The organism is Methylobacterium iners, assembly GCF_022179305.1.
In the GTDB taxonomy this organism is placed as follows: domain Bacteria; phylum Pseudomonadota; class Alphaproteobacteria; order Rhizobiales; family Beijerinckiaceae; genus Methylobacterium; species Methylobacterium iners.
In genome coordinates, this window is record NZ_BPQP01000016.1 from 56600 (window position 1) to 166065 (window position 109466).

The following is a 109466-nucleotide window of genomic DNA, read 5'->3' on the forward strand; positions in this document are numbered from 1 at the left end:
GCACAACCTTTGTCATTCCGGGGCGGTCAGGCGAGCCCGGAACCTAGAGCCGCTGACAATGCTCCAGCTTGCGGCGTCGGCGGTTATGGGTTCCGGGCTCTGCTGCGCAGCCCCGGAATGACAAAATGGGGTGCTACGCGACCGCCCTCACCGCCGCCAGCGATGCTGGATCTCGCCGACGATGCCGCGCCGGAACAGCAGCACGCAGGCCATGAAGACGAGGCCCGTGATGATCGTGACCGGGAAGGACGAGGTCGCGAAGTAATGCTCCAGCGCAGCGACGAGGGCCGCCCCGACCACGGGGCCGGCGAAGGTGCCGATGCCGCCGAGCAGGGTCATCAAGATGACTTCGCCGGACATCTGCCAGGCGACGTCGGTGAGCGTCGCGAGCTGGAAGACCAAGGCCTTGGTCCCGCCGGCCAGCCCCGCGAGCCCCGCCGACATCACGAAGGCGCCGAGCTTGTAGCGCTCGACCCGGTAGCCCAGCGACACCGCCCGCGGCTCGTTCTCGCGGATCGCCTCCAGGATCGTGCCGAAGGGCGAGCGCACGATCCGCCAGACCGCGAAGAGCCCGAAGGCCGTGATGCCGAGCACCACGTAGTAGAGGTTCAGGTTCGAGGAGAGGTCGACGAACCCGCCGAGGAGATGTCCGCGCGGCACGTTCTGGATGCCGTCCTCGCCACCGGTGAAGGGCGCCTGCAGGCAGACGAAAAACACCATCTGGGCGAGCGCCAGCGTGATCATCGAGAAGTAGATGCCCTGGCGGCGGATCGCGAAGAAGCCCATGGCGAGGCCCAGCCCCGCGCCCACGAGCGCCCCGAACAGGATCCCGGCCTCGGGCGGCCAGCCCCAGACCTTGAGCGCATGGGCGCTGGCATAGGCGGCGCCCCCGAAGAAGGCCGCGTGGCCGAAGGAGAGCAGCCCGACATAGCCGACGAGGAGATTGAAGGCCGCCGCGAACAGGGCGAAGCACAGGATCTTCATCAGGAAGACGGGATAGACGAAGAGCGGCGCCGCGATCAGGACGGCGAGGCCGACGAGCGTCAGGCCGAGCGCCAGGGCCGGCCTCCCGGAGGACCGGGTGGGGGTGACGTCCGGCAGGACGTCGGTGCGCCGCGCATCCATGGCCTTCAGCCCTCCCGCCCGAACAGGCCGGCCGGCCGAACCAGCAGCACGACGGCCATGACGACGAAGATGACGATGCTTGAGGCTGGAGGATAGAACACCTTGGTCAGGCCCTCCAGCACGCCGAGCGCGTAGCCCGTGAGGATGGCGCCGCCGATCGAGCCCATGCCGCCGACCACCACGACGGCGAAGACGATGATGATCAGGTTCGAGCCCATGAGCGGGCTGACCTGGTAGACCGGCGCGGCGAGCACGCCGGCCAGCGCCGCGAGGCCAGCGCCGAGCGCGTAGGTCAGGGTGAGGAGGCGGGGCACGTTCACGCCGAAGACCTGGACCAGGGTCCGGTCCTCGGTGGCGGCGCGCAGATAGGCGCCGAACTTGGTGCGCTCGATTAGCAGCCAGACGGCGAGGCAGATGGCGAGCGAGGCCACGACCACGAAGCCGCGATAGATCGGCAGCACCATGAAGCCGAGGTTCTTGGCGCCCACGAGCTCGTCCGGCGTCGCGTAGGGCTGGCCGGCAGCGCCGAACTGCCAGCGAAAGAGCCCCTCGATGACGAGCGCCAAGCCGAAGGTGAAGAGCAGGCCGTAGAGCGGATCGAGCCCGTAGAGCTTCGAGAGCGCCGCCCGCTCGATCACAACCGCCAGCGCCGCGACGACGAGGGGAGCGATCAGGAGCGCCCACCAATAGCCGATCCCGAGCTGCTCGAGGAGGAACCAGGCCACGAAGGCGCCGAGCATGTACTGCGCGCCGTGGGCGAAGTTGATGACCCGCAGGAGGCCGAAGATCACCGCAAGGCCGAGGCTCAGCATCGCGTAGAACGAGCCGTTGATCAGCCCGAGCAGCACCTGACCGAGGAGCGCCTGCAGGGGCACGCCGAACACCGTCGTCATCGGCCCTAGACCCCCAGCAATTCGTGGAGCCGGTCGAGGCGGCCCTCGACCTCTTGCGCCCCGAAGGCGTCGACCACGACGCCGCCCTCCATCACATAGAAACGGTCGGCGATGTTGCGGGCGAAGCGAAAGTTCTGCTCCACGACGAGCACGGTGAGCCCGCGCGCCTTGAGCTGCCTCAGCGCCGCGGCGATGCGCTGGACGATGACCGGGGCGAGCCCCTCCGTCGGCTCGTCGAGGAGGATCATCTTGGGCCCGGTGCGCAGGATGCGGGCGATGGCGAGCATCTGCTGCTCGCCGCCCGAGAGCTTGGTGCCGGGGCTCGTGCGGCGCTCCTTCAGGTTCGGGAACAGGGCGTGGATCTCATCCACGCTCATGCCGCCCTCGGCTCCTTTCGGCGGCAGCATCAGGTTCTCGGCCACCGTCAGGCCGGCGAAGATGCCCCGGTGCTCCGGCACGTAGCCGAGGCCGACGCGGGCCGGGCCGTGCAGCGGCATCCGGGTGAGGTCGCGGCCATCGAAGCTGACGCCGCCCTGGCGACGGCCGACGATGCCGAGGATGGCGCGCAGGGTCGTCGTCTTGCCCGCGCCGTTGCGGCCGAGCAGGCAGACGGTCTCGCCCTCGCGGACGCGCAGATCGACGCCGTGGAGGACGTGGCTCTCGCCGTACCAGGCGTGCAGGCCCTTCACCTCGAGGAGGGCCGGGCCTGCCGGCTCGTCCACCGCGACCGGAACCGGCTCGTGCGTCCCGAGCTCAAGCATGCTCCGATCCCATATAGGCCTCGCGCACCCGCGGATCGCGGCTGACCTCGTCGTAGCTGCCCTCCGCCAGGACCTCGCCGCGGGCCAGCACCGTGACCTGGTCGCAGAGGTCGGCGACCACGGAGAGGTTGTGCTCGACCATGAGCACCGTGCGTCCGACAGCGACGGTCCGGATCAGCTCGCTGACGCGGCCGATGTCCTCGTGCGCCATGCCGGCCATCGGCTCGTCGAGGAGGAGCAGGTCCGGCTCCAGCGCCAGGGTGGTGGCGATCTCGAGGGCGCGTTTGCGGCCGTAGGAGAGATCGGCCGCGTCGGTCTCGGCATGGGCGCTCAGGCCCACATCGTCGAGGAGGGCACGGGCCCGGTCGTCGAGCGCGGCGAGCACGCCGCTCGACCGCCAGAACTGCGTGGCGAACCCGGCCCGGCGCTGCAGGGCGACGCGAACATTGGCGAGCGCCGTGAGCTTCGGGAAGACCGCCGAGATCTGGAACGAGCGCACCAGCCCGAGCCGGGCGACGTCGGCCGGCGCCATCGCGGTGATGTCGCGGCCGCGATAGACGACGCGCCCGCTGGTCGGTTTGAGGAACTGGGTCAGCAGGTTGAAGACCGTGGTCTTGCCCGCGCCGTTCGGCCCGATCAGGGCGTGGATCGAGCCCTCGCGCACGGAGAGATCGACGCCGTTGACCGCGACGAAGCCGCGGAACTCCTTGCGCAGGCCCGCAGTCGAGAGGATGGGGGTGCTGGTCATGGCGCGATGCGGCGTCCTGCGCCGAGGCGGGCATCAATGATGATGGGTGTACACGCGGCTCTCCTCCCCCTTGTGGGGAGGAGTTGGAGGTGGGGGTGGCTGGGTGACCCTGCTGCGGCGGCAAGCGGAACCACCCCTACCCCTCCCCACAAGGGGGAGGGGATTTCCGCGCCGACCCGGGTCATCCTCACTGCCCGACCGTGGGGCAGCCGCTCTCTTCCGCCTTGCCGAAGGCCTCGGCGCCGGGGATCGTGGCGAGCAGCTTGTAGTAGTCGTAGGCGCCCTTGCTCTCGGCCGGCTTCTTGACCTCGAACAGGTACATGTCGTGGATCATGCGGCCGTTCGGAAGGATGCTGCCGTTCTTGGCGAAGACGTCTTGGACCGGCGTCTCGCGCATCTTCTTAGCCACCGTCGCCGCGTCGTCGGTGCCCGCCGCCTGCACGGCCTTGAGGTAGTGTGTCACCGCCGAGTAGGTGCCGGTGTGGATCATGTTCGGCATCCGCTTGGTGCGCTCCTGGAAGCGCTTGCCGAAGGCGCGGGTCTCGTCGTTGAGGTCCCAGTACCAGCCCTCCGTCAGGGTCAGGCCCTGCGCCGCCTTGAGGCCGAGGCCGTGGACCTCGGCGAGCGTGAAGAGCAGGCCGGCGAGGCGCTGTCCGCCCTGGACGAGACCGAACTCGGAGGCCTGCTTGATGGCGTTGGCGGTGTCGAGCCCGGCATTGGCGAGCCCGACCACCTTGGCGCCGGAGGCCTGGGCCTGGAGCAGGAAGGAGGAGAAGTCGGTGGTGCTCAAGGGATGGCGCACGGCGCCCTTCACCTCGCCGCCCTTCGACTTGAGGTACTTCGTGGTCTCGCTCTCGAGCGAGTAGCCGAAGGCGTAGTCCGCGGTGAGGAAGAACCAGGACTTGCCGCCCTGCTCCACCAGCGCGCCGCCGGTGCCGACCGCGAGCGCGCGGGTGTCGTAGACCCAGTGGAAGCCGTAGGGGCTGCACTGCTTGCCGGTGAGCTCGGTCGTCGCCGCGCCCGTTACGATGTCGATGCGCTTCTTCTCCTTGGAGATGCCCTGGACGGCCAGCGCCACCGAGGAGGTGGTCAGCTCCATGATCGCGTCGACCTTGTCGACGTCGTACCATTGCCGGGCGATCGAGGAGGCGATGTCGGGCTTGTTCTGGTGGTCGGCGGTGATGACCTCGACGGGAACGCCGTTCACCTTGCCGCCGAAATCCTCCACCGCCATGCGGGCGGCCTCGAAGGAGGAGCGCCCGCCGAACTCGGCATAGACCCCGGACTGGTCGTTCAGGATGCCGATCTTGACGGTGCCGTCCGAGATCTGCTGTGCGGCGGCGGGTGCGGCCAGGGTCGCGGCGGCGAGCGTCGCAGCGCAGGCGAGCCCGACTTTGAACTGTCCCATCTCGTTCCTCCGGTCGGGGCTCTGCCGGCCCTCTGATACTTGGTGCGGCCCGGTTCCGGGTCCGCGTGCTCGGGCGCGACCCGCGAGGGTCGCGCCGGTCCTTCTACGCCGAGAAGAAGGCATGACGCTACCATAGCTTAGGGCCAATTCCCTACGGCCCGAGCCAGGCTATCCGCACTCAACTCATGGTCGGCATGGTGAACTCGGCGCCCAAGCCTGCACCGTCCGGCCAGCGCACGGTCGCGGCCTTCATGCGGGTGTAGAACCGGACGCCCTCGGGGCCGTGCATGTGGTGGTCGCCGAACAGCGAGCGCTTCCAGCCGCCGAAGGAATGGAAGGCCATCGGCACCGGGATCGGCACGTTGACGCCGACCATGCCGGCCTTGACCCGCGTCGTGAAGGTGCGCGCGGCACCGCCGTCGCGGGTGAAGATGGCGGTGCCGTTGCCGAATTCGTGCGCGTTCACGAGGTCGAGCGCCTCGCCGAGGCTCGCCGAGCGCACGACCGAGAGGACCGGCCCGAAGATCTCTTCGCGGTAGATGCGCATCTCGGGGCGGACGTGGTCGAACAGCGAGCCGCCGATGTAGAAGCCGTTCTCGTAGCCCTGCAGGGTCAGGCCGCGGCCGTCTACGACGAGCTCGGCGCCCTCGCGCTCGCCGCTATCGATGTAGGACGAGACCCGATCGAGATGGGCCCGCGTCACGAGGGGGCCCATCTCGGCCTCCGGATCGGTGCCGGGGCCGACCTTCAAGGCGCGGACCCGCGGCACCAGCCGCTCGACTAGGGCATCGGCCGTCTCACGGCCCACGGGGACGGCCACCGAGATCGCCATGCAGCGCTCGCCCGCAGAGCCGTAGGCCGCGCCCATCAGGGCGTCGACGGCGCCATCGAGGTCGGCGTCAGGCATGATCACCATGTGGTTCTTGGCGCCGCCCAGCGCCTGGACCCGCTTGCCGACGGCCGTGCCGCGGCCGTGGATCGCCTCGGCGACCGGCGTCGAGCCCACGAAGGAGATTGCCTGGACCTCAGGGTGCTCGAGCAGCGCGTCGACCGCCGACTTGTCGCCGTGGATCACGTTGAAGACGCCGTCCGGCAGGCCGGCCTCCTTCAGGAGCAGCGCGAGCTCGACCGCCAGCGAGGGATCGCGCTCGGAGGGCTTCATCACGAAGGTGTTGCCGCAGACGAGCGCGACGGGGAACATCCACATCGGCACCATGGCCGGGAAGTTGAACGGCGAGATGCCCGCAACGACGCCCAGCGGCTCCCGCAGCGAGATCACGTCGACGCCCCGGCCGACCTGTTCGGAGACCTCGCCCTTGAGGAGCTGGGGCGCGCCGCAGGCAAACTCGACGACCTCGAGGCCCCGGATCATCTCACCGCGGGCGTCCGAGAGCACCTTGCCGTGCTCGGCGGTGATGATGGCGGCGAGGCGATCGATGTGGCGGTCGACGAGATCGCGGAAGCGGAACATGACCCGGGCCCGCACCTGCGCGGGCGTCGCTGCCCAGGACGGAAAGGCTTTTGCCGCGGCCTCGATCGCCGCCGCCGTCTCGTCTGGGGTCGCGAAGGGCACGTGGGCGGTGAGCGCTCCCGTCGCGGGATTGTGGACCGCGCCCCGGGCCTCGCCGCGACCCTCGACGCTCCGGCCGCCGATGAAATGCGGGATGATCCGGGCGGCTTGCTCCGGGGCTTGCTGATGCGCGGCCAAGGCCATGGAAGAAATCCTTCTTGTGCGTTCAGGCCTGCCAAGCCTGTTCGTAGAGGGCCGCGATCTCCGCGGCCGAGGGAATGCGGGGATTGTTGGCCGGCGAGCCCGAGGCGAGCGCCTGCTCGGCCATGAGCGGGATCAGCCCCCGCCAGCGGCCCTCGTCGATGCCGTAGGCGCGCGGGCTCGGCACTTCGAGGTCGGCATTGAGCTGGCGCAGCTCGGCGAGCAGGCGCTCGACTGCCTCCTCGTCGGGCGTAGCTTCCGTCGCCAGGCCCATGGCCCGGGCGCAATCCGCGTAGCGGCCGGGTGCGGCGGTAGCCGAGAAGGCCGTCACCACCGGCAGCAGCATGGCGTTCGAGAGCCCGTGGGCGACGTGGAAATGCGCGCCGATCGGCCGGCTCATGCCGTGGACGAGGGCGACGCTCGCGTTCGAGAAGGCGATGCCGGCCTGGAGCGCGCCGAGCATCATCGCCTCGCGCGCCGCGCGGTTGCCCGGCTCCCGGACGGCAGCGCGCAGGTTCGGCGCGATCGCCCGCATGGCGGTGAGCGCGACGCCGTCCGAGAACGGGTTCGCGCGCCGCGAGACGTAGCCCTCGATCGCGTGGGTCAGGGCGTCGATGCCGGTATCGGCCGTGAGCCGCGCGGGCTTCGTCAGCGTCAGCTCGTAATCGACGATCGCGGCCACCGGCAGGTAGGCCTGCCCGATGCAGAGCATCTTCTCGTCGGTGGCCTCGTCGGTGACGATGGTGAAGCGGGTCGCCTCCGAGCCGGTCCCGGCGGTCGTCGGGATCGCGATGACGGGCAGGCCCGGCCGATCCTCGACATGCGGCGCCTTGAGATCGCGCATCCGGCCGCCGCCGCGGGCAGCGAGGACGGCCACAGCCTTGGCGGTGTCGATCGGGCTGCCGCCGCCGAAGCCGATGACGCAATCGTGGTTCCCGCCCGCCATCGCCCCGAGCGCGGCCGCGACGGAGGCCTCGGTCGGATCGGGCACCGCCTCGGCGAAGGTGACCGCGCGCAGTCCAGCGGCGGTCAGGCTTGCGCTCAGGCGCTCGGCCGCGGGCTGGCTCGCGAGAAAGCGGTCGGTGACGATGAAGGGGCGCGACAGACCAAGGCCGCTCAGGACTGCGGCGACCTCGTCGAGCGCGCCGGCGCCGATGCGGATGACGCGCGGCAGAGCGATGACCGCACCGGGCATGGCTTTCTCTCCCTGGCCGTCCGGCGTCTCTCGCTTCCGTTGCCGGACGGTACGCCTGTTGCACGGAGGCTAGCATTGACATCAGCGCACAGACACCGGAACTCTCGCCCAGTTTCTGTGCGAAGATGCGGGAGCCGATGCCCAAGCCCTTCGATTGGGACGATCTCCGCTTCTTCCTGGCCGTCGCCCGGTCCGGCACGATTTCGGGTGCTGGGCAGCGGCTGGCGAGCGACCACGCCACGGTGAGCCGACGCATCACCGGCCTCGAGACGGCGCTCGGCGCCAAGCTGTTCGAGCGCAACCCGCACGGCTACAACCTGACCCAGCCCGGCGAGCGGCTGCTCGCTTCCGCGCAGGCGATCGAGACGGAGGCCTTGAAGGCCGAGCGCGACGTCGCGGATGCCGATCTCGCGGTCGCCGGCACGGTCCGGATCAGCACGCTCGAGGGCTTCGGCAACTTCTTCCTCGCCGGACGCCTGCCGGCCTTCGCCAAGGCGAACCCGAACCTCGCCGTGGAGCTCATCGCGATCCAGCAGATCGTCGCGCTGTCGCGGCGCGAATCCGACATCGCCGTGACCCTGGACCCGCCGCAGAGCGGGCGCTTCCTGCGCGATCCGCTCACCGATTACCTGCTCTTCCTCTACGGCGCCCGCGGCTACCTGGAGGCGCATCCTCCGATCGCGAGCCGGGCCGATCTGAGTCGCCACACCTTCGTCGGCTACATCGACGACCTCGTCTTCATGCGCGGGCTCGACTACCTCGACGAGGTCGGCGGACGCGGAAGCCGGGCCCGCGTTCAGAGTTCGAGCCTGCATGCGCAGATGGAGGCGACCTTGTCCGGCTACGGGCTCTGCGTGCTGCCGGCCTTCATGGCGAGCCGGCACGCGGATCTCGTTCCGGTTCTCCCCGGAGAGATCTGCCTGCGCCGGAGCTACACCCTCGTTACCCATGCCGATATTGCCGAGACGGCGCGGGTGCGGGCCGCCCGTCGCTTCATCCGCGAGGAGGTCGAGGCCGCCCGCGGTCTGTTCCTCGGCCTCGGCGACGTCCCCGCGCCGAACGGGCGGGCTTGACATCGGAATGACGAACGGGCGCCGCGCGATGATCTCGCGCGACGCCCGACTGCCGTCTCGACGATCGCCGGTTCAGACGTGAGCCGGCGTCAGAGCCCGCGCTTCACCGCGTCGGCGGCGTTCTTGATGCCGTCCTTGGCATCGCCGACGGTCTTCTGGGCGTCGCCCTTGAGCTCCTGTCCCTTGCCCTCGGCGCGGAGCTTGTCGTCGCCCGTCGCCGAGCCGATGCCCTGCTTGGCGTTGCCGACGGCGTCGTTGACGAGGCCCTTGATCTTGTCGGTCGTGCTGCTCATCGTGAAGCTCCTGTCGTGGTGCGGCCTTCACCGCGTCTCAGGAGCCAACGGACGCCGCAGGGCGATGTTCCGTCGATTAACATTCCCGCGCCGAGGGACGATGCCATGGGCGACCCCAAGCCCGATCTCGAGCGCGAGCCTCCTGGCGACGATCCGCTGGGCCTCGCCTTCGCCGCCGCCCGCCGCGCCGCGGAGACCGGCGAGGTGCCCGTCGGCGCCGTCGTCGTGCGCGAGGGCGAGGTCCTGGCCATCGCCCACAACCGGCCCCGCGCCCTGCACGACCCGACGGCGCATGCGGAGATCCTAGCGATCCGCGCCGCTTGCGCGAAGCTCGGCGACGAGCGGCTGACGGGCTGCGACCTCTACGTCACCCTGGAGCCCTGCCCCATGTGCGCGGGCGCGATCAGTCTCGCGCGCATCCGGCGGCTCTACTTCGCGGCCTCCGACCCGAAGGGCGGCGGCGTCGAGCACGGGCCGCGCCTATTCAACCAGCCGACCTGCCACCATGTCCCGGAGGTCTACGGCGGGCTGCGCGAGGCGGAAGCGGCGACGCTGCTCCGCGACTTCTTCGCGAGCCGGCGCTGAGGGAGAAGAGGATGGTGCCCCGTTACGAGCGCGCCCTCATCGTCGGCGCGGGTTCGGGTCTCAGCGCCTCGCTGGCCCGGCTGCTGGCGGCAGAGGGTCTGCGCATCGGCCTGGCCGCCCGTGATGCCGCCAAGCTCGCCGATCTCGCGCGTGAGACGGGCTCCGCCGTCCATGCCTGCGACGCGACGAAGCCGGCCGAGGTCGAAGCGCTGTTCGCGCGGATCGAGTCGGCGCTGGGCGGTTCGCCGGACGTGGTCATCTACAACGCCAGTGGTCGGGTCCGCGGCGCGATCGAGGATCTCGATGTGGAAGCTGTGGCGGGGGCGCTGATGACGAGCGCCTATGGCGGGTTCCTGGTGGCCCAGGCTGCCGCCCGGCGGATGCTGCCGGCCCGCCACGGCGCGATCCTGTTCACGGGGGCTTCGGCGAGCGTGAAGGGCTATGCCGGCTCCGCACCCTTCGCGATGGGCAAGTTCGCCCTGCGCGGCCTGTCGCAGAGCCTCGCCCGCGAATTGCAGCCGAAGGGCATCCACGTCGCCCACTTCGTCATCGACGGCGCGATCCGCAGCGCAGGCCGCCCAGAGCCGGCGGATTCCCCCGACAGCACCCTCGATCCCGACGCCATCGCCAGGGCCTATTGCGACGTGCTGCGCCAGGACCGCAGCGCCTGGACATCGGAGGTGGAGCTGCGGCCGTGGGTGGAGCGGTTCTGAACCCGTCGCGGTCTCCTTCTGCCCAAGTGCATCTCCGGAGAGGATGACCTCAAGGGAATCGGGGGACCGGGGATGATCGCTTGCCGCCTCGCCGCTGGCGCTATCGCGCTCGTCGCCATGGCCGGCTTCACGGCCGGCTTCGTCGCCGTGTTCGGACGGACGGGGTCGCTCGCCGCGGCGGCGGCCGTCATGCTTTCCTACTTCACGAACATCACCGCCCTGCTCGTCGCCGGCCTGTTCCTGGCAACCCTCGTCCGGCCGGCGCGATGGCTGAGCTCGCGCCTCCTCGCGGCGGCGGCGCTCACCGTCGTGCTGGTCGGCGTCGTCCAGTTCCTCCTCCTGTCCGGAACGAAGGTGCCTCGAGGCGGGGATGCGATCGCGGACCTTCTGCTTCACGTCGTCCTGCCGCTGGCCGTGCCGTTCTACTGGCTCGCCTGCGGCGTGAAGGGTCAGCTGCGATTTCACGATCCGCTGGCGTGGACGCTCTACCCGCTCGCCTACCTCGCCTTCGCCCTGGTTCGCGGCGAGGCGACGGGCCGCTACGCCTATCCCTTCATCGACGTCGCGCGGACCGGCTGGCACATGGTGATCGCGCACGCGGTCGCCATCACGGTCGCCTTCATCGCGACGGGGTTCGGGTTGGTCGCGTTGGACGGGTTCCTGGCGAGGCGAAAGGACGGGGCGTAGCCCTCCCGCCGGCTGCCGGCGCTCGGAACGCGACGGCCTACGCCGCCGCCAGCGGCTTCGACACGTCCTCCAGCGACTTGCCCTCGGCGGCCGTGCCCCAGATTCCGCCGACGATCGCGGCGACTGCCATCAGGATGGCGCCGATGGCGTAGCCGATCAGCACGTTGTCGCGGGACCCCGTCTCGACCAGCGCCCCGAACAGCAGCGGCCCCGAGACGCCGCCGATGCCGGTGCCGAGCGCGTAGAACACCGCGATGGCCAGCGCCCGAATCTCGAGCGGGAACGTCTCGGCCACCGTCAGGTAGGCCGCGCTCGCCGCCGCGCTCGCGAAGAAGAACACCACCATCCAGGCCGCGGTCTGGCCAACGGGCCCGAACACCTCGATCTTGAAGAGGTAGCCGGTGATCGCCAGCAGCGCCGCCGAGATGCCGTAGGTGAAGGCGATCATCGGCCGGCGCCCGATCGTGTCGAACAGGCGCCCGAGCAGGAGCGGACCGAGGAAGGAGCCCAGCGCGAAAGGCAAGAGGTACCAGCCGACATGGTCGTCCGGCACGCCGTAGAAGCGCTGCAGCACCAGGGCGTAGGTGAAGAACAGGGCGTTGTAGAAGAAGGCCTGCGCCACCATCAGCGCGAGGCCGACCAGCGTCTGCTTGCGGTGGCCGACGAGCATCGTGCCGAACACCTCCTTCAGCGGGGTGTGGCTGCGGGTCTTGAGCCTCATGCGCTTCGTCTCGTCGACGGGCGGGAGCACGTGGCCCTCGTCGGTGAAGCGCTTCTCGATTCCGGCCACCACGCGGTCGGCCTCGGCGATACGCCCGTGGGTGACGAGCCAGCGCGGGCTCTCGGGAATCCAGCTCCGCAGCAGCAGGATGGTGAGCCCGATGCCTCCGCCGACGAAGAAGGCGACCCGCCAGCCCCAGGCCGGATCGATCACGTCGGGTCGCAAGAGCACGATGGAGAGGATGGAGCCGCCCGCCGCGCCGATCCAGAACGAGCCGTTGATGACGAGATCGGTCCAGCCGCGCACGCGAGCGGGCACGAGCTCCTGGATCGTCGAGTTGATCGCGGTGTACTCGCCGCCGATCCCGGCGCCCGTCAGGAAGCGGAAGAAGCAGAAGCTCCAGATGTCCCAGGACAGGCCCGTGGCCGCGGTGGCCGCGAGGTAGAGGGCCAGCGTGATGAAGAACAGCTTCTTGCGCCCGATCCGATCGGTGAGCCAGCCGAAGCCGAGCGCGCCCAGCACCGCGCCGACGAGGTAGGCGCTCGCGGCAAGGCCGACGTCGAATTCCGAGAAACTCATCGGCTCCTTGCGCAGCGCCCCGACGAGGGAGCCGGCGAGCGTCACCTCAAGTCCGTCGAGGACCCAGGTGATGCCGAGCGCCACGATGACGAGGGTGTGGAAGCGTCCCCAGGGCAGCCGGTCGAGCCGGGCCGCGATGTCGGTGTCGACGACCGTCCCCATCGGGACGGTCTCGGGCGCCGCGGCGCCCGGATGTGCCGCTGATCGGCTCGCCATCGACCCCTCATTAACGGTGATTCAAGAGACTTGTTGGGAACAGCGCCCGAATCGCCGCGGTTCCGGCGAAAGTTCACCTCCCTCGGGTTGGCTGAGCGCACTCGAACGGGTGCGCCCCCATGAAGACGTCGTTTCGCATCGCGCTGTTCACCACTACGGCACTCGCCGCGCTCGGTGCCGCACCGACCCGGGGCGCCGACGGTATGCTTGCACGGGAGGCCACGCCGGCCCCGCTCTCGGGGGCGGAGCGGTGGCGGTTGCGCCCGGCGGAGGTGACGACGACGGGTGCCACGGCGAAGCGGCCGGGCAAGGCGGGGCAGGCATCGGAGATTCCCGAGGCGCGCCGGGCCGTGCGGATGGTCTATCCGGGCTTGACCGCGGCCCGCTGAGCTAGCGCCTCGCGCGCGGATCGAGGGCGTCGCCCAGCGCGTCGCCGAGCAGGTTGAGGGCTACCAGCGTCGCGACGAGGAAGGCCGCCGGTCCGGCGAGCATCCAGGGCGTGGCCTCGAGCGTCCGCACGCCCTCGGCGATGAGCGCGCCCCAGCTGGTCGCGGGCTCCTGCACGCCGAGGCCGAGGAAGGACAGGAAGCTCTCGAGCAGGATCACCCGTGGCACCAGCAGGGTCGCGGCCGCGATCACGGGGCCGAGCGTGTTCGGAACGATGTGGCGGCGCAGGATCGCGGCACCGCTCAGGCCCAGGGCCTCGGCCGCGCGGACGAAGTCGCGCTCGCGCAGCGACAGGGTCTGGGTGCGGACGATGCGGGCGATGTCGAGCCACTCGACGGCGGCGATCGCGAAGAGGATCAGGGCGAGGCTCGCCCGAAAGAACACCACCAGCACGATCACGAAGAACACGAAGGGGAGCGCGTAGAGGATGTCGACGAACCGCATCATCGCGGCGTCGACCCCGCCCCCGGCATAGCCGGAGACCGCGCCGTAGACGGTCCCGATCAGGAGTGCAGCCAGCGTGGCGACGAGCCCGATCAGCAGCGAGACCTGCCCCGCCACGAGGCTGCGGGTGAGGAGGTCGCGCCCGAGCGTGTCGGTCCCGAGCAGGAAATGGAGCCGCCGCACCGGCGCCTCGACGACGAGGCGCCGACCGTCGGGCGCCCGTTCCAGGATCGCAGCCTCGCCGAACAGGTCGGAGCGCGGCAGGTAGGCGAGCACCCGCGGGTCGATCGCTCGCTCCGCGGTCAGGGTGAGGCGGACGCTGCCGGCCTCCTGGCTCACCGCCTCCAGCGTGACGCGCATGCGGATCGCCAGGCGCTCCAGGACCGGGTGGATCGCCTCGGGCCGCGGATGGCCGGCCAGCCCCGGCGGCGTGCGCACGAGGTCGGGGTAGATGCGGTCCGGCGCGCGGCCGGTCAGGAACGGCCCGATCAGGCAGGCGAGGGTCACGAGCAGGAGCAGGCCCAGCGCCGCCAGGGCGAGGCGGTCGCCGGCCAGCCGGGCGGCGGCACGGGGCAGGCCCGTCACCGCGCGAGCCTGAGGCGCGGGTCGAGCATGGCCGCGAGGATGTCGGCCACGAGGTTGAGCAGCACGACGAAGCCCGCGACCAGGAGGACGGTGCCCATGACGAGCGGGTAGTCCCGGTTGAGCGCCCCGTCGACGAAGGCCCGGCCGAGGCCGGGCAGGCCGAAGATCGTCTCGACGACCACCGAGCCGGTCAGCAGCGAGGCGGCCGTGGGGCCGAGGATCGCCACGACCGGGAGCAGGCCGCCGCGCAGGGCGTGGCGGGCGATCCGGTGGTCCGGCAGCCCCATGGCGCGGGCGGTGCGGATGTGCTGCGCCCCCAGGGAGTCGGCGAGCGACGCGCGGGTGAGCCGGGCGATGGCGCCGACCTGCGGCAAGGCCAGGGTGATCGCGGGCAGGACGAGGTGGGCGGGCGCGCCGCCCTCCCAACCGCCGGCGGGGAGCCAACGCAGCCCGAGCCCGAAGGCGATCTGCAGGAGCGGCGCGATCACGAAGGTCGGCACGGAGACCGTCAGACCCGCGAGTCCGCTGACGATCCGGTCCGCGATCCCGCCCCGCCGGAAGGCGGCGAGCGCGCCGAGCCCGATCCCGAGGGCGACGGCCAGGATCAGGGCGATGGCGCCCAAGGTCATCGAGACGGGCAGGAAACGGGCGAACAACTCGGCGACGCTGAGGTCGCGGAACGAGAAGGAGGGCCCGAGGTCGCCGGTGAGCAGCGCACCGAGGTAGCGGGCGTATTGCACGAGGAGCGGCTGATCGAGGCCGTAGACCCGGGCGAGCGCCTCGCGGGCGGCCTTCGGCAGCGGCCGTTCCAGGTCGAAGGGCCCGCCCGGCGCGAGGCGGATCAGGAAGAAGCTCGCCGTCACGACGATGAACAGGGTCGGGATCGCCTGCAGTAGGCGGCGCAGGACGAAGCCGATCATGGGGCGGTTCCCGCCGGTCCGGTTGTTGCGCCCGGCCGACTCATCCTTCCAACCTCAGGAACCGCGTCGGCGAGACGTTGCGCAGGTTGGCGCGGTAGCCCTTGAGGCGCTGAGAAATCAGCGCCTTCGAGCGGTTGTGGAGCAGCGGGATCCAGGGCAGCTCGGCCATCAGGAGGGATTCGGCGGCAAACAGGATGTCGGCGCGCCGCGCGGTGTCGGGCTCGGCGGCGGCCTCACGCATCAGGCGATCGAAGGCGGGGTTGGCGTAGCGGCCGGCATTGAGGCCGTCGTTGCCGCTCTCCAGGAGGAACAGGAAGTTCTGCGGGTCGGAATAATCGGCGATCCAGGACATCCGCGCCACGTCGAAATCGCCGCCGTCGCGGAGATGGGCGAAATGCGTCTTGGCGTCGGTGTAGACGAAGCGCGTCTCCACGCCGAGGCCCCGCCACATGTCGGCCACCGCGATCGCGGTGTTGCGGTTGTTGTCGCTGGAATTGAACCGGTACTCCAGCCTGAGCGTCCGGCCGCCCGGCCCGAAGCCGGCCGCGGCGAGCAGCGCCCTCGCCTCCTCCTCCCGATCGATCGGCAGGGCCTCGCGACCCGCGAGCTCGGGCGGCGGCAAGGAATTGTCGAGGCCGGGTGGACACAGGGAATAGGCCGGGCTCATGGTCTCGCCCCAGACCGCACCGCCTAGGAACTCGCGGTCGAGGCCAAGCGAGAGGGCGCGGCGCACGCGGACGTCGTCGAAGGGCGGCTTGCGGGTGTTCAATGCCAGGGCATAGACGCCGAGCGCGGGGCCCAGCACGACCTCGGCGCCGAAGCGGCGCCTGAGGGAGGCCATCTGGTCGCCGGGCAGGTCGGCCAGCGAGTCGATCTCGCCGGCCGCGTAGCGGCGGACCGCGCTCGCGAGGTCCGGGGTCGGCAGGAAGGCGACGGTCGGGATCGTCACGCCCGCGGCCGCGTGGAAATACAGGTTGCGCGCCAGGGTGATGCGATCGTTCGGCACCATGTCGACGAGCCGGTAGGGTCCGTTGGAGACGAGGTTGCCCGGCTTGGTGAAGGCGTCGCCGTGCCGCGCGGTCGAGGCCGGGTGCACCGGCAGGGCGGTCTGGTGGGTGAGGAGCTCGAGGATGTAGGGGGTGGGCTGTTCGAGGGTGAGAACAACGGTCCGGGGATCGGGCGCGGCGACGCCCAGCGCCTCGGCCGGGGCATCGCCCCCGTTGACGGCCCGGGCGCCACGGATCGCGAACAGGACCTCGGCGTACTTGGCGGCGGTGGCCGGGTTCAGGATCCGGCGCAGGGCGAACACGAAGTCGCCGGCGAGCACCGGATCGCCGTTCGACCAGCGCCCCTCCGCCCGGAGGCGAAACGTGTAGGTCAGACGATCGGGCGAGACGGTCCAGCCCTCCGCCGCGCCGGGGATGAGGTCGCCCGCCCCGTCATAGGCGACGAGACCCTCGTAGAGGTCGCGCAGGATATGGGCCTCGGCCACCGTGGAGGAGCGGTGCGGATCCAGGGTTTCGGGATCGGCGTCGTTGCCGCGGCGATAGACACCCAGCGGTGCTGCCCCTGCGCGTCCGGTGCCGAGCACGATGGCGGCAGCGCCCGCGAGGCAGTCCCGTCGGCGCGGTCCGGCTCGGACATCATTCGGAGACATTACGCGTTCAGAAGCGGTCCCGCCGGCTTCGGGCGTCCGGGGATTCGCGAAACTCGGGTCGGCCATGAGGAACCGGGGTTTCGAGGAAACCGGGCAGCGCGAACAGTGTTTTGCTTCCGCTGCCGTCAGAAGGCCTGAACTCCACGCGAAGGCTGCGTGGCGAGAAAAATCGTTCATGCGTCGCGCCATCGTTCATATCGGAATGCCACGGACGGGGTCCACCTCGCTGCAGCACGTGCTCGCGACTCTGCAGCCGGCGCTCGCCGGAGAGGGCGTGCTCTATCCGGAGGTGAAGCCCCGCTCCTTTCCCTGGCCGAGCCCCAACCATCAGCCCTTCGGCGAGACCCTGGACGGCCGGCGCCCGGCCCACGAGAAGGCCGAATGCCTGGCGATGCTGTCGGAGGCGCTGAGCACGACCGAGGCGGACACGGTCATCCTCTCCTACGAGGATTTCGCGCAGCAGCAGCGCCGCTTTCGGGTGCCCGAGATCCTGCGTGACGTGCTGGGGCGCCACGGTTTCGCGATGGACGTCGCCGTGGTCGTCAAGGCGCCCTCCGAGCACCTGAACTCCCTCTACACCCACCGCGCGCAGCTCGTGGCCGAGCGGCGCAGCTTTCGCGCGTTCGGCCGGCAGTACTGGCGCTCGGGCCGGTTCGACTACCATGCGCTCATCGAGCCCTGGCTCGCCGCGTCGGAGGGCCGGGTCGCGGCCGTACCGCTCCGCGATCGGCGCTCGGGCGATCCCCTGATCCAGCGGGTCATCCGGGCGATGGGCCTCGAGGCGCGGATCGGCAGTCTGGTCGGCGCGACGAACCGAAACGTCATCGACAACCGCTCCCCGGGCCCGATCGTGGTCGAGGCGAGCCGGCGCCTGCGGGGGCTGCGGGCGCATCGGCAGGTCGGGGTGCACCCGCGCGAGATCGGCCATTTCATGGATTCGCGGGCTTGGTCGCGGGGCTGGGACGAGATCAGTTTCCGGGGCGACGCGCCGGAGATCGATGCCGGCGTCGATGCCCGCTTCGCCGCCGCCAACGACCGCTTCGCGCAGCGTCTCTGGGGGGCGCCCTGGAGCGCCGTCGCGGCGGATGCTCCGCCGCGGCCACCGAATGAACTGGCCGGCCGCCCGATCCCGCCGGAGATCGCGGAGCGGGTCGAGACCGTCCTGCGCGAGACCACCGAGCATTTCCGGCTGCGCCGACCACCATCCTGGCGGGCGGGCGCCCTGAACCGCCTCGACGAAGAGGCGACGCGGCTCGCGCGGGTCGTCGGCTACTCGCGCTGGCGGGTGCTGTAGGCCGCGGGGTCAGCGCAGGGCCGCCAGGAACGCGTCGTAGCGGCGCGTCACTTCGCCGAGCCGCTCGAAATGCGGGAAGGCGCCGGTGGGCAGCACCGCGATCGTCCAGTTGGGCTTGTCCGCCACCGTATCGAGGTGCCGGTAATCGACGAAGTCGCCGCGCTGGCGGTGGACCGCCCAGACCGGCAGGGCGAGCCGCGGATAGATCCGGCTGATGTCGTCGGGAAACAGGTGGCCCGAGAGGAAGGAGAAGGGTGCGTGCTCGGCACCGGGCTGGTGGGCCGAGAGCTGGTCGTACTCGAACAGGCCCTCGTCGATGTCCCTGGAGCCCCAGGTCTTCTCCAGGAAGAAGCGCATGCTCGGCCGGCTGACCAGGAGGTCGAAGAGCGGTCGGCCCCAGAGCGGCACGGAGACGATCGCGCGGGCGATGCCGCTGCCCTTGGTGGATTGGGCCGGGCCTTCGCCCGACAGCCTCGCATCGAACCCGGTCGGGCTGATCAGGCCGAGGCTGCGGTAATCCTGCGGGCGTTCCAGGGCGGTGCGGGCCAGGTACTCGGCCGAGAGGGAGAGCGCGAACGCATCGATCGGTAACGTGCCGTGCCGCCGCCGGATCTCGGCCGCGAGCGCGCGGATCGCGTCGCTCATCAGCCGAGGCGTATAGAGCCGGTCGCTGCGTTCGGAGAAGCCGAAGCCGGGCAGGTCGATCGCGTAGACCGGCCGGCGCCCCGCGTAGTGCAGGTAGAGCGGCCGGACCTCGTAGGCGTTGGCCGCCGCGTTGATCGAGTGGATCAGGAGGAGCGGCACGCCCTCGCCTTCGGTCGAGGCATAGAAGCTCACCGATCCGGCCTCCGTCTCGATGACCTCGCGCGTCCCCGGCAGCGCGGGCGGGAGCGGCTTGCGATGGTCGATGGCGAGCCGGCTGTAGGCGATCCAGCCGCCCGCCAAGCCGACGGGGAGGAGGGCGAGCTTGGCGGCGAGGCCGAGGCGGCGTTTCGCGGTCTTGCGACGAGGCGGTTGGGGCATGGTGTCGTCCGGAGGCGGTGGCTCGTCCGGAAACGTCGTCACGCCGGGGAATGTTGCCCGGCGCATGTGCGGACATCTTCCCTCCCCCTCTGCGGGGGAGGGTTGCATCTCTCATCCCTCCGCGCCCTCGATCGCCCCGCTGATCTCCAGCCACTCCTCCTCGGCCGCCTCCAGGGCCGAGGCGGCGTCGGCGCGCATCTTCGAGAGTTCGCCCGCCTTGACGGGGTTGGCGAGGAAGGCCGAGCCGTCGCCCAGCGCCGCGTCGATCTTGGCGATGGCTTCGGACAGCCTCTTCATCCGCGCCTCGATCCCCTCGAGCTTCTTTCGCAAGGGGGCCAGCGCGATCCGGCGCTCGGCATTGGAGCGGCGCTCCATCGCCTTGACGCCGCCCGCGGGCTCGGAGCCGCCCCGCTCGGGTCCGCGCTCCGGCCCGGCCAGGACGAGGCGGCGGTAATCGTCCATGTCACCGTCGAAGGCCTTCACGCTGCCGTCGGCCACGAGCCAGAGCCGGTCGGCGCAGGCCTCGACGAGGAAGCGGTCGTGGCTCACCAGGATCACGGCACCCTCGTAGTCGTTGATGGCCTCGACGAGCGCCTGCCGGCTCTCGATGTCGAGGTGGTTCGTCGGCTCGTCGAGGATGAGGAGGTGGGGGCCGCGGAAGGCGGCGAGTCCCATCAGGAGCCGCGCCTTCTCGCCCCCTGAGAGCTGCGAGACCGGCGTCTCGGACTTCGTCCCCGAGAAGCCGAGCCGGGCGGCCGCCGCCCGCGCCTTCGCCTCCGGCACATCGGGCATCAGCTCGCGGACATGGGCGTAGGCGCTCTCAGAGGGCCTGAGCTCGTCGAGCTGGTGCTGCGCGAAATAGGCGACCTCCATCTTGCCCGAGCGCCGCATCTCGCCGCTCAAGGGGGGCAGGCGCCCGCCGATGAGCTTACAGAAGGTCGACTTGCCGTTGCCGTTGGCGCCCAGCAGCGCGACGCGATCGTCCGGCGCCAGGCTGAGATTGAGGCCCGACAGCACGATGCGGTCGGCATAGCCGGCCTGGACCCGCTCCATCGCCACGATGGGCGGCGAGAGCGGCCGCTCCGGGCTCGGCAGCCGGAAGGCCGGCACGTCGTCCTCGATGACGGAGGCGATGATCTCCATCTTGGCGAGCCGCTTGACCCGGGACTGGGCTTGGCGGGCCTTCGTCGCCTTGGCCTTGAAGCGGTCGACGAAGCTCTGGAGATGCGCCCGCTCCGCGTCCTGCTTCGCCTTGGCCTTGGCCTGCAGCACCCGCTTCTCGGCCACCTGCCGGGCGAAGCTGGTGTAACCGCCCCGGTAGATCGTCAGGCGGCCCCGATCGAGGTGGAGGATGTGGTCGACGCACTCGTCCAGCAGGTCGCGGTCGTGGGAGATGATGATCGCGGTGCGAGGATAGCGCTCGAGGTAGTCGTAGAGCCAGATCGTGCCCTCGATGTCGAGGTAGTTGGTGGGCTCGTCGAGGAGCAGCAGGTCGGGCTCGGAGAAGAGCACGGCGGCGAGCGCCACGCGCATGCGCCAGCCGCCGGAGAAGTCCGCGCAGGGGCGTCCTTGCGCCGCCGCATCGAAGCCGAGCCCATGCAGGATCGCCGCCGCTCGGGCCGGCGCCGAATGCGCCCCGATATCGACGAGCCGCGTCTCGATCTCGGCCCGGCGCACGCCGTCGGCTCCCTCGGCCTCCGCCATCAGGCGGGCGCGCTCGAGGTCGGCGGCGAGCACCACGGCGTGCAGGGTCTCGGGGCCGGCGGGCGCCTCCTGCGCGACGGCGCCGATGCGCATGCCCTTCGGCACGGAGACCGTGCCGCCCTCGGTCGGCAGCTCGCCGAGGATCGCCCGGAACAGGGTGGTCTTGCCCGCCCCGTTGCGACCCACCAGCCCGACCCGCGCCCGGTCGGGAATCGAGAAGGTGGCGCCGTCGAGGATCAGGCGCTCCCCGATGCGGTAGGTGAGGTCGTTGACGCGCAGCATGGCGCGCTTGTGCGGGGAAGGGGCGGGGGAGGCAAGGGCCGGGCGGTGGCGGTGCCCCCGTCAGCCCCGTGCCCGTGCCGCACCCGCCGCCCGCTCCTTCGCCCGCCGGCGCCGGCGGGCCAGCAGGTTGAGGCCCTCGACGCCGGCCGAGAAGGCCATCGCCGTGTAGATGTAGCCCTTGGGTACGTGCGCGCCGAAGCCTTCCGCGATCAGCGTCATGCCGATCATGATCAGGAAGCCGAGCGCCAGCATGACCACGGTCGGGTTGGCCGCGATGAAGCGCGAGAGCGGGTCGGCGGCGAGCAGCATCACGGTGACGGCGGCGAGCACGGCCACGACCATGATCGGGACGTGATCGGTCATGCCCACCGCGGTGATGATGCTGTCGATGGAGAAAACGAGGTCGAGGACCAGGATCTGCCCGATCGCCGCGGCGAAGCTGAGCTGGAGCGTCTCGCTGCCCGTCTTCTCCTCCGCCGGATCGAGGGTGTGGTGGATCTCCTGCGTCGCCTTCCAGAGCAGGAACAGGCCGCCGGCGATGAGGATGAGGTCGCGCCAGGAGAAGCCCTTGCCGAAGACCTCGAAGATCGGGTTGGTGAGCTGGACGATGAAGGCGATGGTGCCGAGCAGCCCGAGCCGCAGGATCAGCGCGAGGCCGATGCCGATGCGCCGGGCCTTGGTCTGATGCTCCGGCGGCAGCTTGTTCGTCAGGATCGAGATGAAGATCAGGTTGTCGATGCCGAGCACGACCTCCATGACGACCAGGGTCGCCAGCGCCGCCCAGGCGGCGGGGTCGGACAACAGGGGAGTGATGCTGTCGAGGATGCCGCTCACGTCGCTTGGTCCCGCGTCTTGAAGGGGAAGGGAAGGGGGATGCCCGCCGAGGCCGGCTGCTTGGCCGGATCGGGGGAGAAGATCCGGATCGCCTTGGGTACGACCTTGAAATGGGCCGGGGTGACGGTCGAGAGCTCGCCGTCGGTGTTCACCGGCCGGGGGCGCCGCGTCTTGATCACGATCTCCGTGGTCTGGAACGCCCGCACGTCCTCGGCCCGGCCATGGGTGCCGCGGCGCAAGGCCGGCAGCAGGGCCAGGAGCCGCCACCAATGGGCGACCTCGAGGCTGTAGAAATCGAGCTTGCCGTCGTCGACCTGGGCGGTCTCCTCGACGGTCATGCCGCCGCCGTAGTGGCGGCCGTTGCCGACCGAGATCTGGATCGTCCGCACCGTCTCGACGGTGCCGTCGTGCTCGATCCAGACCTTGAACGGACGCACCCGGCGCAGGACCCGGATCGCGGCGATGCCGTAGCCGAGCGTTCCCCACTTCTTCTTCGATTCCGCCGTGAGGTCGCCCGCGAGCTCCGCCGAGAAGCCGATGCTCGCGACGTTGAAGTAGTAGTGGCCGTTGACCCAGCCGAGATCGGCCGGGCGCGGTTCCTCCGTGGCGATGATCTCGGCGGCGGCCACGGGGTCGAGCGGGAGCGAGAGCGAGCGGGCGAGATCGTTGGCGGTGCCCAGCGGCAGGATGCCGAGCGGCAGCCCCGTCTCGACGAGGGCGGGCGCGGCCGCGTTCAGGGTGCCGTCGCCGCCGCCCACGATGACGAGGTCGCTCTCCGCAGCGTGCCGCTTGATCACGGCCGTGCAATCGGGATCGCCCGCAGGCTCGAAGGGCTCGATGCCGCCGGCCCGCAGCGTCTCGCGCACGGCGTCGAGGGAGAGCGTGCCGCTGCGCGCCTTCGGGTTGACGAGGAGGAGCGCCCGGCGGGGCGCAGCTCCGCTCACCATCCGCAAACCCCGATACTGGGCGCGCTCAGGCGTGGCAGCGGAGCCGCATCGGCTGTGTGGGGGCGGTCGGTCAACAGGTCTGGTCCCTCGATCAAGATCGTGCCGCGCTGGCGCGGCGCGCGGCGGTCCGACATCACGATCGACGCTTCGACCGTCAGAGGGGCCCGGAGCCGTGGCGGAGACTTGGGTGTTCCCCGGCCGAAGGCAAGGTCCAAGGTCGAGGTCCGGTCGTCGGGATGTGCCAGCCGGAACGTCGGGCCCGGCGCGCCCGACCCCGCCCGTGGGGCGGTGGCGAGAGACCCGGAGATCACGCTCACGAGGGCTGGGTTGGCAGGGGCATCGATCAACCGCAGATCTCAAATCAACCGCAGACCTCAAGCATCGGACCGGCGGAGACCTGCCGGCCCGATGCCCTGGATTCGATCTTGCGCGGGACGCTTCCCGCCCTCAGGTCCGGTTGGAGTCGGAGGAATCCTCCCGGTCGACGTTCTGTTCGGCCTCGTCGAAGGTGTAGCCCTCCAGCCAGTCGGCGCTCTCTTGCGAACCGGCCGGATAGGGATTGGCCTCCATCGCCTTGCCCGCCACCTTCGCGGCTTTGCCTTCGTTCATCACCGTGGCCGACACGAAACCCATGGGGCGATCCTCCTGTTGTGCGCCGAGGATAGGCCAGTCGGACGGATGGCGCGAGGGACCGGGCCGGGACGTCGCACCACGCTCGGCCCGTCCCGGACTCCGCGCGGCGGCCTGACGAGGCAGGGCCGCGACTTGCCGGCCAAACCGCTCCCGTGGCATGGCGGGGATCACCCTGGTTCCCATCGGATGCCCTTTGGGATGGAACCCTGACGGTATGCGGCCGCGTTTCACACCGTTCGGCCGGCTGCGGCCAGACCGCACCCGTCCCTGTCGGCCGCGACCCCGGTGATCATCCCATGCGCTACGGTCCCCTCGCTTCCCTGATCCTTGCCGGCGCGTGCCTCTCGCTGAGCAACGCCCATGCCCAGCAGCGCCCGGGCTGGGTCGACCCGCCGGCCAAGCCCGCCGCCGAGCCCGAGCGGGCGCCCCCGGTTGCCGCGGCCCCGAAGGAAGCCCCGACGGCCGCGAAGCCTCCGAGCCCGAGCGAGCCTCCCGCAGACCTCGCCGAGGGCCGCCCGACGCCGAGCGCGCGGACCCCGCGGCGGCGCGAAACGGTTCGCGAGGAGCGGGCGGTGGAGCGCGACGACGGCCGCCGCCTCGCCCGCACGCCCCCGCTCGCGCCGCCGGCCGCGGCCGAGGCGTTCGATCCGCGCTATACCGACTGGGCGGCGGCGGCGCAGCGCCTGACCTTCGACTACCTCGACAGCGTCTCCGGGCCGGATTCGGCCTCGCTCGCGACGGCGCGCCGCTTCTACGCGGAGCGGGTCCGCCGCTTCGGCCGCGTCGTGCCCCTGTCGGCCGTGGTCGCCGAGAAGCGGAACTTCGTGCAGCGCTGGCCCGAGCGTCGCTACGAGGCGCAGGGCGGCACGACGCGCACCGCCTGCAGCGCGGCGGCCGCCTCCTGCATCGTGCGGACGATCTACGATTACCGGGCGGATGCGCCCGCCCGCGGCGCCCGCTCGCAGGGGACCGCCGAGCTCGTCCTCGAGATCAGCTTCGCGGGCGAGCGGCCGCTCATCGTCGCCGAGTCCAGCCGCGTCCTGCGGCGCTACGGCCCCGGGCCCCTCAGCGCCGCTGGGCCGACGCGCCGCGGCGCCTGATCGAGAACCGATGCCGCCTGACACCGCCCGCCTCGCGACGCCGGACAGCCTTTCCGACGGATCCTCGCTCCCGAGCCGCGGGGAGTGGGACCGGCTGCGCGCGCAGATCCGGGCCGAGATCGCCGCCCGCGGCGCCTTCCCGGTCGCGCGGCGCACTCTCGAACTCGTCATCGAGACGGCCCTGGAGCCCAGCGAGGAGCCGCCGGGCTACCGGATCGTCGACCGGGACGGGACCCCCCGCCTCCATCGGGAGGACGCGGCGCCCCTGACGCTCGCCGACCTCGTCGACGAGCTGCAGGAGCGCCATCCGGCGCTGTTCCCTCGGCCGTCCGAGCCGGAGCCGGAGCCCGCACCGTCCGAGCCCTCGCCGGAACCGGCCGGCGCGAAGATCAAGGCGGCCGCGGCCCGCCTCGTGGAGGCAGGTGCCGCCTCGGGCGCGCTGTCGGGTCTGCGCGCCCGCTTCCAGGCCTCCCCGCAGCCGGTGAGAACCTCGGCGGAGGCGGCCCCCCTGGCGGACGCGGCGGACGCCACGCCGGCGGCCCCGCATCCCGCCTCGGAGGCGGGCCGGGCCCGCCTGCAGGCCGCGGCAGAGACGGTCCGCCAGCACGGGAGCCGGGCGGGCGGGCGGGCTCGGGTTGGCTTGCGCCGGACGCTCCGTTTCGCCCGGCGCCGGAGCGTGGCCCTTGGTGAGGCTTCGGAACGGTTCCGGGACCGGATCGGCGATGCCTCCGATCTGCGCACCACCCTCACTCGCCCGAGCGTTCTTGCCGGGATCGGCGGTTTGGGACTGGTCGGCATCGTGACGCTGTTCGCCCTCAGGGGCGGCTCCGACGCACCGCCGGCCCCGCCCCCCAGCCCGGCACCGGCCGCTCGGCCGACGGCTGCCCCTCCGGCGGCGCCGCCGACGGCCGCGGAGCCCGAGGACGAGGGCGGGACGCCCCCGGACGAGACCGCGACCGAGCCGCTGGTCGATCCGCCGGCCGAGGAGCCCCCGCCCGCGAACGCGGTGAGCGGCCCGGCCGAGGTGATCGACACCGCGACGCTCAAGCTTGGCGGGAAGGTCGTGCGGCTGTTCGGCGTCGAGTGGGTCCGCGGCGGGCAGCGGGAGGAGCTGACCCGCTACCTGGCGAGGCGGCCGGTCTCCTGCCAGCCGGTCGCCGGCAGCGAAGCCTATCGCTGCACGGTCTCGGGCCGCGATCTCTCCGAGGTCGTGCTCTTCAACGGCGGCGGCCGCGCCTCGCCGGAGGCGACCCCCGACCTCGTCGCCGCCGAGGACCGTGCCCGCACCGAACGCCTCGGCGTCTGGGCGCGATAGCGCCGCGGGTCGGACGAACCACTCACGGTTGTCACCGCGCCGTCCACGGCGGCACGCCTAGCGCGACTTGCGGTTTCCCATCGCCTCGGTCTCAATGCGCGCCGAACGGGCTATGCGGGGGCGGCGATGGACGTGTCGGTCGGCTTGGGGCTCGCGGCGCTGGTGCTCGCCGTGCTCGTGGTCGGCACGCTGGCAGCAGGCATCAACATCGTCCCGCAGGGTTACGTCTACACGGTCGAGCGCTTCGGCCGCTACTCCCGCACGCTCGAGGCCGGGCTCGGCCTGATCACGCCCTTCGTCGAGCGGGTCGGCCGGCGGGTGAACGTGATGGAACAGGTCATCGAGGTGCCGAGCCAGGAGGCCTTCACCCGCGACAATGCCGGCGTGCGCATCGACGCCGTGGTGTTCTACCAGGTGCTCGATGCGGCCCGCGCCTCCTACGAGATCTCGAACCTCGAGGTCGCGATGACGACGCTGGCGATGACGAACATCCGCACCCTCGTCGGCTCGATGGACCTCGACCAGCTCCTCTCGCACCGCGACCAGATCAACGAGCGCCTCCTCAGCGTGATGGACGCGGCGACCTCGCCCTGGGGGATCAAGATGACCCGCATCGAGATCAAGGACATCCTGCCGCCCGCCGACGTCGCCGGCGCCATGGCCCGCCAGATGAAGGCCGAGCGCGAGAAGCGCGCCTCGGTCCTCGAGGCCGAAGGCCAGCGCCAAGCCGACATCCTGCGCGCGGAGGGGCGCAAGCAATCGGCGATCCTCGAGGCGGAAGGGCGCCGCGAGGCCGCCTTCCGCGACGCCGAGGCCCGCGAGCGCGGGGCGGAGGCCGAGGCCAGGGCCACGGGGATGGTGAGCGAGGCGATCGCCAAGGGCGACATCGCCGCGGCCAATTTCCTGGTCGCCGAGAAATACGTCGAGGCGGTCCGCGCCATCGCCACCGCCCCGAACCAGCGGGTCGTGGTCGTGCCGATCGAGGCGGCGGCTTTGGCCGGCACCCTCGGCGGCATCGCCGAGATCACCCGCAGCGTCTTCGGCGACGGTGCGGCGGCCGCCCCGCGCCGCGCCTCCGGCCTGCCGCCGACCTCGCCATGACCGGAACGCTGCTGGGTGGGATCGGGCCGACCTGGGCCTGGATCATCCTCGGCCTCGTCCTGATGGGGCTCGAACTCGTCGCTTCCGGGATCTTCCTGCTCTGGCTCGGCCTTGCCGCCGTTCTGACCGGCCTCGTCGTCGCCGTGGTAGCGATGTCCTGGCCGCTGCAGATCCTGCTGTTCTCGGGCCTCGCCGTCGCCCTCGTGCTGGTCGCGAGCCGCCGCGCGAGAAGCCCTGATGCGACTGTGAACCGAGGCGCGCGCGGGCTGATCGGCCGGGAATTCGTCCTCGACGAGCCGATCGTCGCCGGCGCGGGTCGGCTGCGCTTCGACGACACCATCTGGCGCGTTGCCGGCCCGGACGCACCCGCCGGCAGGAGGGTCCGGGTGACGGGGGTGGAGGGGACCGTGCTGCGGGTCGAGATGGTGACCTGAAGGGCCTAGCTCAATCCAGAGATGCTCCTGGTGTGGCGCACCTCGCCTTTGTCATTCCGGGGCGCCGCAGGCGAGCCCGGAACCCAGAACCGCAGGTCGCGATCCAGTCTGCCTCGTTGGTGGTTTTGGGTCCCTGGCTCCGCGGCGTTTATCCTCGGACCGGCCAAAGGCCGGATCCGGGGGCGGCCCCGGGGTGACAAGCGTCGGTGCAAGCAGGAGGCATTTGCCCGCGGCATCTCGTCGAACCGCTTGAACAAACCACGAACAAAGCGCATGTCTCTTGCATGGACGAGTCGCTCGCCAAGAAGCTGCGCATCCTGGCCGATGCCGCGAAATACGATGCCTCCTGCTCCTCGTCCGGGGCGCCGAAGCGCAAGGCCGGCGCGGGCGAGCTCGGCTCGACGACGGGGGTCGGCATCTGCCACGCCTACACGCCGGACGGGCGCTGCATCTCGTTGCTGAAGATCCTGCTGACCAATTACTGCCTGTTCGACTGCGCCTATTGCATCAACCGGCGCTCCTCGAACGTGCGCCGGGCGAAATTCTCCGTGGACGAGGTCGTGACTCTCACGGTCGAGTTCTACAAGCGCAACTACATCGAGGGACTCTTCCTTTCGTCGGGCATCATCAAGTCGCCCGACCACACGATGGAGCTGCTGACCCGGGTCGCGAAGGACCTGCGCCGCAAGCACGGTTTTCGCGGCTACATCCACCTCAAGTCGATTCCGGAGGCGAGCCCCTGGCTGATCGAGGAGGCAGGGCTCTACGCCGACCGGCTCTCGATCAACCTCGAGCTTCCCACCGAGGCGAGCCTGGAACGCCTGGCCCCGGAGAAGGACGGCGCCGCGATCCAGGGCGCGATGGCCCAGATCGGCGAGCGCATCCACGAGGCCAAGGCCGAGCGCCGCCGCTTCTCGCCCGCCGGGCAATCGACGCAGGTGATCGTGGGCGCCGACGCCACCACCGACGAAGCGCTGATCCGCAAGAGCGCGCATCTCTACGGCTCGTACAATCTGAAGCGGGTCTACTACTCCGCCTTCAGCCCGATCCCGGAGGGCTCGACCATCCTGCCGCTGAAGTCGCCGCCCCTTCAGCGCGAGCACCGGCTTTATCAGGGCGACTGGCTGATCCGGTACTACGAATTTTCCGCCGACGACGTGGCCGATGCCACCGATGGCGGGATGTTCGCCCTCGACATCGATCCCAAGCTCGCCTGGGCGCTCAAGAACCGCGATCGCTTCCCCGTCGACGTGAACCGAGCCGAGCGCGAGGCGCTGCTGCGGGTGCCGGGCCTCGGGGCCAGGGCCGTCGACAAGATCGTGAAGGCGCGCCGCCACACGCGGCTGCGCCTCGACGACGTCGCCCGCCTGACTTCGGGGCTGAAGCGGGCGAGGCCTTTCCTGATCGCGGAGGATTACCGCCCGACCGGCCTGACCGACTGCCTCGACCTGCGCAGCCGGCTTGCCGAGCCCGCGCAGCAGATGAGCCTGTTTTGAGGATGGGCAGAGCCGCGCGCAGCAACCCTCCCCCCGCGGACGGGGGAGGGTTGCTGCGCGCGATCTCCCTCCGGCCAGGTGCCGATCTCGACGGGTTCCGCGCGGCCGCCCGGCGTCTCGTTGCCGCGGGCATCCCGCCGGAGCGCGTGACTTGGCAGGAGGACGGCGCGACGGACCTGTTTGGGGTCGATGTCGGCGGCGAAGCTCCGCCCCTCTCCCTTCCCCCGGGAGTCGGCGATCTCGTGCGGATGGTCGTTCCGCACCGCGATCCCGAGCGCTACGCCCTGCTCTACGCCCTGATCTGGCGCGTTCTTCATGGCGAGCGCCGCCTTCTCGAGGTCGGGAGCGATCCGCTCGTCCACCGCCTCGAGCGGATGCGCAAGGCCATCGCGCGCGACCTCCACAAGATGCACGCCTTCCTGCGCTTCCGCCGGGCCGAGGGGGAGCTCGAACGCTTCGTCGCCTGGTTCGAGCCCGACCACTACATCCTGGAAGCGGCCGCGCCCTTCTTCGTCGACCGATTCCGGGCCCTGCACTGGTCGATCCTGACGCCGGAGGGCTCCGCGCATTGGGACGGCTCCGGCTTGACCTACGGGCCGCCCGGCCGGCGCGAGGATGCGCCCGCGAGCGACGGGTTCGAGGCCGGCTGGCGCGACTATTACGAGAGCACCTTCAACCCGGCCCGCACAAACCTGCGCGCCATGCGTTCCGAGATGCCGAAGAAGTACTGGCGCAACCTGCCGGAGACCGCCGCGATCCCCGACCTCGTCCGGAGCGCGGCCTCCCGCACGGAGGCGATGATCGAGAGGGAGCCGCAGATGCCCGTGAAGCGCAATCCCGCCCGCGCGGTCGCCGCGATGGCCGACGACGCGCCGGGGAGCCTCGAGGAGCTCAACGCCGTGATCCGGCGCTCGGAGCCCCTGGTGCCCGGCGCGACGCAGGCCGTGCTCGGCGAGGGCCCCGTCGGCGCGACGATCGCCTTCGTCGGCGAGCAGCCGGGCGACCAGGAGGATCGGCAGGGCCGGCCCTTCGTCGGCCCGGCCGGTCAGCTCCTGATGCGGGCGATGGGCGAGGCCGGGCTCATGCGCCCAGAGGTCTACCTCACCAATGCGGTCAAGCACTTCAAGTTCGAGGAGCGCGGCAAGCGCCGCATCCACCAGAAGCCGACCGCCGGCGAGGTCAGCCACTACCGCTGGTGGCTCGACCGCGAGCTCGACTTCGTCGCGCCCCGCCTCGTCGTGGCGCTCGGCGCCACCGCCGTGCTCGCGCTGACGGGCAAGGCGATCCCGATCACCCGGGCGCGGGGGCCGGCGGGGTTCGAGAAGCCTTATCGCGGCTTCATCACGGTGCACCCCTCCTACCTGCTGCGCCTGCCCGACGAAGCCAAGGACGACGCCTACGGCGCCTTCGTCGAGGATCTGCGCCGGGTGAAGGCACTGGCCGAGGAGTTGGCGGGCTAGAAGAAGTCGCGGGTCTCTCCTCCCCCTTGTGGGGAGGAGTTGGAGGTGGGGGTGGCTGGGTGACCTGGGGCTCAGGCAAGCGGAACCATCCCCACCCTCGATCCCTCCCCACAAGGGGGAGGGAAGCGCGCCACATCAGCCCGCGCCGAGTTCCGCCTTCAAGAATGCCAGAACCTCCGCCCGATCGATGCCCGGCGCGATGAAGCTCGCGCCGATGCCGCGGGCGAGGATGAAGGTCAGGGCCCCGTCGCGCACCTTCTTGTCCTGGCCCATCGCCTCGACGAGCGCGTCGGCATCGCCGCTTCCGCCCGGAACCGCCTGCAGGCGCGTCGGCAGCCCGACGAGGGCGAGATGGTTGGCGACGCGGCCCGCCTCCTGGCCGGGGCAGAGGCCGAGCCGGGCCGAGAAGCGGAAGGCGAGCGCGAGGCCGATCGCCACCGCCTCGCCGTGGACGAGGCGCGCGGAATCGTAATTCGTCAGGCGCTCCAGGGCGTGAGCGAAGGTGTGGCCGAGATTGAGCAGGGCCCGCTCGCCGTGCTCGAACTCGTCGCGCACCACCACGCCGGCCTTGGCGCGGCAGCAGATCGCGACCGCCTCGTCGCGCTCGGGACCACCGGAGAAGATCCCGGCCCAGTTTGCCTCGCACCACGCGAAGAAGGCCGCATCGTTGATAAGGCCGTACTTCGCCACCTCGGCGTAGCCCGCCCGCATCTCGCGCTCCGACAGGGTGTCGAGGCTTGCGGTGTCGGCCAGCACCAGGCGCGGCTGATGGAAGGCGCCGATCAGGTTCTTGCCGTGGCCCGAGTTGATCCCGGTCTTGCCACCGACCGAGGAATCGACCTGTGCCAGCAGCGTAGTCGGCGCCTGCACGAAGCGCACGCCCCGTCGCAGGGTCGCGGCGGCGAAGCCCGCGAGGTCGCCGATGACGCCGCCGCCCAGCGCCACGACGAGGTCGCCGCGCTCGATCCTGGCGGCGAGCAGCCCGTCGCAGACCTGCGCGTAGCCGGCATAGCTTTTCGAAGCCTCGCCCGGCGGCACCACGACGAGGCAAGTGCGCAGGCCTGCCGCCTCGAGGCTCGCCCGGGCCCCATCGGCGTAGAGGGCGGCCACATTCTCGTCGGTGACGATGGCCGCGGCCCTGGCGCCCAGCGCCGCGGCTCGCGCCCCGGTTTGGCCGAGGAGGCCGCGCCCGATCAGAATGTCGTAACCGCGGCCGCCGTTGAGAGGCACGTGAACGGTGAGAGGATGGGCCGTCTTCGTCTCGCTCACTGCGCGGCGACGCCTTGGTTCGAGGGGCCGTTGAGATGGGCGTCCAGCGCCTCCATGACGTCCTGCACGACTCGGTCGTGCGAGACGTCGCGTGAGGGCACCATCACGTCGGCCTCGCCATAGACGGGGTGGCGCAGGTCCATCAACTGCCGCATCGTCTCCTCCGGATCCTCGGTCTGGAGGAGCGGCCGCCCGCCGCGCTTGCGCACGCGGCGCATCAGCACCTCGAGCTCCGCCTTGAGCCAGACCGAGACGCCCCCCTCGGCAATCCGGATCCGGGTGGCCTCGCGCATGAAGGCGCCGCCACCGGTGGCGAGCACGAGCGGCCCCTCGCGGATGAGGCGGGCGATCACCCGCTCCTCGCCATCGCGAAAACTGGCCTCGCCGTAGATCGCGAAGATGTCGGGGATCGTGAGCTGGGCGGCGGCCTCGATCTCGGAATCGGCGTCCTTGAACATCAGGCCGAGCCGTCCCGCGAGGCGGCGGCCGACCGTGCTCTTGCCTGCCCCCATCAGGCCGACGAGCACGATCGAGCGGGTGCCCAGCGCCCGGCGAAGGCGGAGCTCGATCGGTTCGCCCGGATTGTCGCCGCCCGGGGGCGCGGACTCGGTCATCGCGAGGGTCTTCATGGCGTGAGACCGGTCTTAGCGCGTTTTGGGAACGGGGCGAAGCGGGGCCGTGTGGCCGCAGGGACCTTGCCTTCGCCCGCCCCACGTGATGGAAACCCGTTGTCCCGCAGCGCAGTATTCATTCCGCACCCGCCCTCCGCGCCGATCCTTGCGCCCGACCGAGGCTCCCCCAAGTGCCGACCCTGTTCCGCTTCCTCGCCATCCTCGCGATCCTCGGCGGATTAGTCTTCGCAGGCATGTTCGCGCTCGCGACCTTCGTTCAGCCGACGCCGCGCGAGATGAGCGTCACGATCCCGGCCTCGAAGCTGCAGCCGTCGGGCCGGTGAGCGGGGCGGCGGGCCTTGTTCAGGTCTTCCTCGACATGCTCGCGGCCGAGCGGGGCGCGGCGAAGAACACCCTGTCGGCCTATCGCCGCGACCTCGCGGACTACGTGGAGGCCCTCGCAACCGAGGGACACGACCCGGCGGCGGTCGAGCCGTCCACCGTGCGCGCCTACCTGGCCAGCCTGGAGACGCGGGGCCTCAGCGCGGCCTCGGCGGCGCGCAAGCTCTCCTGCATCCGGGGCTTCCACAAGTTCCTCTACGCGGAGGGCCTGGCCGAAGGCGATCCGAGCGCACCGGTCGCCGGGCCGCGGCGGGGCCGCGCCCTGCCCAAGGTCCTCTCCGTCGCGGAGGTCGACCGGCTGCTCGCCGCGTCCCGGGCCCGCGCCGAGTCTGCGGAGAGCGCCGAGGGGCCCCGTGCGCGGCGGATGCTCTGCTTGCTCGAACTGCTCTACGCGACGGGCCTGCGCGTCTCCGAACTCATTGCGCTGCCGCGCGCGGCGGCCTCCACCCGCGAGCGCTACCTCGTCGTGCGCGGCAAGGGCGGCCGCGAGCGCCTGGTGCCGCTGACCGACCTCGCCCGGGCGGCGATGCGCGACCATCTCGCCGCCCTGCCCGACGACGGGGCCTGGCTGTTTCCAGCCGACAGCGAGAGCGGCCACCTGACCCGCCAGGCCTTCGCCCGCGACCTCAAGGTCGCGGCGTCCGCCGCCGGCCTGCGCGCCGACAAGGTGAGTCCGCACGTGCTGCGCCACGCCTTCGCCAGCCACCTGCTGCAGAACGGCGCGGACCTGCGCATCGTCCAGGAGTTGCTCGGCCACGCCGACATCTCGACGACGCAGATCTACACCCACGTCCTCGACGAGCGCCTCAAGAGCATGGTCCGCGACCTGCACCCGCTGATGGACGAATGAGGGGCGCCTCTCCTCCCCCTTGCGGGCAGGGAGGAGCCAGCACCCGTCACCAGCGCCCGGCGGCGGCCTCGTCGTGCTCCGTCGCCTCGACCCAGCCACCCGTGCCGCCCTCGGCCAGGTGCTCGCGCTTCCAGAAGGGCGCGCGGGTCTTGAGGTAATCCATGAGAAAGCTCGCCGCCTCGAAGGCCGCGACGCGGTGGCTCGACGCGGTCACCACGAGGACGATCCCCTCTCCCGGACGCACGAGGCCGTGGCGGTGGATCACCCGCACCGCCTGCAGCGGCCAGCGCGCCCGCGCCGCCTCGACGACCCGTCCGATCTCGGCCTCGGCCATGCCGGGGTAATGCTCCAGTTCGAGCCCCGCGAGGCGGCCCTGCTCGTCCCGGCACAGGCCCGTGAAGGTGACGATGGCCCCGGCCGCACCCGCCAGTTCCTCGCTCAGCCGCGCGATCTCGCCGGCGACGTCGAAGGGCTCGCCCTGGATGCTGATCTCGGCCATGGTGATCCTCAAGGCAGAGCGTGCCTCCCGCCCCTCGGCGCCTATATGCCCGCCCGGCCCGACCCGCGCCACCGGCCCTGCGAGGACGCTCCCGTGACGCCCGACCTGATCCTGCCCCATGAGGGCGTTCTGCCCGTGTTCGCGTCCCGGCCCGTTTGGTGCGGGCGCGGCAGCGCCGTGATCGGCGCCGCCACGATCGGGACCCAGGCTTGGCTCGGCGACGATGCCGTGATCCGCGCCGACGGACAGAGCGTGAGCCTGGGCGATCGCTTCTGGCTCGGCCACCGCTCGACGGTGCACATCGCCACCTACAGCCACGGCACGCAGGCCGGCGACCGCGTGACGGTCGGCCGCAACGCCGTGGTCCATGCCTGCCGCGTGGGCTCGGACGTGGTGATCGAGGACGACGTCGTCGTGCTCGACGGCGCGGTGGTGGCGGACGGCGTGCTGATCGAGGCCGGGGCGACGGTGTTTCCGCGCGCGCAGCTCGGCCCCGGCTTCGTCTATGCCGGCAGCCCGGCCAAGCCCGTCCGCCCGATCAGGCTGCCCGAGATCGCCGAGCGGGCCGAGCGCCTGCGCGAGGCCTCCGGCGAGTCGGGGCCCGCGGTCACCGGCGACGCCCCGGCTCTCGAAGAGAGCGCGTTTGTCGCCAGCACCGCGCGCCTGCGGGGCCAGATCGCGCTGGGCACGGGATCGACCGTTCTCTTCTCCTGCCTCCTGGAGGCTGAGGCCGGGTCGATCGTGATCGGCGCCGACACCAATATCCAGGACAACAGCGTGATCCGAGCCCGCGCCGAGGGCGTCGTGATCGGACGCGACACCACGATCGGCCACAATGTTTGCCTCGCCGATTGCCGGATCGGCGCCCGCGACCTCATCGGGATCGGCTGCGTCGTCGCACCGGGCACGGTGATCGCCGACGACGTGCTCCTGGCGGCTGGCGCCACGACCGATCCCGGCCAGCTCCTGGAGGGCGGCCATGTCTGGGGCGGCCGACCCGCCCGCATCCTGGGGCCGCTGGATGGCGAGAAGCGCGCGATGATGACCCGCATCGTCGAGGGCTACCGGGCGCTCGGGCGGCTCTACAAGGAGGCGGAGGCGGCGAGCGCGGGTTGAAGTCCGGCGACCAAAGCCCGAAAACCGGCTGATAAAACGACCACCCTTGTCATCCCGGGGCCGCGAAGCGGAGCCCGGGACCCAGAGCCGCCGACAGTCCTCCATCCTGCTAGGTCGGCGGTTCTGGGTCCCGGGCTCGCCTGCGGCGCCCCGGAATGACAAACGTGGGTCCAAGGTCAACATGGGTCCAAGTCCGCGCGGAGAACGGCGTAAACCCGGAGACCAAAGCCCTGCGGTCCGAGCGCCCTCCTGTTGCCGATGGGGCCCCGCCTCGCTACCTACCGGACGAGACATGAAGCGCGCCGGCCGCGCGCACCCGAGAAACGCGACATTCCCGCCATGGAGCTCCTCAAGCTCGCCGCCCTCGACGCCGAGGACCTCGCGGTGATCTCGACCCACCTGCAGGACGCGATCCTGCGGACAGGCGACCTCGCCTATCTCGCGCAGGAGCACCGCTTCGTCCTGGTGGCGCGCCGCTTCGACTGGGCGGCGCCCGACGGCGAACCGCCGCGGCGGCGGCTGACCGGCCTGCATTTCGAGCGGGTGCTCGCCGTGCGCACGCGCGGCATCACGCCGAACCCGAATTCGGATGCGGCGCTCGAACTCCTCGCCGTCACCTTCGAGCCGGCCGAGCCGCCCTCGGGGACGGCCACCCTCGTCTTCGCGGGCGGGGCGGCGATCCAGCTCGACCTCGAATGCATCGAGGTCCGCATGAAGGATCTCGGCCCCGTCTGGGAGGCCGAGGGGCGGCCGGACCACGCCGCGGTCGAAGCGGGCCGGGCGGCCATCGCGGGGCAGGGCTGATGGTCCGCCTCGACAGCCGCGACGCCAATTTTCGCCAAGCCTTCGCCGCGCTGCTCGGCGCCAAGCGCGAGATCGCCGAGGACGTCGACGAGATCGTGCGCGGCATCATCCGGGACGTGGTCTCGGGAGGCGACGCCGCCCTCGTCGCGCAGACGCGACGCCTCGACCGCCTCGGCGACGGCTTCACGGCCGCCGATCTGCGCGTGAGCGAGGCCGAGGTCGACGCGGCCGTGAGCGCCTGCCCGGCCGAGGCCCTCGACGCCCTGCGCCTGGCCGCCGAACGGATCGAGACCTTCCACCGTGCCCAGCTGCCCAGCGACCACAGCGCCACCGACGCGCTCGGGGTCACCGCCGGGTGGCGCTGGACGGCGCTCGAATCGGTCGGGCTCTACGTGCCCGGCGGGACCGCGAGCTACCCCTCCTCCGTGCTGATGAACGCGGTTCCCGCCCGGGTCGCCGGCGTTCCGCGCGTCGTCATGGTCGTGCCGACGCCGGAGGGTCAGCTCAACCCGCTGGTGCTGGCGGCGGCGCGGCTCTCGGGCGTCGACGAGATTTTTCGCGTCGGCGGCGCGCAGGCGGTGGCCGCCCTGGCCTACGGAACCGAGACCATCGCGCCTGTCGCCAAGATCGTCGGGCCGGGCAACGCCTACGTCGCGGCGGCCAAGCGCCGGGTGTTCGGGCAGGTCGGCATCGACATGATCGCCGGCCCCTCCGAGGTGCTGATCCTCGCCGATGCGGATGCCAATCCGGACTGGATCGCCGCCGACCTGCTGGCCCAGGCCGAGCACGACGTAGCCGCCCAATCGATCCTCATCACGGATTCTCAGGCCTTGGCCGATGCGACCGCCCTCGCCGTGGAGCGGGCGCTGACGACGCTGCCGCGCGCCGAGACCGCGCGGGCGAGCTGGCGCGATTACGGCGCGATCATCGTGGTGGAAGACCTCGAGGCGGCGATCCCCCTCGTCGACCGGCTCGCGCCCGAGCACCTCGAGATCGAGACGGCCGACCCGGAGCACTTGGCCGGGCTCGTGCGCAACGCCGGCGCCATCTTCCTCGGCTCGCACACGCCGGAAGCGATCGGCGACTATGTCGGCGGCCCCAACCACGTGCTGCCGACCGCCCGCTCGGCCCGGTTCTCCTCGGGGCTCGGCGTCCTCGACTTTATGAAGCGGACCACGCTCCTGCGCTGCGATCCGCAAGCGCTGCGGGCGCTCGGGCCCGCCGCCATCGCGCTCGGACGGTCGGAGGGCCTGGAGGGCCATGCCCGCTCCGTCGCGATCCGCCTGAACCTGTGAGGGGGGCATGCCCGACAAGGCGCTGAACCGCCTCGCGCGCGTCACGCTCGACGAGGATTCCATCGGGCGCGGCAACCCGGACCAGGAGCACGAGCGCGCCATCGCGATCTTCGACATCCTGGAGGAGAACTGCTTCACGGTGCCGGGCCGCGAGGGTCCCTACGCGCTGACCCTCGGCCTCGTCGAGAGCAAGCTCTCCTTCGCGATCCAGACCGAGGCCGGCGAGCCGGTGATGACCCACCTGCTCTCGCTCACCCCGTTCCGGCGGGTGATCCGCGACTACGAGATGATCTGCGAGAGCTACTACAACGCGATCAAGACCGCCTCCCCGACCCAGATTGAGGCGATCGACATGGGCCGGCGCGGGTTGCACAACGAGGCCTCCGAGCTCCTGCGCCAGCGCCTGGAGGGCAAGGTCGACCTCGACCATCAGACCGCGCGGCGCCTCTTCACCCTGGTCTTCGCCTTGCACTGGAAGGCTTAAGGCGAATGCCCTCGACCGGGATCGGTCGAGGGCATTCGCCGCATGCAGGCAAGTGCACGCCCTCTGCGCGACTGCTATGCGGCGGCGCGCAGTCGCGCTTTGCATGCAGCTCCGTCGTCGCGGCCTATCTTGATGGGATCGGTCGACCCAATGAAACCCGAGGCAATCACCGGATGGCGGACGAGGCCGGCCCGAAGAAGAAGCGCGTGCAATCGGCCCTGTTCATGTGCAACTTCAACGCCGTGCGCTCGCTGGCCGCGGAGGCGATCGCGCGCCACTATTTCGGCAAGTCGACCTATGTCCAATCGGCGGGGGTCCGCTCGGGCGAGCCCGCCGACCCCTTCATGATTTCGGCGCTCGACGAGATCGGGATCGACGCCTCGCGCCACAAGCCGCGCACGCTGGCCCAGCTCGAGGAATGGGAGGGGCTGAACTTCGACCTCGTCGTGACCCTCTCGCCCGAGGCCCACCACGCGGCGCTGGAGCTCACCCGCACCAACGCCGTCGACGTCGAGTACTGGCCGACGCCGGATCCGACGATCCTCGGAGAGGTCTCCCGCGACCAGCGCCTCGACGCCTACCGCGACGTGCGCGACGGGCTGGTCTACCGGATCAAGATGCGGCTGAAGGGGTGAGATGGTGTGCGCCGGCCATCCGCCGGACCGACGTCACCGCCCCGTAGCTCTTCTCCGCGATCCGCGCGACGGCCTCGCGCAGGAGCTCGACCGCCACCATCATGTGGTGGCCGTTGGCGTGGATCAGGCGATCCGAGTCGAGCATGAGGCCGACATGGCCGCGCCAGAACACGAGGTCGCCGCGGGTCAGACCCTCAAGGCTGTCGGGGAGCGGCTCGCCGAGCGCCCGCTCCTGCTGGTCGGCGTCGCGGGGCGAGGGGAGCCCCGCCGTCGCGAGGCAGAGCTGGACGAGGCCGGAGCAATCCAGGCCGAGGCTGGTGCGGCCGCCCCAGAGATAGGGCGTGCCGACAAGGCGCTCGGCCGTCGCCGCAAAGTCCGGCTCATAGGCGTTAAGGGCGCCGCAATGGCCGGCGAAGACGTAGCCGCCGGTGGCGAGCCGGAGGTAATCGCCCTCACGCGCTGCGACCGTCACCGCCGCGCCGAGGCTGAGATGGGCGAGCGCCGGCCGCTTCAGGTCCGGAGCGGGGTAGAGGAAGGTTCGAAGCGCCTGAATCCGGTGCGTCGGCGCAGGCTCAGGGTCGCCTAGGGCCGCGCTCGGCAGGTAGCCGACATAGCCGTCCGCCGCGAGCTGGACGAAGGCGAAGCCGTCGCGATCCTCGTAGATGGTGACGGGATCGCCCAGCACTGCCTCGGTGTCGATTCCGGCCTCCGGGCTCGGCGCGCGCCGCAAGGGAGCAGAGGGCACCACCACCCGGCGGTCGCTCCCAGTGACGTAGCGCGCGGCCTCGACCTGGCCCTTCAGGCGGAGATCGGCGAGGTCCGGACGGGCCGGCGTCAGACGGGGATCGAGGCTCGGGATTTCGGCGGACATGCCTGGATTATCCGCCTCGGCACGAGAGACGGCAATCGCCCGCTTGCGCCGGCGCCTTCAGCGCCGCGGCATCGCGACGCATTCGGCTGCCTAATTCGCCGTCATTTGACACCGGAGCTAGCGGCTTCGCAGCGCAGCGTGCCGCCAAATCATGCCAAACCCAATGCTGCGCGTCGTCAACCATGGTCGCCTGCGTTTGGTGCGCTGCACACATGGCTCGCGATAGACTATGTTGCGGGCGATGATGAATGCGAGCCGCGCCGTGAAGAAGCCTGCGAAATCCCTTCAGGATCTTCCCCCGATCCGGGTCCGGCGCGAGCCGCCCACGATCGCCGAGGCCGTGGCCGCGGCGCAGGATCTCGCCGACGACGTCGAGCAGCAGGTCGAGATCGCCGCCGGATTGATCGGTCTGCCCCTCGACGAGGTCCGCCCGCAGGTGCTGGCCGCCGCCAAGGCGAAGCCGGAGCGGGCGCCCGAGCGCATCCTCAGCACGGGCGGCACGAGCCGGGCACCCCGCACCGTCATCGTGGAACGTCGCACGCGCCCGCCGCTCGTCGTGGAGCGCCGCGGCCGTCCCTTCGACGGCCGCCGCTAGGCCGCGCTCACCACGGCAGCGTCGCACCCGCGTAATCGAGATAGACGCAGCCGGGCTGGCCGAGGCGAGCCTCGATGACGTCGCTCATGCCGGCCACGCTCGTCCCGACGTCGAGATCGGCGTCAGCGCCGCCCATGTCGGTGCGGACCCAGCCCGGATGCATCAGGACCACGCCGAGCCCCCTGTCGCGGTGGCGGAACTCGAAGCTGCGGGCATAGGTGTTGAGCGCGGCCTTGCTCGCCCTGTAGGCTTCCCAGCCTCCGTCCTCGTTGAGGGCGACGCTGCCGAGGATCGAGGTCATCAGGGCGATCGTGCCGTGGGGGACGAGACGGTCGAGGAAGGTTTCCGCGAAGCGAATCGGGCTCACCGCATTGGTGAGGTAGACCTGCGCCGCCACCTCGCGAGGGAGCTCGTGCAGGGGCGCGTGCGCCTGCGTCGCGACGCCGGCGACGACGAAGATCAGGTCGAAGCGTTGGCCGCTCAGCCGGCCGTGGAGCGCAGCGACGGCGGCATCGTCGTCGATGTCGACGGTCTCGAGCTGCAGCGCCGGCGACGACAGGGCGGCGAGGCCGCGTGCCTCTGAGCGCTGGGTCGCGGTCACGCGCCAGCCCCGTTGCAGGAAGGTCTCGACCAGGCCGAGCCCAAGGCCGCGCGAGGCCCCCACAATGAGTGCGTTCCTCGGCTCGGCCATGCATCGTTCTCCCGCTCGTCGACCCCGCAATCACGTCGAGCGCCCGGCCCCGTCGGCAACGGGTTCCGACAGGGATTCGTGCACGATGCACGCGGAAAACCTCAATCGGCCGTCTGGACCGACCAAGTCGCATGCGTGATGCCGGGCTCGCGTTCAAGGGCGGCGGCGACGGCATCGAGCTCGGCGGCCTCGACCGCCGTCGCAACGAGGGTCGCGACGACCTCGACGCTGTCCTCGCCCCTCTCCACCACCTCGATGCCGCCAACGGGATAGCTCGCCGCCTCCAGGCGCTCGACGAGGAGGTCGCGGGCCCGGCCTGTACTCCCGGCCGCCACCGTGACCTGAACCTCGTAGGTTGCCTCGATCGCGCTTCCCCTGATCGGCGCCCGGTTGATGGCGTTGACGAGCGGCCGGAGCAGGGTGTTGCCGGCAAGCACCGCAGCGGTGACAAGCACGGCCTGCACCGGCAGATCGGCGCCCGCGAAGGCCCCGACCGCCGCCGAGCACCAGAGCGTGGCGGCGGTGTTGAGGCCGCGCACGTTCATGCCCTCCTTCATGATCACACCGGCCCCGAGGAAGCCGACGCCCGAGATGACGTAGGCGACGGTTCCGACCGCACCCCGCGCGCCCTCGAGCCGCATTCTGAGATCGACGAAGGCCGCGGCCCCGAGCGCCACGAGCACGTTGGTGCGCAGGCCCGCCGCGTGCTGGCGGTACTGTCGCTCCGCCCCGATCAGGGTGCCCAGCACGAAGGCGACGAGCAGGCTGATCGCCGAGTTGGCGGTCTCAGGGAGGGGCGGGGCGAGAAATCCTGTCATCGGCCGTCCATGACGCGGGCTCATGACAGAAGCTTGACCGCGCGATACTTGCATCCGGCGGTCGGGAGGTGGTGGAGAGACGAACCATGACGGATGGTGCGGTCGGCCGCATGCCGGGTTTGCTGCTGCGAATCGAGGGCGCCGCCGCGCTCGCCGGCGCGGTGTTCGCCTACGGGCAGCTCGGGTCGTCCTGGTGGCTGTTCGCCGGCCTCTTGCTGCTGCCGGACATCAGCATGCTCGGCTACCTGATCAATCTGAGGATCGGCGCGACGAGCTACAACCTGGCCCACACCTACGCCGCGCCCGCCCTCCTGGCGGCCGCCGGCGTCGCGATCCCGGCCCTGCTACCGCTCGCCGCGATCTGGGCGGCGCATATCGGCATGGACCGGACTGTCGGCTACGGCCTGAAATACCCCGACGCCTTCAAGCACACTCACCTGAGCCGTTTCTGAGACGGGATCAGGCCGCGAGGAAGCCTCTCAGCGCTTCCAGCGTGTCGGCTGGGTTCTGCTCGGCGGGGAAATGACCCGACGCCACGTCCACGGCGACGGCGTCCGGCGCGAAGGTGCGCTGCCAGGCTTGCAGCGGCGTTTCCCGGCTGCGATCGAGATAGTTGCTCGCGGCAAGGATCAGGGTTGGACAGGTGATCCGCCGGCCCTCGGCGAGGGCCGTCGCGTCGGCCTCGCGGTCGCGGGTCGCGCCGGCGCGGTAATCCTCGCAGAAGGCGTGGATGCGCTCGGGCACGTTCCAGTTCTGGCGGTAGAGGTGGAGGGCGGCGGGTGCGAAGGCCGCCAGGTCGCCCGTCCCGCTCCAGGCGCGCAGCAGGCCCTCGAAATAGGCGATCGGATCGCGCCCGATCTCGGCTTCCGCTCCCGCGCCAGCCAGGAAATCCCAGTGCGAGGTCTTGCGCGGCGGCCCCTCGATCCGCTCCCACTGCACCAGGGTCGGCACGATATCGAGAAGGGCGAGCCGCGCGACCCGGCCCGGCTCGTCCAGCGCCAGACGGTAGCCGACGCGGGCGCCGCGATCGTGACCGGCGACCGCGAAATTGACGTGGCCCAGGCTCTCCATGATCGCCACGACCTCACGGGCGAGGGTGCGCTTCGCGTAAGCCTCATGGGCCGCGTCGCCCCGCGGTGCCTGCGACCAGCCGTAGCCCTTGAGGTCCAGGCAGACCACCCGATGCGTCTCGGCGAGCGCGGGGGCGATCCGGTGCCAGCAGGCATGGGTCTGCGGGAAGCCGTGCAGGAGAAGGAGCGGCGGCCCCTCCTCCGGGCCACCGACCCGGGCGAAGTAGCGGCCGGCCGGAATGTCGATCCAGCGGGCGGCAAAGCCCGGAAACAGGTCGCTCGTCATGATCGGCTCCAGGTCCCGCAGGGGGCGGCGATCCGGCGATATAGCGCCGGGCGACGCCGCAGGCAGTACCGGCGCGGCTGCGTCCACCCGCACAGATTTGATCGCGCGCAACGGGATTGACGGGCGCCCCGGGCAAGGGGCACACCGAACATCCTGTGGGTCGCTTAAGAACCCGCCCTGAGGAGACGCGCATGCTGCAGGATATCGCTGCCGCGAAGACCCCGCTCGGGCCGCGCCGTTGAGCGGCTCCGTCCTTACCGATCGCCCGGCCGCCGCGAAGCCGGCCGACGACGCCCTGCGCGCCCGGGTGCTGGCCCTGCGCGACGGCCTGGAGCACGGGCTGATCGGCTGCCAGGGCCTCGTCGAGCGCCTCCTGATCGGCCTGCTGACGGGCGGCCATCTCCTCATCGAGGGCGCCCCGGGCCTGGCCAAGACCCGCGCCGTCAAGCGCCTGTCGGACGGGCTCGACGGCTCCTTCGCCCGCGTCCAGTGCACCCCCGACCTGATGCCGGCCGATCTCACCGGCACCACGGTCTGGCGCCAGGATTCCGGCACCTTCGAGTTCCTGCCCGGTCCCCTGTTCCACTCGCTGATCCTCGTCGACGAGGTCAACCGCGCGCCGCCCAAAGTGCAGTCGGCCCTGCTCGAATCCATGGCCGAGGGCCAGATCACGGTGGCCGGCCACACCCACCCCCTGCCCGATCCCTTCATGGTGGTCGCGACGCAGAACCCGATCGAGCACGCCGGCACCTTCCCCCTGCCCGAGGCGCAGCTCGACCGGTTCCTCCTCCACGTCGTGGTCGAGATGCCCGACGAGGCCTCGGAGCGGCGCATCCTCGACCTCGTCGAGGGCGAGCTGAACCATCATGCCGAGGCGATGCCGGTGACGCTTTCGGTGGACGAGATCCGGGCCGCCCGCGAGGCGGCGCTGAACGTCTATGTCTCGCCCGCGCTGAAGGATTATCTCGTGCGGCTCGTGGCAGGCACGCGCACGGATGCGGCCGCGCCGGACCTTCGCGCGGCGATCGAGCATCCGGCCTCGCCCCGCGGCACGCTGGCCCTGATGCTCGCGGGCAAGGCGCGGGCCTATCTCCACGGGCGCGACCACGTCATCCCCGAGGACGTCTCGGAGCTGGCCGCCGACGCGCTGGCCCACCGCATCGGGCTGACCTGGCGGGCGGCGGCCGAAGGACAGACCTCGCGAAAAATCATCCGCGGCCTCGTCCAGCGGGTGCGGGCGCTCTGAGGGTGGCCGCGAGAGGTGCAGGCGCGGGACCTCTCTTCGCCCTTCTCGGGCTTGAGCGGTCACGCGCCCCACGAACCCTTTCTGGAAGCGACCGCTTCCTCACCAACCACTGTCATTCCGGGGCGCCGCAGGCGAACCCGGAGTCCATAACCGCCAACAGCGCTCCAGCCTGCCAGGTCAGCGGTTATGGATTCCGGGTTCTGCTACGCAGCCCCGGAATGACAGTGGTTGGCGCGAAGGGAGCAGCGATCCCGAAATCCGCACTGCCACGGTCACGGCCATGACCGGCACGGCCACCCCCGCCTCCGACCTGCATCCCGGCATCCACCTGTCGGGCGAGGCGCTGATGGGGTTGCGCCACCTCGCCCGGCGCGGGGTCTCCCCGGCGACGCGGACCATCGCGGGCCTGCCCGGCGGGATCGTGACGCGGCGGCGCGGGCGCGGCTCGGAGCCTGACGACGTCCGGCTCTGGTCAGAGGGGGACGACCGCCGCCATATCGACCGCAACGCCACCGCGCGCACAGGGGTACTGCACGTGCGCACCCACCATGACGAGCGCGACCGCGCCGTGGTGCTGCTCGCCGATTTCCGGCCTTCGATGCTGTTCGGCACGCGCCGCGCCCTGCGCTCCGTGGCGGCCGCCGAGGCGCTGGTGCTGCTCGGCTGGCGCATCGTCGGCGACGGCGGCCGGGTCGGGCTCGTGGCGGCGACGCCCGGCGGCCCCGTCGTGGTGCGGCCGGGAGGCGGCGAGCGGGCGATGACCGCGGTGACCGGGGCGCTCGCCCACGCCCACGGGGAGGCGCTCGCCGCGGCGGCGGGCGAGGACCCGCCGCTCGGGTCCCTCCTCACCCTGGCGCAGAGCCTGCTGCCCTCTGGCGGGCATCTCGTCATCGCCAGTGCGCTCGACGCGCCCGGCCCCGATTTCGAGTCCCTGCTGACGATTCTGGCCGAGCGCCTGTCGATCCGGCTGCTGCTCGTTAGCGACGCCTTCGAGCGGGCCCGGCCGCCCGGTTTCTACCCCTTCGCCACCCCCGACGGCCGGCGCGGCACCGTGCGGGCGGGCCGAAGCGCCGGCGCCGGCGCGGCGCCGCTGGACGAGCGTCTCGCCGACTACGCCCGCCGCGGCGTCGAGGGCCTGCGCCTCGACGTGGAGGCCGGCCCGGAGAGCTACGCGCCCCTGATGGAGCGGCTCGATGCGGTGCTGTGAGGTGAGCATTTTCCCCTCCCCCTTGTGGGGAGGGGTCAGGGGTGGGGGTGGCTGGGCGACCCTGTGTCGAGGCCGGCGGAACCACCCCCACCTCCAACTCCTCCCCGCAAGGGGGAGGAGAGGCATCGTACCATGAACCCCGAGCTCGCCGCCGCCCTCGACAACCTTCGCGGCCTGCACCTGCCGGCCGATGCCGGCGGGGCGCTCCGGGGCGAGGTCGTGCTCGCCATCGCGCTGGGCTTCGCGGCAGCCCTGCTGGTCGGGCTCGTCCGCTACCTCCGCCTGCGGGCGCGCCGGACCGTCCGCCGCGCGGCTTTGCGGGAACTCGCCGCCACCCGTGACCTCGACCCGGAGGCCCGCCTCGTCGCCCAGGCCCGCCTCCTGCGCCGCCTCGCGCGCACGCTGGCAGGCGACGCGACCGCCGACGCGCGGGGGCGGGACTGGGCCGGGCTGCTCGACGGGCTGTTCCGGACCGAGTTCTTCACGAAGGGCGCGGGCCGCGTGCTGACCGACGGGCTCTACCGGAGGGAGACGGCCGACCCGGCCGCCATCGACGCCGAGCTCGGGCGCTTGTTCGCCCGGATCGGAGCCCGACGGCATGCTTAGCCAGCTCACCGCCTTCCTCTCCGCCTTCGACCTCGCGAGCCCGCTCGCCCTGCTGCTCCTGCCGCTGCCGCTCCTCGCCGCCCGCCTGATGCCGGCGGAGGCAGCGGGGGGAAGCGGGGCGCTGAAGGTGCCGCATTCCCTCGTCGCGGCGGCGGCGCGGGGCGAGAGCGTGGCGGCGCGCGGCCGCGCCCGGACCCTGCTGATCTGGACCCTCTGGGCCGCCCTCGTCGTGGCGCTCGCCGGGCCCCGCCTCGTCCTGCCCGCCACCGCCCTGCCGGCCTCGGGCCGGGAGATCATGATCGCGATGGACCTCTCCGGCAGCATGGAGCGGCGCGACTTCTCCCTCGACGGCGAGACGGTGTCGCGCCTCGCGGCGGTCAAGCGGGTGGGCGCCGACTTCATCCGGCGCCGGGCCGGCGACCGCATCGGGCTCGTCATCTTCGCCAACGAATCCTTCGTCTCGGCGAGCCCGAGCTTCGACACCGCCACCGTCGCGCGGGCGCTGGAGGACGCGCAGATCGGCCTCGTCGGGCGCTCGACGGGGATCGGCGACGGGCTCGGCCTCGCCCTGAAGCGGCTGGCCGCACCGGAGGGCGAAGGCAAGGGGGAGGGCGAGGGCACTCCGCCGGGGAATTCGAAGGTGGCGATCCTCCTCTCCGACGGCGCCAACAATGCCGGCCAGACGGTGCCCCGCGACGTGGCGGCGCTCGCCCGCGAACTCGGCATCAAGGTCTACACGATCGCGCTCGGTCCCCGCGATCTCGCCAATGCCGACGGCGAGCAGGACGTGGTCGACGTCGAGGCCCTGCGCGACATCGCGACGATCACCGGCGGCAAGGCCTTCCGGGTCAAGACCACCAACGACCTCATCGCGGTGGCCGAATCCATCGACGAGCTCGAGGGCGGCCGGGCCAAGGCCCCGCCCGTGCCGCTCCGCCGCGACCTCTGGCCCTGGCCCGCGACCCTGGCTCTCCTGTGCGCGGCGGCGCTCCTGGCGGCGAGGCGCGCGACATGAGCGGGCTCGACGCCTTCGCCCTGTTGCGGCCCTGGTGGATCGCGGCCCTGCCGATCATCGCCCTGCTGGCGCTGCGGGCGGCCTGGCGCTCGGCGCCGCTCGGCGACTGGACGCGGGCCGTCGACCCCGCCCTGATGAACCTGCTCAGCCGGCGCGGGGCGGTGCTCGGCGGGCGCCGCCAGGCGAACCTGATCGCGGCCGCGACCGCCGGGCTGATCGCGCTGGCGCTCACGGGGCCGGCCTTCGAGCGCCCGGACGCCAAGACCTTCCGCAACCTCGACGCGACGGTGGTCGTCCTCGACCTCTCGCGCTCCATCGCGGAGGGCGGACGCCTCAAGGACGCCCGCCAGCTTGCGCAGGGCGTCGCGGAGGCCGCGGGCACCCGCAGCGTCGCCGTGGTGATCTATGCGGGCGACGCCTATCTCGCCGTGCCGCCCACCACCGACCGCGACGCGCTGGGCTCCACGCTCTTCGCGCTCGACGGCGACGTGATCCCGGACCGCGGCAGCCATCCCGAGCGGGGCCTGGCGCTCGCCCGCCGCACGCTTGGCGAGGCCGGCGTCATCGCCGGAGACGTGGTGCTGATCAGCGACGGGGACGGGATCGGCGAGGCGGCGACCCGGGAGGCCGCCGCCATCCGCGACCGGGGCTGGCACCTGCACGCGGTCTTCGTGCCGGCCGGCACCGCCCTGCCCAAGGATGCGCCGCGGCCCGACCGCACCGCGCTCGAGCGGCTCGCGAGCACCGGCGCCGGCGTCACGGCCGATCTCGGCGCGCCCGGCGCCGTGCTCGACCGGGTCGGGGCCAGCACGGCCCAGCACCTCGCCGCGGGCGGCTACACGGTGCTGGCCTTCGTCGATGCCGGGCGCTGGCTGATCCTGCTCGCCCTCCTCCCCGCCCTCGTCCTCTTCCGCAGAAGCGCCTGATGAGGAACGCCTGATGGCCGCCTCGGTCCTGCCCCTCGCGATCCCGCTCCCGCGCCGCTGGGACGTCGCCGCCCGCGTCGCAGGCCTCGTCCTCGTGGGCGCGGCGATCCTCGGCCTCGCCTTCGTCTCGCAGCCGCGCACGGCGCTCGGCCGCGGGCTGATGGCGATCGGCCTGCCCGGCATCGCCGTCCACGTGCTGACCGATCCGGCCTGGCGCGGCCCCGCCCTCTACCAGGCCGGGCGCTACGGGGAGGCGGTCGCGCTGTTCCGCGAGGGCGGCAAGCGCAACGCCTACAATCTCGGCAACGCGCTCGCGAAATCCGGCGACCTGCAGGGCGCGCTCGACGCCTACGACGCGGCGCTGAGCTACAACCCCCGCGACGCCGACGCGCAGGCCAACCGCTCCCTCGTCGCTAAGCTGATCGCGGAGGGGCCGGACGATCCGGGCAAGGGCGGCGGCATCGCCAACGCCGTGGCGGTCACCGGCAACCGCTACGACAAGACCTCGAACAAGGACCCGGACGACGAGGCCAAGGCGAGTTCGAGCGGCGAGGGCCTGGCCGGCAACAAGGAGGCGGGATCGAGCGCCTCGCTTCCCGGCAACAGCAAGGTCGCGCGACGGGGCAAGACCGAGCAGCAGAGCATCGATTCCGGCAAGGGCGAGGCCAGGGGCTCGGCGAGCGACGCCGCCGGGCGCGGGCGCACGGGTGCCGGTTCGGCCATGGTGGCGGCCGCGCCCGAGAAGGAGGTCCGCCGGGTGACGAAGAGCTTCGAGGCCCACGAGGTCCGGCCGGACCGGCTCTGGCTCCAGACCCTGCCCGACGATCCGGGCCGCTATCTCAAGCTGCGCATCAAGGCCGAGCACGCCGCCCGCGTCGAGGCCGGCACGGCGATGCCGGCGGGGAGCAACCCGTGGTGAGGGGGGTGAGCGGCGCCGCCCGCCCTCTCCTCCATCCGATCGAAGCCAGCGGAGTCACGGATCTGGCGATGGCCATCGCACGATGGCCCTCTTGCGCCTACACTTGTCATCCCGGGGCCGCGCAGCAGAGCCCGGGACCCAGAGCCGCAGGTCGTGCTCCAGCTTGCCGCGTCGGCGGTTCTGGGTTCCGGGCTCGCCGGAGCCTGTCCTTGGACTGGCCGAAGGCCAGATCCGGGGGGCGCCCCGGAATGACAAGGGACAGTGGGTGGGAAGGAATGCGCATTGTGCGCATCGTCCTGTTCATCCTAACGGCTCTCCTCACCCTCCCCGCCCGTGCGGTCGAGCCCGGCGACCTCGCCCTGACCGTCACTCCCGAGCTCAACGGCAACGCCTCGCCCTTCTCTCGCGAGATGGTGCTCTTGCGCATCCGCGGGGTCTACCGCCCGCCGATCCTCTTGGAGGAGGTCATCCAGCCCTCGCTGGCGAATTTCAGCTGGACGCAGCTCGGGCGCGACCTCTGGTCGAAGACCCGCCTGCCCGACGGCCAGACGGCCATCGCCTTCGAGCGCGTGGTCGCGGTCTTCCCCCACCGCCCGGGCGACTTCACCATCGAACCCTTCATCCACCGCCTGACGATCAACGATGCGGGGACCCGCACCGTGGTCGACGTGCGCTCGCCGCCGATCAGCCTGCCCGTCGCCAGCTGGACCAAGCCGACGGGCGGCCCCGACGCGAAGGACCCCTGGTGGCTGCCCGCGGCGGACGTGACCATCACCGATTCCTGGAGTCCCGAGCCAGAGACCCTGAAGATCGGGGAATCGGCCCGGCGGATCGTCACGATCGAGGCCAAGGGCATGATCGCCGAGGGCCTGCCGCCCCGGCCCGTCATGCGCACGCGCGGCATCCTCACCTTCGCCGGTCCCGTCACCCGCGAGACCATCCTCACGCCAGGAGGGCCGGTGGCGCGGGCGACCTACCAATGGGACGTGCGGCCGGCCATCGCCGACGTCATCCCGCTCGACGCCATCATGATCCCCTGGTTCGACACGGACACGCGCACCATGCGCGAGGCCGAGATCCCGGCCCGGCAGATCGGCGGCGGCCTGCCCGACCGGGACACGGACCTGCGGCCCCTCGATCCGGCCTCGCCGGCCATCGTCGCGGTGGCGGGGCTGGCGGCCTTCGGCCTCGGGTTGGTGCTGATCGGCCTCGGCACGGGGGGGAGCCGCCCGCCGCGCCTGTGCCTCGACCGCCCGGTCCGGCAGGCCCTGGCCCGCGCTGCCAGGGAGGGCGACGCGACCGCGTTCCGGTCCGTGCTGGGCGGCGCGATGCAGGCGGAGCCCGAGCTCGCGAGGGCCTGGCGCGCCGATCCAGCCATCGCGGCCGGCCTCGACGCGCTGGACCGAGCTGTCTACGGAACCGGAGGAGCCGCGCCGCCGGACCTCGCCGGCCTCGCTCGCGCCCTCTCGCGGCCGATCAGGGGACGGATCTCCGCGCCGGTCGAGGATCGCCTCGCCGCCCTCGACGGGCGGGGCACGCGCTAGGAGTTCCGGATCGTGGCGAGCGGCGGCGTGGACGAACCGGAAGTGGCGCACCTTTGTCATTCCGGGGCACCAAAGGTGAGCCCGGAACCCAGAACCTCAGGTGGTTCTTCAGCTTGCTGGGTTGGCGGCTCTGGGTTTCGGGCTCTGCTGCGCAGCCCCGGAATGACAAACGGATTTTGGTCGCCCACGAGGATGAGTGAAGGGGCTCCTCTAACGATTGGTTCACCATGAGCTGCGAGGGTCGGCCCTGCGTGGTGGAGGCAGGCGATGGGTCGCGAGGACAGGAAGGTGCGGCGGGTCCGCTTCGGCCTGCTCGCGGCCGGGCTCTTCCTGGCGGGCATCCTCGCGGCCGGGCCGCTCGCCGCCGTGGACCTGCGCGAGGATTGGAGCCGCGGCGAGACCGCGGTCGAGGTGCTCCCGCCCCTGCCCCGCTACTTCCCCCGCGAGGACGGCGACCGGGACGTCGTGGCCGTGGTGCCCCTTCGGCGGCGCGTCGCCGGCTGCATCCCGCGCCGCGCCCCGGTGCCGACCAACGCGCCGGACGATCCGAGCTACGTCGGATCGACCTACGGCCTCGGCAAGCCCAGCTATTACGGCCTCACCCCGCCGCTCGGGGTGGACGACCCGTTCGGGCGCCCGCTGCTGCGCTACTGCCCGTAGGCGGACCGAACGCGCGAGGGATGGCGTTGGGAAGCCGGCGTGATTAGGTGACCGGCGCCGTCACATCCTGAGACCACCCTTGCCCGATCCCGACCTCCCCCTCCGCTTCGACGCCGTCGCGCCCCTGCGGGCGCAGGTCGCCCATTGGCGGGCGCAAGGGGCGCGGATCGTGCTCGTCCCGACCATGGGCGCCCTGCATGCGGGCCATCTCGCCCTCATGGAGGAGGCAAGCAGGCTGGGAGAGCGGGTGATCGCCTCGATCTTCGTCAACCCGACGCAATTCGGTCCGAACGAGGACTTCTCCCGGTATCCGCGCGACCTGGCGCGCGACCTCGAACTGCTCGGGCAGGCGCGGGTCGACGCCGCCTACGCGCCCTCGGCCGAGGCGATGTATCCGGAGGGCTTCTCCACGAGCCTGCAGGTGGCGGGCCTGAGCGAGGGTCTCTGCGGCGCCTTCCGGCCCGGGCATTTCTCGGGCGTCGCCACGGTGGTGACGAAGCTCCTGAACCAGGTCGGCCCGGACGTCGCGCTGTTCGGGGAGAAGGACTTCCAGCAGCTTCAGGTCATCCGCCGCGCCGTGCGCGACCTTGAATTGGGCGTCGAGATCCGCGGCGTGCCGACCCTGCGCGAGGCGGACGGCCTCGCCCTGTCCTCGCGCAACCGCTACCTCGACGAGGACGAGCGCGCCCGCGCGCCTCGCCTGCACGCCGTGCTGAGGGACGTCGCCGAGGGTCTGCGCCGGGGCGAGGCCGCCACACCCCTCGTGGCGGAGGGGCGGGCCGCGCTGGAGCATGCGGGCTTCGCACCCGTGCAGTACCTGGAGGTGCGCGACGCCGAGACCCTGCAGCCCGTGGAGCGGGTGGAGAGGCCGGCGCGGGTGCTGGCGGCCGCCTATCTCGGCCGCACGCGGCTCATCGACAACGTGGCCGTCGGCTGAGGCGTCAGGCCCGGCCCGCCGCGAGGCTGTGCTCGAGGAAGAAGGCGAGCATCGCCCGCGAGGCGTCGGGCCCGCGCGGATCGGTGTAGCTGCCGGAAGGGTCGCCCCCCGACCAGGCGTGGCCGAGGCCGTGGACGAGCCAGCTCTCGATGCGGGCGCGGCCGGCCTCGTCGCTGTAGCGCGTCCGGCTATAGGCGAGGCCGCCGGGGCTGGTACCGGATTCGGTCGCCTGCCGCAGTCGCGGCCCGTCGGCGCCGGCCTGGGCGAGCACCTCCTCGCCGTTGCGCGGGTTGACGGTCTTGTCGCCGTCGCCGTGGATGACGATCGCGGGGATGCCCAACCCCTCGACGGGCGCGCCGAACCCACCCGATAGGCCCGTTCCCGGCGCGCCCATGTTCATGGCCATGAGGGCGGAGGAGAGGTCGCGGGCGCAGCCGGCGGCCAGGCCCGAATGGATGCCGACGGCGGCATAGAGGTCGGGATAGGCCTGGGCCACGTTGGCCGCCGCCGCCGCGCCGGCGGAGAGGCCGGCGATGTAGACGCGCTTGGGATCGACCGGGTGCTCGGCGACGACCGCCCGGGTGATTCCGGCGATGATCCCGGCCTCCCCGGTCTCGCGGCCCTGGTCTCCGGCCTCGAACCAGTTCCAGCAGCGGTGCCCGTTGGCGCGGCTCGACTGGGCCGGATAGGCGACGAGGAACCCTTCGGATTCGGCCAGCGCGTTCATGGCGGTGCCAGCGGCGAAATCGTCGGGCGATTGCTTGCAGCCGTGCAGCATCACGACGAGGGGCATGTTCTCGCGCCGTCCGGTCGGAACGTAGAGCTTGTAGTCGCGGGCGCCGGTGCTGCCGGAGAAGCTCAGCTCCAGGAACTCGCCCGGCTCGCCGCGACCTGAGGATCGCGGCGCATCGGGGAAGGCGTTGCGGCCCTGCCCGCCAAGACCCTCGAGCCCGAGACCCTGAAGCCCGAGGCCCTGGCCACCGAGTCCCTTCAGGACGGGGGCGACGCCGCGGCCGAGGCCGCGCACCACGCCTTCCACAGCCTCGCGGACCCGCTCAGGCACGAGCCGCGCCTCGGTGACGGAGGCGGATTCCGCGGCGGGGCGAGTCTCCACCCGCTCGGCGACGAGGTCGATGGTCGGGGGGGAAAGCGTTTTCGCGGCCGGCGCCCGCGCCGCCGGCGAGGGCACGATCCCTGAGAGGCTGCGCTGGATTAGGGTGGTCGCGTCCTGAAGCCGCCCGGTGCCGGTGAGCCGGGTCGCCTCCAGCATCTCGGCGAGACGCGCCTGCATCCGCTGGGTGTGATCGGTCATGGGGCGGGTCTCCTGGCAGTCCGAAGGGACCGGGATGGATTCAGAGTAGGCGGTCGCTGAGTGCGGCCTTCACGGCCGGATCGGCGTGAAGGCTTCCGAGCACCTCAATCGAGGCGATGGCCGCCCGTGCGAGGTCGGGCGTGACGTCCGCGGCGATGGTGGCGAGGCCGAGGACGCGGATGTGCAGCCTGCGGCCGGAATCGCGGGCGGCCTCGAGGGTCGGGCGGTCGTAACGGCAGAGGCCCAGTTCGACCCGCTTGCGGGCCACGGACTGGCGCGTGACATCCGCATGCCGTTCCGCCTGGTTGCGGATCGCCGTGCGGATGAAATCCGTGCGGTTGGCGTAGAGCCCCTCGGCGACGAGAAGGTCGATATGGCCGAGGTCGACGAAGCCGAGATTGATCGTGATCTTCTCGCTGTCGGCCGGCCGTGGCACGGGCTTCACGTTCTCGATCGCCGGCAGCATCGCACCCTCCACCATCCCACTGGATGGTATATGGGCTCGGCATGCTGCATTGCAATATGAGCGATCGTGCAGCGCAGTATCAGGAGGTCGGGGACGACGCTCCGTCCTCGCCCACGTAGTGGCGCCAGATCGCGCCGTCACCCAACGTCGCCACGAAGGCCGCGTGCCGGGCGCCCTCCTCGGCGGTCAGGCGCGCCCGGAACTCGCGCGGCGCGACGACGACCGGGGCGGAAGCCGCCGCCATCTGAGCGGACGAGACGGTGCCGAGCCCCAGGCTCGCCTGCTTGCCGCCGAGCAGCTCGATATAGACCTCCGCGAGGATCTGCGCATCGAGGAGGGCGCCGTGCTTGGTGCGCCGGCTCGTGTCGATCCCGTAGCGGGCGCAGAGCGCATCGAGGTTGTTGGCCGCGCCCGGATGCTTGCGCCGGGCCATCTGCAGGGTGTCGACGACGGCATCGAGCTCGATCGCCGGCGGGGCTGCGGCGCCGAGCCGGGCGAACTCGGCGTTGAGGAAGCCGACATCGAAGGGCGCGTTGTGGATGACGAGGCGGGCGTCGCCGCAGAAGGCGCGGAAGGCGTCGACGATGTCGGCGAAGACCGGCTTGTCGGCCAGGAACGCGTCGGAGAGGCCGTGCACGGCGAAGGCGCCCTGGGACACGGGCCGCGTCGGGTTCACGTAGCGGTGGAAGGTGGCGCCGGTCTGGATGTGGTTGATGAGTTCGACGCAGCCGATCTCGATCAGCCGGTCCCCGCCCTTGGCGTCGGTGCCCGTGGTCTCGGTGTCGAGGACGATCTCGCGCAGCATGGACAATTCCGTTCCGGCGCCGGCCTCGGCGCCCTCCGATAGAGCGGCGTTCGGGTTAACCCGGGCTTTCGCGCGTCAGCCGCGCGATGAGCGCGTCGACCTCCCGCTCGGCATGGGCGAAGCCGAGGCTCGTGTCGATGGTGAAATCGGCGCGCGCCCGCTTCTCCTCGTCCGGCATCTGCTTGGCGAGGATGGCGGCGAGCGCCGCCGCGTCCATGCCGGGCCGTGCGAGGACGCGGGCGCGCTGCACCTGCGGAGGCGCCGTCACCACGAGGATGGCATCGCAGCGCTCCTCGGCTCCGGTCTCGAACAGGAGGGGGATGTCGAGGAGCACAAGCGGAGCGTCGGCGTGGTCCGCCAGGAACGCGCGGCTCCTCTCCTGGACCAGCGGATGCACGATGGCCTCGAGGGCGGCGAGGCGGGCGGGATCGCCGAGCACGGCGACGCGCAGGGCGTTCCGGTCGACGGAGCCGTCGGCCCGGACCGCCTCGGGCACGAGGGAGCCGATGGCGGGACCGGCCTCGCCGCCAGCGGCGTAGAGGGCGTGGACGGCGGCATCGGCATCGTGGACCGGGACGCCGCGCGCGGCAAACATCGCGGCGGTCGCCGACTTGCCCATCCCGATCGAGCCGGTGAGGCCGAGGATGACGGGGCGATCGCGAGGTGAATTCGCGGAACTCATGAAGGCCGGAGATCCGCAACGATCCGGTCGCGCAGGGCCGGGGTGACGGCGGGCCTGACGCCGAACCAGCGCTCGAAGCCCGGCACCGCCTGGTGCAGGAGCATCCCGAGCCCGTCGACGGCGGCGAGACCCCTGGCCCGCGCCGCGGCGAGGAGCGGGGTTTCCAGGGGCGCGTAGACGATGTCGGCGACGGCCGCCTCGTCGGCAAGCGGGGACAGGTCGAGGTCCAAGCGTGGATGGCCGCTCATGCCGAGAAGGGTGGTGTTCACGAGGAGACCGGTCTCGGCGAGCCCGCCTGCCAGATCAGGCCAGGCGAGTGCCTGGACCCGAGCGGGATCCAGGGCGACGAGGGCCTCGGCCCGGGCCAGGGTGCGGTTGGCGACGCGGATGTGGGGCAGGCCGCGCTCGAGGAGGCCGACGACGATGGCGCGCGCAGCGCCCCCCGCCCCGAGGACCAGGGCGTCACCCGGCCTCCGGCGCGGCCAATCGGCGCCGAGGCTCTGATCGAGATGCGCGATGAAGCCCGGCGCATCGGTGTTGTCGCCGCGCAGGCGGCCGGCCTCGTCGAAATCGAGCGTGTTCACCGCCCCGATGGCCCGGGCGCGCGGGGTCAGAACCTCGACGAGGCGGAAGGCGGTCTCCTTGTGTGGGATCGTGACGTTGCCGCCGGCGAAGCCGTTCCCCCGCATTCCGGCGAGGAAGGCCGGAAAATCGTCCGGCGCGACGTCAATGCGCTCGTAGGACCCGACGATGCCGTGCTCGGCGAGCCAATGACCGTGGATGAGGGGCGAGCGGGAATGGGCGATCGGATGACCGACGACGAAGGCCTTGATCAGGACCGGCACTCCCCGGCAAGCGGACAGGCGGGACCGTCCGCGTCCTCGACCTGGAAGGTCGAGTGCGCGATGCCGAAGCGATGCTGCAGCGCGTGCCCAAGATCGAACAGGAACCGGTTGCCCGGATGGCCCCCGGCAACGACGAGATGGGCCGTGAGGGCCACCTCGGTGGTGCTCATCGACCAGACGTGGAGATCGTGGAGCCCAACGATCCCGGGCTGCTGGCCGAGGAAGCGGCGGATTTCCTCTGCATCGATGCCGCGCGGCGCCGCGGAGAGGGCCATCGCCAGGCCCTCGCGGAGGAGCCCCCAGGTCGACCACACGATCAGGGCGGCGATCCCGAGGCTCACCAGGGGGTCGAGCCAGTTCCAGCCGGTCGCCAGGATGCCAAGGCCGGCGACGACGACGCCGGCGGAGACGGCCGCGTCGGCAAGGAGGTGAAGGTAGGCGCCGCGGATGTTGAGGTCGCCGCCGCCCCGGGAGAACAGCCAGGCCGATCCCCCGTTCACGAGGATACCGAGGGCAGCGACCACCATGACGGTCAGGCCGCCGACCGGCTCCGGGTGGATCAGCCGACCGGTGGCGGCCCAGGCGATCCCGGCGCTGATGACGAGCAGGAAGACGGCGTTGAACAGCACGGAGAGGATCGAGGCGCCGCGCCAGCCATAGGTGAAGCGGGCGCTCGGCGGGCGCTTGGCCAGGGCCGCGGCGATCCAGGCGACGACGAGGCCGAGCACGTCGGAGAGATTGTGACCGGCATCGGCCACGAGGGACATGGCGTTGGTGGCGAATCCGTATCCGGCCTCGACGACCACGAAGCCCACGTTCAACGCGATCCCGATCGCGAAGGCGCGGCCGAAATCGGAAGGCGCGTGATCGTGGTGGGCATGACCGTGATGATGGACGTGTGCGCTCACGGTTTGCGCCTTCCTGGGTCTGCCGCCGGGATGGTGGCACGTCGCATCAGAACCTCAACCAGCCTCGTTGGCGCATGCGCGAGAGGAGCGGTAGCAGGGGCAGGCCGAGGATCGTGCTGTGATCGCCCTCTATGTGGCTGAACAGGTGGATGCCGAGCCCCTCGATCTGATAGGCGCCGACGCTCGAGGTCACCCGGGCCGGACCGGCGAGCGCGACGTAGGCCGCGATTGCCTCGGCATCGAGGGCCCGCATGGTGAGCCGCGCCGTCTCGACGAAGCGGTCGACGATCCGTCCGCCCTCTGCAATCGCGACGGCGCTGTGCAGATGATGTGTCCGGCCCGCGAGTCTGGCGAGGTGCGCAGCGGCCTCATCGGAACCGGCGGGCTTGTGAAAGACCTCGCCGTCGAGGGCCAGGACCTGGTCGGCGCCGATGACGACGCCGTCGAGCCGTCGCTGCGCGATGGCGGAAGCCTTGGCTTCCGCGAGCCGCAGCGCGAGATCGGGCGGCGCGCTAGCGGGTGAGACCGCCTCAAGCGAACGTTCATCGATGTCGGCCGGGTCGCAGACGGGAGAGAGCCCCACCGATTCGAGGAGCAGGCGCCGGGTGATGCTTCCAGAGGCGAGAACCAGCGCGGTCACCGGCCTCCACAGATCGGGCGATCCATCCTCAGGCATGGCACCTCTGATAGAGCCTATCGAGGGTGACAGCGACGGTGTGTTTCACGTGGAACATCGAAGCATCAGGCATCAGGAACTGCGCGCCATCAATCCCGTGAACGGCTGGAGCATGAAGAGCGCGGGGCGCAGCGTGACCGAGACCCACCACGCTCCGGCCGCCTTCGACATTCGTCCGCAGCTCGACGATTCCCGGCGCCATCCGCTCAGATCGCGAGGAATTGCAAGCGGTGCTCGCGATGTAGGTCGATGATCCCGGCCGCGGTCTCCTCGATGGAGCGGCGCGTCACATCGATGGTCGGCCAGCGGTGCTTGGTGCAGAGCCGGCGGCAGGCCGCGACCTCGTCGGCGACGGCGTTGCGGTCGACGTAGAGCGAGCTGTCGTCGGCCTTCAGGCTGAGCAGGCGGTTCTGCCGGATCTGGACGATCCGCTCGGGGCTGGCGAGCAGCCCCACGATCAGGGGCTTGCGGGCGTTCTCCAGCGCCGGCGGCAGCGGCATGCCGGGAACGAGAGGGATGTTCGCCGTCTTCAGGCCGCGGTTGGCGAGATAGATCGCCGTCGGGGTCTTCGAGGTGCGGCTGACGCCGACGAGGATGACGTCGGCCTCGTCGAGATCCACGGGCAGGTTGCCGTCGTCGTGGGCCAGGGTGAAGTTCATCGCGTCGATGCGCTTGAAATACTCCGCGTTCAGCATGTGCTGGGCGCCGGGCCGGGCCGTGGAATGCGCCCCGAGATAGGATTGCAGCAGGGCGTGGACGGGCTGGAGCACGGAGAGGCAGGGGGATCCGCTCTCGCGGCAGGCGGCTTCCAGGCGCTCGGTGAGATCCTGGCCCACTAGCGTGTAGAGGACGAGACCGGGCGCCGCCTCGATCTCCGAGATGACGCGCTCGAGCTGGGGACCCGAGCGCACCAGGGGATAGACATGCTCGATCGCCGACACGCCCTCGTATTGGGCCGCGGCCGCGCGCCCGACATTGATCAGGGTCTCGCCGGTCGAGTCTGAGACGAGGTGAAGGTGGACGTAGCTGCGGCTCATCGAGTGAGCGATCTCCTTCGGACCCGGATCAGGAGCCGCGGGCCAGAGTTTGTCCACGGATCTGCCGAGGGGGAGTCGATGAGTGTGGATAAGGGGCTTCGGCGCGAGCGTCCAGACGATCGCGGCGTCATCCTGTCGACACGACCGTGAACAGCTCCCGCCATACGCGTCGGGCGGATAGGGATCCTGGGAGAATCCGGGACCGATGCGGGCCCCGCGGCGAGGCCCGGGCGGCAAGCGCCTGTTGGGGCTCGGCAATCGGCAGGATGCGACGCAATCCTTTAAAGATCGATTAACGCCGCGGTGGCGGGGACGGCCTGTGGATGGATCCGCGCTCCCATGACACCTCGGTCCAGAAGAAAAAACAGACTCCTCAAAGATCTCTCTTTTCTTGGAAGAGGCAGGGCTGGGGATCGGAGAGCGCGGAGCCCCACATTCGGAGGAGGGACGCGTTTCGGGTTTGCGGGAAGCGCCCTGATCGGTGCTACACATCGCGAAAGGGAATGGGGAAGGAACGTGATGGGGCAGAGTGAGTGCGCGGACCGTGCGGTCCTGCGGGTCCTGTCGGGCGAAGCCTTGTCGCCACCGCCTGCCTGGATGATGCGCCAGGCGGGACGCTACCTGCCCGAGTACCGCGAGGTCCGTGCGCAGGCCGGCTCGTTCCTCGACCTCTGCTACAGCCCGGACTTCGCCACCGAGGTCACGCTGCAGCCGATCCGGCGGTTCGGCTTTGAAGCCGCGATCCTGTTCTCGGACATCCTCGTCGTGCCGCACGCGCTCGGCCAGGACGTCCGCTTCGTCGAAGGCGAGGGACCGCGCCTCGATCCCCTGTCGGGACGGGTAGAGTTCGAGGCCCTGCGCCGTCACGACGATCCCGCCATCTTCGCACGCCTGGCGCCGGTCTTCGAGACCGTCCGACGCCTGCGCAGGGAATTGCCGGCGCAGACCACCCTGCTCGGCTTCTGCGGCGCGCCCTGGACGGTCGCGAGCTACATGATCGGCGGCCGCGGCACGAGCGATCTCGCTCCCGCCCGGGCCTTCGCCCAACAGGATCCCGGGCTCCTCGACGCCCTGATCGATCGCCTGGTGAAGGTCCAGACCGCCTACCTCGTGCGCCAGCTCCAGGCCGGCGCCGACGCCGTCCAGATCTTCGAATCCCATGCCGGTTCGCTGCCCGACGGCCCGGACCCCCTCGCCCGGTTCTCCTTCGCGCCCATTAGCCGGATGATCGAGGGCGTGCGGGCGCAGGTGCCGGGCGCTCGCATCATCGTCTTCGCCCGCGGCTCAGGCCTCGATGGCCATGCCAGGGTCGCCGAGGAGACGGGCGCGGATGCCGTCGGCGTCGATTGGGCGGTCGACCTCGGCGCGCTGCGCCGGCGGCTTCCCGAGAGCGCCGTCACGCAGGGCAACCTCCACCCCGACACGCTGATCGAGGGAGGCCCTGCCCTCGACCGTGCTGTCGATTCCATCCTCGAGGCGACGCACGGCCTGCCCCACATCTTCAACCTCGGCCACGGCATCACGCCGCAGACGCCCGTCGCCCATGTCGAGCAGATGCTGGCGCGCCTTCGCCGCCCCCGATGAGCGAGCTCTACCCCTGGATCAAGGCCGGGCACGTGGTGTCGTTCATCGCCTGGATGGCGGCGATGCTCTACCTGCCGCGCCTCTTCGTATACCACGCTTCCCTGGCCCCGGGCCCCGCCTCCGCGGCGCAATCCGAGACCTTCAAGGTCATGGAGCGGCGCCTCCTGAAGGCGATCATGAATCCGGCCATGATCGCGACTTGGATTTTCGGGCTGGTCCTCGCGGTGTCGAGCGGGCTCTATGCCTCGGCCTGGCTGCAGGCGAAGTTCGTCCTCGTGCTCGCCATGAGCGGCATCCACGGCTGGCTCGCCGGCATGGTCAAGGATTTCGCGGCAGACCGGAACCGGCGCGGTCACAAGTTCTACCGCGTGATCAACGAGGTCCCGACGCTCCTCATGATTGGCATCGTGATCCTGGCGGTGGTCAAGCCCGCCTTGTGGTGATCACAGGATCACAGGATACCGTGATCCCTCAGGACAGCCGCGCGAGCAGGCGTTCCAGGAGCGGGTTGCCGGCCCCGAAGGCGTAGTCGACGCGGCGTACGCTCACGGCCAGGGCTCCGGCCTGCGCCAGGGCGTCGGCGAGATCGAACAGGCCGGCCGCCGGGCAGCGCAGGACGATCTCGCTTCCGCCCTCCGAGCCGTAGGGCAGCTCGGCGCCGTGCGAGGCGGCTAGCCCCGCGAGGTCGATGTCGCCGGAGGCTGGCCGGGCCGCGCGGATTTCCCGAGTGGTGCGGGCGCGCTCCTCGGCTGCGATGCGCCCGAGCAAGGTCGCCACCGCGCGGCGCTGGCCCGCGCCCCAGGCCGCCTTCAGGGAGGCGACGAGGTTCGCCTCCGAGCGCAGGATGATGCCGTCGTCGAGGATCTTGAGGGCGTTGGCGGCCAGCGTCGCGCCGGTCGTCGTGATGTCGACGACTATCTCCGCCGAGCCCGCCGCCGGCGCGCCCTCGGTGGCGCCCAGGCTCTCGACGATCCGGTAATCGGCAACGCCGTGCTCGGCGAAGAAGCGCCGGGTCAGGTTCACGTATTTCGTGGCGATGCGCAGCCGGCGGCCCTGGCGCACCCGCATGTCGGAGGCGACCTCGTCGAGGTCGCTCATGGCGCGCACGTCGATCCAGGCCTGTGGCACCGCCACGACCACCGTCGCCTGACCGAAGCCCAGCGGCGTCAGGAGTTCGACCTGGCCGCTCGCGTCGGGCAGCGTCTCCCGGATCAGGTCCTCGCCGGTCACGCCGAGGTGGGCCGCGCCGCTGGCGAGCTGGCTCGCGATCTCGGAGGCCGAGAGGTAGCGCACCTCGACATCCGGCACGCCCACGAGACGGCCGCGATAGTCGCGGGCGCCGGCGCCTTGCGCGAAGGTGAGGCCGGCCCGGCCGAAGAAGGCGGCCGCGTTCTCCTGAAGCCGGCCCTTCGAGGGCACCGCGAGGACGAGGAGCCCCTCGCCCGCCTCGCTTCCCTGCATCGTCTCAGCCACGGGACACCTCCTGGGCCGCCCGGGACAGCCAGATCGCGCAGCCGACCGCGGGGACGGGCACGGGGCTGCCCAGATGCTGCAGCAGGCCGTCGTAGCGGCCGCCACCCGCCAGGATCGGCGCGTCCTGCGCGAGGCCTGTCACCTCGAAGATGAAGCCCGTGTAATAGTCGAGGTTGCGCGCGAAGCCGCCGGAGAAGTGGAACTGCTCGACGGCGAGGCCGCGCGCCGCCATGAAGCCAATGCGCTCCTCGAACAGGGTCAGGGCCTCGTCGAGCGGCGGATGGTCGAGCCCGATCTCCCGCACCAGGTCGCGCAGGGCGCCCGCCGCCCGGTCCGGATCGCCGTGAACCGCGCGGTAGCGGTCGATGACGGCGCGGTTCTCGGCGTTCAGCCCCGCGCCGCCATTGGCCTGCGCCGCCGCCTTGGCGAGGAAGCGCTCGGCGATCTCGCCCGCGCTGCGGCCCCCGACGCGCGAGATGCCCGCGATCGAGAGCACGTCCTCGACGAAGGCGCGCACGCCCTTCGGGTCCTGGCCCTGGATCGCGGCGAGCAGCCCCGCATGGGGATCCTCCGAGGCACCGCCGTTGGTGACCTCGTCGAGGGAGCGCCCGGCTGCGAGCGCCCGCAGCGTGCGCCGCTTGGCCGTCGGCGGCACCTGAAGCGCGTCGAGCAGGGTATCGGTCAGGCCCATGTCGCCGAGGCGGACGCAAAGGTCGCACCGCCCGAGAAGACCGAGGCCTTCGAGGGCGAGGCCCACGACCTCGGCATCCGCCGCCGGCGTGTCGGTCCGGCCGATCGACTCGATGCCCGCCTGCAGGAACTCGTCCGGCTCGTCGGCCGCGAGGCGGAAGACGGGGCCCAGATAGCTGTAATCCCCCGTCGTCCCGCCGGAGGCGGCGAGGTGGTGGCGGCAGACGGGGATGGTGAATTCCGGCCGCAGGCACAGCTCGGCGCCGCCCGCATCCTGCGTCGCGAAGATGCGCCGGCGGATATCCTCGCCCGACAGCTCCAGGAACGGCTCCATGGGCTGCAGGACCGGGGGCAGGACCGGGGCGTAGCCGCAGGCCGCGAAATGGGCGGAGAGCTGCGCATGCGTCGCGCCCTGTCCGCCGCCGATCGCCTCTCCTGCCTGCGCTGTCGTCATGATCCACTCGCCATCGTCGCCCGATCCCTAGCAACCGCACCCGTTCCTGGCGACAGGGTCCGGCGCAGCCGCCTGTGGGCCGGCCGGAGCCAGGTTGCTGAGGCGCGTTGATAACCCGGCAATCGTTTCCGCCAAGCGAATCGCTTTTCCATCGGTCTTCGGTCGAGTGTCTGGGTCACTCCTCCCGCGCCCTTCCCTGGACGGGTGGAGCGTCAGCGGAACCCGATCCGGGGTTCAGCAGGGGACATCGCGAAGCGTCCAAAACTTTGTGCCGCTCGTCATGAGCCGCCGACGCGGCCCCTCATTCGCTGGGTCCCGGATCACCTTCCGCTGACGCTCCAGGCGTCCGGGAAAGGCGCGTGCAACCGAAGCGATCGGCTGGAAACGCTATCAGACCCAGCCCTGAAGCTCGCGCCGGACCACGTGCTCGATCACCCGCATGCCGAGGTCGCCGTCGTTGAGGCAGGGGATGTAGGCGAAGTGCTCGCCGCCGTTGTCCTCGAAGTAGTGGCGGTTCTCGCCGTCGAGCTCCTCCAGGGTCTCGAGGCAATCGGCCGTGAAGCCCGGCGCCACGATCGCCATGCGCTTGACGCCGCTCTTCGCCAAGTCCTGCACCGTCTCGTCGGTATAGGGCCTGAGCCATTCCTCGTTGCCGAAGCGCGACTGGAAGGTCGTGCGCATGCGCTCGGGGGAGAAGCCGAGCGCCTCGCGGATGAGGCGGCCCGTCTTCACGCATTGGCAATGGTAGGGATCGCCCTTGAGGAGGTAGCTCTTGGGCACCCCGTGGAACGAGGTCAGGATCACCTCCGGCTCGAAATCGAGCTTGGCCAGGCCCTCGCGGATCGAGTCGGCGATCGCCGCGATGTAGACGGGATCGTCGTGGTAGGGCGGCGAGACCCGCACCGTCGGCTGCCAGCGCATCTGCATCAGGGCCTTGAAGGCCTGGTCGCAGGCGGTGGCCGAGGTCGCGGCCGCGTATTGCGGATAGAGCGGCACCAGCAGGATGCGGTCGCAGCCCTGGTCGAGGAGCGCCTGGAGGCGCAGGGACACCTCGGGCTTGCCGTAGCGCATCGCCCAGTCGACGACGACGCTGTCGCCCATCGCCGCCTGCAGACGCTCGCACTGGCCCCGGGTGATGGTCTTGAGCGGTCCTTCGTCGCGTTCGTTGTTCCAGACGCTGGCGTAGTCGCGGCCCTTCGGCCCCGGCCGCTTGGTCAGGATGACGAGGTTGAGGAGCGGCCACCAGATCAGGCGCGGCACCTCGATCACCCGGCGGTCCGAGAGGAATTCCTTGAGGTAGCGCCGCATCGGCCAGTAGCTGGTGCCCTCGGGCGTGCCGAGATTCATCAGGAGCACGCCGATCCGGCCCCAGCGCACGGGCGGGTGATCGGTGGGCAGCGTCCCGGTTGCGAGGCTCTCGCCCCCAAGACTCTGTGTTTCCGCCAGGAGCGGCGGTTCGACGCGTTTGTTCATCGGGTTTCCGGATCAGCCGCAGGGTGCCGTGCGAGACACGATGCAAGACACCATGGTTGTGCGCAGAGACATATCTTACTAGAGCACGGACCCTGCCAGAGACGACCCGACAGGACAGCACGCGACATGCCGTCTCCCCGGTACTTCCTCAGCCACTTCATGCCCTTCACCGGCTATCCCTATACGGGTGAGCCCACGGCCTGCAATCTGTGCGCCGCGCGCGAGACCGTGACGGTGGCGGAGACGGATCGGCGCCTCAAGACCCTTCGCTCGATCGCCTGCGCGCAATGCGGCCTGATCCGCACCGACCCGATGCCGACGCCCGACGAGCTGGCGCATTACTACGCCCATGCCTACCGCGCCGATTACCAGCTCGCCTTCGCCGGCGGTCCGCCGCGGCACCATCTCAACCGCAGCGCCCGCGAAGCGGCGTTCCGGGCCGAGCTTCTCGCCCCGAAGCTGAAGCCCGGGGCGCGCGTGCTCGATTTCGGCTCCGGCTCCGGCGAGTTCCTCGCCGCCGTGCGCGCCCGGGGCTGCGAGGCGATCGGCGTCGAGCCGGGGCGCGACTACGCGGCCTATGCGCGGGACCACCACGGGGTCGAGGTCCTCGACGATGCCGGCGACGAGCGCTTCCCGGCCGGGTATTTCGACGTGATCACGACCCATCACGTCCTCGAGCACCTGCGCGACCCGGCCGACGTCATGGAGCGGCTCGCCCGCTGGCTGAAGCCCGACGGGGTGCTCTACGCCGCGGTCCCCAACATGGCCGCCACCGGCAAGCCGGCGCATGAGCGCTTCCACTTCGCCCATGTCCACGGTTTCGTGCGCGAGACCCTCGACCTCGCCGCCCGCCGCGCCGGCCTCGTGCCCCAGACCGATTACTGGCGCGAGGACACGACAGTGGTCTACGCCAAGACCGACGCGCCGGTGCCCGCACTCCGCTCGCCCGGCCTCGCGCAGCGCCTCGCCGTCGAGCTCAAGCCGGTACCGGCGGGGGCCTATCTCGCCTCCGGCGCCTGGCTCTGGCCCATGCTCCGGCGCAACGCGAAAGCCGTGCGGGACACGTTCGCGCCGCGCTGAACGCCGATGCGAGACGGCATGTTGGACAGATCGCACCGTCGCGTTCCAACACGATCGACTTGGAAATTTGTATCCTGTGGGATACGATCCTCATGATCGAGGTCCGTCGAACACATGCCTTCGCGGATTGGATCGACGGACTTCGCGATCGCCGAGCAGCAGTTCGTATCGAGGCACGCATCGATCGTCTTCGGCTGGGAAATGCCGGTGACGTGAAAACTGTCGGCGAGGGCGTCAGCGAGATCCGGATTGATTACGGCCCTGGTTACCGAGTGTACTTCGTTCGGCGCGGGACGTTGATCGTCGTGCTTCTCTGCGGTGGCGATAAGTCCACCCAGGTTCGCGACATCAAGATCGCGAAGGCTATGGCCGCTGAGGAGTGAACCGATGCCGCTGCAAACCTTTACTTATGACACGGCTGAACACCTAAAGGACGAGCAGGACATCGCCCTCTATATCGAAGCGGTCCTTGAGGATGGCGATCCGGCTCTGATCCGCGATGCCGTTGGCACCGTCGCGCGGGCGCGGGGCATGACACAGATTGCCCGGGAGACCGGCTTGTCCCGCGAGAGCCTCTACAAGGCTCTCTCGGCGGAGGGGAACCCCGGCTTTGACACGGTCGTGCGGGTCCTGAGGGCGCTGGGTCTGACCTTGAGCGTGAAGCCCACAGCCGAGGCGGAAACCACCGAGCCCAAGGTAGCCTGAGCGTCGTCAGAGGTTCATCATCGAACCACTAAGTACCCTGTCGAGCGTTTTCACCGGACAATCCCCACCATGCCTTCAGCGAACCGCCGTCGGACGTTGGGGCTCGGCCTCGGCGCCGGGCTCGCCGGTGCGCTTCCTGCCGACGCGGCGACCCCACCGCCGGAGGCAGGGCGCGACCCCACCTTCACCCTGCTCCTCGTCAACGACGTCTACCGGATGGCCGAGGCCGACGGGCGCGGCGGCTTCGCGCGGCTCACCGCCATCGTTCGGGCCGAGCGGGCGCGTGGCGTGCCGATGCTCTATGCGCATGCCGGCGACACCCTCTCGCCCTCGCTGATGTCGGGCTTCGACAAGGGTGCGCATATCGTCGAGCTCCTGAACCTGGCGCCGCCCGACGTCTTCGTGCCCGGCAACCACGAGTTCGATTTCGGGCCGGCCGTCTTCGCGCAAAGGATGGGCGAGGCGAATTTTCCCGTCTTCGCCGCCAACCTGCGCGACGCGGGCGGACAGCCGCTGAAGGGCTTGCGCGACCGCACGCTCGTCACGCTGGGCGGCATCCGGGTCGGTATCGTCGGGATCGCGCTCGCCAGCACCCCGGAGAAGTCGCAGGCCGGCGACCTGCGCTTCGGGCCCGAGATCGAGACCCTGACCCGCGAGGCGCAAGCGCTTCGGGACGAGGGCGCCGACCTCGTCGTTGGGGTGGCGCATACCGGCCGCGTCCTCGACGAGGCCATCCTCAAGGCGCGGCTCGTCGACATCTTGCTGTCGGGCCACGACCACGACCTCGTTCTCTCCTACGACGGCCAGGGCATGCTGGCCGAGTCGAGCTTCGACGCGCAATACGTGACCGCCATCGACATCACCGCCGCGGTGACCGGCGAGGGCAAGAACCGCCGCGTCACCTGGCGCCCGAGCTTCCGCATCCGCGACTCGGCGACCGTCACCCCTGATCGCGAGGCGGCCGCGCTGGTGAACCGGCTCGAGAGCGCCCTGTCCCGCGAGCTCGACCTCCCCGTCGGGGCCACGCGGGAGGATCTCGATAGCCGCATCGCTTCCGTGCGCGTTCGCGAAGCGAGCTTCGGCAGCCTCGTGGCCGACGCGCTCCGGGCCGCACTCGGTGCGCAGGTCGCGATCATGAACGGCGGCGGCATCCGCGGGAACCGCCTCTACCCGGCGGGCACGGTGCTGACCCGCCGCGATATCCTGACCGAACTCCCCTTCGGCAACAGCACCGTCCTCGTGTCGCTCACCGGCGCGCAGATCCGGACCCTGCTGGAAGGGACCTTGACCGATCTCGGTCGCCCGGCCGGGCGCTTCCCTCACGTCTCCGGCCTTACCCTCACCGTGGATCCTGCGGCGCCGGTCGGGCGCCGCATCGTCGCGATCCGGGTGGGGGACGCCCCCCTCGACGAGGCGCAGACCTACACGGTGGCGTCCAACAACTTCCTCTACGAGGGCGGCAACGGCTACGGCATCCTCGCGCGCGGGCGCACCCTTGTCGGGCCGAGCGACGGCAAGCTCGTCGCCAACGAGGTCATGGCCTATATCCGCAGGAACGCGCCCATCGCCGTCGAGGATCAAGGGCGCATCATCCTGCGCTGATGGCTCAAGACAACGGACCCGACACCGCCGCGGGCGCGCTCGCCGCCTTCCGCGCCTCCCGCTCGCCCTGGCTCGCCCTGCCCTTCTTCGAAACGGGTGCGGCCGACGCCGTCGCGGCCCGGGTCGATGCCCGGCTCGCCTCGGGCGCGACCGTGCTGCCGGCGCCCCGCGACATCTTCAACGCGCTGACCCTGACGCCGCTCACCCAAGTCAAGGTCGTGATCCTGGGCCAGGATCCCTATCCGACGCCGGGCGACGCCCACGGCCTCGCCTTCTCCTATGTCGGGCCCCGCAGGCTTCCGGCCTCGCTGAAGGTGATCCTGGCCGAACTCGATGCGCCGATCCGCGGCGGCGATCTCACGCCCTGGGCCCGGCAGGGGGTTCTCCTCCTGAATTCGGCCCTGACGGTGGAGGCCGGCAAGGCGGGGGCGCATCTGCGCTACGGCTGGTCGGCGCTGACCGACGAGGCGGTGGCCGCCATCTCCGCGCGACCTGAGCCCGCCGTCTTCCTCCTCTGGGGGGCGCAGGCCCGGGCGCGGGCGGCCCTGATCGATGCGGGCCGGCACGCCGTGATCGAGGCCGGCCATCCCTCTCCGCTCAACCGCCTGCGCGACTTCCCCGGCACGAAGCCCTTCGCGCGGGCCAATGCTTGGCTGGCGGACCGGGGACTCGCCCCCATCGACTGGCGGCTTCCCTGAGGCAACACGCCCGAGGCCGGCGCCTTGGAGCCTTGGCCGCGACGGTCTATCCCGCATCGAGGTCCGAGCGGACGCACCAAGACGCCGCCGGCCGCCACGAGGAGACGCCGATATGCACCGCCCCATCCTTGCCCTGAGCCTCGCCCTGGGCTTTCTTCCCAGCGCCGGGCACGCCCAGATCCGCAACGCGCCCTCCCCTCGCGCGCTGGAATTCGCCGCCTACATCTTCTCGGCCGCCAATGTCTGCGGCTACCGGATCGGCGTCGACGAGTTCGGCGCGCTCCTGGAGAAGCAGAACGTCAAGGCCTCCGACGTCGGTCCCCGCGGACCCCACGGCGCCAAGGTCCAGACCATGTTCGCCCTGATGTCGAACCAGATGGCGCTCAACCGCGAGCGCTCCTGCCTGGCGGTGGCCGGCGAGTACGGCCCGGAGGGCAGCGTCGCCAAGGGCGTCCTCCTCCCCGCCCCCGCCGCCGAAGCGCCGGCCGGCGAGAAACCCGCCGAGAAGCCGGCCCAATAGGGACCCTCGTCGCTGACGGAGATCGATGATGACCAAGATCGCTGCAATGACGCTCGCGCTCGCCCTTATGGCGGGACCGATCGGCCACATCCCGGTCGCGGCGGCGGCGGGACAGGGGGAGTCCAAGCCTGCCGCCGACTGGCTGCCCGTCGATCAGATCCGGAAGGGCCTCATGTCGGCCGGCTACACGGAGATCACCAAGATGGAGGTCGACGACGGCCATTGGGACGGCGAGGGCGTCAAGAACGGCCGCAGGATGAAGTTCGAGGTCGACCCGAAATCCGGCGCCATCCTCGGCGAGATGGAGCAGTAGGGCTGGGCCCCATTCGCATTCCCGCCTGGAACCGCCTATATCGGGGCCGATCCCCGAGTTCCAAGCGAGAGTGTGATGGCGACGGCGTCGTTCGACACCGCCCGGCCCGCGCCGGGCGCTGCCCCCGCGATCGAGAAAATTCCCGAGTTCCGCCCCGAGGCCGAACCGGCGCTGCCCGGCCGCCCCTCCCTCGTCGGCCTGACGCGGGCTGGGCTGAAGGAGCGGATCTCGGCGATCGGGGTGCCCGAGCGCGAGAGCCGCATGCGCGCCGGCCAGGTCTGGCATTGGCTGAACGTGCGCGGCGCCACGGCCTTCGATCAGATGACCAATGTCGGCAAGGGCCTGAAGACCGAGCTCGCCGCGGCCTATACCCTCGACCGGCCCGAGATCGTGACCGAGCAGGTCTCGCGCGACGGCACCCGCAAGTGGCTCCTGCGCATGCCGCCGACGGGCCGGCACGACCACAATCGCGGCGCCGAGATCGAGTGCGTCTATATCCCCGGTCGCGGGCGGGGGACGCTCTGCGTCTCGAGCCAGGTCGGCTGCACGCTGACCTGCTCCTTCTGCCACACGGGCACGCAGCGCCTCGTGCGCAACCTGAGCGCGGCCGAGATCACCGCGCAGCTCGTGGTGGCCCGCGACCGGCTCGGCGACTGGGCCGTGCCCGGCGCCACGAACGGCGTCGACGAGAGCCGGCGGGCGGTGACCAACATCGTCTTCATGGGCATGGGCGAGCCGCTCTATAACCTCGACAACGTGATCGACGCCGTCGGCGTGATGGCCGACCAGGAGGGGCTGGGCCTGTCGCGGCGCCGCATCACCGTTTCGACCTCGGGCGTGGTGCCGCAGATGCGCCGCCTCGGCGAGGACGCGCATGCCATGCTCGCGATCTCGCTCCACGCCGTGCGGGACGATCTGCGCGACACCCTGGTGCCCTTGAACCGCAAGTATCCGCTGGCCGAGCTGATCGCGGCCTGCCGGGCCTATCCGGGCCTCAACAACGCCCGGCGCATCACCTTCGAGTACGTGATGCTGAAGGGCGTCAACGATTCGGACGCCGATGCCCGCGAGCTGGTGCGCCTCCTCAAGGGCATTCCGGCCAAGATCAACCTGATCCCGTTCAATCCCTGGCCCGGCTCCGCCTATGCCTGCTCGGATTGGGAGCGGATCGAGCGCTTCGCCGAGATCGTCTACGAGGCCGGCTACGCCTCGCCGGTGCGCACCCCGCGCGGCCGCGACATCCTCGCCGCCTGCGGCCAGCTCAAGAGCGAGACCGAGAAGCTGCGGGCCCGCGCCCGGATGATGCTGGAGGAGGGCCTCGGCGCCGAGGGTTTTTACGCGGCGGCGGACGAGGACGACGCGGAGGGCTGAGGTCCGCCGCGGCGAGGCGGAACAGGCGTTTCGCTCCAAGAGACAGTGCGCCGGAGGCAGGTTTTTGGCTGCTTGGAGTTTCAACCCCCTTTTGTCATTCCGGGGCTGCGCAGCAGAGCCCGGAACTCAGAGCCGCAGGTCGTGCTCCAGCTTGCCGCGTCGGCGGTTCTGGGTTCCGGGCTCGCCTGCGGCGCCCCGGAATGACAATCGTAGTGGAACAGCAGGCTTCCTCCGGCCAAAGCTCCGATTTCGCGACGCGGTGCGCGCCGCCGTCGTCGGCCTGACCCTCACAGGCCCCGCCCTCGCTCAACCCGCTGCCGCGCCGATTCAGGCGGACGACGCGCGCCACCTCCCCGTCCTCGCCAGCCGCGGCATGGTCTCCTCGCAGGAGGCCCTGGCGACGCGGGTCGGCGTCGACATTCTGAGGCGCGGCGGCAATGCCGTCGACGCCGCCGTCGCGGTGGGCTTCGCCCTGGCCGTGACGCTGCCGCAGGCCGGCAATCTCGGGGGCGGCGGCTTCATGCTGGTGCATCGCGCCGCCCGCAACGAGACGGCGGCGATCGATTACCGCGAGACGGCGCCGGCGGCCGCGACCCGGGACATGTTCCTCGGGTCCGACGGCGAGCCGGACCGGGCCGCCTCGACCCGGGGCGGCAAGGCGGTGGGCGTGCCGGGCACCGTGCGGGGCCTGGCGGAGGCGCACCGCCTCTACGGCTCCGGCCGCCTCACGCTCGCCGACCTGATCGCCCCGGCCGAAAAACTCGCGCGTGAGGGAATTCCGGTCGAGGCCGGCCTTGCCGATTCCCTGCCCCGCGCCGCGGGGCGTCTCGGGAACTGGCCCTCGAGCCGAAAGGTGTTCTTTAACGGCGACCGGCCGTTCGGGCGCGATGAGCGCCTCGTCCAGACCGATCTCGCCGACACGCTGGCGGCCATCGCCGCGGGCGGGCCGGAGGCCTTCTACCGGGGCGCGATCGCGAGCCGGATCGCCGCGGCCGCCCAGGGCGCGGGCGGCATCATGACGGAGGCCGACCTCGCCGCCTACGAGGCCGTGATCCGCGCGCCCGTGCGCGGCACCTATCGCGGTCACGACATCGTCTCGATGCCCGCCCCCAGCTCCGGCGGCATCCACCTGATCCAGATCCTCAACGTGCTCGAAGGCTTCGACCTCGCCCGAATGGGCGCGGGCAGCGCCGGCGCCGTCCATCTCCTCGCCGAGGCGATGAAGCCGGCCTATGCCGACCGGGCGACCTGGCTTGGCGACCCGGCCCGCGCCCAGGTGCCGGCCGGGGGCCTCATCGCCAAATCCTACGCGGACACGCTGCGGGCGGCGATCGATCCCGCCCGCGCCCGGCCGGCCGAGGCGATCAAGGCCGGCGATCCGCTGGCCTTCGAGCCGGATCAGACCACCCATTACTCGGTGATCGACGCCGAGGGGAACGCGGTCGCCAACACCACGACCCTCAACTTCTCCTACGGGCTCGGCCTTGTGGCCGAGGGCACGGGCGTGCTGCTCAACAACGAGATGGACGATTTCTCCGCCAAGACGGGCGCGGCCAACGCCTTCGGCCTGATCGGCGGCCCGGCCAACGCGATCCGGCCGGGCGCCCGCCCGCTCTCCTCGATGACGCCGGCCTTCGTCTTCCGCGACGGGCGCCTCGTCCTGGTGACGGGGAGCCCGGGCGGCAGCCGCATCATCTCGACGGTGATCCAGATCATCGTGAACGTCCTCGATTTCCGCATGAACCTGGCCCAGGCCGTCGCCGCCCCGCGCATCCACCATCAGTGGCGGCCCGACAGGCTCATGGTCGAGGAGGGCCTCTCCCCCGACACCCTGGCGCTGCTGCGGGCGTGGGGTCATCCGGTGGTCGTCGGGTCGAGCTCCGGCTCCGCCAACTCCGTGATGCGGACGGAGGACGGTCTCGCCGGGGCCGCCGATCCACGCCAGCGCGGCACGCTCGCGGACGGCCATTGAGGCGGCGGCCCGCGCGAGGTTGGTGAACCTCGGGGCCTCGCGCTAAAGCAGGAGCCGCCCGGTCGGCCGGGCGCCTTCATCCGGGTCCCCGATGCTTCCCCTGCGCTCGCTCGCGTTCAACGCCGCCTTCTATCTCGTCACGACGCTCATCGCCGTCGGCGGGCTGCCGGCGCTGGTCTCCAGATCCGCGACGCGAAAGGTGGCGCGGTTCTGGGCGCGCACCACGATGTGGCTCCTCGACGTGGTCGGCGGGGTCCGCATCGAGTATCGCGGCCTGGAGAACATCCCGCCCGGGCCCCTCCTCGTTGCCGCCAAGCACCAATCGGCCCTGGAGACCCTGGCGCTGGTCACGGTCTTTCCGGACTTCGCCTACATCCTCAAGCGCGAGCTCCTCTGGATTCCCCTGATCGGCTGGTTCCTGTCGCGGGCCGGCATGGTGGCGATCGACCGCTCCAAGGGCTCCCGCGCCATGGCGGTGATGAACGAATCCGCGGTGCGGGCGATCAGGACGGGACACCAGCTCATCATCTTCCCCGAGGGCACGAGGCGTCCGCCGGGTGCCCCGCCCGCCTACAAGCTCGGGATCAGCCACCTCTACGTGGCGCTCGGCGTGCCCTGCCTGCCCGTCTCCCTCAACAGCGGCCTGTACTGGCCGCGCCGCAGCCTGACGCGCCGGCCTGGCACGACGGTGATCGAGTTCCTGAGCCCCATCGCGCCCGGTCTCGAACGGGCCGCGTTCCTCGACCTCGTCCAGGAGCGGATCGAGACCGCCTCGAACGCCCTGCTCGCCGCCGCCCGGGCCGATCTCGCCGCCAGGGGTCATCCGACGCCGGAGGCCGAGCCGACGCTCGAACGGCAGCCCTCCCGCGGGATCTGAGCGGAACCGGGCGACCCCCGGGCGCTTGTGGATAACTTGGTTCGTGCCCATATTCGGTGGGTGTCGAGGATCATCCTTGACCCGCCCCGATCGCCGCGATTAGGTTAGAACAAATGGCGAACAAGAGAGCTCTGTCCTGGTCAGCGGCCCTGCGCGACCTGAAGGACGATCGATCACGGAGAGCGGACGTGCGTGAGGAACGGTTGAAGACCGCCGCCGGCCTGCGGGGCAGCCCCGCGACGACCCTTAGCGCCTGGCGGGGACGCTCGGGCCGGCGCTACGTCGTGGGCGTGCACGAGCTTGCGGAGCCGGAGCTGAACGAGGTGGGCGAGGCCGTCGTCCTGGCCGTGCGCCGCGACCCGGCCGGCATCGGCGAGCTCGTCGCGGTGGCGGCGGCAGGGCAGAGCCCGCGCGAGCGGCTGCACGGCAATTGGATCGCCCGGGCACGGCATCGCGGCGCGACCGAGATGCACGTCCACCGCCTCGCCGAGACCGAGGCCGAGCGCTCCGCCATCGTCGCCGACCTCGACGCCGAGCCGTCCGCCGCCAACCAGGCCTAAGGTGAGCCCTCTCCCCTGAGGCCTGCGGACGCTTGTCTTGGGCCTGCGGATGCTTGCATCCCGGCGCCGCCCTCTCCAAAGACGGCCCGCATCAAGGCGTCCCGGGCTCGACCGTGGCGCCGGCGGCAGGGAGCATCGCGGCGATGGCGCAGGGATCTGGACGCGTGGACGATCCGCAGCCCGCAGCAGCGCAAAGGCCCGTGCGGTTCAGGCTGTTCCTGCCCTCGATCCTGCTCCTCACGCTCGTGGTGCTGTGGTCGGCCGCTTGGTTCTGGATCCGCGACCGGGCCGCCCGCGAGATGGATGCGTGGCTGGCCGCGGAGGCCGCCGCCGGCCGTACCTGGACCTGCGCCGACCGCTCCATCACCGGCTATCCCTTCCGGCTCGAGCTGCGCTGCGCGTCCCTCGCCTTTACCCGCTCCGACGGCCGCTTCACCCTCGGGCCCCTGACTGCCCTGGTGCAGGTCTATCAGCCTCGTCACGGGCTGCTCCAGGTGGCCGGACCGTTTCACGTGGAACAGGGCGAGCTCGTCGCCGACGCAAATTGGACCGCCCTGCAGGGCAGCTTCCACGGCGCCGCGGACGGCTTCGTGCGCGCCTCGCTCACCGCCGACGGCATCAAGGGCAGCGTCCGGGGCGGCGAGCCGGGGCCCGTCGATTTCAGCGCCGGGCACCTCGAGTTCCACGCCCGTCCGACGCCCGCCCGCTTCGCCTCGGACGGCGCCGTCGACGTGAGCCTGCGCGTCGAGAAGACGGGCCTGCCGCTGATCGACCCCCTCGTCGGCAACGCCGATCCGGCCGACCTCGCCCTCGATGCCACCCTCACCCGGGCCGCAGGGCTTCGCACCGGCCGCGTCGCCCAGGAGCTCGACGAATGGCGCCGCGACGGCGGTGCGCTGGAGATCGCCCTCCTGTCCCTTGCCAAGGGCGACCGGCGCATCCAGGCCCGCGGCACGCTCGGGATCGACGAGGAGCATCGCCCGGCCGGCCAGCTCGACGTGCGGGCGGCGGGGCTCGAAGCCCTGATCGGTCAGGTGATGGGCCAGCGCTTCGGCGCCGATCGCGGCGCGATGATCGGCAACCTCGTCGGCCAGCTGCTCGGCGGCGGACGGCGGTCGCCGAACCCGGCCGAGCCCGAGGCCAAAGGCGATCCGGCCCTGAAGCTGCTGCCGCCCTTGCGCCTCGCGGACGGACGCCTCCTGCTCGGACCGATCCCGCTGCCCAACGTGCGGCTGCTGCCGCTCTACTGAAACGGGCGCCTTCCTCCCCCTTGTGGGGGGCGATTGCAGGTGAGGCGGCTCATCGACCGACGGGCTCTACAGCACTCCCCTTTGTCATTCCGGGGCGCCGCGGGCGAGCCCGGAACCCAGAGCCGCTGACAGCCCTCCAGCTTGCCGCGCCAGCGGTTCTGGGTTCCGGGCTCTGCTTCGCAGCCCCGGAATGACAGAGGGAGTTGAAGAACCCCGTCTGCAACCGCCCTGCCCTGAGGGGAAGGACCGAGGGCGACTCAGCGGCGAGGCAAGCGGAACCGGCCCCAGCCTACTCCTCCCCACGAGCGGAGGAGGTTGTGTCCGTCACCGGCCGCCCCCGACCGAAATCCGCCTCCGCCGTCTCCTGCCCCATCGCGACGATGCTGCGCCGGATCGCCCGGGTGCGGGTGAAGAGGTCGTGGAGGGCGTCGCCGTCGCCCCAGCGGATCGCGCGGGCGAGCGCCGCCAGGTCCTCGTTGAAGCGGCCGAGCATCTCCAGCACCGCGTCCTTGTTGGCCAAAAAGACGTCGCGCCACATGGTCGGGTCGGAGGCTGCGATGCGGGTGAAGTCACGAAACCCGCCGGCCGAGAACTTGATCACCTCCGATTGCGTCACCGCCTCCAGGTCGGCCGCGGTACCGACGATGTTGTAGGCGATGAGGTGCGGCACGTGGCTGGTGATCGCCAGCACGAGGTCGTGGTGCTCGGCCGTCATCGACTCGACGATGGCGCCGATGCCTTCCCAGAAGGCCTGGACCCGCGCGACCGCCTCGGGGTCGCTGCCCTCGGGCGGCGTCAGGATGCACCAGCGCCCCTGGAACAGGGTCGAGAACCCCGCATCCGGTCCCGAATACTCGGTGCCCGCCACGGGATGGGCCGGTACGAAGGTGACGCCCTCGGGCAGGTGGGGGCTTACCCCCGCCACGACGCTGACCTTGACCGAGCCGACGTCGGAGACGATGGCGCCGGGGCTCAGGTGCGGGCCCATCCGCTCGGCCACGGCGCCGGCCGCGCCGACGGGCACGCACAGGATCACGAGGTCGGCGCCCGCGACGCCGGCGAGGTCGTCCGTGACCTCGTCGGCGAGGCCGAGCGCCCGCACCCGCTCCAGCACCGCCGGATCGCGGTCGATCGCGACGATCGTCCCGGCCCCACCGAACTGGCGGGCCGCCCGGGCGAGCGAGGAGCCGATCAGACCCAGTCCGATGATCGCGAGCCGGCGGAAGCCCCCCGCCTCAGGCACCGGCCTCGCCCTCCAGGAAGGACGCCAGCGCCGCCAGGAAGGCGCGGTTGGCCTCCTCCGCGCCGACCGTGACCCTGAGCGCGTTCGGCAGGCCGTAGGCGCTGACGCGGCGCACGATGATTCCGCGGGCCGTCAGGAAGGCGTCGGCCTTGGCCGCCGAGCGCCCGGGCTCCTCGGGGAAGTGGACGAGGAGGAAGTTGCCGACGCTCGGCGTCACCGTCAGCCCGAGGGCGCCGACGCGCTCGCTCAGCCAGGCGAGCCATTCGTCGTTGTGCGCCGCCGCCGCGGCGACATGGGCCTCGTCGGCGATCGCCGCCGCACCCGCCGCGATGCCGGCGCCCGAGACGTTGAACGGCCCCCGGATGCGGTTGACCGCGTCGACGATGCCCGGCGGCCCGACCATCCAGCCGATGCGCAGGGCGGCCAGCCCGTGGATCTTCGAGAAGGTCCGGGTCATGACCACGTTCTCGGCCTGGAGGACGAGGTCGAGCCCGGCGCTGTAATCGTTGGCGCGCACGTACTCGGCATAGGCGCCGTCGAGGACGAGGAGGACGTTCCCGGGCAGGCCCGCATGCAGGCGCCGGATCTCCTCGAACGAGACGTAGGTGCCCGTCGGGTTGTTGGGGTTGGCGAGGTAGACGATGCGCGTGCGCGGCGTCACCGCCGCGAGCAGGGCGTCGACATCGGCGCGCAGGTCGCGCTCGGGAACCACGACCGGGGTTCCGCCCGCGGCCAGGATCGCGATGCGGTAGACGAGGAAGCCGTGCTCGGTGAACAGGCCCTCGTCGCCGGGACCGAGAAAGGCGTAGGCGAGGAACGAGAGCAGCTCGTCCGAGCCCGCGCCGCAGACGATGCGGGCCGGGTCGAGGCCGTAGCGCCCGGCGATCGCCTCGCGCAGCCGCGTGGCGTTGCCGTCCGGATAGAGGGCGAGGCGCCCGCCCTCCTCCGCGAGGGCCGCGAGGGCCTTCGGGCTGGGGCCGAGCGGCGTCTCGTTCGACGAGAGCTTATGGACCTTCGCCATCCCCGGCGCGCCGCTCTTGCCGGGCACGTAGGCCTTGATGGCGAGCACGCTCGGGCGGGGCACGGGACGAAGGGAGGACATGGTGGCGGAGGACATGGGGGCGACGCCGTTCGGATGAGCGGCCCCTCTAGCGCAGCTTGCCTGTCGTGGCGAGCGGGCGGCCCGTCTCACACCCGGAACCGGGCCGCATGGCTCCCGATCTCGTCGAGGCTGCTCGGGCCTGCGCCCGCCCGCTCCAGGGCCTCGCGCAGCTGGCGCGGGCCGACGCCGCCGGGCACGGCGAGGAGCAGGCGGGGCCCCTCCCCGCCCTCGGCGCGGGCCACGACCTCGCCGTAGAGGTCCTGCAGGGCGCGGGTTCCCTCCTCCGTCCAGACCTCGACGCGGGTGGCGTGGAGCACCCAGTCCCGCTGGGCCGCAGCCGGGTCGTCGAGGGGGTTGGCCACCACGAGGACGGGGGTGCCGGCCGGATGCGTCGGGCGCTCGATGAAGGGGAGCCGCGCGATCACCTTCGGCCTGCCTGCGCCCACAAGCCCCTCCCACCAGGCCGTCCCCGAGACCGCGGCGCCGAGGCGGAAGATGCCGAGGTCGCCGCGCGAGGCCGCCACCGCCTCGATCACCGCCGCGCAGGTCGGGTGCGGCCGGTAGGGCACCGTGAAGCCGAAATGGAAGCGGGCGGAATCCCGCATCGGCGCGTCGCCGCCCGAGACGTCCGCGTGGACCTGGAACGGCGCCTGGACCCAGGTGAAGGTCGCGATGATGACTCGCCAGATGCCCTCCACCGTATCCAGCGGCAGGAGCCCGCGGTGGCGCTCGGCGACGCGGCGCATCATCGAGGCCTCGCGCCCGGGCCGGAAGGCCGAGCCGCTGGCCGAGGTGCGCTTGGCCGCGATGAGGCGGTCGATGATCGTGCCCCGCTGGATCAGCAGGGCGTGCATCTCCGCGTCGATCCGGTCGATCTCGGCGCGTAAGCTGGCGAGGTCGTCGGGGGCGTCGGGTCTCGGGGTGAGGCGCATGCGGGGGTCCGGCGGGCGTGTCGGACCTCGTGTCTACGATCGACGGGTGCGAAGGGCCAGCGTCGGGTCTTGGAGCGGTGCCGAGTTGGGCCGGAACTCCGCGATGGGCGGGGAGCGGTCGTTCGCCTGACGCGGTCAGCGACCGGGCTGACCCTCGTCGGATCTCGGGAGCGTCCGCTCCCAGGTGGCCTTCGCGACGCAGGCGCCATTCAGGATCCCGCTTCCCAGGATCCGAGGCGCGCGGAATTAGATGGTCTCGCGAGCCTTGCTGGGCACGATCTCCGCCTGACATGCCCGGTCGCTTGGAGGGTTCCAGGAAGCCTCCTAAGGTCTGCCTGGGCAGCCGCTTCGCGCCCATGCGAGAAGGCTAGGATGTCCCTCACAGGAGCCCACGACAGCACCCTCGTCGCCCTCTCGATCCTGATCGCGACGGTCGCCTCCTACACCGCCCTTGATCTCGCAGGCCGCATCCGTGCCGCAACAGGTTGGGCAGCACGCGCGTGGCTCGCGACCGCCGCCCTGGCGATGGGCGGTGGCATCTGGGCCATGCACTTCGTCGCCATGCTCGCCTTCAGCATGCCGGGCATGGAGGCGCATTACGACCTCGGCCTCACGCTCCTGTCACTGATCGTGCCCGTGGCGGTGACCGGAATCGGCTTTGCCGTCGTGAACCGGCCCACGAGCAGCCGCTTCGCGCTCGCCGCCAGCGGTCTTCTCATGGGCATCGGCATCGCGGCCATGCACTACACCGGCATGGCCGCGATGCACGTGCCCGCGTCCCTGCGCTACGACGCGCCGTGGGTGGCCGTCTCGATCCTGATCGCGGTCGGAGCCTCGACCATCGCGCTCTGGCTCGCCTTCAAGAACACGGGGCTGGTTCAGAAGCTCGTCGCCGCCGGGGTGATGGGCATGGCCGTCTCGGGCATGCACTACACGGCCATGTATGCCGCGTCGTTCACCGCTCACGGCGTGACCGACGGCGGGCATGGCTATGCCAGCATCGGCCAGACCAACCTTGCCCTCGCCGTCGCCGCCACGACGTTCCTCATCCTCTTCCTCTCGCTGATCGCGGCCATGTTCGACCGCCGCTTCGCTGTGCTGGCCGAGCGGGAGGCCCTGGCTTTGCGCCGGAGCGAGGAGCAGTTCCGCGCGCTCTACCGAAAGACCCCGCTGCCGCTGCACGCCCTCGATGCCGAGGGCCGCGTCGAGGAGGTCAGCGAGGCGTGGCTCGATCTTCTCGGCTACCCGCGCGAGAGCGTTGTGGGTCGCCCCTTGATCAACTTCATGAGCGGGGAATCCGCGCGCCGCCGCGTTCAGGAGGACTGGCCGAAGCTCCTGGCGAGCGGCGCGCTTCGCGACGCCGAGTACCGCTTCGTGACCCATCGCGGCGAGCCTCTGGACGTTCTCCTGTCCTCGCAGGTTGAGCGTGACGCGCAGGGCCGGTTCCTGCGCGCGCTCGGCGGCCTCGTCGATGTGACAGCCAGACGACGCGCAGAGGAGGCGCTGCGGCAGGCCCAGAAGATGGAGGCAGTGGGACGCCTCACCGGCGGCATCGCGCACGACTTCAACAACCTGCTCGCCGTGGTGATCGGCAACCTCGACCTGCTGCGCAAGCGCCTGCCCGACGACCCCCGGCTCACGCGCCTCGTCGAGCATGCGATCCAGGGGGCTGAGCGTGGAGCCTCGTTGACCCAGCGCATGCTGTCCTTTGCACGGCGGCAGAGTCTGAGGCCCGAGCGGATCTGCGCCCCCGATCTCGTGCGGGGCATGGAGGACCTGCTTCGCCGCTCCATCGGCCCGCAGGTGCAGATCGAGACCCACTTTCCCCTGGGGTTGGCCTACGCCTATGCGGACGCCAACCAGGTTGAGCTGGCGCTGTTAAACCTCGTCGTGAACGCACGGGACGCCATGCCCAATGGCGGCATCATCACGATCAGCGCACGCGAGCAGGCGGTCGGAACGGACCAAGTGAGTGGTCTTTCACCGGGCAAGTACGTCTGCCTCGCCGTATCGGACACGGGCACGGGCATGGACGAGGCCACCCTGGGGCGAGCGATGGAGCCGTTCTTCACGACGAAGGGGGTCGGCAAGGGCACGGGGCTGGGGCTCTCCATGGTGCACGGCCTCGCCGAGCAGTCCGGTGGAGCCCTTGTCCTCGAGAGCCGTGTCGGCGTGGGCACGACCGCTGAGGTGTGGCTTCCGTTTGCCGAGGCCAGAGAGGAGCCCGGCGAGATCGCGGCTGAGGCAGGCAAGAAGGCGGGCGCTGCGACGCCCTCGCTGACGGTTCTGGCGATCGATGATGATGCCCTTGTCCTGGCGAACACGGCGGCGATGCTGGATGACCTCGGGCATGTGGTCCTCGAGGCCTCGTCCGGAGAGGAGGCGCTGACCTTCTTGCGAAGGGGCCGCAAGGTCGATCTCATAATCACGGACTACGCCATGCCGGGCATGACGGGCCTGCACCTCGCGGAGGCGATCCGGGCCGAGTGGCCGCGCATGCCGATCCTGCTGGCGACCGGCTATGCGGAGGTGGCGCTGGACAGCCACCTTGCCCTGCCCCGGCTGAACAAGCCCTATCAGCAGGCCGATCTGGCCGATGCGGTCGCGGGCTGCCTGAAGCAGGAGGATGCAGCAGACCGGGTCGTCGCGTTCCGGCCCGTCCGCGGCGGGTGAACCCCAACCACCTTGGGTCGACGGACGCACTGGTCGGCTAGCAGGAGCGCGATGGACGTCCGCTTCTGGCGCAAAGCCGTCGCGAGCCGAACTTCCGCAACGGGTCGGACGCAGACAGGAAGAGCGCCTCGTTCTCCAAACCGCTCCCCACCCGATGCCCGCGTTCGTTGACGCAGGCAGGGGCGCGGACTAACTGCTGGTAGCCGAATTGCGCGGGCGAAGACGCCCAATCGTGGCATCCGGGTGTCGCGACCGCCGAGCGCCCGGACCCGTTAAGACGCCCTATGGACACCGCCGCCGACCTGATCGCGAACCGTCCCGTCGAGACAGGCCCCGCGGCCGAGCTCTCGCAGGCGGCCGACCCCAAGAGCCCCGTCGCCCTGTTCGGCCCCGACGAGCCGCTGGCGACAGATGCCGGCGTGCAGATCAGCCCGTTCCAGATCGCCTACCAGACCGCCGGCACCCTCAATGCGGATCGCTCCAACGCGGTCCTGATCTGCCACGCGCTCACCGGCGACCAGCACTTCGCCCACACCCATCCCCTCACGGGCAAGCCCGGCTGGTGGGAGACGCTGGTGGGGCCGGGCAAGCCCATCGACACGGACCGCTACTTCGTCGTCTGCTCGAACGTGATCGGGAGCTGCATGGGCTCGACGGGCCCGGCCTCGATCAATCCGGCGACGGGGCACCCCTACGGCCTCGACTTCCCCCTCGTCACGATCCGCGACATGGTCCGCGCCCAGGCGATGCTGCTCGATCGTCTCGGCATCCCGGACCTGTTCCTCTGCATCGGCGGCTCGATGGGCGGGATGCAGGTGCTGCAATGGGCGGCGAGCTTTCCGGACCGCGTCTTCGCGGCGATGCCCATCGCCACCGGCGCCCGGCACTCGGCCCAGAACATTGCCTTCCACGAGGTCGGGCGGCAGGCGATCATGGCCGACCCGGCCTGGGCCGAGGGCCGCTATCTCGAGGCCGGCACCCGGCCCGCCAAGGGTTTGGGGGTCGCCCGGATGGGCGCGCACATCACCTATCTGTCGGAGCCGGCGCTCCACCGGAAGTTCGGGCGCCGCTTCCAGGGCGGCTCGGCCCCGACCTTCTCCTTCAACGCCGACTTCCAGATCGAGAGCTACCTGCGCCACCAGGGCCTCAGCTTCGTCGAGCGCTTCGACGCCAACGCCTACCTCTACCTGACCCGGGCGATGGACTATTTCGACCTCGCGGCCGATGGCGGCGGGGTGCTGGCCAACGCCTTTCGCGGCACCAAGACCCGGTTCTGCGTCATGTCCTTCACCTCGGACTGGCTCTTTCCGACCGCCGATTCCCGCGCCATCGTGCACGCGCTCAACGCGGCCTCCGCGCCCGTCGCCTTCGTCGAGGTCGAGAGCGACAAGGGCCACGACGCCTTCCTGCTCGACGAGCCGGCCATGTTCTCGGCGGCCCGGGGCTTCATCGACGCCGCCGCCCGGGCCCGCGGCCTGTGAGGGGACAGCCATGAACGCGCCCGTCACCCCCTGGGATGCGGCGCAAGCGATCCCCCGCTCGGACGGCGCCCGCGTCGATCACATCGCGGTCCTCGAACTGGTGCCGCCCGGCGCCCGTGTCCTCGACATCGGCTGCGGCGACGGCACCCTGCTGGCGCTCCTGCGCGACCGCCGGGGCGTGGACGGGCGCGGCATCGAGCTCTCCCGCGAGGGCGTGAATGCCTGCCTCGCCCGCGGGCTCCCCGTGATCCAGGGCGACGCCGACACCGATTTGGAGAACTACCCCGACGACGCCTTCGACGTCGTGGTGCTGTCCCAGACCATCCAGGCGACGCGCAACCCCCGTATCGTGCTGGAGCACCTGCTCCGGATCGGGCGGCAGGTGGTCATCTCCTTCCCGAATTTCGGGCATTGGCGGGTGCGGGCGGAGCTGGCCCTGCGCGGGCGCATGCCGGTGACCGAGCTGATGCCGGAGGCCTGGTACGAGACCCAGAACATCCACCATTGCACCATCCGCGACTTCGTCGGGCTGTGCCGGGTGGTGGGGGCCCGGATCGAGCGGGCGGCAGCGCTCGATGCGAGCGGACGGCCGATGCGCTTCTCGATGCCCTGGTGGGTCTGGAACCTGATCGGCGCGCAGGGCGTGTTCCTGCTGCGCCGGGGTGAGGGAGCCGGGCCGGGCTGAGCGGCCCGGTGTGTTTCACGTGAAACGCGAGAAAGTCCCCTCCCCCCAAGGGGGAGGAGAGCCTCGCGAGCCTCTCCCTAACCCTGGTGATCGATCCGAAGCGATCTCAAGCCGCCGAGATGTCGACCTGGATGTTGCCCCGCGTGGCGTGGGAATAGGGGCAGACCACGTCGGCGCGCTTGACCAGCTCCTCCGCCTTGGCGTGGTCAATGCCGGGCAGATGGGCCTTGAGGGTGACGACGAGGCCGAAGCCCGCGCCGTCGTCGCGCTGGCCGATGCCGACCGACGACTCGACCTTGGCGTCGTCCGGGATCCTCACCTTGTCCTGCGCGGCCACGAACTTGATCGCGCCGAGGAAGCAGGCGGCGTAGCCGGCCGCGAAGAGCTGCTCGGGGTTGGTGCCCGACCCGCCGCCGCCGCCGAGCTCCTTCGGGGTGGAAAGCGTCACCTGGAGCGTGCCGTCCTGCGTCGCCGCCGAGCCTTCGCGGCCGCCGGTGGCGTGGGCGTGGGTGGTGTAGAGGGCCTTCATGTCATCTCCTGCTGGCATTCGTCTCGCGACCCTGAGATGGGCCGCAACGGGCCGGGGTCGAGCCCCGGCCGCCGGTCGCCGCAACCCGATTGCGCACAACCCATCCGGCTTATCGCACGGATATCGATTGCGCACAATCCTGTTTCCGGCGGCTTGGCCGAGGGCTCGATTGTACGGGAAACCCGTTCTGCCGTAAGATGCGGGGTCACCGCGCGAAAGCCGCCGTGGCACCAGGGATCGGACGGGCTCAATCGGATGGCGGCGGCGCGACATTCACGGACGGGTGCGGGGAAGACCCAGGCGCAGGACCCGCAGAGCCTCGACAGCCAGCTCTGCTTCGCCGTCTACGCCGCCGCGCACGCCTTCGGCCGCGCCTACCGCAGCCTGCTCGCCGGCCACGGGCTGACCTATCCGCAATACCTCGTCCTGCTCGTCCTCTGGGAGGAGGAAGGGCTGACGGTGAAGGACATCGGCACCCGCCTGTTCCTCGATTCCGGCACGCTGACGCCCCTCCTGAAGCGGCTCGAGGCGGCAGGCCATGTCCGCCGCGCCCGCGACCGCAGCGACGAGCGGCAGGTGAGCATCTTCCTGACCCCGAAGGGCCGGGCGCTGCAATCGCGCATGGATTGCGTCCCGGAACAGGCGGGCCTGCTTACGGGCCTCGACCTCGACGCCCGGCGCGCCCTCCTCGATCACCTCGCCGCGCTGCGGGGCACGCTCCACGAGAACCTGGCGGGTGACGGGGCGGGGGCCGAGGCCTAGCGCTCAAGATCCGAGTCGAGGGTCTCCACTCCCTACGGTTCGCCAGCCAAGTCGTCCCGGCCAAGTCGTTCCGACCGAATGAGCGTTGTCGACGTCGATTCGAACGCTCCGTGCGACGGGCTCCTACAATTCGCGCGCTCGAGTTTGGACATCGAATCTCAACCAAGCTCCGCGATGCCGCGGGCAGCGATAACAATACCTTCAGCACTCGCAGGCACTGCTTCAACGCCCTTGGAGAGCTGACCGACCATGCCCACTCAGAAGTTCCGCCTCGTGACCCGGAGTGATTTCGACGGCCTCGTCTGTGGCATGCTGCTGCGCGAACTCGACCTCATCGACGAGATCAAGTTCGTCCACCCCAAGGACATGCAGGACGGCCTCATCGCGATCTCGGAGCGCGACATCATCACCAACCTGCCCTACGTCCAGGGGTGTCATCTCGCCTTCGACCATCACTCGAGCGAAGGCGCGCGCAATGCCGGGCGGGACTTCCCCAACCACGTCATCGATGTGACGGCGCCGTCCGCGGCCCGCGTCGTGTACCGCCACTATGGCGCGGCGGCCTTCCCGCGCATCAGCGACGAGCTCATGTCCGCGGTCGACAAGGCCGACGCGGCCCAGTTCAGCCGCGAGGAAATCCTCGACCCGCAAGGTTGGGTTCTGCTCAACTTCCTCATGGACTCGCGGACCGGGCTCGGGCGTTTCCGCGACTTCCGCATCTCGAACTACGACCTGATGATGCAGCTGATCGAGCGCTGCCGCGACCACACGATCGCGGAGGTCCTGGCCCTGCCGGACGTCAAGGAGCGCGTCGACCTCTACATGAGCCACCGCGACCGCTTCGCGGCGCAACTCCAGCGCTGCACGTCCGTGCACGGCAAGCTCGCGCTCATCGACCTGCGGGACGAAGAGATCATCTACGCGGGTAACCGCTTCGCGGTGTACGCGCTCTTTCCCGATTGCGACGTCTCGGCCCACGTCATGTGGGGCCTGAAGAAGCAGAACACCGTCTTCGCGATCGGCAAATCGATTCTGGACCGTCGCTCGCAGGTCGATGTCGGAGCGCTGTGCCTCTCCTACGGCGGCGGCGGCCACTACGCCGCCGGCACGTGTCAGGTGCCCAACGAGCGAGCCGAGCCTGTGAAAGCCGAGCTCATCGCTGCGCTTTCGGGGACCTCCTACAAGGCCGCCGCCTGACGTGCCGCCGGCGCTCCTGCGCGGGGCGGCATCGTGCCAGGCGTGATGCCATGCGTGCAGGAACGATCCCGATGCCCTGCATCCCTCCCCCGTGGGGGAGGGTCGTGTTTTGTCCTGATTGAGGGGACGGACCGGAGCCGGCCCTACTTCTGCGAGGCGAGGTAGGCGATGACGTCGGCGGTCTTCTTCTCGTCCTTGAGGCCCTGGTAGACCATCTTGGTGCCCTTCACCTTGTTGGTGGCGGGGCCGATGAGCCATTCCTTCAGGTTCGCCTCGTCCCAGGTGATGCCCGAATCCTTGAGGGCGGCGGAGTAGTTGTAGCCTTCCACCGCAGCGGCCTTGCGGCCGACGACGCCCGTGAGGTTGGGGCCGACGCCGTTCTTGCCGAAGGCGTGGCAGGCCTTGCACGCGGTGAACGCCTTCTCGCCGGCGGCGGCGTCCTGCGCCTGAGCGGACAGGGGCAACATCAGCGCGAATGCGGCGCCGAGGATGAGATGACGCATCGTTTCTTTCCTCCGTTGGGCGGCGACAGCCGCCTCGGCTTATGGCAGAGCTTGCCGTTTTAGAACAAGTCGAGAGTAAGAACGTTCCGGAGCCAATTAGGTCCCTTGCGGCGAAAAGAAGCCGTCTGCCGATCACGACGACGCCATCGGGGACGAAGGCGCAGGGTCCCGCGTTGACGGGGGAACGCCGCACCCCCTCCCCCGTGCCGGGAGCCCGCTTTCTGGTATGATCGCCTCAAGCTGAGCGGATGCTGAAAAACCGCGGAGGAACGCCCCATGTCGATCGCCTTTCCGACCCCGGATCCCGACATCCTCGCCCGTCGCGATGCCATCATCGCCGGGCTGAAGCCCCTGGTGGCGGCCGAGGCCCTGGTGACGAGCGAGGACGAGCGCCGCGCCTTCGAGACGGACGGGCTCACCGCCTACCGCCAGATGCCGCTCGCCGTGGTGCTGCCCTCGACCACGGCGGAGGTCTCGGCGGTGATGGCCTATTGCCACAGGAACGGCGTGCGCGTGGTGGCCCGGGGCGCCGGCACCTCGCTCGCGGGCGGGGCCATCGCGCAGGGCGACGCGATCATCCTGGGCGTCGCCAAGATGAACCGCATCCTCGACCTCGACTTCGCCAACCGCACCGCGCGGGTCGAGGCGGGCATCACCAACCTCGCGATCTCGGGCGCGGTCTCTCACGAGGGCTTCTTCTACGCCCCCGACCCATCGAGCCAGCTCGCCTGCACCATCGCCGGCAACATCGCGATGAACTCCGGCGGCGCCCATTGCCTGAAATACGGCGTGACGACGAACAACCTGCTCGGCGTCACCCTGGTGATGAACGACGGCACCGTGGTCGCGCTCGGCGGCGACCACCTCGACAGCCCCGGCTACGATCTGCTCGGTCTCATCTGCGGCTCGGAGGGGCAGCTCGGCATCGTGACCGAGGCGACTGTGCGCATCCTGCGCGCCGCTGAGGGCGCGCGGCCGGCGCTCGTCGGCTTCTCCTCGGTGGAGGATGCCGGCGCCTGCACCGCGGCGATCATCGCGGCCGGCATCATCCCCGTGGCGATCGAGTACATGGACCGCGAAGCGATCCTGATCACCGAGGATTTCGCGCAGGCCGGCTATCCCCGCGACGCCGAGGCGATGCTGATCATCGAGGTCGAGGGCTCGGACCGGGAATGCAGCGACATGCTCGCGCGCATCGCCGAGATCGCCAAGGCCTTCAACCCGACGAGCCTGAGGATCTCGGGCTCCGAGGCCGAGAGCGCGGCCATCTGGAAGGGCCGCAAATCCGCCTTCGGCGCCACGGGCCGCATCTCCGACTACATCTGCATGGACGGCACCATCCCCACGGGCCAGCTCGGGCCGGTGCTGGAGCGGATCGGGGCGATCTGCGCGGAGAAGGGCCTTCGCGTCGCCAACGTCTTCCATGCCGGCGACGGCAACCTGCACCCGCTGATCCTGTTCGACATCAACAAGCCTGGTGAGCTGCAGAAGGCGGAGGCCGCCGGCGACGAGATCCTCAAGCTCTGCGTCGAGGTCGGGGGCTGCCTCACCGGCGAGCATGGGGTGGGCATCGAGAAGCGCGAGCTGATGCGCTTTCAGTACGCGAAGGAGGACCTCGAGCAGCAGATGCGGGTGCGCAACGTCTTCGACCCGGGCTGGCTGATGAACCCGGCCAAGGTGTTCCCGCTGGAGGGCCGGGTGGCGGCGTAATCTACCCTGCCGCCCCGAGCGCCTCGCAGCGGAACGCCCCGTAATCGCCCCGCGCCAGGCGCTCCGCCAGCGCCGGCAGGAACAGGCCCGCCTCCTCGGCGAGCCGCCAGGGCGGGTTGACCACGATGAGCCCGTTGCCGGTCAGGCGGGTCGTGTCGGGCGCGTCGATCATCAGGTCGAGGCGCAGCGCCGGCCGGTCGAGCGCCCGGTCGAGGGCCGCCGCCATGCGGTCGACGGGGGCGGGATCCTTGATCGGGTACCAAGCCAGGAAGATTCCGGTCGGCCATTTCGCGACCGCCCTGGCGAGCGCCGCTCCGAGCCGGTCGATCTCGCCCGGCTCCTCGTAGGGCGGATCGATCAGGACGAGGCCGCGGCGCTCAGGGGGCGGGATCAGCGCGTTGAGGGCCGTCCAGCCGTCCAGATGCATCACCTTGCTGCGTGGGTCGCGGTTGTAGCGCGCGCGCAGAACCTCCGCATCGGCCGGGTGCAGCTCGACGAAGACGCCCTGGTCGCCGGGGCGCAGGAACTCGCGCAGGATCGCCGGCGAGCCGGGATAGGTGCTCGCGCCGTGGCGCGCCTTCGCCGCCGCCACCGCCTCGCGATAGGGCGCGAGAAGGGCCTCCACGGGCTCGGAGAAGGCCGTGTCGAGGCGGCCCCAGCCCTGGTGCCACTCGCCGGTGCGCCCGGCCTCCTCGCCCGCCAGATCGTAGAAGCCTAGGCCCGCATGGGTGTCGATGGCCCGGAAAGGCTTGGGCTTCTCGCGCAGGTGGACCAGCACGCGGGTGAGCACGAGGTGCTTGAGGACGTCCGCGAAGTTGCCGGCGTGGAAGGCGTGGCGATAGTTCATGCCCGCTCAACGCGCGGCGTCGACCGCGATCTCCCCGGCCCGGCAGTTCTGGCGGGCGAGCTCCGGGCAGGGCGTGAAGCCGCGCAGATCCTTCGCGAAGCAGATCCGCACCTCCTGCAGATGGCCCCGGGTGCAGGCGACCGACATCATGTCCGGCCGCAGGCCCCGGTTGGCCAGGACGAACTGGCGGGCGATCTCGATCGGCGCCTCGCGGCGGTCGGCGACCGGGTTGCGGAAGGTCTCAGGGATCGTCACGGCCTCCCGCGCTTCCTGAGCCGCGCGGAAATACGAGGTCGGATCGAGCCCCGAGCAGGTGCCGTGCTTGCGCCACTGGTAGCGGGCGAGGCCTTCGCTCGGAAAGACGGCGCCCGCGACCTCCATCGCCTGCCGCGTCGGCGCGCGCTCGACGGCGGAGCAGTTCGAGGGAAAGCCGCGCCGGTATTGCGGCCAGAGCCCGTGCACGACGAAGCCGAGCCCCCGGCCGGGCCGGCACTGGCCCTCGTCGCGGCGGTCGCCGGCACTCTCGCAGTAGCTCGGTGACCAGGAGAGCGCGAGGACGTAGAAATCGAAATCCCCCGGCGCGCCGCCGGAGCCCTGGGCGGCGGCACCCGTGGTCGCGAGGGCGACGAGGCACGCCGCAAGCGCGCCGCGCGCCCGAACTATCGGGTTCGATCGACCGCGCCACCCTTTCCCGGACGCCTGGAGCGCCAGCGCAAGGCGATCCGGGACCCAGCGCGTGACCTGCCGCGCCAGCGGCTCATGACCCGCAGCGCAAGGGTTCGGACGCGTCGCGGTTTCCTGTGCTGGACTCCGCTGACGCTCCGCCCGTCCGGGAAAGCAGGTGGGTGACGCGACCGAAGCGACCGCCCGGCGATCGAATGGCGCCATCAGGGCCGGGCTTCGCGGCAGGCCGTGGCGTAGGCGAAGGCGAGGTTGCGGTCGAGGCCGTGCACGCAGAACTCGACGCCGAAGCCCGCGCCGATCAGGCCGAGGCCCTCGCGCACCGAGTAGTCGATCTTGCGGCGCACCCCGTCCGAGGTGGTGGCCAGCGCCGAGCAGAACCGGCGGGGGTAGAAGTCCAATCCCCAGGGCCGCCAGGCGGTCCGCTCGATGCGGTCGTAGGCGACGATGGTCAGGGACGAGTTCCAGAACTTCGCCTCCTTCTCGGCGAACTGGTTCGAGATCTTCTCCAGCACGTCGGGGTCCTGGCAGCCGGGGATGTCGCCGTCGAAGGGGAACTCGCGTTCCTCGCCGGGCGTGATCTCTTCGCGGGCCGAGCGGGCCAGCGCCGGCTGCAGCGCCGAGGCGAGGGCGAGCCCGAGGGCGAGAACGGTGAGGCTGCGGTTCGGGCGCATGACGATGGGGTCTCGCTGCAATCCTGGGGATCGCCGGACGATGGCCCCTGCCCTGCCGGTGTCAAGCCGCGGATGGCGCGCGCCGGCGCTTTCGCGCCCGCCTGGGGTATGGGGGGCACACCCCCGGCCCCTCACCCGTCAGTAGATCGGCCCGGGCCCCGGAGGCGCCAGCGAAAGCGGCTCGTCGGCGAAGCCCGGTGCCGGCTCGCCGTAATCGGCGACGCGCGGCGCAGGGGGCCGAGGCGCGTAGGCGCGGGCCGGTGCCGAGGCGTAGGCCGAGGGTGCCGCCGGCGCCGGCGCCCGGGCGAGCTGCGAGGGCGCGCCGCGCGGGGCGCCGCGCTGGGACATCGGGGTGAGCCCGTAGGGATCGTCCTCCTCGATGTCGATCGGGGCCTGAGGCGCTGCGGGCTGGCGCTCGGGCGGGCGCGACAGCGGACGCGGCACGCCGCCGGCGCCGAGCTGCGACTCGAACTTGAGGATCGGCTTGCAGACCCGGCGCAGGCCGCGCGGGTCGTGGCGGGCGAGGTCGACGTGGATGTGGTCGTAGTGAAAGACGTCCGAGCCCGGCGCCAGCACCGTCGTGAAGCGCTGGCAGGCCCCGTAGAAGACCTCGCGCAGGAAGCCCTGCTCGGCCTCCGTTCCGCGCCAGCCGCCCTTCACCGTGATGACGTAGCCGTCGGCGAGCTTGAAGGACATGAGGTCGAGCGCGTTGCCGAAGGAATGCTCGGAGAGCTTGGCGCCGACCTGGTTGTTGCGGCCGCGGCAGGCGTAGGAGCCCGCGTTGATCTCCGCCACCGGCTGCCCGAAATAGAGGTTCGCGGCGGGCTGGATGGTGTCGGCGAGCCAGGCCTCGGCCTCGGCCAGCGCCGGGCAGGCCAGCGTCATGCGCTGCTTGAGGACGACGGCGCCGTTGCCCATCCGCGTCACCCGGAAGGGCTGCTGCATGCCGCAGGTGCCCGGGCCCTCAATGGCCTTGACCGGCGTGATGAACTCGGTGGTCTCGACCAGGCGCTTCGACAGGCAGGCCTGCTCGGCCTGGTCGCGCCAGGGCTCTCGCTGCTCAAACTTGTTGAGCGCACAGCCGGTGAGCCCTGCGCCGAACAGCACCAGGGCAGAGAACGCAGAGACGCGACGCCACATGGTCGCGACAATGCGAAGGGTCGCGTAAACGGAGCGTCAACGCTGCCGAGACTTCACCGCCGGCCTGTGGACGCATGTTGACAAGAGGCCGCCGGGAGCCGGATTGCATGGCCCATGCTGTCCCTCGTCGATCTTCGCACCCGGCTCAGTGCCGGCGACCTCTCGCCCGAAGGCGCCATCCGCCTGGCGCAGGAGGCGATCGCCGCCCGCGAGCCGGAGGTCGGCGCGCTGGTCTGCCGGCACGACGCTCCCCTCGTCGCGACGCGGGGACCGCTCGCGGGCATCGCGGTCGGCGTCAAGGACATCATCGACACCGCCGACCTGCCCACGCAGATGGGCTCCACGATCTACGCAGGCTGGCGGCCGAGGGCCGATGCGGCGATCGTGAGCCGGCTGCGGGCGCTCGGCGCCGTGCCGCTCGCCAAGATGACGACCTGCGCCTTCGCGAGCGTCGATCCGACCGCCACCCGCAACCCGCACAACCTCGCCCGCACCCCCGGCGGCTCCTCGGCGGGCTCGGCGGCGGCGGTGGCCGCGGGCATGGTGCCGCTGGCGCTCGGCACCCAGACGGGCGGCTCGGTGATCCGCCCGGCCGCCTTCTGCGGGGTCGCCGCGATCAAGCCCTCGTTCCGGCTCCTGCCGATGGTCGGCATCAAGACGTTCTCCTGGGCGCTGGACACGCTCGGCCTGTTCGGCGCGGGCATCCGCGACGTCGCAGGGGCCCTGGCCCTGCTCGCCGACCGCCCGGGGATCGACCTGCCCGAGGAGAGCCCGACGGGGATGCGGATTGGGCTCGTCCTCCAGGACTTCGCCGGCGAGGCCGATCCGGAGGCCGTGGAGGCCCTCCAAGCCGCGCGCCGCGCCGCGGAGGCCCTCGGTGCCGTCGTGACCGACCTGGGGCTTCCTGAGGCCATCGCCGAGGCCTGGCGCTGCCATCCGATCGTTCAGGATTACGAGGCCCGCCAAGCGCTCGCCTGGGAGTACGCGGCGCACCGGGACGCGCTGACGCCGCTGCTGCGGGCCCAGCTCGACGCGGCGCAAGGCCTCACCGCCGAGGGCTACGACGCGGCGCGGCGCCAGGCGCACCAGGCCCGCCGCATGCTCAAGGACGTCTTTTCGGAGCACGACGCCCTCCTCACCTTCTCCGCGCCGGGCTACGCGCCGGCGGGACTCGCGTCCACGGGCAGCCCCCGCTTCAACCGGCTCTGGACGCTGATGGGCGTGCCCTGCGTGAACGTCCCCGTGCCAGGCCCCGGCCTGCCGCTGGGCGTGCAGGTGATCGCCCGCTTCGGCGACGACGGCCGAGCGCTGGCCGTGGCGGCGATGATCGAGCGGGGGTTGAGGGCGGGCGTGGGCTCGGTTTCGTAGTCGCGGCGGCGATCGTTAGGACGGATATGATCACTACGATTGTCATTCCGGGGCTGCGCAGCAGAGCCCGGAACCCAGAACCATAGGTCGAGGCCCATTCTGCACCATCGGCATCTCTGGGTTCCGGGCTCGCCGGAGCCTGTCCTCGGACTGGCCGAAGGCCAGATCCGGGGGGCGCCCCGGAATGACAAAGGTGGGAGGGTCACGGACGCGCGGCCCCAGCTTGAGCATAGCCGGTACGCAGGCTAGGCCCTCGCGCATGCACCCGTCGAACCTGCCTGCCTGGAAGCGGTCGGTCGCCCGCGCCTTCGACGGCGCCGAGGGCTACGACGCCGCTGCCCTCGTCCAGGCGCAGGCCGCCGAGCGGCTGGCCGCCGCGATCGCGCGCGAACCGCTGGCCGCGGCGCCGCGCATCCTCGAGGTCGGCTGCGGCACGGGGCTGCTCACCGCGGCCCTGCGCGCCCGGCAGGCGGGGCCGATGATCGCCTCGGACATCGCGCCCGCCATGGCGGCCCGCTGCCGGGCGCGCTTCGCCGGCGATCCCGACCTGCGCGTCCTCGTGATGGACGGCGAGCGGCCCTGCCTCGCGCCGGGCTTCAACCTGATCTGCTCGAGCCTCGCCGCGCAATGGTTCGCGGATCTGCCGGGCGCCCTGGCGCGCCTCGCCGCCCTCCTGGCACCGGGCGGGCTGCTCGCCGTCGCGACGCTCGCCGAGGGCACGTTTCGCGAGTGGCACGCGGCCCATGCGACCCTCGGCTTCGCGGCGGGCACGCCGGCCTACCCGCCGGCCGAGGCACTGGGGACGCTGCGCTATCCGGGCTGCACCACGAGGCTGTCGCTCGACCCCATTGCGGAAACCCATGCCGACGGCCGGGCCTTCCTCGCCGCCCTGCGGGCGATCGGAGCGCAGACGCCGCTTGCCGGCGCGACCTACACACCGGGCACGCTCCGCCGCCTGCTCCGCCGCTTCGACGCCGATGGCGCCCGCGTGACCTACGTCATCGCGACCCTGATGATCCGGCGCTTGGGTTGAGCCGCCGATAGCCGCTCCCTCGGGCTCGGGTCGGTCTGGCGCGCTTCCCTCCCCCTTGTGGGGAGGGATCGAGGGTGGGTGTAGCTGAGCGACCCTCTGCGGAGGCCAGCGGAACCACCCCCACCTCCCACTCCTCCCCACAAGGGGGAGGAGAGGCGCGCGGGCGAACCGGTGAGCCTTACGGAAAATGCTGCGCCAGCACCTCCTTCACCCGCGCGACCATCTCCGCCTCCGGCACGGAGAATTGCGCCGGTCGGGCGGCCTTCCACTCGGCGTTGCTGGCGATGCTCTCCGCCGCGCGAGCGCCCTCGATCAGATCCTTGATCTGGACCTCGCCGGCCTCCCGCTCGTTCGAGCCCTGGATGATCGCGCAAGGGGAACCGCGCCGGTCGGCGTATTTCATCTGCGCCTTCATGCCGGAGCCGCCGAGATAGAGCTCCGCCCGGATGCCTTCCGCCCGCAGCGTCGAGACCAAACGCTGGTAGTCGGCGATGTTGTCGCGATCGAGCACGAGCACGACGACGGGGCCGGGCTTGTCCACGCCTGCCAGCAGCGGGCTGCCCACGAGCTGCAGGGCCGAGAACAGGCGCGAGACGCCGATCGAGAAGCCCGTGGCCGGCACCGGCTCGGCCCGGAACCGCCCGACGAGCCCGTCGTAGCGCCCGCCGCCCGCGACTGAGCCGAAGCGCACGGTCTCGCCCGCCTCGTTGGTGACGGGGAAGGTCAGCTCGGCCTCGTAGACGGGGCCGGTGTAGTATTCGAGGCCGCGGACGACCGAGACGTCCATCTGGATGCGGTCGCGTCCGTAGCCCGCGGCCGTGACCAGCGCGGCCATCTCCTTGAGTTCACGGACGCCCTCGGCCGCCAGCCCCTCGGGATAGAGGCTCGTCAGGGCCCCGAGGTAGGCGGCGTTCGACGCGTCCGGCCCCTCGGTGCCCTTCCCGAAGCCGAGGAACTGCACGAGCTGGCCCACCTCCTCGTCCCCGAGCCCCGCGCCCTTGGTGAAATCCCCGCTCTCGTCCTTGCGGCCCGGCCCCAGCAATTGGCGCACGCCCTCGACGCCCAGCCGATCGAGCTTGTCGATCGCCCGCAGCACCGTCAGCCGCTGTCCCGCCTTGTCGTCGCCGGCGAGCCCGATCGCCGCCATGACGCCGTCCAGGACCTTCCGGTTGTTCACCTTGACGACGTACTGGCCCTGGAGCCCGAGGCGATCCAGCGTGTCGGCCATCAGCATGCAGATCTCGGCATCGGCCGCGACGCTGCCCGCGCCCACGATGTCGGCGTCGAACTGCATGAACTGGCGGAAGCGGCCCGGGCCCGGCTTCTCGTTGCGGAAGACGTAGCCGTTGCGGAAGCTGCGATAGGGCTTCGGCAGCGCGTCGAAATGCTCGGCCACGTGCCGGGCGAGCGGCGCCGTGAGGTCGTAGCGCAGCGAGAGCCAGCTCTCGTCGTCGTCCTGGAACGAGAACACGCCCTCGTTCGGCCGGTCGAGGTCGGGCAGGAATTTCCCCAATGCCTCGGTGTACTCGATGAAGGGCGTCTCCAGGGCCTCGAAGCCGTAGAGCTCGAAGGTCTGGCGGATCGTCTCCAGCATCCGCCCCTGTGCGGCGATCGCGTCGGCGCGGCGGTCGATGAAGCCGCGCGGCAGACGGGGCTTCAGGGTCTCGGCCTTGGCCATGGGTCTTCGCAAGCGTCCGGAGGTGAGGGGAGGCCGGGCTCTAACGCAGGCGTGGGGAAGGCGGCAAGCGCGGGGACCGCGGGGCATCAACCCACCCTTTGTCATCCCGGGGCTGCGCAGCAGAGCCCGGGACCCAGAACCGCTGAAAATGCAGGCTGGATCTCGACCTATGGTTCTGGGTTCCGGGCTCGCCGGAGCCTGTCCTTGGACTGGCCGAAGGCCAGATCCGGGGGGGGGGGCGCCCCGGAATGACAATGGGGGTTTGAAGCGCGCGAACCATCCTCTCGGACCTACGCGACCAGCCCAAATCCCTAGCCTCATCCGCGTCCCGAACCGGGGCTTGAGGGAAGCCGCGAAACGCGCTATCACAAAATCCCTCCTTGTTGCCGTTCTGCATCCGGAAGCCTTGAGGCTTTCCCAAGACGATGCTCGGTGGCGCTCCTCGCGAGTGCTCCGATGACAGGCGCCGCAAAGGCGCCCGGCGATCCTCGAACGACCCTCCCCCGGCTCCCGCCCTCGTCGGTTTCAATTTCCCCATGACGCCACAGCACGATGTCTCCGAATCCGCGGATCAGACGGCCGAGGAGGCCGTCGTCGGCGGCCTCGACCCGCGCCGCGAGGTCAAGCTCCAGGACCTGAAGTCCAAGACGCCGACCGATCTCATCGCCTTCGCGGAAGAGGTCGAGGTCGAGAACGCCTCGACCATGCGCAAGCAGGAGCTGATGTTCTCGATCCTGAAGCAGCTCGCTGCCAAGGACGTCGAGATCATCGGGGCCGGCACCGTCGAGGTGCTTCAGGACGGCTTCGGCTTCCTGCGCTCGTCGGAATCGAACTACCTGCCGGGCCCCGACGACATCTACATCTCGCCCACGCAGATTCGTCGCTTCGGCCTGCGCACCGGCGACACCGTCGACGGCCCGATCCGCGGACCGAAGGACGGCGAGCGCTACTTCGCGCTCCTCAAGGTCAACACGATCAACTTCGAGAATCCGGAGAAGATCAAGCACAAGGTCCATTTCGACAACCTGACGCCGCTCTTCCCCACGAAGCGGTTCAAGCTCGAACTCGACAATCCGCCCAAGAAGGACTTCTCGCCTCGCATCATCGACATCGTCGCGCCGATTGGTAAGGGCCAGCGCGCGCTGATCGTGGCGCCGCCGCGCACCGGCAAGACCGTGCTGATGCAGAACATCGCGCAGTCGATCACCATCAACCACCCCGAGTGCTACCTCATCGTGCTGCTCATCGACGAGCGCCCGGAGGAGGTCACCGACATGATCCGCTCGGTGAAGGGCGAGGTCATCGCCTCGACCTTCGACGAGCCGGCGACCCGCCACGTCCAGGTCGCCGAGATGGTGATCGAGAAGGCCAAGCGCCTCGTCGAGCACGGCCGCGACGTAGTCATCCTGCTCGATTCGATCACGCGTCTCGGCCGCGCCTACAACACCGTGGTGCCGTCCTCCGGCAAGGTGCTCACGGGCGGCGTCGACGCCAACGCGCTCCAGAGGCCCAAGCGCTTCTTCGGTGCGGCACGCAATATCGAGGAGGGCGGCTCGCTCTCGATCATCGCCACCGCGCTCATCGACACCGGCTCGCGCATGGACGAGGTGATCTTCGAGGAGTTCAAGGGCACCGGCAACTCCGAGATCATCCTGGACCGCAAGGTCTCGGACAAGCGCATCTTCCCGGCCATCGACATCACCCGCTCCGGTACCCGCAAGGAGGAGCTGCTGGTGCCGCCGGACTCGCTCAAGAAGACCTACGTGCTGCGCCGCATCCTCAACCCGATGGGCGTCACCGACGCGATCGAGTTCCTCATGGACAAGCTGCGCCAGACCAAGAGCAACAACGACTTCTTCGACTCGATGAACACCTAATGGCCGATGCCCGACCGGCTACTGCATTGCGTTGCCTTGAGGATTTCTCAAGGTAAACACTTTGTTCGCCGTCTTCGGATCGCGGCATGAGCACGGACCGGACCACCATCTTCGCGCCCGCCAGCGGCTTCGGCCGGGCGGCCGTCGCGGTGATCCGCATCAGCGGACCCGCTTGCGCCGACCTGATCACCGCCCTTGCCGGCGCCCTACCCGCCCCCCGACGGCTGTCCCTGCGTGGCTTGCGCGATCCGGCGACGGGGGAGCTTCTCGACCGCGCGCTCGTCGCCTGGATGCCGGCCCCGGGGACCTTCACCGGCGAGGACATGGCGGAGCTGCACTTGCACGGCGGTTTCGCGGTTCGGGCGGCCGTTCTGCGGATGCTGACCGCCTTCCCGGACTGCTGGCCGGCGGAGCCCGGTGCCTTCGCGCGGCGGGCCTTCCTCAACGGTCGCATGGACCTGACGGAAGCGGAGGCCACCGCGGACCTGATCGAGGCCGAGACGGAGGCGCAGCGCCGGCAGGCCCTGCGACAGCTCGATGGCGCGCTGGGCCGCCAGGTGGCGGATTGGCGGGCGCGCCTGCTCGACAATCTTGCAGGCACGGAAGCGGCCCTCGACTTCGCGGATGAGGGCGACGTCGACGACGAGGCCCTGAGTGCCGAGTTGCGCCACGCCGTGGCGGGCCTGCGGGCCGAGATCGCGGCGGCGCTGGCGGACGGGCGCCGTGGAGAGCGGCTTCGCGAGGGCTTCACCGTCGTGCTGGCCGGCCCGCCCAATGCCGGAAAGTCGACCCTCCTGAACGCGCTGGCCCGGCGCGAGGCGGCCATCGTGTCGCCCCTGCCCGGCACCACCCGCGATGCCATCGAGATCCGCTGCGAACTTGGCGGCCTGCCCGTCATCCTCGTCGACACGGCCGGCCTACGAGAGGCGGTCGACCCGATCGAGGCGGAGGGAATTCGGCGCACGCGCGTACGGATGGCGCAGGCGGACCTCGTCCTTCACCTGTCGCCCGTCGGGGCCGACGTCACCGACAGCCCGGTCGGCGATCACGCGCTGCTCGTCCGGACGAAGGCCGATCTCGGCGAAACCCTGCCTGGCGAGCTTGCCGTCTCCGGTCTCACCGGGTCGGGCCTCGACACGCTGCTGGACGCGATCGCAGCCCGGGCCGAAGCCGCGCTCGGCGGCAGCGCCCTAGTCACGCGCGAGCGGCACCGCGACGCGCTGACGCGCTGCCTGGGGCATCTCGACCGGCTCCTGGCGCACGGGGAGGGCACGTTGCCGGAGCTCGTGGCGGAGGACCTCCGGCTCGCGATCCGCGCCTTGGGCGAGGTTGCCGGCCATGTCGGCGTCGAGGAAATGCTCGACCGCCTCTTTGCCGGCTTCTGCATTGGAAAGTGAGCCGGGAAGCGAATCCCCGGGCGCTGAACGGTTCCGTCCCGCTCGCGCAGGAAGAAAATGTTTCACGTGAAACATCGCCCGCCGCGCCGTTGACGGGGGCGGCAGGTAGGCCCTAATCACCGCCATGCTCCACACTCCCACCTTCGATGTCGTCGTAGTAGGCGGCGGCCATGCTGGCGTCGAGGCCGCTGCGGCCTCAGCCCGGTTCGCCGCGCGCACGGCCCTCGTCACGCATAAGGCGGCGACAATCGGCGCGATGTCCTGCAACCCGGCCATCGGCGGGCTCGGCAAGGGGCACCTCGTCCGCGAGGTCGACGCGCTGGACGGTCTGATGGGGCGCGTGGCTGATGCCGCCGGCATCCAGTTCCGCCTGCTCAACCGCCGCAAAGGACCGGCCGTGCGCGGCCCCCGCACGCAGGCCGACCGCAAGCTCTACGCCCGCGCCATGCAGGAGGCGGTGGCCGAGACGCCGAACCTCACGATCGTCGAAGGGGAGGCGGCCGATCTCGAGATTCGTAATAACCGCGTCGCCGGCATCGTCCTCTCGGACGGTTCAGCCCTCCCCTGCGCCGCGATCGTGCTGACCACGGGCACCTTCCTGCGGGGCCTCATCCATATCGGCGAGGTGCGGACGCCGGCCGGTCGCATGGGCGAGGATCCCTCCGTGGGTCTCGCGGCGACGCTTGATCGCCTCGGCTTCGCGCTCGGCCGTCTCAAGACCGGCACCCCGCCGCGCCTCGACGGCCGCAGCATCGATTGGTCGGGCCTGGAAATGCAATCGGCCGACGACGTGCCGGTACCGTTCTCGAGCCTGACCGAGCGGATCACGAACCCACAGATCCAGTGCGGAATCACCCGTACCACGCAGGCGGTGCATGACGCGATCCGCGCGAACCTGCATCGCTCGCCCATGTATTCCGGCGGCATCGCGAGCCGGGGTCCGCGCTATTGTCCGTCCATCGAGGACAAGGTCGTGCGCTTCGGCGACCGGGAAGGCCACCAGATCTTCCTGGAGCCCGAGGGGCTCGACGATCCGACGATCTACCCCAACGGCATCTCGACCGCCCTTCCGGAGAGCGTGCAGCGCGACGTCATCGCCCTGATACCCGGGCTGGAGCGAGCCACCATCCTGCGGCCGGGCTACGCCATCGAGTACGATTACGTCGATCCTCGGGAGCTGGACGCGACCTTGCAGGCGAAGCGCCTGCCGGGCCTTTTCCTCGCCGGGCAGATCAATGGCACGACGGGCTACGAGGAAGCTGCGGGGCAGGGGCTCGTCGCCGGCCTCAACGCGGCGCGGCTCGCGGGCGGCGCGGCACCGGCAGTCTTCGATCGGGCCGAGTCGTATCTCGGCGTGATGATCGACGACCTCGTCACGCACGGGGTCAGCGAGCCCTACCGCATGTTCACCTCGCGCTCGGAATATCGGCTGTCGCTGCGTGTCGACAACGCCGACGAGCGCCTGACTGGGCGCGGCCTCGACCTCGGCTGTGTCGGCGCGCGGCGCGGCGCGCATTTCGCGCAGTCGCAGGCCGAGCTCGCGGCGGCCCGGGCGCGGCTCGACGCGCTGACCCTGACACCGAACGAGGCGAGGGCGCAGGGCGTCGCCCTGAACCAAGACGGCATCCGTCGCACCGCCTTCCAGCTCCTGTCCTACCCCGAGATCACTTGGGATCGGCTCGCAGCGATCTGGCCCGCTCTCGCTGCGGTCTCGCCGCGCGTCGCCGAGCGCCTGCGCACGGACGCGACCTACGCCGTCTATCTCGACCGGCAGCAGGGCGAAATCGCGGCCTTCCGCCGCGACGAGGCGGTGATCCTGCCGGCCCGCCTCGACTACGCGTCCATCGCCGGGCTGTCGAACGAGATGCGCGCGAAGCTCGAGACGGTGCGGCCCGGTACGCTCGGCCAGGCAGCCCGAATCGAGGGCGTGACGCCCGCCGCACTTATCCTGCTCGCGGCCCACGCGCGGCGCAGCCATCGCGCCGCGGCGGGTGCCTGATCGGGCATGGCCGCCCCGGACGACCGCGCGCGCGTGCTCTCAGACCTGAATGTTTCACGTGAAACATCGGCGGTTCTGGACATCTACGTCCAGCAGCTGCGGCGCTGGCAGAGCGTGAAGAACCTCGTCGGACCTGCCACCCTCGCCGAGGTCTGGACCCGACACATCGCCGATTCCTTCCAACTCCTCGACCTTGCGCCGGAGGCGGAGACCTGGCTCGATCTCGGCTCGGGTGCCGGCATCCCCGGCCTCGTCCTCGCCATTGCGGGCCGGGAGCGTCCCGGCTTTCGGGTCGATCTGGTGGAAAGCAATGCGCGCAAATGCGCCTTTCTCACCGAGACGGCCCGCCTTACGAAAGCCCCGGCGCGCGTTCACAACGCGCGTATCGAGTCGGTGGTGGCCGAGCATCGCGGCGTCGCGGTGGTCTGCGCCCGAGCGCTCGCTCCGCTTCACCAGTTGCTCGCCTGGACCGAACCATTGTTGACAACCGGCACCACGGGCCTGTTTCCGAAGGGGCGGGAGGTCGAAGTGGAATTGACCGAGGCCGCGCGAGAGTGGAGATTCACCTACGAACTCGTGCCGAGCCGAACCGAATCGGAGGCGCGTCTCGTCCGCGTCACGGCCCTCTCCCGCGTGGATCCATGACAAGCCATCCTAGCTCTCCCGCCGGCGCGAAGCCGGAGCGATCCTTGAGGGTGCTGGCCCTCGCCAACCAGAAGGGCGGCGTCGGCAAGACCACGACGGCGATCAATCTCGGCACCGCGCTGGCCGCGATCGGCGAGCGCGTGCTCGTGATCGACCTCGACCCGCAGGGCAACGCCTCCACGGGTCTCGGCATCGACCGTCGCACGCGGAAGATCTCGACCTATCACGTGCTTGCCGGCGAGGCCTCCCTGTCTCAGGCCTCGGTACCGACCGCTGTGCCGCGCCTGCTCTGCGCGCCCTCGACCATGGACCTCCTCGGGCTCGAGATGGAGATGGCGAGCCTGCCCGACCGGGCGCACCGGCTGCGCGGCGCTATGCAGGGGCTGACGGAGACCGGCACGACGGAGGGCGTCACCTACGTCCTCATCGATTGCCCGCCCTCGCTCAACCTCCTCACCATCAACGCACTCGCCGCCGCCGATGCCGTCCTGGTGCCGCTGCAATGCGAGTTCTTCGCGCTCGAAGGCCTGAGCCAGCTCCTGCGCACCGTCGAGCAGGTGCGGGGCGCGCTCAACCCGCGCCTCTCCATCCAGGGCGTCGTGCTGACGATGTTCGACCCCCGCAACAACCTCTCGGCGCAGGTCGTGGCCGACGTGCGCGGCTTCATGGGCGAGAAGGTCTACGAGACCATGATCCCGCGCAACGTCCGCGTCTCGGAGGCACCCTCCCACGGCAAGCCGGTGCTGCTCTACGACCTGAAATGCGCCGGATCCCAGGCCTATCTGCGGCTCGCCTCGGAGATCATCCAGCGCGAGGGCCGGCTGCCTCAGGCCGCGTAAGTATCTTGTATTCAGTCGCGTAAACGGAGCGAAGCGAGTGGCGATGGCAGACGATGTGGTGCGGCCCCGGCTGGGACGCGGCCTCGCGGCTCTGATCGGCGATTTCGGCGACGACGCGGGCGGGGCCAACAAGCCCCAGCGCAAGGTCGCCGTGGAGTTCCTGCGGCCGAACCCGCGCAACCCACGCCGGCGCTTCGCCGACCCGGAGCTCGAGGAACTCGCCACCTCGATCCGCCTGCGCGGGATCATCCAGCCCATGGTCGTGCGGGCGCTTGCCGGCGTGCCGGACACCTACGAAATCGTGGCGGGCGAGCGCCGTTGGCGCGCCGCGCAGCGGGCGGGCCTGACCGAGGTGCCCGTGGTGGTGGTCGAGATTGACGACCGCACCTCGCTCGAATACGCGATCCTGGAGAACGTGCAGCGGGCGGACCTCAACGCCATCGAGGAGGCGGCCGGCTACGAGCGGTTGATGAACGAGTTTCGCTACACGCAAGGCGAACTCGCCGAGATCCTCGGCAAGAGCCGCAGCCACCTCGCCAACACCCTGCGCCTGCTGCAATTGCCGAGCGGCATCCAGGAGCGGGTGGCGGCGGGCGAGATCACCGCGGGCCACGCCCGCGCGCTGCTCTCGGTCAAGGACCCCGAGGCGGTCTCCCGCCGGATCGTGGCGGAGGGCCTGTCGGTCCGCGACGTCGAGGCCCTGGTCGCGACGCCGGAGGCAGAGACGCCCCGGGCCGCGCGTGCGCGCGGCAAGGCGCGCAGCCCGGAGACCCGCAACCTCGAACAGGCCATGGCCCGGGCGCTCGGCGTTCCCGTCTCGCTGCGCGCGGCCAATGGCGGCCCCGGCGAGATCCGCATCCGCTACGAGACGGCGGACGAGCTCGACGGGCTTTGCCGCAGATTCAAGGTGTCGCTGGGGGTTTGAGGCGATGCAGGGGAGGGTGCGCCTCCTCCCTTCGCGGCCTATCAGGTCCACCGTTCGCGAAGCTCCACCCTTTGTCATTCCGGGGCGCCGCAGGCGAGCCCGGAACCCAGAGCCGCCGACGTGGCAAGCTGAAGCGCTGTCAGCGGTTCTGGGTTCCGGGCCCTGCTGCGCAGTCCCGGAATGACAAGCTGGGTTTGAAGCACCGATGACGTACCACGTCTACATGCTGGCGAGCCGTCGGCATGGCACGCTCTACATCGGCGTAACGAACGATTTGGCACGGCGCGTCCATGAACACAGAAGCAAGGCGGTGATCGGTTTCACCTCGAATCACGACGTGACGCGGCTCGTCTGGTACGAGGGCTACGAGGACATCAACGAAGCGCTCGCGCGTGAAAAGAGCCTGAAGAAATGGCGGCGCGATTGGAAGATCCGGCTGATTGAGGAAGCCAATCCGGACTGGTCCGACCTCTACGATGTGGTGATTCGCTAGGAACCTTCCACCTTCCGGTCCCACAGCAACGATTGTCATTCCGGGGCTGCGCAGCAGAGCCCGGAACCCAGAGCCGCTGACGCGGCAAGCTGGACTAATGTAGGCGGCTCTGGGTCCCGGGCTCGCCTGCGGCGCCCCGGGATGACAGGCGGGGCGGGACAACAACCGTATCTCAAGCCGCCTCGAACGCGTGGCGGACGCAGTCCAGCCCGCCCATCAATTCCATCAGGTCGTCGGAGAGGTTGTCGTAGACGGCCTGGGCGGCATCGGGAAACTCTTCCAGCACGCGGCGCATCAGGGTCGGCGTGATGCGCAGGACCTCGGCCGGCGTGCTCGCTACCGCATCGGTCGGGCGCTCGCCGCGCAGGAACAGGGCGTGCCGGCCGATCAACGCCGAACGCCCCGCCTGCACGGGCGCGGCGCCGGGGACGCGCGGCGCCAGTTCGATCGTGCCGGAGAGCACCACGAAGCCGCCGTCGCTGCGCTCGCCCCGGGTAAACAGCCGGTCGCCCGCGGCCAGGCTCCGCCGCTCGGCCGCGAAGGAGAGCAGGCGCAGGGCGTCGCGGCTCATGAACGCGAAGAGCGGCGCGGCGGACAGGATCGCGATGTCGTCGTCCAGTGCCAAATCCGCCCTCCTTATCCCTGCCGAGAGAAGATCTACCAGACAAATGCGACAGAGACCTTGGCCTTAGGGCAGCAGCTTGTAGCCGCCGGCTTCGGTGACGAGGATGGCGGCCAGCGCCGGGTTCGGCTCGATCTTCTGGCGCAGCCGGTAGATGTGCGTTTCGAGGGTGTGGGTGGTGACCTGCGCGTTGTAGCCCCAGACCTCGGCGAGCAGGGTGTCGCGGCCCACGACCTCGCGGCCGGCCCGGTAGAGGAAGCGCAGGATCGCGGTCTCCTTCTCGGTGAGCTTCAGCTTCGAGCCGCGCGCGCCCACCAGCAGCTTGGCGCCGGGGCGGAAGGTGTAGGGGCCGATCTGGAAGACGGCGTCCTCGCTCGCCTCGTGGCTGCGCAGATGGGCTCGGATGCGGGCGAGCAGCACCGCGAACTTGAAGGGCTTGGTGACGTAGTCGTTGGCGCCCGCCTCCAGGCCCTCGACGGTGTCCTCCTCGGACACGTGCGCGGTGAGCAGGATGACGGGGCCGCGGTAGCCGTTGCGGCGCATCGCCCGCACCGCCTCGCGGCCGTCCATGTCGGGCAGGCCGAGATCCATCACGGCGAGGTCGATGCGCTCGTCGGCGACGCGATTGATCGCGCCCTTGGCATCGCCCTCGCTCACCACGATGAACTCGTCGTAGAGGTCGAGCTGCTCGACGAGGGTGTCGCGCAGGGAGACGTCGTCGTCGCAGACGAGAAGGCGGTAGGCATTCGGCATGTCTGAGGATCTCTTACGCTGACCGGCATCCGGACGCCACATCGCGGCGTCGGCCACGATCGGGGCGCGGAAATCCCCGGGCGTCGAATCGTCGGGTCCTGTCGCCCCCGCAGCACCCCGATCTCCGCAGCCCAAGGTAGCGCATTTCGTTCAATGGAATATCCGCTCGCTCACGCTTATGCAGCACGATGGGCCGCTCATCCTACGATCAGCGTGTGATGAAAGTTTCGGCGGTCGGCCGGGAACGGAGAACATGGTGAAGCGATCCGTGCGATCCGGCAAGGCGGCCGCGAGCAAGGGGGCCAGGAGCAAGACGGCCAAGAGCAAGACGGCCAAGAGGCAGACCAACCTCGCGCTCCTGCGCGTGCGGCCCCTCGTGACCGACCGCACGCGCGGCCAGCTCATCGTTGGCGGGAGCGTCATCGCCTGCGCCCTAGGCCGATCCGGCCTGACCCAGGTGAAGCGCGAGGGCGACGGCGCCTCGCCGCGCGGGCGCTTCCGCCTGCGGGGCGGCGCCTACCGGCCCGACAAGTTCGGGACGCGGCCCGCCACCGCGCTGCCCCTGCGTCCGACCCAGCCCGGCGACGGCTGGTGCGACGACGCCGGCGACCGCCGCTACAACCGCCCGATCACCCTGCCGGCGCCCGGCATCAGCGCCGAGCGGCTATGGCGCGAGGACGGGCTCTACGACCTCGTGATCGACCTCGACTACAATCGGGGTCCCATCCGCCGCGGATGGGGCTCGGCGATCTTCCTGCACGTCGCGCGGCCGGGCTACGCTCCGACGGAGGGCTGCGTCGCGCTGAAGCGGGCGGACCTCGCCCGGCTCCTGCGCCGGCTCGGGCCGCGCACACGACTCGCCATCGGGTAGGATCGCCGATCGATCGAACCGTGGGTTCCCTCTCCTGGAAGGCAGGGCGATCGCAGATAGGGTTCTTTAAACACCTTTGTCATTCCGGGGCGCCGCAGGCGAGCCCGGAACCCAGAACCGCCGACGCGGCAAGCTTGAGAGGTGTCAGCGGCTCTGGATCCCGGGCTCCGCGGAGCCTGTCCTCGGATTGGCCGAAGGCCAGATCCGGGGGCGACCCGGGATGACAAACGGGGATGGTTCGGCCGCAACTGCGCCGCTTCCGTCGCTTCAGACGGCGATGCTCATCTGCCATCGCCCTGCCCAGGAGCAGAGGGAGCCCGCCGCACCGCCCGGGGCACAGCGACGATGCATGAGCGGGCGAAGCCATCACCGATATGGGTTCAGGCCGGCACCGCCGCGCCGGTCGGGCGCGTCCGGGCCGGGTCCGATGAGGTCAGGATCGCCCCCGCCGCGATGAGGCAGAGCGCCCCGGCGATGAAGAAGGCGGGCAGGTAGCTCTCGAGCGCGGTCCGCGACAGGCCGGCGCCGTAGGCGATCGCTGCCGCGCCGAGCTGGTGGCCGGCGAAGATCCAGCCGAAGACGAGGTTCGCCTGCTCCCGCCCGAACCGCGCCGCGGTGAGGCGCACCGTCGGCGGCACCGTCGCGATCCAGTCGAGCCCGTAGAACACGGCGAACAGCGACAGGCTCACGAAGGAGAAGGCGGAGAAGGGCAGGAACATCAGCGAGAGCCCGCGCAGCCCGTAATACCAGAACAGGAGCCAGCGGTTGTCGTAGCGGTCCGAGAGCCAGCCGGAGGCGACGGTGCCGATGAAGTCGAACAGCCCCATCGCCGCGAGCACGCCCGCCCCCTGGATCGGGCTGGTGCCGTAATCGGCGCAGAGCGGGATGAAATGGGTCTGGATCAGGCCGTTGGTGCTGGCGCCGCAGACGAAGAAGGTCCCGAACAGCACCCAGAACACGCCCGTGCGCCCGGCCACCCGCAGCGCGGCGATGGCGCCGGTCGGGCTCGGCACGGGTGAGGAAGGGGAGGGGGCAGGCCCGGTCTCACCGTAGGCGCGGAGCCCGACATCCTCAGGCCGGTCGCGCATCAGGGCGAGCACGGCCAGCGCCGCGGCCAGCAACAGGCCGCAGATCACGAGGAGCGAGGCGCGCCAGCCCAGGCTCTCGGTGAGGGCGGCGAGCAACGGCAGCACGATGAGCTGACCCGTGGCCGAGCTCGCGGTGAGGAGCCCGACCACGAGGCCGCGGCTCTTCGCGAACCAGCGCGTCGCCACCGTGGCGCCGATCACCAGCGCGGTGAGCCCGGTGCCGATCCCCACCACCACGCCCCAGAGCATGACGAGCTGCCAGATCTCCGTCATGCCCAGCGAGGCGAGCAGCCCGCCCGCAATCAGGGCGAGCGCGCAGAGCACGATCCGGCGCGGACCGTAGCGGTTCATCAGGGCGGCCGCGAAGGGCCCCATCAGCCCGAACAGCACGAAGCGGATGGCGAGCGCCGAGGAGATCGTCGCGGTGTCCCATCCGAACTCCCGCTGCAGCGGCAGGATGAGCACGCCCGGCGCGCCGACGGCACCCGCCGTCACCAGCATGGTCAGGAAGGTGACGCCGGCGACGACCCATCCGTAATGGATGTCGCGGCGGGCGAGGGCGGCGGGGAGGGTTCGGACGGGCAGCATGGCAGGGAGCTTTGTCTCACGTCCGCGCGGGGAGAGCGAGGTTCGAGATATCCTTGTCAGGCTTGCGTGTAAGGATGGGAATGTTACGTGTTACGCTACACGTAACATTGGATCATGATCCAGTCCTTCGGCACCAAACATACGGAGGCCCTTCATAGGGACGGCAGGTGCCATCGGCGCTGGGCGGCGTTTGAAAGCGTGGCGATCCGCAAGCTCGACATGATCGACGCTGCCGTCGAGCCGGGGGACCTTCGCAGCCCGCCCGGCAACCGGCTGGAGAAGCTGAGCGGCGATCGCGACGGACAATGGAGCATCCGGATCAATGACCAGTGGCGCATCTGCTTCAGCTGGGGCGAGAAAGGTCCGGAAGGAGTCGAGATCGTCGATTATCACTGAATGACCAGAGCTTTTCGACGCTTTTCGGAGAGGCACATGCCCCGTATTCGCACACATCCCGGCGAGGTTCTGAAGGAGGAGTTCCTGGTCCCCCTTGGCCTCAGCGCCACGAAGCTCGCAGAGGAAATTGGCGTGCCGCCCAATCGGCTGACCGAGATCATCAGGCAGCGGCGCGATATGTCGGCCGACACCGCGATTCGTCTCGGCCGTCGCTTCGGTACGACGGCGCAGTTTTGGCTGAACTTGCAGAACGCGCGGGATCTGTCTCAGGCCGAGGCGACCCACGATTACTCGCGGGTCAAGACTGCCGAGGTCGCTTAGGAACGGGCCGCTCGCGCGGTCGGGAGGGGACAGAAGCCCATGCCCGATACCACGCGCAACTCCGACGTCGTGCCCGCTGGCGAACCCGAATGAACGAGGCTCTCGCCGACACGCCTCGGACGCTGAAGGCGGCCTGAGAAACCGCGCCGCTATTCGGACTTGGGCCCGTTCGCCAGCGCCAGCACCGTATGGAGCAGGACGTCGGCGCCCGCGGTGCAATCCTCCGGGGTCGCCGATTCCGTCTCGTTGTGGCTGATCCCGTCGCGGCAGGGCACGAAGATCATCGCCGCGGGGGCGATCCCGGCGAGGTTGCAGGCATCGTGGCCGGCGCCCGAGATGATCCGGCGATGCGGGTGGCCGAGCGCGCCGGCCGCCGTCTCGACGGCGTCGACGAGCCGAGGATCGAAGGGGACCGGCGCCTTGCGCCAGATCCGGGTCAGCTCCGCCTCGAGCCGCCGTCGCCCCGCGATCTCGCCGAGAGCCGCGCGGAGTTCGGCTTCCGCCGCGTCGAGCGTCGCGGCCTGCGGGTCGCGCAGGTCGATCGTGAAGCGGACGGTGCCCGGCACCACGTTGCGCGAGGGCGCGGCGATCACCGCCTCGCCGATCGTGATCACCGCGGAAGGCGCGTGGGCCAGTGCGATCCGCTCGGCCGCGAGCGCGAGCTCGGCGAGGCCGAGAAGCGCGTCGCGGCGGCGGTTCATCGGCGTCGTGCCGGCATGGCTCTCGAAGCCGGTGAGCGTGCCGTCGAACCAGGCGATGCCCTGCCCGCCCTCGACCACGCCGATGGTCAGCGCCTCCGCCTCCAGGATGGGCCCCTGCTCGATATGCAGCTCGACGAAGGCGCCGATCGCCCGCGCGCCGACCGGCTCCTCGCCGGCATAGCCGATCTCGGCCAGTGCCTCGGCGACGCTGATCCCGGCGGCATCGCGGCGGGACAGGATGTCCGCGGTGGTGAATTCGCCGGCATGGGCGGCCGAGGCCATCATCGCGGGGGCGAAGCGCGAGCCCTCCTCGTTCGTCCAGTTGACGAGGAGCAGCGGCGCCTCCGTCTCGATCCCGGCATCGTTGAGGCTGCGCATCACCTCGAGGCCGGCCAGCACCCCGAGCACGCCGTCGAAGCGGCCGCCCGTCGGCTGGGTGTCGAGGTGGGAGCCGAAGGCGATCGGCGGGCGGGCCCCGTCGCGCCCGGGCCGCAGGGCGAATTGCGTGCCCAGCGCGTCGGTGCCGACCTCCAGCCCGGCCGCGAGGCAGGCGTCGCGAAACCAGTCGCGCACCGCGCCGTCCTCGCGGGACAGGGTCAGCCGGTTGATGCCGCCGGCCG

At 70.9% G+C, this 109466-nt stretch carries 111 protein-coding genes (1 of these 111 cut by a window edge); 62 read left to right on the plus strand and 49 right to left on the minus strand.

Going from position 1 to position 109466, the window contains the following annotated elements; genetic code table 11:
* Positions 1-147: 147 nt before the first annotated feature.
* The 7 genes from MFF55_RS05195 to MFF55_RS05225 form a co-directional block, all read right to left on the minus strand.
* Positions 148-1101: a branched-chain amino acid ABC transporter permease gene (locus MFF55_RS05195; protein WP_373874726.1), complete on the minus strand. Its 954-nt coding sequence runs from the start codon at positions 1099-1101 to the stop codon at positions 148-150.
* Positions 1102-1130: 29 nt separating this feature from the next.
* Positions 1131-2018 (minus strand): branched-chain amino acid ABC transporter permease, encoded by an 888-nt coding sequence (locus tag MFF55_RS05200; protein WP_238243018.1) that lies wholly within the window; start codon positions 2016-2018, stop codon positions 1131-1133.
* A 5-nt stretch (positions 2019-2023) separates the two neighbouring features.
* On the minus strand, positions 2024-2779 hold the full coding sequence (locus MFF55_RS05205; RefSeq protein ID WP_238243019.1) for an ABC transporter ATP-binding protein: 756 nt from the start codon (positions 2777-2779) through the stop codon (positions 2024-2026).
* Entirely contained in the window at positions 2772-3527 is a 756-nt protein-coding gene (locus tag MFF55_RS05210) for an ABC transporter ATP-binding protein (protein ID WP_238243020.1), read from the minus strand. The genes MFF55_RS05205 and MFF55_RS05210 overlap by 8 nt, the downstream gene beginning before the upstream one ends.
* A gap of 187 nt (positions 3528-3714) precedes the next feature.
* Positions 3715-4935 carry an ABC transporter substrate-binding protein gene (locus tag MFF55_RS05215; RefSeq protein WP_238243021.1) on the minus strand — a complete coding sequence of 407 codons (1221 nt, stop codon included), beginning with the start codon at positions 4933-4935 and terminating at the stop codon, positions 3715-3717.
* A 178-nt stretch (positions 4936-5113) separates the two neighbouring features.
* Positions 5114-6649 (minus strand): CoA-acylating methylmalonate-semialdehyde dehydrogenase, encoded by a 1536-nt coding sequence (locus tag MFF55_RS05220; protein WP_238243022.1) that lies wholly within the window; start codon positions 6647-6649, stop codon positions 5114-5116.
* Positions 6650-6671: 22 nt separating this feature from the next.
* On the minus strand, positions 6672-7841 hold the full coding sequence (locus tag MFF55_RS05225) for an iron-containing alcohol dehydrogenase (protein WP_238243023.1): 1170 nt from the start codon (positions 7839-7841) through the stop codon (positions 6672-6674).
* Between the two features lie 137 nt (positions 7842-7978).
* On the opposite strand from MFF55_RS05225, the gene MFF55_RS05230 reads away from it, so the two are divergent.
* On the plus strand, positions 7979-8914 hold the full coding sequence (locus MFF55_RS05230; protein WP_238243024.1) for a LysR family transcriptional regulator: 936 nt from the start codon (positions 7979-7981) through the stop codon (positions 8912-8914).
* Between the two features lie 89 nt (positions 8915-9003).
* Here the strand turns inward: MFF55_RS05230 and MFF55_RS05235 are convergent, their stop codons facing one another.
* On the minus strand, positions 9004-9207 hold the full coding sequence (locus tag MFF55_RS05235; RefSeq protein WP_238243025.1) for a CsbD family protein: 204 nt from the start codon (positions 9205-9207) through the stop codon (positions 9004-9006).
* Between the two features lie 105 nt (positions 9208-9312).
* On the opposite strand from MFF55_RS05235, the gene MFF55_RS05240 reads away from it, so the two are divergent.
* The 3 genes from MFF55_RS05240 to MFF55_RS05250 all read left to right on the plus strand — a co-directional run bounded on the left by MFF55_RS05240 (position 9313) and on the right by MFF55_RS05250 (position 11192).
* Positions 9313-9792, plus strand: a complete 480-nt coding sequence (locus MFF55_RS05240; RefSeq protein WP_238243026.1) for a nucleoside deaminase — start codon at positions 9313-9315, stop codon at positions 9790-9792.
* A gap of 11 nt (positions 9793-9803) precedes the next feature.
* Entirely contained in the window at positions 9804-10505 is a 702-nt protein-coding gene (locus tag MFF55_RS05245; RefSeq protein WP_238243027.1) for an SDR family NAD(P)-dependent oxidoreductase, read from the plus strand.
* Between the two features lie 72 nt (positions 10506-10577).
* On the plus strand, positions 10578-11192 hold the full coding sequence (locus MFF55_RS05250; protein WP_238243028.1) for a Pr6Pr family membrane protein: 615 nt from the start codon (positions 10578-10580) through the stop codon (positions 11190-11192).
* 37 nt (positions 11193-11229) lie between these two features.
* Here MFF55_RS05250 and MFF55_RS05255 read toward each other — a convergent pair whose 3' ends face one another.
* A complete protein-coding gene (locus MFF55_RS05255; RefSeq protein ID WP_238243029.1) occupies positions 11230-12708 on the minus strand; it encodes an MFS transporter in 1479 nt (492 codons plus the stop codon).
* A gap of 119 nt (positions 12709-12827) precedes the next feature.
* Here MFF55_RS05255 and MFF55_RS05260 point away from each other — a divergent pair, with 119 nt between their 5' ends.
* Positions 12828-13097: a hypothetical protein gene (locus MFF55_RS05260; RefSeq protein ID WP_238243030.1), complete on the plus strand. Its 270-nt coding sequence runs from the start codon at positions 12828-12830 to the stop codon at positions 13095-13097.
* A 1-nt stretch (position 13098) separates the two neighbouring features.
* Here the strand turns inward: MFF55_RS05260 and MFF55_RS05265 are convergent, their stop codons facing one another.
* The 3 genes from MFF55_RS05265 to MFF55_RS05275 are packed head-to-tail and all read right to left on the minus strand — an operon-like array spanning position 13099 to position 16761.
* On the minus strand, positions 13099-14175 hold the full coding sequence (locus tag MFF55_RS05265; protein ID WP_238243129.1) for an ABC transporter permease: 1077 nt from the start codon (positions 14173-14175) through the stop codon (positions 13099-13101).
* Between the two features lie 5 nt (positions 14176-14180).
* On the minus strand, positions 14181-15104 hold the full coding sequence (locus tag MFF55_RS05270) for an ABC transporter permease (protein ID WP_238243031.1): 924 nt from the start codon (positions 15102-15104) through the stop codon (positions 14181-14183).
* Between the two features lie 40 nt (positions 15105-15144).
* A complete protein-coding gene (locus tag MFF55_RS05275; protein WP_238243032.1) occupies positions 15145-16761 on the minus strand; it encodes a peptide ABC transporter substrate-binding protein in 1617 nt (538 codons plus the stop codon).
* Positions 16762-16936: 175 nt separating this feature from the next.
* Here MFF55_RS05275 and MFF55_RS05280 point away from each other — a divergent pair, with 175 nt between their 5' ends.
* Positions 16937-18055, plus strand: a complete 1119-nt coding sequence (locus tag MFF55_RS05280; RefSeq protein WP_238243033.1) for a hypothetical protein — start codon at positions 16937-16939, stop codon at positions 18053-18055.
* 9 nt (positions 18056-18064) lie between these two features.
* On the opposite strand, the gene MFF55_RS05285 is transcribed toward MFF55_RS05280, so the two are convergent.
* The 5 genes from MFF55_RS05285 to MFF55_RS05305 form a co-directional block, all read right to left on the minus strand.
* Positions 18065-19078 (minus strand): alpha/beta hydrolase, encoded by a 1014-nt coding sequence (locus MFF55_RS05285; protein WP_238243034.1) that lies wholly within the window; start codon positions 19076-19078, stop codon positions 18065-18067.
* A gap of 111 nt (positions 19079-19189) precedes the next feature.
* On the minus strand, positions 19190-21064 hold the full coding sequence (locus MFF55_RS05290; protein WP_238243035.1) for an ABC-F family ATP-binding cassette domain-containing protein: 1875 nt from the start codon (positions 21062-21064) through the stop codon (positions 19190-19192).
* Between the two features lie 60 nt (positions 21065-21124).
* A complete protein-coding gene (locus MFF55_RS05295) occupies positions 21125-21898 on the minus strand; it encodes a TerC family protein (protein WP_238243036.1) in 774 nt (257 codons plus the stop codon).
* Positions 21895-22845 (minus strand): lipid kinase, encoded by a 951-nt coding sequence (locus tag MFF55_RS05300; RefSeq protein ID WP_238243037.1) that lies wholly within the window; start codon positions 22843-22845, stop codon positions 21895-21897. Before MFF55_RS05300 ends, MFF55_RS05295 begins: the two co-directional genes overlap by 4 nt.
* Before the next feature lie 447 nt (positions 22846-23292).
* Positions 23293-23478, minus strand: coding sequence for a hypothetical protein (locus MFF55_RS05305; protein ID WP_238243038.1), 186 nt, complete (start codon positions 23476-23478; stop codon positions 23293-23295).
* Between the two features lie 296 nt (positions 23479-23774).
* Between MFF55_RS05305 and MFF55_RS05310 the strand changes: the two genes are divergently transcribed.
* The 6 genes from MFF55_RS05310 to MFF55_RS05335 all read left to right on the plus strand — a co-directional run bounded on the left by MFF55_RS05310 (position 23775) and on the right by MFF55_RS05335 (position 30384).
* Positions 23775-24578, plus strand: a complete 804-nt coding sequence (locus MFF55_RS05310) for a hypothetical protein (RefSeq protein WP_238243039.1) — start codon at positions 23775-23777, stop codon at positions 24576-24578.
* A 10-nt stretch (positions 24579-24588) separates the two neighbouring features.
* Positions 24589-25893 carry a thermonuclease family protein gene (locus tag MFF55_RS05315; RefSeq protein WP_238243040.1) on the plus strand — a complete coding sequence of 435 codons (1305 nt, stop codon included), beginning with the start codon at positions 24589-24591 and terminating at the stop codon, positions 25891-25893.
* Between the two features lie 126 nt (positions 25894-26019).
* Positions 26020-26994 carry an SPFH domain-containing protein gene (locus MFF55_RS05320; RefSeq protein ID WP_238243041.1) on the plus strand — a complete coding sequence of 325 codons (975 nt, stop codon included), beginning with the start codon at positions 26020-26022 and terminating at the stop codon, positions 26992-26994.
* Entirely contained in the window at positions 26991-27428 is a 438-nt protein-coding gene (locus MFF55_RS05325) for an NfeD family protein (protein WP_238243042.1), read from the plus strand. The genes MFF55_RS05320 and MFF55_RS05325 overlap by 4 nt, the downstream gene beginning before the upstream one ends.
* Before the next feature lie 284 nt (positions 27429-27712).
* On the plus strand, positions 27713-28924 hold the full coding sequence (locus tag MFF55_RS05330; protein ID WP_238243043.1) for a putative DNA modification/repair radical SAM protein: 1212 nt from the start codon (positions 27713-27715) through the stop codon (positions 28922-28924).
* 2 nt (positions 28925-28926) lie between these two features.
* Positions 28927-30384, plus strand: a complete 1458-nt coding sequence (locus MFF55_RS05335; RefSeq protein ID WP_238243044.1) for a UdgX family uracil-DNA binding protein — start codon at positions 28927-28929, stop codon at positions 30382-30384.
* Between the two features lie 135 nt (positions 30385-30519).
* Here the strand turns inward: MFF55_RS05335 and aroB are convergent, their stop codons facing one another.
* Together aroB and MFF55_RS05345 are read right to left on the minus strand one after the other, a co-directional pair.
* On the minus strand, positions 30520-31653 hold the full coding sequence (gene aroB / locus MFF55_RS05340; RefSeq protein ID WP_238243045.1) for a 3-dehydroquinate synthase: 1134 nt from the start codon (positions 31651-31653) through the stop codon (positions 30520-30522).
* Entirely contained in the window at positions 31650-32282 is a 633-nt protein-coding gene (locus tag MFF55_RS05345) for a shikimate kinase (protein WP_238243046.1), read from the minus strand. The genes aroB and MFF55_RS05345 overlap by 4 nt, the downstream gene beginning before the upstream one ends.
* 173 nt (positions 32283-32455) lie before the next feature.
* On the opposite strand from MFF55_RS05345, the gene MFF55_RS05350 reads away from it, so the two are divergent.
* Both MFF55_RS05350 and MFF55_RS05355 read left to right on the plus strand, forming a co-directional pair.
* Positions 32456-32608 (plus strand): histidine kinase, encoded by a 153-nt coding sequence (locus MFF55_RS05350; protein ID WP_238243047.1) that lies wholly within the window; start codon positions 32456-32458, stop codon positions 32606-32608.
* Entirely contained in the window at positions 32605-33516 is a 912-nt protein-coding gene (locus tag MFF55_RS05355; RefSeq protein WP_283206704.1) for a site-specific tyrosine recombinase XerD, read from the plus strand. The genes MFF55_RS05350 and MFF55_RS05355 overlap by 4 nt, the downstream gene beginning before the upstream one ends.
* 46 nt (positions 33517-33562) lie before the next feature.
* On the opposite strand, the gene MFF55_RS05360 is transcribed toward MFF55_RS05355, so the two are convergent.
* Positions 33563-34015, minus strand: a complete 453-nt coding sequence (locus tag MFF55_RS05360; RefSeq protein WP_238243048.1) for a molybdenum cofactor biosynthesis protein MoaE — start codon at positions 34013-34015, stop codon at positions 33563-33565.
* Positions 34016-34108: 93 nt separating this feature from the next.
* On the opposite strand from MFF55_RS05360, the gene MFF55_RS05365 reads away from it, so the two are divergent.
* The 5 genes from MFF55_RS05365 to MFF55_RS05385 all read left to right on the plus strand — a co-directional run bounded on the left by MFF55_RS05365 (position 34109) and on the right by MFF55_RS05385 (position 38349).
* Entirely contained in the window at positions 34109-35131 is a 1023-nt protein-coding gene (locus tag MFF55_RS05365) for a gamma carbonic anhydrase family protein (protein WP_238243049.1), read from the plus strand.
* Positions 35132-35470: 339 nt separating this feature from the next.
* Positions 35471-35935, plus strand: a complete 465-nt coding sequence (locus MFF55_RS05370) for a DUF2948 family protein (RefSeq protein ID WP_238243050.1) — start codon at positions 35471-35473, stop codon at positions 35933-35935.
* Positions 35935-37230: a histidinol dehydrogenase gene (gene hisD / locus MFF55_RS05375; RefSeq protein ID WP_238243051.1), complete on the plus strand. Its 1296-nt coding sequence runs from the start codon at positions 35935-35937 to the stop codon at positions 37228-37230. Before MFF55_RS05370 ends, hisD begins: the two co-directional genes overlap by 1 nt.
* 7 nt (positions 37231-37237) lie before the next feature.
* A complete protein-coding gene (locus MFF55_RS05380; RefSeq protein WP_238243052.1) occupies positions 37238-37714 on the plus strand; it encodes a UPF0262 family protein in 477 nt (158 codons plus the stop codon).
* Between the two features lie 173 nt (positions 37715-37887).
* The gene (locus MFF55_RS05385) at positions 37888-38349 is read left to right on the plus strand and encodes an arsenate-mycothiol transferase ArsC (RefSeq protein WP_238243053.1); all 462 of its coding nucleotides are present in this window, start codon (positions 37888-37890) and stop codon (positions 38347-38349) included.
* Here the strand turns inward: MFF55_RS05385 and MFF55_RS05390 are convergent.
* The gene (locus tag MFF55_RS05390) at positions 38327-39220 is read right to left on the minus strand and encodes a C40 family peptidase (RefSeq protein ID WP_238243054.1); all 894 of its coding nucleotides are present in this window, start codon (positions 39218-39220) and stop codon (positions 38327-38329) included. The genes MFF55_RS05385 and MFF55_RS05390 overlap by 23 nt on opposite strands.
* 262 nt (positions 39221-39482) lie before the next feature.
* Here MFF55_RS05390 and MFF55_RS05395 point away from each other — a divergent pair, with 262 nt between their 5' ends.
* A complete protein-coding gene (locus tag MFF55_RS05395; RefSeq protein ID WP_238243055.1) occupies positions 39483-39815 on the plus strand; it encodes a hypothetical protein in 333 nt (110 codons plus the stop codon).
* A gap of 7 nt (positions 39816-39822) precedes the next feature.
* Here the strand turns inward: MFF55_RS05395 and MFF55_RS05400 are convergent, their stop codons facing one another.
* Together MFF55_RS05400 and MFF55_RS05405 are read right to left on the minus strand one after the other, a co-directional pair.
* Positions 39823-40506 carry an SDR family oxidoreductase gene (locus MFF55_RS05400; protein ID WP_238243056.1) on the minus strand — a complete coding sequence of 228 codons (684 nt, stop codon included), beginning with the start codon at positions 40504-40506 and terminating at the stop codon, positions 39823-39825.
* Positions 40507-40607: 101 nt separating this feature from the next.
* Positions 40608-41324, minus strand: a complete 717-nt coding sequence (locus tag MFF55_RS05405; protein WP_238243057.1) for an MgtC/SapB family protein — start codon at positions 41322-41324, stop codon at positions 40608-40610.
* An 86-nt stretch (positions 41325-41410) separates the two neighbouring features.
* Between MFF55_RS05405 and MFF55_RS05410 the strand changes: the two genes are divergently transcribed.
* The gene (locus MFF55_RS05410; RefSeq protein WP_238243058.1) at positions 41411-41776 is read left to right on the plus strand and encodes a DUF4260 domain-containing protein; all 366 of its coding nucleotides are present in this window, start codon (positions 41411-41413) and stop codon (positions 41774-41776) included.
* Between the two features lie 7 nt (positions 41777-41783).
* Here MFF55_RS05410 and MFF55_RS05415 read toward each other — a convergent pair whose 3' ends face one another.
* The gene (locus MFF55_RS05415) at positions 41784-42680 is read right to left on the minus strand and encodes an alpha/beta fold hydrolase (RefSeq protein WP_238243059.1); all 897 of its coding nucleotides are present in this window, start codon (positions 42678-42680) and stop codon (positions 41784-41786) included.
* A gap of 238 nt (positions 42681-42918) precedes the next feature.
* Here MFF55_RS05415 and MFF55_RS05420 point away from each other — a divergent pair, with 238 nt between their 5' ends.
* The 9 genes from MFF55_RS05420 (at position 42919) to panC (ending at position 51740) form a co-directional block, all read left to right on the plus strand.
* Positions 42919-43926, plus strand: coding sequence for an AAA family ATPase (locus MFF55_RS05420; protein ID WP_238243060.1), 1008 nt, complete (start codon positions 42919-42921; stop codon positions 43924-43926).
* Positions 43927-44206: 280 nt separating this feature from the next.
* Positions 44207-45133 carry a DUF58 domain-containing protein gene (locus MFF55_RS05425; RefSeq protein WP_238243061.1) on the plus strand — a complete coding sequence of 309 codons (927 nt, stop codon included), beginning with the start codon at positions 44207-44209 and terminating at the stop codon, positions 45131-45133.
* Between the two features lie 132 nt (positions 45134-45265).
* The gene (locus MFF55_RS05430) at positions 45266-45739 is read left to right on the plus strand and encodes a DUF4381 family protein (RefSeq protein WP_238243062.1); all 474 of its coding nucleotides are present in this window, start codon (positions 45266-45268) and stop codon (positions 45737-45739) included.
* Positions 45732-46754, plus strand: coding sequence for a VWA domain-containing protein (locus MFF55_RS05435; protein ID WP_238243063.1), 1023 nt, complete (start codon positions 45732-45734; stop codon positions 46752-46754). The genes MFF55_RS05430 and MFF55_RS05435 overlap by 8 nt, the downstream gene beginning before the upstream one ends.
* Positions 46751-47680, plus strand: a complete 930-nt coding sequence (locus MFF55_RS05440) for a vWA domain-containing protein (RefSeq protein WP_238243064.1) — start codon at positions 46751-46753, stop codon at positions 47678-47680. Before MFF55_RS05435 ends, MFF55_RS05440 begins: the two co-directional genes overlap by 4 nt.
* Positions 47681-47693: 13 nt before the next feature.
* Complete coding sequence (locus tag MFF55_RS05445; protein WP_238243065.1) at positions 47694-48599, plus strand: tetratricopeptide repeat protein; 906 nt, start codon at positions 47694-47696, stop codon at positions 48597-48599.
* Between the two features lie 275 nt (positions 48600-48874).
* Positions 48875-50143 (plus strand): hypothetical protein, encoded by a 1269-nt coding sequence (locus tag MFF55_RS05450; protein ID WP_238243066.1) that lies wholly within the window; start codon positions 48875-48877, stop codon positions 50141-50143.
* A 267-nt stretch (positions 50144-50410) separates the two neighbouring features.
* Positions 50411-50803: a hypothetical protein gene (locus MFF55_RS05455; protein ID WP_238243067.1), complete on the plus strand. Its 393-nt coding sequence runs from the start codon at positions 50411-50413 to the stop codon at positions 50801-50803.
* A gap of 79 nt (positions 50804-50882) precedes the next feature.
* Positions 50883-51740: a pantoate--beta-alanine ligase gene (gene panC / locus MFF55_RS05460; RefSeq protein WP_238243068.1), complete on the plus strand. Its 858-nt coding sequence runs from the start codon at positions 50883-50885 to the stop codon at positions 51738-51740.
* Positions 51741-51744: 4 nt separating this feature from the next.
* Here panC and MFF55_RS05465 read toward each other — a convergent pair whose 3' ends face one another.
* The 8 genes from MFF55_RS05465 to MFF55_RS05500 form a co-directional block, all read right to left on the minus strand.
* A complete protein-coding gene (locus tag MFF55_RS05465) occupies positions 51745-53052 on the minus strand; it encodes an extracellular catalytic domain type 1 short-chain-length polyhydroxyalkanoate depolymerase (protein WP_238243069.1) in 1308 nt (435 codons plus the stop codon).
* A gap of 40 nt (positions 53053-53092) precedes the next feature.
* Positions 53093-53518, minus strand: coding sequence for a ribbon-helix-helix domain-containing protein (locus MFF55_RS05470; RefSeq protein WP_238243070.1), 426 nt, complete (start codon positions 53516-53518; stop codon positions 53093-53095).
* A 79-nt stretch (positions 53519-53597) separates the two neighbouring features.
* On the minus strand, positions 53598-54323 hold the full coding sequence (dnaQ, locus tag MFF55_RS05475) for a DNA polymerase III subunit epsilon (protein WP_238243071.1): 726 nt from the start codon (positions 54321-54323) through the stop codon (positions 53598-53600).
* Positions 54324-54378: 55 nt separating this feature from the next.
* Entirely contained in the window at positions 54379-55005 is a 627-nt protein-coding gene (gene coaE, locus MFF55_RS05480) for a dephospho-CoA kinase (protein ID WP_238243072.1), read from the minus strand.
* Entirely contained in the window at positions 55002-55850 is an 849-nt protein-coding gene (locus MFF55_RS05485) for a shikimate dehydrogenase (protein WP_238243073.1), read from the minus strand. Before MFF55_RS05485 ends, coaE begins: the two co-directional genes overlap by 4 nt.
* Positions 55838-56758, minus strand: coding sequence for a cation diffusion facilitator family transporter (locus tag MFF55_RS05490; protein ID WP_238243074.1), 921 nt, complete (start codon positions 56756-56758; stop codon positions 55838-55840). The genes MFF55_RS05485 and MFF55_RS05490 overlap by 13 nt, the downstream gene beginning before the upstream one ends.
* Positions 56759-56804: 46 nt before the next feature.
* Complete coding sequence (locus MFF55_RS05495) at positions 56805-57434, minus strand: Maf family protein (RefSeq protein WP_373874724.1); 630 nt, start codon at positions 57432-57434, stop codon at positions 56805-56807.
* Positions 57435-57640: 206 nt separating this feature from the next.
* A complete protein-coding gene (locus MFF55_RS05500) occupies positions 57641-58471 on the minus strand; it encodes a pyruvate, water dikinase regulatory protein (RefSeq protein WP_238243076.1) in 831 nt (276 codons plus the stop codon).
* A gap of 519 nt (positions 58472-58990) precedes the next feature.
* Between MFF55_RS05500 and hemE the strand changes: the two genes are divergently transcribed.
* Positions 58991-60055, plus strand: a complete 1065-nt coding sequence (gene hemE / locus MFF55_RS05505; protein ID WP_238243077.1) for a uroporphyrinogen decarboxylase — start codon at positions 58991-58993, stop codon at positions 60053-60055.
* On the plus strand, positions 60052-60498 hold the full coding sequence (gene hemJ, locus MFF55_RS05510; RefSeq protein WP_238243078.1) for a protoporphyrinogen oxidase HemJ: 447 nt from the start codon (positions 60052-60054) through the stop codon (positions 60496-60498). The genes hemE and hemJ overlap by 4 nt, the downstream gene beginning before the upstream one ends.
* 28 nt (positions 60499-60526) lie before the next feature.
* Here hemJ and hisG read toward each other — a convergent pair whose 3' ends face one another.
* The 3 genes from hisG to hemH all read right to left on the minus strand — a co-directional run bounded on the left by hisG (position 60527) and on the right by hemH (position 64145).
* Positions 60527-61516 carry an ATP phosphoribosyltransferase gene (gene hisG / locus MFF55_RS05515; RefSeq protein WP_238243131.1) on the minus strand — a complete coding sequence of 330 codons (990 nt, stop codon included), beginning with the start codon at positions 61514-61516 and terminating at the stop codon, positions 60527-60529.
* A 4-nt stretch (positions 61517-61520) separates the two neighbouring features.
* Positions 61521-62672 carry an ATP phosphoribosyltransferase regulatory subunit gene (locus MFF55_RS05520; RefSeq protein WP_238243079.1) on the minus strand — a complete coding sequence of 384 codons (1152 nt, stop codon included), beginning with the start codon at positions 62670-62672 and terminating at the stop codon, positions 61521-61523.
* A gap of 390 nt (positions 62673-63062) precedes the next feature.
* Entirely contained in the window at positions 63063-64145 is a 1083-nt protein-coding gene (hemH, locus tag MFF55_RS05525) for a ferrochelatase (RefSeq protein WP_238243080.1), read from the minus strand.
* A 126-nt stretch (positions 64146-64271) separates the two neighbouring features.
* Between hemH and MFF55_RS05530 the strand changes: the two genes are divergently transcribed.
* The 12 genes from MFF55_RS05530 to MFF55_RS05585 all read left to right on the plus strand — a co-directional run bounded on the left by MFF55_RS05530 (position 64272) and on the right by MFF55_RS05585 (position 75093).
* Entirely contained in the window at positions 64272-65225 is a 954-nt protein-coding gene (locus tag MFF55_RS05530) for a class I SAM-dependent methyltransferase (protein ID WP_238243081.1), read from the plus strand.
* Positions 65226-65317: 92 nt separating this feature from the next.
* Positions 65318-65608, plus strand: a complete 291-nt coding sequence (locus MFF55_RS05535; RefSeq protein WP_238243082.1) for a type II toxin-antitoxin system RelE/ParE family toxin — start codon at positions 65318-65320, stop codon at positions 65606-65608.
* A 4-nt stretch (positions 65609-65612) separates the two neighbouring features.
* Positions 65613-65930 carry an addiction module antidote protein gene (locus tag MFF55_RS05540; RefSeq protein ID WP_238243083.1) on the plus strand — a complete coding sequence of 106 codons (318 nt, stop codon included), beginning with the start codon at positions 65613-65615 and terminating at the stop codon, positions 65928-65930.
* 69 nt (positions 65931-65999) lie between these two features.
* Positions 66000-67532, plus strand: a complete 1533-nt coding sequence (locus tag MFF55_RS05545) for a bifunctional metallophosphatase/5'-nucleotidase (protein WP_238243084.1) — start codon at positions 66000-66002, stop codon at positions 67530-67532.
* On the plus strand, positions 67532-68230 hold the full coding sequence (locus MFF55_RS05550; RefSeq protein ID WP_238243085.1) for a uracil-DNA glycosylase: 699 nt from the start codon (positions 67532-67534) through the stop codon (positions 68228-68230). The genes MFF55_RS05545 and MFF55_RS05550 overlap by 1 nt, the downstream gene beginning before the upstream one ends.
* Before the next feature lie 112 nt (positions 68231-68342).
* Positions 68343-68750: a hypothetical protein gene (locus MFF55_RS05555; RefSeq protein WP_238243086.1), complete on the plus strand. Its 408-nt coding sequence runs from the start codon at positions 68343-68345 to the stop codon at positions 68748-68750.
* Positions 68751-68775: 25 nt separating this feature from the next.
* Complete coding sequence (locus MFF55_RS05560; RefSeq protein ID WP_238243087.1) at positions 68776-69063, plus strand: PepSY domain-containing protein; 288 nt, start codon at positions 68776-68778, stop codon at positions 69061-69063.
* A 75-nt stretch (positions 69064-69138) separates the two neighbouring features.
* Positions 69139-70434 carry a dual-specificity RNA methyltransferase RlmN gene (gene rlmN, locus MFF55_RS05565; protein ID WP_238243088.1) on the plus strand — a complete coding sequence of 432 codons (1296 nt, stop codon included), beginning with the start codon at positions 69139-69141 and terminating at the stop codon, positions 70432-70434.
* Between the two features lie 259 nt (positions 70435-70693).
* Complete coding sequence (gene ggt / locus MFF55_RS05570; protein ID WP_373874725.1) at positions 70694-72406, plus strand: gamma-glutamyltransferase; 1713 nt, start codon at positions 70694-70696, stop codon at positions 72404-72406.
* A gap of 91 nt (positions 72407-72497) precedes the next feature.
* Positions 72498-73283 carry a lysophospholipid acyltransferase family protein gene (locus MFF55_RS05575; protein ID WP_238243089.1) on the plus strand — a complete coding sequence of 262 codons (786 nt, stop codon included), beginning with the start codon at positions 72498-72500 and terminating at the stop codon, positions 73281-73283.
* 113 nt (positions 73284-73396) lie between these two features.
* Positions 73397-73843, plus strand: a complete 447-nt coding sequence (locus MFF55_RS05580) for a hypothetical protein (protein WP_238243090.1) — start codon at positions 73397-73399, stop codon at positions 73841-73843.
* A gap of 143 nt (positions 73844-73986) precedes the next feature.
* Positions 73987-75093 (plus strand): DUF2125 domain-containing protein, encoded by a 1107-nt coding sequence (locus MFF55_RS05585; protein ID WP_238243091.1) that lies wholly within the window; start codon positions 73987-73989, stop codon positions 75091-75093.
* A gap of 289 nt (positions 75094-75382) precedes the next feature.
* Here MFF55_RS05585 and MFF55_RS05590 read toward each other — a convergent pair whose 3' ends face one another.
* The 3 genes from MFF55_RS05590 to MFF55_RS05600 form a co-directional block, all read right to left on the minus strand.
* Complete coding sequence (locus MFF55_RS05590) at positions 75383-76336, minus strand: prephenate/arogenate dehydrogenase family protein (RefSeq protein ID WP_238243092.1); 954 nt, start codon at positions 76334-76336, stop codon at positions 75383-75385.
* Positions 76329-77453: a pyridoxal phosphate-dependent aminotransferase gene (locus tag MFF55_RS05595; protein WP_238243093.1), complete on the minus strand. Its 1125-nt coding sequence runs from the start codon at positions 77451-77453 to the stop codon at positions 76329-76331. The genes MFF55_RS05590 and MFF55_RS05595 overlap by 8 nt, the downstream gene beginning before the upstream one ends.
* A gap of 71 nt (positions 77454-77524) precedes the next feature.
* Entirely contained in the window at positions 77525-78370 is an 846-nt protein-coding gene (locus MFF55_RS05600; protein WP_238243094.1) for a chorismate mutase, read from the minus strand.
* Positions 78371-78742: 372 nt separating this feature from the next.
* Between MFF55_RS05600 and MFF55_RS05605 the strand changes: the two genes are divergently transcribed.
* The 3 genes from MFF55_RS05605 to metW all read left to right on the plus strand — a co-directional run bounded on the left by MFF55_RS05605 (position 78743) and on the right by metW (position 83209).
* The gene (locus MFF55_RS05605; RefSeq protein WP_238243095.1) at positions 78743-81043 is read left to right on the plus strand and encodes an MHYT domain-containing protein; all 2301 of its coding nucleotides are present in this window, start codon (positions 78743-78745) and stop codon (positions 81041-81043) included.
* Positions 81044-81327: 284 nt separating this feature from the next.
* Positions 81328-82524 carry a homoserine O-acetyltransferase MetX gene (metX, locus tag MFF55_RS05610; RefSeq protein WP_238243096.1) on the plus strand — a complete coding sequence of 399 codons (1197 nt, stop codon included), beginning with the start codon at positions 81328-81330 and terminating at the stop codon, positions 82522-82524.
* A gap of 10 nt (positions 82525-82534) precedes the next feature.
* Positions 82535-83209 carry a methionine biosynthesis protein MetW gene (gene metW, locus MFF55_RS05615; protein WP_238243097.1) on the plus strand — a complete coding sequence of 225 codons (675 nt, stop codon included), beginning with the start codon at positions 82535-82537 and terminating at the stop codon, positions 83207-83209.
* Between the two features lie 106 nt (positions 83210-83315).
* On the opposite strand, the gene MFF55_RS05620 is transcribed toward metW, so the two are convergent.
* Positions 83316-83738 (minus strand): organic hydroperoxide resistance protein, encoded by a 423-nt coding sequence (locus MFF55_RS05620; RefSeq protein ID WP_238243098.1) that lies wholly within the window; start codon positions 83736-83738, stop codon positions 83316-83318.
* A 255-nt stretch (positions 83739-83993) separates the two neighbouring features.
* On the opposite strand from MFF55_RS05620, the gene MFF55_RS05625 reads away from it, so the two are divergent.
* Both MFF55_RS05625 and MFF55_RS05630 read left to right on the plus strand, forming a co-directional pair.
* A complete protein-coding gene (locus MFF55_RS05625) occupies positions 83994-84500 on the plus strand; it encodes a MarR family winged helix-turn-helix transcriptional regulator (protein ID WP_238243099.1) in 507 nt (168 codons plus the stop codon).
* Between the two features lie 249 nt (positions 84501-84749).
* The gene (locus MFF55_RS05630; protein ID WP_238243100.1) at positions 84750-85697 is read left to right on the plus strand and encodes an exopolyphosphatase; all 948 of its coding nucleotides are present in this window, start codon (positions 84750-84752) and stop codon (positions 85695-85697) included.
* Between the two features lie 143 nt (positions 85698-85840).
* On the opposite strand, the gene MFF55_RS05635 is transcribed toward MFF55_RS05630, so the two are convergent.
* Positions 85841-86200 (minus strand): c-type cytochrome, encoded by a 360-nt coding sequence (locus MFF55_RS05635; protein ID WP_238243101.1) that lies wholly within the window; start codon positions 86198-86200, stop codon positions 85841-85843.
* A 276-nt stretch (positions 86201-86476) separates the two neighbouring features.
* Between MFF55_RS05635 and MFF55_RS05640 the strand changes: the two genes are divergently transcribed.
* Positions 86477-87910, plus strand: a complete 1434-nt coding sequence (locus MFF55_RS05640; protein ID WP_238243102.1) for an FAD-linked oxidase C-terminal domain-containing protein — start codon at positions 86477-86479, stop codon at positions 87908-87910.
* Position 87911: 1 nt separating this feature from the next.
* On the opposite strand, the gene MFF55_RS05645 is transcribed toward MFF55_RS05640, so the two are convergent.
* The 4 genes from MFF55_RS05645 to MFF55_RS05660 all read right to left on the minus strand — a co-directional run bounded on the left by MFF55_RS05645 (position 87912) and on the right by MFF55_RS05660 (position 91252).
* Positions 87912-88757 carry a 23S rRNA (adenine(2030)-N(6))-methyltransferase RlmJ gene (locus tag MFF55_RS05645; protein WP_238243103.1) on the minus strand — a complete coding sequence of 282 codons (846 nt, stop codon included), beginning with the start codon at positions 88755-88757 and terminating at the stop codon, positions 87912-87914.
* 6 nt (positions 88758-88763) lie between these two features.
* Positions 88764-89420: a ribonuclease T2 family protein gene (locus tag MFF55_RS05650; protein WP_238243133.1), complete on the minus strand. Its 657-nt coding sequence runs from the start codon at positions 89418-89420 to the stop codon at positions 88764-88766.
* A 224-nt stretch (positions 89421-89644) separates the two neighbouring features.
* Complete coding sequence (locus MFF55_RS05655; RefSeq protein WP_238243104.1) at positions 89645-90112, minus strand: hypothetical protein; 468 nt, start codon at positions 90110-90112, stop codon at positions 89645-89647.
* Between the two features lie 138 nt (positions 90113-90250).
* Positions 90251-91252: an extensin-like domain-containing protein gene (locus tag MFF55_RS05660; RefSeq protein ID WP_238243105.1), complete on the minus strand. Its 1002-nt coding sequence runs from the start codon at positions 91250-91252 to the stop codon at positions 90251-90253.
* A 114-nt stretch (positions 91253-91366) separates the two neighbouring features.
* Here MFF55_RS05660 and MFF55_RS05665 point away from each other — a divergent pair, with 114 nt between their 5' ends.
* Positions 91367-92620, plus strand: a complete 1254-nt coding sequence (locus MFF55_RS05665; RefSeq protein ID WP_238243106.1) for an amidase — start codon at positions 91367-91369, stop codon at positions 92618-92620.
* 259 nt (positions 92621-92879) lie between these two features.
* On the plus strand, positions 92880-93653 hold the full coding sequence (locus tag MFF55_RS05670; RefSeq protein WP_238243107.1) for a methyltransferase domain-containing protein: 774 nt from the start codon (positions 92880-92882) through the stop codon (positions 93651-93653).
* A 178-nt stretch (positions 93654-93831) separates the two neighbouring features.
* On the opposite strand, the gene hisS is transcribed toward MFF55_RS05670, so the two are convergent.
* Complete coding sequence (gene hisS, locus MFF55_RS05675) at positions 93832-95331, minus strand: histidine--tRNA ligase (RefSeq protein WP_238243108.1); 1500 nt, start codon at positions 95329-95331, stop codon at positions 93832-93834.
* A 536-nt stretch (positions 95332-95867) separates the two neighbouring features.
* On the opposite strand from hisS, the gene rho reads away from it, so the two are divergent.
* From rho to MFF55_RS05710, 7 genes are all read left to right on the plus strand, one after another.
* Complete coding sequence (rho, locus tag MFF55_RS05680) at positions 95868-97208, plus strand: transcription termination factor Rho (protein ID WP_238243109.1); 1341 nt, start codon at positions 95868-95870, stop codon at positions 97206-97208.
* 86 nt (positions 97209-97294) lie between these two features.
* The gene (gene mnmE, locus MFF55_RS05685) at positions 97295-98605 is read left to right on the plus strand and encodes a tRNA uridine-5-carboxymethylaminomethyl(34) synthesis GTPase MnmE (protein WP_238243110.1); all 1311 of its coding nucleotides are present in this window, start codon (positions 97295-97297) and stop codon (positions 98603-98605) included.
* 124 nt (positions 98606-98729) lie between these two features.
* On the plus strand, positions 98730-100604 hold the full coding sequence (mnmG, locus tag MFF55_RS05690) for a tRNA uridine-5-carboxymethylaminomethyl(34) synthesis enzyme MnmG (protein ID WP_238243111.1): 1875 nt from the start codon (positions 98730-98732) through the stop codon (positions 100602-100604).
* 6 nt (positions 100605-100610) lie between these two features.
* Positions 100611-101249, plus strand: coding sequence for a 16S rRNA (guanine(527)-N(7))-methyltransferase RsmG (gene rsmG / locus MFF55_RS05695; RefSeq protein ID WP_238243112.1), 639 nt, complete (start codon positions 100611-100613; stop codon positions 101247-101249).
* Positions 101246-102088: a ParA family protein gene (locus MFF55_RS05700; protein ID WP_238243113.1), complete on the plus strand. Its 843-nt coding sequence runs from the start codon at positions 101246-101248 to the stop codon at positions 102086-102088. Before rsmG ends, MFF55_RS05700 begins: the two co-directional genes overlap by 4 nt.
* 43 nt (positions 102089-102131) lie before the next feature.
* Positions 102132-103013 (plus strand): ParB/RepB/Spo0J family partition protein, encoded by an 882-nt coding sequence (locus tag MFF55_RS05705; protein WP_238243114.1) that lies wholly within the window; start codon positions 102132-102134, stop codon positions 103011-103013.
* 205 nt (positions 103014-103218) lie between these two features.
* Positions 103219-103506 carry a GIY-YIG nuclease family protein gene (locus tag MFF55_RS05710; RefSeq protein WP_238243115.1) on the plus strand — a complete coding sequence of 96 codons (288 nt, stop codon included), beginning with the start codon at positions 103219-103221 and terminating at the stop codon, positions 103504-103506.
* Between the two features lie 172 nt (positions 103507-103678).
* On the opposite strand, the gene MFF55_RS05715 is transcribed toward MFF55_RS05710, so the two are convergent.
* On the minus strand, positions 103679-104131 hold the full coding sequence (locus MFF55_RS05715; RefSeq protein ID WP_238243116.1) for a cyclic nucleotide-binding domain-containing protein: 453 nt from the start codon (positions 104129-104131) through the stop codon (positions 103679-103681).
* Between the two features lie 63 nt (positions 104132-104194).
* Entirely contained in the window at positions 104195-104881 is a 687-nt protein-coding gene (locus tag MFF55_RS05720) for a response regulator transcription factor (protein ID WP_238243117.1), read from the minus strand.
* A gap of 253 nt (positions 104882-105134) precedes the next feature.
* On the opposite strand from MFF55_RS05720, the gene MFF55_RS05725 reads away from it, so the two are divergent.
* Positions 105135-105752 (plus strand): L,D-transpeptidase family protein, encoded by a 618-nt coding sequence (locus MFF55_RS05725; protein ID WP_238243118.1) that lies wholly within the window; start codon positions 105135-105137, stop codon positions 105750-105752.
* A gap of 380 nt (positions 105753-106132) precedes the next feature.
* On the opposite strand, the gene MFF55_RS05730 is transcribed toward MFF55_RS05725, so the two are convergent.
* Positions 106133-107428: an MFS transporter gene (locus tag MFF55_RS05730; RefSeq protein ID WP_238243119.1), complete on the minus strand. Its 1296-nt coding sequence runs from the start codon at positions 107426-107428 to the stop codon at positions 106133-106135.
* A 114-nt stretch (positions 107429-107542) separates the two neighbouring features.
* On the opposite strand from MFF55_RS05730, the gene MFF55_RS05735 reads away from it, so the two are divergent.
* Both MFF55_RS05735 and MFF55_RS05740 read left to right on the plus strand, forming a co-directional pair.
* Positions 107543-107824: a type II toxin-antitoxin system RelE/ParE family toxin gene (locus MFF55_RS05735; protein ID WP_238243120.1), complete on the plus strand. Its 282-nt coding sequence runs from the start codon at positions 107543-107545 to the stop codon at positions 107822-107824.
* A gap of 36 nt (positions 107825-107860) precedes the next feature.
* Positions 107861-108145, plus strand: coding sequence for a HigA family addiction module antitoxin (locus MFF55_RS05740; RefSeq protein WP_238243121.1), 285 nt, complete (start codon positions 107861-107863; stop codon positions 108143-108145).
* Between the two features lie 149 nt (positions 108146-108294).
* On the opposite strand, the gene MFF55_RS05745 is transcribed toward MFF55_RS05740, so the two are convergent.
* Positions 108295-109466, minus strand: partial view of a Zn-dependent hydrolase gene (locus MFF55_RS05745; RefSeq protein ID WP_238243122.1) — the 3' portion only. Its footprint extends 85 nt past the window's final position; 1172 of the gene's 1257 nt are visible here — the last part of the coding sequence; the start codon falls outside the window, past its right edge; it ends in the stop codon at positions 108295-108297.

Excerpts from the sequence above, each read along its gene's own strand:
- MFF55_RS05200 (WP_238243018.1), bottom strand. The coding sequence starts at position 2,018 with ATGACGACGGTGTTCGGCGTGCCCCTGCAGGCGCTCCTCGGTCAGGTG.
- MFF55_RS05205 (WP_238243019.1), bottom strand. The coding sequence starts at position 2,779 with ATGCTTGAGCTCGGGACGCACGAGCCGGTTCCGGTCGCGGTGGACGAG.
- MFF55_RS05210 (WP_238243020.1), bottom strand. The coding sequence starts at position 3,527 with ATGACCAGCACCCCCATCCTCTCGACTGCGGGCCTGCGCAAGGAGTTC.
- MFF55_RS05215 (WP_238243021.1), bottom strand. The coding sequence starts at position 4,935 with ATGGGACAGTTCAAAGTCGGGCTCGCCTGCGCTGCGACGCTCGCCGCC.
- MFF55_RS05220 (WP_238243022.1), bottom strand. The coding sequence starts at position 6,649 with ATGGCCTTGGCCGCGCATCAGCAAGCCCCGGAGCAAGCCGCCCGGATC.
- MFF55_RS05225 (WP_238243023.1), bottom strand. The coding sequence starts at position 7,841 with ATGCCCGGTGCGGTCATCGCTCTGCCGCGCGTCATCCGCATCGGCGCC.
- MFF55_RS05230 (WP_238243024.1), top strand. The coding sequence starts at position 7,979 with ATGCCCAAGCCCTTCGATTGGGACGATCTCCGCTTCTTCCTGGCCGTC.
- MFF55_RS05235 (WP_238243025.1), bottom strand. The coding sequence starts at position 9,207 with ATGAGCAGCACGACCGACAAGATCAAGGGCCTCGTCAACGACGCCGTC.
- MFF55_RS05240 (WP_238243026.1), top strand. The coding sequence starts at position 9,313 with ATGGGCGACCCCAAGCCCGATCTCGAGCGCGAGCCTCCTGGCGACGAT.
- MFF55_RS05245 (WP_238243027.1), top strand. The coding sequence starts at position 9,804 with ATGGTGCCCCGTTACGAGCGCGCCCTCATCGTCGGCGCGGGTTCGGGT.
- MFF55_RS05250 (WP_238243028.1), top strand. The coding sequence starts at position 10,578 with ATGATCGCTTGCCGCCTCGCCGCTGGCGCTATCGCGCTCGTCGCCATG.
- MFF55_RS05255 (WP_238243029.1), bottom strand. The coding sequence starts at position 12,708 with ATGGCGAGCCGATCAGCGGCACATCCGGGCGCCGCGGCGCCCGAGACC.
- MFF55_RS05260 (WP_238243030.1), top strand. The coding sequence starts at position 12,828 with ATGAAGACGTCGTTTCGCATCGCGCTGTTCACCACTACGGCACTCGCC.
- MFF55_RS05270 (WP_238243031.1), bottom strand. The coding sequence starts at position 15,104 with ATGATCGGCTTCGTCCTGCGCCGCCTACTGCAGGCGATCCCGACCCTG.
- MFF55_RS05275 (WP_238243032.1), bottom strand. The coding sequence starts at position 16,761 with ATGTCTCCGAATGATGTCCGAGCCGGACCGCGCCGACGGGACTGCCTC.
- MFF55_RS05280 (WP_238243033.1), top strand. The coding sequence starts at position 16,937 with ATGCGTCGCGCCATCGTTCATATCGGAATGCCACGGACGGGGTCCACC.
- MFF55_RS05285 (WP_238243034.1), bottom strand. The coding sequence starts at position 19,078 with ATGCCCCAACCGCCTCGTCGCAAGACCGCGAAACGCCGCCTCGGCCTC.
- MFF55_RS05290 (WP_238243035.1), bottom strand. The coding sequence starts at position 21,064 with ATGCTGCGCGTCAACGACCTCACCTACCGCATCGGGGAGCGCCTGATC.
- MFF55_RS05300 (WP_238243037.1), bottom strand. The coding sequence starts at position 22,845 with ATGGTGAGCGGAGCTGCGCCCCGCCGGGCGCTCCTCCTCGTCAACCCG.
- MFF55_RS05305 (WP_238243038.1), bottom strand. The coding sequence starts at position 23,478 with ATGGGTTTCGTGTCGGCCACGGTGATGAACGAAGGCAAAGCCGCGAAG.
- MFF55_RS05310 (WP_238243039.1), top strand. The coding sequence starts at position 23,775 with ATGCGCTACGGTCCCCTCGCTTCCCTGATCCTTGCCGGCGCGTGCCTC.
- MFF55_RS05315 (WP_238243040.1), top strand. The coding sequence starts at position 24,589 with ATGCCGCCTGACACCGCCCGCCTCGCGACGCCGGACAGCCTTTCCGAC.
- MFF55_RS05320 (WP_238243041.1), top strand. The coding sequence starts at position 26,020 with ATGGACGTGTCGGTCGGCTTGGGGCTCGCGGCGCTGGTGCTCGCCGTG.
- MFF55_RS05325 (WP_238243042.1), top strand. The coding sequence starts at position 26,991 with ATGACCGGAACGCTGCTGGGTGGGATCGGGCCGACCTGGGCCTGGATC.
- MFF55_RS05330 (WP_238243043.1), top strand. The coding sequence starts at position 27,713 with ATGGACGAGTCGCTCGCCAAGAAGCTGCGCATCCTGGCCGATGCCGCG.
- MFF55_RS05335 (WP_238243044.1), top strand. The coding sequence starts at position 28,927 with ATGGGCAGAGCCGCGCGCAGCAACCCTCCCCCCGCGGACGGGGGAGGG.
- MFF55_RS05345 (WP_238243046.1), bottom strand. The coding sequence starts at position 32,282 with ATGAAGACCCTCGCGATGACCGAGTCCGCGCCCCCGGGCGGCGACAAT.
- MFF55_RS05360 (WP_238243048.1), bottom strand. The coding sequence starts at position 34,015 with ATGGCCGAGATCAGCATCCAGGGCGAGCCCTTCGACGTCGCCGGCGAG.
- MFF55_RS05370 (WP_238243050.1), top strand. The coding sequence starts at position 35,471 with ATGGAGCTCCTCAAGCTCGCCGCCCTCGACGCCGAGGACCTCGCGGTG.
- hisD (WP_238243051.1), top strand. The coding sequence starts at position 35,935 with ATGGTCCGCCTCGACAGCCGCGACGCCAATTTTCGCCAAGCCTTCGCC.
- MFF55_RS05380 (WP_238243052.1), top strand. The coding sequence starts at position 37,238 with ATGCCCGACAAGGCGCTGAACCGCCTCGCGCGCGTCACGCTCGACGAG.
- MFF55_RS05385 (WP_238243053.1), top strand. The coding sequence starts at position 37,888 with ATGGCGGACGAGGCCGGCCCGAAGAAGAAGCGCGTGCAATCGGCCCTG.
- MFF55_RS05390 (WP_238243054.1), bottom strand. The coding sequence starts at position 39,220 with ATGTCCGCCGAAATCCCGAGCCTCGATCCCCGTCTGACGCCGGCCCGT.
- MFF55_RS05400 (WP_238243056.1), bottom strand. The coding sequence starts at position 40,506 with ATGGCCGAGCCGAGGAACGCACTCATTGTGGGGGCCTCGCGCGGCCTT.
- MFF55_RS05405 (WP_238243057.1), bottom strand. The coding sequence starts at position 41,324 with ATGACAGGATTTCTCGCCCCGCCCCTCCCTGAGACCGCCAACTCGGCG.
- MFF55_RS05410 (WP_238243058.1), top strand. The coding sequence starts at position 41,411 with ATGACGGATGGTGCGGTCGGCCGCATGCCGGGTTTGCTGCTGCGAATC.
- MFF55_RS05415 (WP_238243059.1), bottom strand. The coding sequence starts at position 42,680 with ATGACGAGCGACCTGTTTCCGGGCTTTGCCGCCCGCTGGATCGACATT.
- MFF55_RS05425 (WP_238243061.1), top strand. The coding sequence starts at position 44,207 with ATGACCGGCACGGCCACCCCCGCCTCCGACCTGCATCCCGGCATCCAC.
- MFF55_RS05430 (WP_238243062.1), top strand. The coding sequence starts at position 45,266 with ATGAACCCCGAGCTCGCCGCCGCCCTCGACAACCTTCGCGGCCTGCAC.
- MFF55_RS05435 (WP_238243063.1), top strand. The coding sequence starts at position 45,732 with ATGCTTAGCCAGCTCACCGCCTTCCTCTCCGCCTTCGACCTCGCGAGC.
- MFF55_RS05440 (WP_238243064.1), top strand. The coding sequence starts at position 46,751 with ATGAGCGGGCTCGACGCCTTCGCCCTGTTGCGGCCCTGGTGGATCGCG.
- MFF55_RS05445 (WP_238243065.1), top strand. The coding sequence starts at position 47,694 with ATGGCCGCCTCGGTCCTGCCCCTCGCGATCCCGCTCCCGCGCCGCTGG.
- MFF55_RS05450 (WP_238243066.1), top strand. The coding sequence starts at position 48,875 with ATGCGCATTGTGCGCATCGTCCTGTTCATCCTAACGGCTCTCCTCACC.
- MFF55_RS05455 (WP_238243067.1), top strand. The coding sequence starts at position 50,411 with ATGGGTCGCGAGGACAGGAAGGTGCGGCGGGTCCGCTTCGGCCTGCTC.
- MFF55_RS05465 (WP_238243069.1), bottom strand. The coding sequence starts at position 53,052 with ATGACCGATCACACCCAGCGGATGCAGGCGCGTCTCGCCGAGATGCTG.
- MFF55_RS05470 (WP_238243070.1), bottom strand. The coding sequence starts at position 53,518 with ATGCTGCCGGCGATCGAGAACGTGAAGCCCGTGCCACGGCCGGCCGAC.
- dnaQ (WP_238243071.1), bottom strand. The coding sequence starts at position 54,323 with ATGCTGCGCGAGATCGTCCTCGACACCGAGACCACGGGCACCGACGCC.
- coaE (WP_238243072.1), bottom strand. The coding sequence starts at position 55,005 with ATGAGTTCCGCGAATTCACCTCGCGATCGCCCCGTCATCCTCGGCCTC.
- MFF55_RS05495 (WP_373874724.1), bottom strand. The coding sequence starts at position 57,434 with ATGCCTGAGGATGGATCGCCCGATCTGTGGAGGCCGGTGACCGCGCTG.
- MFF55_RS05500 (WP_238243076.1), bottom strand. The coding sequence starts at position 58,471 with ATGAGCCGCAGCTACGTCCACCTTCACCTCGTCTCAGACTCGACCGGC.
- hemE (WP_238243077.1), top strand. The coding sequence starts at position 58,991 with ATGGGGCAGAGTGAGTGCGCGGACCGTGCGGTCCTGCGGGTCCTGTCG.
- hemJ (WP_238243078.1), top strand. The coding sequence starts at position 60,052 with ATGAGCGAGCTCTACCCCTGGATCAAGGCCGGGCACGTGGTGTCGTTC.
- hisG (WP_238243131.1), bottom strand. The coding sequence starts at position 61,516 with ATGCAGGGAAGCGAGGCGGGCGAGGGGCTCCTCGTCCTCGCGGTGCCC.
- MFF55_RS05520 (WP_238243079.1), bottom strand. The coding sequence starts at position 62,672 with ATGACGACAGCGCAGGCAGGAGAGGCGATCGGCGGCGGACAGGGCGCG.
- hemH (WP_238243080.1), bottom strand. The coding sequence starts at position 64,145 with ATGAACAAACGCGTCGAACCGCCGCTCCTGGCGGAAACACAGAGTCTT.
- MFF55_RS05530 (WP_238243081.1), top strand. The coding sequence starts at position 64,272 with ATGCCGTCTCCCCGGTACTTCCTCAGCCACTTCATGCCCTTCACCGGC.
- MFF55_RS05535 (WP_238243082.1), top strand. The coding sequence starts at position 65,318 with ATGATCGAGGTCCGTCGAACACATGCCTTCGCGGATTGGATCGACGGA.
- MFF55_RS05540 (WP_238243083.1), top strand. The coding sequence starts at position 65,613 with ATGCCGCTGCAAACCTTTACTTATGACACGGCTGAACACCTAAAGGAC.
- MFF55_RS05545 (WP_238243084.1), top strand. The coding sequence starts at position 66,000 with ATGCCTTCAGCGAACCGCCGTCGGACGTTGGGGCTCGGCCTCGGCGCC.
- MFF55_RS05550 (WP_238243085.1), top strand. The coding sequence starts at position 67,532 with ATGGCTCAAGACAACGGACCCGACACCGCCGCGGGCGCGCTCGCCGCC.
- MFF55_RS05555 (WP_238243086.1), top strand. The coding sequence starts at position 68,343 with ATGCACCGCCCCATCCTTGCCCTGAGCCTCGCCCTGGGCTTTCTTCCC.
- MFF55_RS05560 (WP_238243087.1), top strand. The coding sequence starts at position 68,776 with ATGATGACCAAGATCGCTGCAATGACGCTCGCGCTCGCCCTTATGGCG.
- rlmN (WP_238243088.1), top strand. The coding sequence starts at position 69,139 with ATGGCGACGGCGTCGTTCGACACCGCCCGGCCCGCGCCGGGCGCTGCC.
- MFF55_RS05575 (WP_238243089.1), top strand. The coding sequence starts at position 72,498 with ATGCTTCCCCTGCGCTCGCTCGCGTTCAACGCCGCCTTCTATCTCGTC.
- MFF55_RS05580 (WP_238243090.1), top strand. The coding sequence starts at position 73,397 with ATGGCGAACAAGAGAGCTCTGTCCTGGTCAGCGGCCCTGCGCGACCTG.
- MFF55_RS05585 (WP_238243091.1), top strand. The coding sequence starts at position 73,987 with ATGGCGCAGGGATCTGGACGCGTGGACGATCCGCAGCCCGCAGCAGCG.
- MFF55_RS05595 (WP_238243093.1), bottom strand. The coding sequence starts at position 77,453 with ATGTCCTCCGCCACCATGTCCTCCCTTCGTCCCGTGCCCCGCCCGAGC.
- MFF55_RS05600 (WP_238243094.1), bottom strand. The coding sequence starts at position 78,370 with ATGCGCCTCACCCCGAGACCCGACGCCCCCGACGACCTCGCCAGCTTA.
- MFF55_RS05605 (WP_238243095.1), top strand. The coding sequence starts at position 78,743 with ATGTCCCTCACAGGAGCCCACGACAGCACCCTCGTCGCCCTCTCGATC.
- metX (WP_238243096.1), top strand. The coding sequence starts at position 81,328 with ATGGACACCGCCGCCGACCTGATCGCGAACCGTCCCGTCGAGACAGGC.
- metW (WP_238243097.1), top strand. The coding sequence starts at position 82,535 with ATGAACGCGCCCGTCACCCCCTGGGATGCGGCGCAAGCGATCCCCCGC.
- MFF55_RS05620 (WP_238243098.1), bottom strand. The coding sequence starts at position 83,738 with ATGAAGGCCCTCTACACCACCCACGCCCACGCCACCGGCGGCCGCGAA.
- MFF55_RS05625 (WP_238243099.1), top strand. The coding sequence starts at position 83,994 with ATGGCGGCGGCGCGACATTCACGGACGGGTGCGGGGAAGACCCAGGCG.
- MFF55_RS05630 (WP_238243100.1), top strand. The coding sequence starts at position 84,750 with ATGCCCACTCAGAAGTTCCGCCTCGTGACCCGGAGTGATTTCGACGGC.
- MFF55_RS05635 (WP_238243101.1), bottom strand. The coding sequence starts at position 86,200 with ATGCGTCATCTCATCCTCGGCGCCGCATTCGCGCTGATGTTGCCCCTG.
- MFF55_RS05640 (WP_238243102.1), top strand. The coding sequence starts at position 86,477 with ATGTCGATCGCCTTTCCGACCCCGGATCCCGACATCCTCGCCCGTCGC.
- MFF55_RS05645 (WP_238243103.1), bottom strand. The coding sequence starts at position 88,757 with ATGAACTATCGCCACGCCTTCCACGCCGGCAACTTCGCGGACGTCCTC.
- MFF55_RS05655 (WP_238243104.1), bottom strand. The coding sequence starts at position 90,112 with ATGCGCCCGAACCGCAGCCTCACCGTTCTCGCCCTCGGGCTCGCCCTC.
- MFF55_RS05660 (WP_238243105.1), bottom strand. The coding sequence starts at position 91,252 with ATGTGGCGTCGCGTCTCTGCGTTCTCTGCCCTGGTGCTGTTCGGCGCA.
- MFF55_RS05665 (WP_238243106.1), top strand. The coding sequence starts at position 91,367 with ATGCTGTCCCTCGTCGATCTTCGCACCCGGCTCAGTGCCGGCGACCTC.
- MFF55_RS05670 (WP_238243107.1), top strand. The coding sequence starts at position 92,880 with ATGCACCCGTCGAACCTGCCTGCCTGGAAGCGGTCGGTCGCCCGCGCC.
- hisS (WP_238243108.1), bottom strand. The coding sequence starts at position 95,331 with ATGGCCAAGGCCGAGACCCTGAAGCCCCGTCTGCCGCGCGGCTTCATC.
- rho (WP_238243109.1), top strand. The coding sequence starts at position 95,868 with ATGACGCCACAGCACGATGTCTCCGAATCCGCGGATCAGACGGCCGAG.
- mnmE (WP_238243110.1), top strand. The coding sequence starts at position 97,295 with ATGAGCACGGACCGGACCACCATCTTCGCGCCCGCCAGCGGCTTCGGC.
- mnmG (WP_238243111.1), top strand. The coding sequence starts at position 98,730 with ATGCTCCACACTCCCACCTTCGATGTCGTCGTAGTAGGCGGCGGCCAT.
- rsmG (WP_238243112.1), top strand. The coding sequence starts at position 100,611 with ATGGCCGCCCCGGACGACCGCGCGCGCGTGCTCTCAGACCTGAATGTT.
- MFF55_RS05700 (WP_238243113.1), top strand. The coding sequence starts at position 101,246 with ATGACAAGCCATCCTAGCTCTCCCGCCGGCGCGAAGCCGGAGCGATCC.
- MFF55_RS05705 (WP_238243114.1), top strand. The coding sequence starts at position 102,132 with ATGGCAGACGATGTGGTGCGGCCCCGGCTGGGACGCGGCCTCGCGGCT.
- MFF55_RS05710 (WP_238243115.1), top strand. The coding sequence starts at position 103,219 with ATGACGTACCACGTCTACATGCTGGCGAGCCGTCGGCATGGCACGCTC.
- MFF55_RS05720 (WP_238243117.1), bottom strand. The coding sequence starts at position 104,881 with ATGCCGAATGCCTACCGCCTTCTCGTCTGCGACGACGACGTCTCCCTG.
- MFF55_RS05725 (WP_238243118.1), top strand. The coding sequence starts at position 105,135 with ATGGTGAAGCGATCCGTGCGATCCGGCAAGGCGGCCGCGAGCAAGGGG.
- MFF55_RS05730 (WP_238243119.1), bottom strand. The coding sequence starts at position 107,428 with ATGCTGCCCGTCCGAACCCTCCCCGCCGCCCTCGCCCGCCGCGACATC.
- MFF55_RS05735 (WP_238243120.1), top strand. The coding sequence starts at position 107,543 with ATGATCCAGTCCTTCGGCACCAAACATACGGAGGCCCTTCATAGGGAC.
- MFF55_RS05740 (WP_238243121.1), top strand. The coding sequence starts at position 107,861 with ATGCCCCGTATTCGCACACATCCCGGCGAGGTTCTGAAGGAGGAGTTC.